The 115,343-nt window shown below is 37.7% G+C and carries 121 protein-coding genes, 3 tRNA genes, 1 pseudogene and 2 other annotated features (1 of these 127 running past the window's edge); of the genes and pseudogenes, 103 read left to right on the forward strand and 22 right to left on the reverse strand.

What is annotated here, in order from left to right; genetic code table 11:
* The 10 genes and pseudogenes from ACG72T_RS01460 to ACG72T_RS01505 form a co-directional block, all read left to right on the forward strand.
* Nucleotides 1-450 (forward strand): annotated as a pseudogene (locus tag ACG72T_RS01460) (hypothetical protein); the annotation flags it as partial.
* Nucleotides 451-459: 9 nt separating this feature from the next.
* Nucleotides 460-1,461, forward strand: a complete 1,002-nt coding sequence (locus tag ACG72T_RS01465; RefSeq protein WP_395264173.1) for a hypothetical protein — start codon at nt 460-462, stop codon at nt 1,459-1,461.
* A 42-nt stretch (nt 1,462-1,503) separates the two neighbouring features.
* On the forward strand, nt 1,504-1,950 hold the full coding sequence (locus ACG72T_RS01470; RefSeq protein WP_395264174.1) for a hypothetical protein: 447 nt from the start codon (nt 1,504-1,506) through the stop codon (nt 1,948-1,950).
* Nucleotides 1,943-3,505, forward strand: a complete 1,563-nt coding sequence (locus ACG72T_RS01475; RefSeq protein WP_395264175.1) for a hypothetical protein — start codon at nt 1,943-1,945, stop codon at nt 3,503-3,505. The genes ACG72T_RS01470 and ACG72T_RS01475 overlap by 8 nt, the downstream gene beginning before the upstream one ends.
* A 35-nt stretch (nt 3,506-3,540) precedes the next feature.
* Complete coding sequence (locus ACG72T_RS01480; RefSeq protein WP_395264466.1) at nt 3,541-4,770, forward strand: glycosyltransferase; 1,230 nt, start codon at nt 3,541-3,543, stop codon at nt 4,768-4,770.
* 28 nt (nt 4,771-4,798) lie between these two features.
* Nucleotides 4,799-6,841 carry a cellulose biosynthesis cyclic di-GMP-binding regulatory protein BcsB gene (locus ACG72T_RS01485; protein WP_395264467.1) on the forward strand — a complete coding sequence of 681 codons (2,043 nt, stop codon included), beginning with the start codon at nt 4,799-4,801 and terminating at the stop codon, nt 6,839-6,841.
* Entirely contained in the window at nt 6,831-7,685 is an 855-nt protein-coding gene (locus ACG72T_RS01490) for a GGDEF domain-containing protein (RefSeq protein ID WP_395264176.1), read from the forward strand. The genes ACG72T_RS01485 and ACG72T_RS01490 overlap by 11 nt, the downstream gene beginning before the upstream one ends.
* A 481-nt stretch (nt 7,686-8,166) precedes the next feature.
* Nucleotides 8,167-8,289 carry a hypothetical protein gene (locus tag ACG72T_RS01495; RefSeq protein WP_395264177.1) on the forward strand — a complete coding sequence of 41 codons (123 nt, stop codon included), beginning with the start codon at nt 8,167-8,169 and terminating at the stop codon, nt 8,287-8,289.
* A 604-nt stretch (nt 8,290-8,893) separates the two neighbouring features.
* The gene (locus ACG72T_RS01500) at nt 8,894-9,076 is read left to right on the forward strand and encodes a hypothetical protein (RefSeq protein ID WP_395264178.1); all 183 of its coding nucleotides are present in this window, start codon (nt 8,894-8,896) and stop codon (nt 9,074-9,076) included.
* 420 nt (nt 9,077-9,496) lie between these two features.
* Nucleotides 9,497-9,973 (forward strand): hypothetical protein, encoded by a 477-nt coding sequence (locus ACG72T_RS01505; RefSeq protein WP_395264179.1) that lies wholly within the window; start codon nt 9,497-9,499, stop codon nt 9,971-9,973.
* A gap of 288 nt (nt 9,974-10,261) precedes the next feature.
* On the opposite strand, the gene ACG72T_RS01510 is transcribed toward ACG72T_RS01505, so the two are convergent.
* A tRNA-Gly gene (locus tag ACG72T_RS01510) sits at nt 10,262-10,332 on the reverse strand.
* Between the two features lie 165 nt (nt 10,333-10,497).
* Between ACG72T_RS01510 and ACG72T_RS01515 the strand changes: the two genes are divergently transcribed.
* The 8 genes from ACG72T_RS01515 to ACG72T_RS01550 all read left to right on the forward strand — a co-directional run bounded on the left by ACG72T_RS01515 (nt 10,498) and on the right by ACG72T_RS01550 (nt 20,188).
* On the forward strand, nt 10,498-10,977 hold the full coding sequence (locus ACG72T_RS01515; protein ID WP_395264180.1) for a hypothetical protein: 480 nt from the start codon (nt 10,498-10,500) through the stop codon (nt 10,975-10,977).
* 455 nt (nt 10,978-11,432) lie between these two features.
* Nucleotides 11,433-12,665, forward strand: a complete 1,233-nt coding sequence (gene arcA / locus ACG72T_RS01520) for an arginine deiminase (RefSeq protein ID WP_395264181.1) — start codon at nt 11,433-11,435, stop codon at nt 12,663-12,665.
* Between the two features lie 15 nt (nt 12,666-12,680).
* Nucleotides 12,681-13,724: an ornithine carbamoyltransferase gene (argF, locus tag ACG72T_RS01525; RefSeq protein WP_395264182.1), complete on the forward strand. Its 1,044-nt coding sequence runs from the start codon at nt 12,681-12,683 to the stop codon at nt 13,722-13,724.
* A gap of 75 nt (nt 13,725-13,799) precedes the next feature.
* Nucleotides 13,800-15,212, forward strand: a complete 1,413-nt coding sequence (gene arcD / locus ACG72T_RS01530; protein ID WP_395264183.1) for an arginine-ornithine antiporter — start codon at nt 13,800-13,802, stop codon at nt 15,210-15,212.
* A gap of 11 nt (nt 15,213-15,223) precedes the next feature.
* Complete coding sequence (locus ACG72T_RS01535) at nt 15,224-16,330, forward strand: aminotransferase (RefSeq protein ID WP_395264184.1); 1,107 nt, start codon at nt 15,224-15,226, stop codon at nt 16,328-16,330.
* A gap of 30 nt (nt 16,331-16,360) precedes the next feature.
* Nucleotides 16,361-17,302 (forward strand): carbamate kinase, encoded by a 942-nt coding sequence (arcC, locus tag ACG72T_RS01540; protein ID WP_395264185.1) that lies wholly within the window; start codon nt 16,361-16,363, stop codon nt 17,300-17,302.
* A 258-nt stretch (nt 17,303-17,560) separates the two neighbouring features.
* Nucleotides 17,561-19,255: an arginine--tRNA ligase gene (gene argS, locus ACG72T_RS01545; RefSeq protein ID WP_395264186.1), complete on the forward strand. Its 1,695-nt coding sequence runs from the start codon at nt 17,561-17,563 to the stop codon at nt 19,253-19,255.
* A 12-nt stretch (nt 19,256-19,267) separates the two neighbouring features.
* Nucleotides 19,268-20,188 carry a prenyltransferase gene (locus ACG72T_RS01550; protein ID WP_395264187.1) on the forward strand — a complete coding sequence of 307 codons (921 nt, stop codon included), beginning with the start codon at nt 19,268-19,270 and terminating at the stop codon, nt 20,186-20,188.
* Between the two features lie 75 nt (nt 20,189-20,263).
* On the opposite strand, the gene ACG72T_RS01555 is transcribed toward ACG72T_RS01550, so the two are convergent.
* On the reverse strand, nt 20,264-21,178 hold the full coding sequence (locus ACG72T_RS01555) for an RluA family pseudouridine synthase (protein ID WP_395264188.1): 915 nt from the start codon (nt 21,176-21,178) through the stop codon (nt 20,264-20,266).
* A gap of 91 nt (nt 21,179-21,269) precedes the next feature.
* Here ACG72T_RS01555 and ACG72T_RS01560 point away from each other — a divergent pair, with 91 nt between their 5' ends.
* The 5 genes from ACG72T_RS01560 to ACG72T_RS01580 all read left to right on the forward strand — a co-directional run bounded on the left by ACG72T_RS01560 (nt 21,270) and on the right by ACG72T_RS01580 (nt 28,292).
* Nucleotides 21,270-23,348 carry a PBP1A family penicillin-binding protein gene (locus ACG72T_RS01560; RefSeq protein ID WP_395264189.1) on the forward strand — a complete coding sequence of 693 codons (2,079 nt, stop codon included), beginning with the start codon at nt 21,270-21,272 and terminating at the stop codon, nt 23,346-23,348.
* 9 nt (nt 23,349-23,357) lie between these two features.
* Nucleotides 23,358-23,696 (forward strand): YlbF family regulator, encoded by a 339-nt coding sequence (locus tag ACG72T_RS01565; RefSeq protein ID WP_395264190.1) that lies wholly within the window; start codon nt 23,358-23,360, stop codon nt 23,694-23,696.
* Nucleotides 23,697-23,759: 63 nt separating this feature from the next.
* Complete coding sequence (locus ACG72T_RS01570; protein ID WP_395264191.1) at nt 23,760-24,923, forward strand: exonuclease SbcCD subunit D; 1,164 nt, start codon at nt 23,760-23,762, stop codon at nt 24,921-24,923.
* 2 nt (nt 24,924-24,925) lie between these two features.
* Entirely contained in the window at nt 24,926-27,367 is a 2,442-nt protein-coding gene (locus ACG72T_RS01575; protein WP_395264192.1) for an AAA family ATPase, read from the forward strand.
* 19 nt (nt 27,368-27,386) lie between these two features.
* On the forward strand, nt 27,387-28,292 hold the full coding sequence (locus tag ACG72T_RS01580; RefSeq protein ID WP_395264468.1) for a 3'-5' exoribonuclease YhaM family protein: 906 nt from the start codon (nt 27,387-27,389) through the stop codon (nt 28,290-28,292).
* Nucleotides 28,293-28,368: 76 nt separating this feature from the next.
* Here the strand turns inward: ACG72T_RS01580 and ACG72T_RS01585 are convergent, their stop codons facing one another.
* The 5 genes from ACG72T_RS01585 to ACG72T_RS01605 all read right to left on the reverse strand — a co-directional run bounded on the left by ACG72T_RS01585 (nt 28,369) and on the right by ACG72T_RS01605 (nt 32,407).
* Nucleotides 28,369-29,736 carry an Nramp family divalent metal transporter gene (locus tag ACG72T_RS01585; protein WP_395264193.1) on the reverse strand — a complete coding sequence of 456 codons (1,368 nt, stop codon included), beginning with the start codon at nt 29,734-29,736 and terminating at the stop codon, nt 28,369-28,371.
* Nucleotides 29,737-29,787: 51 nt separating this feature from the next.
* Nucleotides 29,788-30,249 (reverse strand): universal stress protein, encoded by a 462-nt coding sequence (locus ACG72T_RS01590; protein WP_395264194.1) that lies wholly within the window; start codon nt 30,247-30,249, stop codon nt 29,788-29,790.
* 428 nt (nt 30,250-30,677) lie between these two features.
* The gene (locus ACG72T_RS01595) at nt 30,678-31,577 is read right to left on the reverse strand and encodes a peptidylprolyl isomerase PrsA (RefSeq protein ID WP_395264195.1); all 900 of its coding nucleotides are present in this window, start codon (nt 31,575-31,577) and stop codon (nt 30,678-30,680) included.
* 106 nt (nt 31,578-31,683) lie between these two features.
* Complete coding sequence (locus ACG72T_RS01600) at nt 31,684-31,977, reverse strand: hypothetical protein (protein WP_395264196.1); 294 nt, start codon at nt 31,975-31,977, stop codon at nt 31,684-31,686.
* A 1-nt stretch (nt 31,978) separates the two neighbouring features.
* Nucleotides 31,979-32,407: an HIT family protein gene (locus ACG72T_RS01605; RefSeq protein WP_395264197.1), complete on the reverse strand. Its 429-nt coding sequence runs from the start codon at nt 32,405-32,407 to the stop codon at nt 31,979-31,981.
* A 90-nt stretch (nt 32,408-32,497) separates the two neighbouring features.
* Here ACG72T_RS01605 and ACG72T_RS01610 point away from each other — a divergent pair, with 90 nt between their 5' ends.
* From ACG72T_RS01610 to trmB, 3 genes are read left to right on the forward strand one after another with little or no spacing between them, the layout of a single operon-like run.
* Nucleotides 32,498-33,232 (forward strand): ABC transporter ATP-binding protein, encoded by a 735-nt coding sequence (locus ACG72T_RS01610; protein WP_395264198.1) that lies wholly within the window; start codon nt 32,498-32,500, stop codon nt 33,230-33,232.
* A complete protein-coding gene (locus tag ACG72T_RS01615; protein ID WP_395264199.1) occupies nt 33,232-34,449 on the forward strand; it encodes an ABC transporter permease in 1,218 nt (405 codons plus the stop codon). Before ACG72T_RS01610 ends, ACG72T_RS01615 begins: the two co-directional genes overlap by 1 nt.
* 18 nt (nt 34,450-34,467) lie before the next feature.
* Nucleotides 34,468-35,115 (forward strand): tRNA (guanosine(46)-N7)-methyltransferase TrmB, encoded by a 648-nt coding sequence (gene trmB, locus ACG72T_RS01620; protein ID WP_395264200.1) that lies wholly within the window; start codon nt 34,468-34,470, stop codon nt 35,113-35,115.
* 11 nt (nt 35,116-35,126) lie between these two features.
* Here trmB and ACG72T_RS01625 read toward each other — a convergent pair whose 3' ends face one another.
* The gene (locus ACG72T_RS01625; RefSeq protein ID WP_395264201.1) at nt 35,127-35,441 is read right to left on the reverse strand and encodes a hypothetical protein; all 315 of its coding nucleotides are present in this window, start codon (nt 35,439-35,441) and stop codon (nt 35,127-35,129) included.
* Nucleotides 35,442-35,565: 124 nt separating this feature from the next.
* Between ACG72T_RS01625 and ACG72T_RS01630 the strand changes: the two genes are divergently transcribed.
* The 12 genes from ACG72T_RS01630 to thrS all read left to right on the forward strand — a co-directional run bounded on the left by ACG72T_RS01630 (nt 35,566) and on the right by thrS (nt 48,683).
* Complete coding sequence (locus tag ACG72T_RS01630; protein ID WP_395264202.1) at nt 35,566-35,892, forward strand: thioredoxin family protein; 327 nt, start codon at nt 35,566-35,568, stop codon at nt 35,890-35,892.
* A gap of 22 nt (nt 35,893-35,914) precedes the next feature.
* Nucleotides 35,915-36,547, forward strand: coding sequence for a YtpR family tRNA-binding protein (gene ytpR, locus ACG72T_RS01635; protein WP_395264203.1), 633 nt, complete (start codon nt 35,915-35,917; stop codon nt 36,545-36,547).
* Nucleotides 36,548-36,555: 8 nt separating this feature from the next.
* Nucleotides 36,556-37,887, forward strand: a complete 1,332-nt coding sequence (gene murC, locus ACG72T_RS01640; protein ID WP_395264204.1) for a UDP-N-acetylmuramate--L-alanine ligase — start codon at nt 36,556-36,558, stop codon at nt 37,885-37,887.
* Nucleotides 37,888-38,038: 151 nt separating this feature from the next.
* Complete coding sequence (locus tag ACG72T_RS01645; RefSeq protein ID WP_395264205.1) at nt 38,039-39,439, forward strand: MFS transporter; 1,401 nt, start codon at nt 38,039-38,041, stop codon at nt 39,437-39,439.
* Between the two features lie 115 nt (nt 39,440-39,554).
* On the forward strand, nt 39,555-42,212 hold the full coding sequence (gene polA / locus ACG72T_RS01650; RefSeq protein WP_395264206.1) for a DNA polymerase I: 2,658 nt from the start codon (nt 39,555-39,557) through the stop codon (nt 42,210-42,212).
* Between the two features lie 9 nt (nt 42,213-42,221).
* Entirely contained in the window at nt 42,222-43,049 is an 828-nt protein-coding gene (gene mutM, locus ACG72T_RS01655) for a DNA-formamidopyrimidine glycosylase (RefSeq protein WP_395264207.1), read from the forward strand.
* The gene (gene coaE / locus ACG72T_RS01660) at nt 43,031-43,639 is read left to right on the forward strand and encodes a dephospho-CoA kinase (RefSeq protein WP_395264208.1); all 609 of its coding nucleotides are present in this window, start codon (nt 43,031-43,033) and stop codon (nt 43,637-43,639) included. The genes mutM and coaE overlap by 19 nt, the downstream gene beginning before the upstream one ends.
* 21 nt (nt 43,640-43,660) lie before the next feature.
* Nucleotides 43,661-44,134: a transcriptional regulator NrdR gene (nrdR, locus tag ACG72T_RS01665; protein ID WP_395264209.1), complete on the forward strand. Its 474-nt coding sequence runs from the start codon at nt 43,661-43,663 to the stop codon at nt 44,132-44,134.
* 11 nt (nt 44,135-44,145) lie between these two features.
* Nucleotides 44,146-45,516 carry a DnaD domain protein gene (locus ACG72T_RS01670; protein WP_395264210.1) on the forward strand — a complete coding sequence of 457 codons (1,371 nt, stop codon included), beginning with the start codon at nt 44,146-44,148 and terminating at the stop codon, nt 45,514-45,516.
* Nucleotides 45,517-45,518: 2 nt separating this feature from the next.
* Nucleotides 45,519-46,427: a primosomal protein DnaI gene (gene dnaI, locus ACG72T_RS01675; RefSeq protein WP_395264211.1), complete on the forward strand. Its 909-nt coding sequence runs from the start codon at nt 45,519-45,521 to the stop codon at nt 46,425-46,427.
* Nucleotides 46,399-46,548 (forward strand): hypothetical protein, encoded by a 150-nt coding sequence (locus tag ACG72T_RS01680; protein WP_395264212.1) that lies wholly within the window; start codon nt 46,399-46,401, stop codon nt 46,546-46,548. Before dnaI ends, ACG72T_RS01680 begins: the two co-directional genes overlap by 29 nt.
* A 179-nt stretch (nt 46,549-46,727) precedes the next feature.
* A complete protein-coding gene (gene thrS / locus ACG72T_RS01685) occupies nt 46,728-48,683 on the forward strand; it encodes a threonine--tRNA ligase (protein WP_395264213.1) in 1,956 nt (651 codons plus the stop codon).
* Nucleotides 48,684-48,938: 255 nt separating this feature from the next.
* Here thrS and ACG72T_RS01690 read toward each other — a convergent pair whose 3' ends face one another.
* From ACG72T_RS01690 to ACG72T_RS01700, 3 genes are read right to left on the reverse strand one after another with little or no spacing between them, the layout of a single operon-like run.
* A complete protein-coding gene (locus ACG72T_RS01690) occupies nt 48,939-49,508 on the reverse strand; it encodes a hypothetical protein (RefSeq protein ID WP_395264214.1) in 570 nt (189 codons plus the stop codon).
* Complete coding sequence (locus ACG72T_RS01695) at nt 49,501-49,971, reverse strand: hypothetical protein (RefSeq protein WP_395264215.1); 471 nt, start codon at nt 49,969-49,971, stop codon at nt 49,501-49,503. Before ACG72T_RS01695 ends, ACG72T_RS01690 begins: the two co-directional genes overlap by 8 nt.
* A complete protein-coding gene (locus ACG72T_RS01700) occupies nt 49,940-50,290 on the reverse strand; it encodes a cysteine peptidase family C39 domain-containing protein (RefSeq protein WP_395264469.1) in 351 nt (116 codons plus the stop codon). The genes ACG72T_RS01695 and ACG72T_RS01700 overlap by 32 nt, the downstream gene beginning before the upstream one ends.
* Before the next feature lie 500 nt (nt 50,291-50,790).
* Here ACG72T_RS01700 and ACG72T_RS01705 point away from each other — a divergent pair, with 500 nt between their 5' ends.
* From ACG72T_RS01705 to ACG72T_RS01715, 3 genes are all read left to right on the forward strand, one after another.
* Nucleotides 50,791-51,897, forward strand: coding sequence for an alanine dehydrogenase (locus ACG72T_RS01705; RefSeq protein ID WP_395264216.1), 1,107 nt, complete (start codon nt 50,791-50,793; stop codon nt 51,895-51,897).
* 37 nt (nt 51,898-51,934) lie between these two features.
* Nucleotides 51,935-52,960, forward strand: a complete 1,026-nt coding sequence (tdcB, locus tag ACG72T_RS01710) for a bifunctional threonine ammonia-lyase/L-serine ammonia-lyase TdcB (RefSeq protein ID WP_395264217.1) — start codon at nt 51,935-51,937, stop codon at nt 52,958-52,960.
* An 82-nt stretch (nt 52,961-53,042) separates the two neighbouring features.
* The gene (locus tag ACG72T_RS01715) at nt 53,043-53,366 is read left to right on the forward strand and encodes a hypothetical protein (protein ID WP_395264218.1); all 324 of its coding nucleotides are present in this window, start codon (nt 53,043-53,045) and stop codon (nt 53,364-53,366) included.
* Between the two features lie 10 nt (nt 53,367-53,376).
* Here the strand turns inward: ACG72T_RS01715 and ACG72T_RS01720 are convergent, their stop codons facing one another.
* Nucleotides 53,377-53,817: a MerR family transcriptional regulator gene (locus tag ACG72T_RS01720; RefSeq protein WP_395264219.1), complete on the reverse strand. Its 441-nt coding sequence runs from the start codon at nt 53,815-53,817 to the stop codon at nt 53,377-53,379.
* Nucleotides 53,818-53,909: 92 nt separating this feature from the next.
* Between ACG72T_RS01720 and ACG72T_RS01725 the strand changes: the two genes are divergently transcribed.
* From ACG72T_RS01725 to ACG72T_RS01805, 17 genes are all read left to right on the forward strand, one after another.
* Nucleotides 53,910-54,929, forward strand: coding sequence for an NAD-dependent epimerase/dehydratase family protein (locus ACG72T_RS01725; RefSeq protein ID WP_395264220.1), 1,020 nt, complete (start codon nt 53,910-53,912; stop codon nt 54,927-54,929).
* Between the two features lie 123 nt (nt 54,930-55,052).
* Nucleotides 55,053-55,163: a sequence feature (ribosomal protein L20 leader region), on the forward strand.
* A gap of 24 nt (nt 55,164-55,187) precedes the next feature.
* Complete coding sequence (gene infC, locus ACG72T_RS01730; protein WP_395264471.1) at nt 55,188-55,721, forward strand: translation initiation factor IF-3; 534 nt, start codon at nt 55,188-55,190, stop codon at nt 55,719-55,721.
* Nucleotides 55,722-55,735: 14 nt separating this feature from the next.
* Complete coding sequence (gene rpmI / locus ACG72T_RS01735; RefSeq protein WP_025084493.1) at nt 55,736-55,933, forward strand: 50S ribosomal protein L35; 198 nt, start codon at nt 55,736-55,738, stop codon at nt 55,931-55,933.
* A gap of 36 nt (nt 55,934-55,969) precedes the next feature.
* Nucleotides 55,970-56,326, forward strand: a complete 357-nt coding sequence (gene rplT / locus ACG72T_RS01740; protein ID WP_057892750.1) for a 50S ribosomal protein L20 — start codon at nt 55,970-55,972, stop codon at nt 56,324-56,326.
* 72 nt (nt 56,327-56,398) lie between these two features.
* Entirely contained in the window at nt 56,399-56,926 is a 528-nt protein-coding gene (locus ACG72T_RS01745; RefSeq protein ID WP_395264221.1) for a YqeG family HAD IIIA-type phosphatase, read from the forward strand.
* On the forward strand, nt 56,913-58,037 hold the full coding sequence (gene yqeH / locus ACG72T_RS01750; RefSeq protein WP_395264222.1) for a ribosome biogenesis GTPase YqeH: 1,125 nt from the start codon (nt 56,913-56,915) through the stop codon (nt 58,035-58,037). The genes ACG72T_RS01745 and yqeH overlap by 14 nt, the downstream gene beginning before the upstream one ends.
* Before the next feature lie 10 nt (nt 58,038-58,047).
* Nucleotides 58,048-58,362, forward strand: coding sequence for a YhbY family RNA-binding protein (locus ACG72T_RS01755; protein WP_395264223.1), 315 nt, complete (start codon nt 58,048-58,050; stop codon nt 58,360-58,362).
* A gap of 17 nt (nt 58,363-58,379) precedes the next feature.
* The gene (locus tag ACG72T_RS01760; protein WP_395264224.1) at nt 58,380-59,018 is read left to right on the forward strand and encodes a nicotinate-nucleotide adenylyltransferase; all 639 of its coding nucleotides are present in this window, start codon (nt 58,380-58,382) and stop codon (nt 59,016-59,018) included.
* Entirely contained in the window at nt 59,011-59,613 is a 603-nt protein-coding gene (gene yqeK / locus ACG72T_RS01765; protein WP_395264225.1) for a bis(5'-nucleosyl)-tetraphosphatase (symmetrical) YqeK, read from the forward strand. Before ACG72T_RS01760 ends, yqeK begins: the two co-directional genes overlap by 8 nt.
* 1 nt (nt 59,614) lies before the next feature.
* Nucleotides 59,615-59,971, forward strand: coding sequence for a ribosome silencing factor (gene rsfS / locus ACG72T_RS01770; RefSeq protein ID WP_395264226.1), 357 nt, complete (start codon nt 59,615-59,617; stop codon nt 59,969-59,971).
* On the forward strand, nt 59,971-60,702 hold the full coding sequence (locus tag ACG72T_RS01775; protein ID WP_395264227.1) for a class I SAM-dependent DNA methyltransferase: 732 nt from the start codon (nt 59,971-59,973) through the stop codon (nt 60,700-60,702). Before rsfS ends, ACG72T_RS01775 begins: the two co-directional genes overlap by 1 nt.
* Nucleotides 60,703-60,715: 13 nt before the next feature.
* The gene (locus ACG72T_RS01780; RefSeq protein ID WP_395264228.1) at nt 60,716-61,813 is read left to right on the forward strand and encodes a nucleotidyltransferase; all 1,098 of its coding nucleotides are present in this window, start codon (nt 60,716-60,718) and stop codon (nt 61,811-61,813) included.
* The gene (locus ACG72T_RS01785) at nt 61,813-62,367 is read left to right on the forward strand and encodes a YceD family protein (RefSeq protein ID WP_395264229.1); all 555 of its coding nucleotides are present in this window, start codon (nt 61,813-61,815) and stop codon (nt 62,365-62,367) included. Before ACG72T_RS01780 ends, ACG72T_RS01785 begins: the two co-directional genes overlap by 1 nt.
* Nucleotides 62,368-62,436: 69 nt before the next feature.
* Nucleotides 62,437-63,861, forward strand: coding sequence for an NADP-dependent phosphogluconate dehydrogenase (gene gndA, locus ACG72T_RS01790; protein ID WP_395264230.1), 1,425 nt, complete (start codon nt 62,437-62,439; stop codon nt 63,859-63,861).
* 222 nt (nt 63,862-64,083) lie between these two features.
* Nucleotides 64,084-64,770 carry a response regulator transcription factor gene (locus ACG72T_RS01795; protein WP_395264231.1) on the forward strand — a complete coding sequence of 229 codons (687 nt, stop codon included), beginning with the start codon at nt 64,084-64,086 and terminating at the stop codon, nt 64,768-64,770.
* Nucleotides 64,767-65,864, forward strand: coding sequence for a sensor histidine kinase (locus tag ACG72T_RS01800; RefSeq protein ID WP_395264233.1), 1,098 nt, complete (start codon nt 64,767-64,769; stop codon nt 65,862-65,864). The genes ACG72T_RS01795 and ACG72T_RS01800 overlap by 4 nt, the downstream gene beginning before the upstream one ends.
* Before the next feature lie 74 nt (nt 65,865-65,938).
* Nucleotides 65,939-66,826, forward strand: a complete 888-nt coding sequence (locus ACG72T_RS01805) for a hypothetical protein (RefSeq protein WP_395264235.1) — start codon at nt 65,939-65,941, stop codon at nt 66,824-66,826.
* A 71-nt stretch (nt 66,827-66,897) separates the two neighbouring features.
* Here the strand turns inward: ACG72T_RS01805 and yidC are convergent, their stop codons facing one another.
* Together yidC and ACG72T_RS01815 are read right to left on the reverse strand one after the other, a co-directional pair.
* Nucleotides 66,898-67,905, reverse strand: a complete 1,008-nt coding sequence (yidC, locus tag ACG72T_RS01810) for a membrane protein insertase YidC (RefSeq protein ID WP_395264237.1) — start codon at nt 67,903-67,905, stop codon at nt 66,898-66,900.
* Between the two features lie 59 nt (nt 67,906-67,964).
* Complete coding sequence (locus ACG72T_RS01815) at nt 67,965-68,240, reverse strand: acylphosphatase (RefSeq protein WP_395264239.1); 276 nt, start codon at nt 68,238-68,240, stop codon at nt 67,965-67,967.
* A gap of 65 nt (nt 68,241-68,305) precedes the next feature.
* Here ACG72T_RS01815 and ACG72T_RS01820 point away from each other — a divergent pair, with 65 nt between their 5' ends.
* The 13 genes from ACG72T_RS01820 to ACG72T_RS01880 all read left to right on the forward strand — a co-directional run bounded on the left by ACG72T_RS01820 (nt 68,306) and on the right by ACG72T_RS01880 (nt 80,341).
* The gene (locus ACG72T_RS01820) at nt 68,306-69,067 is read left to right on the forward strand and encodes a TrmH family RNA methyltransferase (RefSeq protein ID WP_395264241.1); all 762 of its coding nucleotides are present in this window, start codon (nt 68,306-68,308) and stop codon (nt 69,065-69,067) included.
* 405 nt (nt 69,068-69,472) lie between these two features.
* Nucleotides 69,473-70,519, forward strand: a complete 1,047-nt coding sequence (gene pheS, locus ACG72T_RS01825) for a phenylalanine--tRNA ligase subunit alpha (RefSeq protein ID WP_395264243.1) — start codon at nt 69,473-69,475, stop codon at nt 70,517-70,519.
* Nucleotides 70,520-70,523: 4 nt separating this feature from the next.
* Nucleotides 70,524-72,929, forward strand: coding sequence for a phenylalanine--tRNA ligase subunit beta (gene pheT / locus ACG72T_RS01830; RefSeq protein WP_395264245.1), 2,406 nt, complete (start codon nt 70,524-70,526; stop codon nt 72,927-72,929).
* 61 nt (nt 72,930-72,990) lie between these two features.
* Entirely contained in the window at nt 72,991-74,154 is a 1,164-nt protein-coding gene (gene mltG, locus ACG72T_RS01835; protein WP_395264247.1) for an endolytic transglycosylase MltG, read from the forward strand.
* A 105-nt stretch (nt 74,155-74,259) separates the two neighbouring features.
* Nucleotides 74,260-74,739 carry a transcription elongation factor GreA gene (gene greA / locus ACG72T_RS01840; protein ID WP_395264249.1) on the forward strand — a complete coding sequence of 160 codons (480 nt, stop codon included), beginning with the start codon at nt 74,260-74,262 and terminating at the stop codon, nt 74,737-74,739.
* Between the two features lie 49 nt (nt 74,740-74,788).
* A complete protein-coding gene (locus ACG72T_RS01845) occupies nt 74,789-75,085 on the forward strand; it encodes a HesB/YadR/YfhF family protein (RefSeq protein WP_395264251.1) in 297 nt (98 codons plus the stop codon).
* A 36-nt stretch (nt 75,086-75,121) separates the two neighbouring features.
* The gene (locus ACG72T_RS01850; RefSeq protein WP_395264473.1) at nt 75,122-77,218 is read left to right on the forward strand and encodes a peptidoglycan D,D-transpeptidase FtsI family protein; all 2,097 of its coding nucleotides are present in this window, start codon (nt 75,122-75,124) and stop codon (nt 77,216-77,218) included.
* 87 nt (nt 77,219-77,305) lie between these two features.
* Nucleotides 77,306-77,455 carry a 50S ribosomal protein L33 gene (gene rpmG / locus ACG72T_RS01855; RefSeq protein ID WP_010019383.1) on the forward strand — a complete coding sequence of 50 codons (150 nt, stop codon included), beginning with the start codon at nt 77,306-77,308 and terminating at the stop codon, nt 77,453-77,455.
* A 48-nt stretch (nt 77,456-77,503) separates the two neighbouring features.
* Nucleotides 77,504-78,064: a 5-formyltetrahydrofolate cyclo-ligase gene (locus ACG72T_RS01860; protein ID WP_395264254.1), complete on the forward strand. Its 561-nt coding sequence runs from the start codon at nt 77,504-77,506 to the stop codon at nt 78,062-78,064.
* Nucleotides 78,057-78,734, forward strand: a complete 678-nt coding sequence (locus ACG72T_RS01865) for a rhomboid family intramembrane serine protease (RefSeq protein WP_395264256.1) — start codon at nt 78,057-78,059, stop codon at nt 78,732-78,734. Before ACG72T_RS01860 ends, ACG72T_RS01865 begins: the two co-directional genes overlap by 8 nt.
* A 1-nt stretch (nt 78,735) precedes the next feature.
* Nucleotides 78,736-78,963 carry a YqgQ family protein gene (locus ACG72T_RS01870; protein WP_395264258.1) on the forward strand — a complete coding sequence of 76 codons (228 nt, stop codon included), beginning with the start codon at nt 78,736-78,738 and terminating at the stop codon, nt 78,961-78,963.
* Entirely contained in the window at nt 78,960-79,922 is a 963-nt protein-coding gene (locus ACG72T_RS01875; protein ID WP_395264260.1) for an ROK family glucokinase, read from the forward strand. Before ACG72T_RS01870 ends, ACG72T_RS01875 begins: the two co-directional genes overlap by 4 nt.
* An 11-nt stretch (nt 79,923-79,933) precedes the next feature.
* Complete coding sequence (locus ACG72T_RS01880; RefSeq protein ID WP_395264262.1) at nt 79,934-80,341, forward strand: rhodanese-like domain-containing protein; 408 nt, start codon at nt 79,934-79,936, stop codon at nt 80,339-80,341.
* A gap of 63 nt (nt 80,342-80,404) precedes the next feature.
* Here the strand turns inward: ACG72T_RS01880 and ACG72T_RS01885 are convergent, their stop codons facing one another.
* The gene (locus tag ACG72T_RS01885; protein WP_395264263.1) at nt 80,405-80,599 is read right to left on the reverse strand and encodes a DUF3042 family protein; all 195 of its coding nucleotides are present in this window, start codon (nt 80,597-80,599) and stop codon (nt 80,405-80,407) included.
* An 85-nt stretch (nt 80,600-80,684) separates the two neighbouring features.
* On the opposite strand from ACG72T_RS01885, the gene miaA reads away from it, so the two are divergent.
* The 3 genes from miaA (at nt 80,685) to ACG72T_RS01900 (ending at nt 83,351) form a co-directional block, all read left to right on the forward strand.
* Nucleotides 80,685-81,611 carry a tRNA (adenosine(37)-N6)-dimethylallyltransferase MiaA gene (gene miaA, locus ACG72T_RS01890; RefSeq protein WP_395264265.1) on the forward strand — a complete coding sequence of 309 codons (927 nt, stop codon included), beginning with the start codon at nt 80,685-80,687 and terminating at the stop codon, nt 81,609-81,611.
* Nucleotides 81,604-82,854 carry an aminotransferase class I/II-fold pyridoxal phosphate-dependent enzyme gene (locus ACG72T_RS01895; RefSeq protein ID WP_395264267.1) on the forward strand — a complete coding sequence of 417 codons (1,251 nt, stop codon included), beginning with the start codon at nt 81,604-81,606 and terminating at the stop codon, nt 82,852-82,854. Before miaA ends, ACG72T_RS01895 begins: the two co-directional genes overlap by 8 nt.
* A 365-nt stretch (nt 82,855-83,219) precedes the next feature.
* Nucleotides 83,220-83,351: a hypothetical protein gene (locus ACG72T_RS01900; RefSeq protein WP_395264269.1), complete on the forward strand. Its 132-nt coding sequence runs from the start codon at nt 83,220-83,222 to the stop codon at nt 83,349-83,351.
* 292 nt (nt 83,352-83,643) lie between these two features.
* On the opposite strand, the gene ACG72T_RS01905 is transcribed toward ACG72T_RS01900, so the two are convergent.
* The 4 genes from ACG72T_RS01905 to ACG72T_RS01920 all read right to left on the reverse strand — a co-directional run bounded on the left by ACG72T_RS01905 (nt 83,644) and on the right by ACG72T_RS01920 (nt 84,525).
* Nucleotides 83,644-83,717: transfer RNA gene (locus tag ACG72T_RS01905), tRNA-Arg, on the reverse strand.
* A 145-nt stretch (nt 83,718-83,862) separates the two neighbouring features.
* A tRNA-Arg gene (locus ACG72T_RS01910) sits at nt 83,863-83,936 on the reverse strand.
* Between the two features lie 125 nt (nt 83,937-84,061).
* Nucleotides 84,062-84,184 (reverse strand): hypothetical protein, encoded by a 123-nt coding sequence (locus tag ACG72T_RS01915; protein ID WP_395264271.1) that lies wholly within the window; start codon nt 84,182-84,184, stop codon nt 84,062-84,064.
* A gap of 155 nt (nt 84,185-84,339) precedes the next feature.
* Nucleotides 84,340-84,525, reverse strand: coding sequence for a hypothetical protein (locus tag ACG72T_RS01920; protein WP_395264273.1), 186 nt, complete (start codon nt 84,523-84,525; stop codon nt 84,340-84,342).
* Nucleotides 84,526-84,713: 188 nt separating this feature from the next.
* Here ACG72T_RS01920 and ACG72T_RS01925 point away from each other — a divergent pair, with 188 nt between their 5' ends.
* The 15 genes from ACG72T_RS01925 (at nt 84,714) to recN (ending at nt 96,649) form a co-directional block, all read left to right on the forward strand.
* The gene (locus tag ACG72T_RS01925) at nt 84,714-86,114 is read left to right on the forward strand and encodes a carboxylesterase family protein (protein WP_395264275.1); all 1,401 of its coding nucleotides are present in this window, start codon (nt 84,714-84,716) and stop codon (nt 86,112-86,114) included.
* A gap of 142 nt (nt 86,115-86,256) precedes the next feature.
* Nucleotides 86,257-86,505 carry a hypothetical protein gene (locus ACG72T_RS01930; RefSeq protein WP_395264277.1) on the forward strand — a complete coding sequence of 83 codons (249 nt, stop codon included), beginning with the start codon at nt 86,257-86,259 and terminating at the stop codon, nt 86,503-86,505.
* A gap of 102 nt (nt 86,506-86,607) precedes the next feature.
* The gene (locus tag ACG72T_RS01935) at nt 86,608-88,173 is read left to right on the forward strand and encodes a hypothetical protein (protein ID WP_395264279.1); all 1,566 of its coding nucleotides are present in this window, start codon (nt 86,608-86,610) and stop codon (nt 88,171-88,173) included.
* A gap of 44 nt (nt 88,174-88,217) precedes the next feature.
* Nucleotides 88,218-88,285 (forward strand) — a sequence feature (ribosomal protein L21 leader region).
* Nucleotides 88,286-88,294: 9 nt separating this feature from the next.
* Nucleotides 88,295-88,606, forward strand: a complete 312-nt coding sequence (gene rplU / locus ACG72T_RS01940) for a 50S ribosomal protein L21 (protein WP_395264281.1) — start codon at nt 88,295-88,297, stop codon at nt 88,604-88,606.
* A gap of 2 nt (nt 88,607-88,608) precedes the next feature.
* Nucleotides 88,609-88,953: a ribosomal-processing cysteine protease Prp gene (locus ACG72T_RS01945; protein ID WP_395264283.1), complete on the forward strand. Its 345-nt coding sequence runs from the start codon at nt 88,609-88,611 to the stop codon at nt 88,951-88,953.
* A gap of 12 nt (nt 88,954-88,965) precedes the next feature.
* Complete coding sequence (rpmA, locus tag ACG72T_RS01950; protein ID WP_395264285.1) at nt 88,966-89,238, forward strand: 50S ribosomal protein L27; 273 nt, start codon at nt 88,966-88,968, stop codon at nt 89,236-89,238.
* 143 nt (nt 89,239-89,381) lie between these two features.
* Nucleotides 89,382-89,945: an elongation factor P gene (efp, locus tag ACG72T_RS01955; protein WP_395264286.1), complete on the forward strand. Its 564-nt coding sequence runs from the start codon at nt 89,382-89,384 to the stop codon at nt 89,943-89,945.
* A 23-nt stretch (nt 89,946-89,968) separates the two neighbouring features.
* Nucleotides 89,969-90,388, forward strand: coding sequence for an Asp23/Gls24 family envelope stress response protein (locus ACG72T_RS01960; RefSeq protein ID WP_395264287.1), 420 nt, complete (start codon nt 89,969-89,971; stop codon nt 90,386-90,388).
* Nucleotides 90,389-90,393: 5 nt separating this feature from the next.
* Nucleotides 90,394-90,798 carry a transcription antitermination factor NusB gene (gene nusB / locus ACG72T_RS01965; protein WP_395264288.1) on the forward strand — a complete coding sequence of 135 codons (405 nt, stop codon included), beginning with the start codon at nt 90,394-90,396 and terminating at the stop codon, nt 90,796-90,798.
* 26 nt (nt 90,799-90,824) lie between these two features.
* Nucleotides 90,825-91,685, forward strand: a complete 861-nt coding sequence (locus ACG72T_RS01970; protein ID WP_395264289.1) for a bifunctional 5,10-methylenetetrahydrofolate dehydrogenase/5,10-methenyltetrahydrofolate cyclohydrolase — start codon at nt 90,825-90,827, stop codon at nt 91,683-91,685.
* A complete protein-coding gene (gene xseA, locus ACG72T_RS01975; RefSeq protein ID WP_395264290.1) occupies nt 91,678-93,027 on the forward strand; it encodes an exodeoxyribonuclease VII large subunit in 1,350 nt (449 codons plus the stop codon). Before ACG72T_RS01970 ends, xseA begins: the two co-directional genes overlap by 8 nt.
* The gene (locus ACG72T_RS01980; protein ID WP_395264291.1) at nt 93,020-93,256 is read left to right on the forward strand and encodes an exodeoxyribonuclease VII small subunit; all 237 of its coding nucleotides are present in this window, start codon (nt 93,020-93,022) and stop codon (nt 93,254-93,256) included. The genes xseA and ACG72T_RS01980 overlap by 8 nt, the downstream gene beginning before the upstream one ends.
* A gap of 3 nt (nt 93,257-93,259) precedes the next feature.
* A complete protein-coding gene (locus tag ACG72T_RS01985; protein WP_395264292.1) occupies nt 93,260-94,108 on the forward strand; it encodes a polyprenyl synthetase family protein in 849 nt (282 codons plus the stop codon).
* Nucleotides 94,109-94,118: 10 nt separating this feature from the next.
* A complete protein-coding gene (locus tag ACG72T_RS01990) occupies nt 94,119-94,943 on the forward strand; it encodes a TlyA family RNA methyltransferase (protein WP_395264293.1) in 825 nt (274 codons plus the stop codon).
* An 8-nt stretch (nt 94,944-94,951) separates the two neighbouring features.
* Nucleotides 94,952-96,649 (forward strand): DNA repair protein RecN, encoded by a 1,698-nt coding sequence (recN, locus tag ACG72T_RS01995; protein WP_395264295.1) that lies wholly within the window; start codon nt 94,952-94,954, stop codon nt 96,647-96,649.
* Here recN and ACG72T_RS02000 read toward each other — a convergent pair.
* Nucleotides 96,641-96,961, reverse strand: coding sequence for a hypothetical protein (locus tag ACG72T_RS02000; RefSeq protein ID WP_395264297.1), 321 nt, complete (start codon nt 96,959-96,961; stop codon nt 96,641-96,643). The genes recN and ACG72T_RS02000 overlap by 9 nt on opposite strands.
* Before the next feature lie 177 nt (nt 96,962-97,138).
* Here ACG72T_RS02000 and gmk point away from each other — a divergent pair, with 177 nt between their 5' ends.
* The 11 genes from gmk to ACG72T_RS02055 all read left to right on the forward strand — a co-directional run bounded on the left by gmk (nt 97,139) and on the right by ACG72T_RS02055 (nt 110,464).
* On the forward strand, nt 97,139-97,750 hold the full coding sequence (gene gmk / locus ACG72T_RS02005; RefSeq protein WP_395264299.1) for a guanylate kinase: 612 nt from the start codon (nt 97,139-97,141) through the stop codon (nt 97,748-97,750).
* 6 nt (nt 97,751-97,756) lie between these two features.
* Complete coding sequence (gene rpoZ / locus ACG72T_RS02010; protein WP_395264301.1) at nt 97,757-98,011, forward strand: DNA-directed RNA polymerase subunit omega; 255 nt, start codon at nt 97,757-97,759, stop codon at nt 98,009-98,011.
* A gap of 83 nt (nt 98,012-98,094) precedes the next feature.
* On the forward strand, nt 98,095-100,503 hold the full coding sequence (gene priA / locus ACG72T_RS02015) for a primosomal protein N' (RefSeq protein WP_395264303.1): 2,409 nt from the start codon (nt 98,095-98,097) through the stop codon (nt 100,501-100,503).
* Between the two features lie 13 nt (nt 100,504-100,516).
* A complete protein-coding gene (fmt, locus tag ACG72T_RS02020) occupies nt 100,517-101,467 on the forward strand; it encodes a methionyl-tRNA formyltransferase (RefSeq protein ID WP_395264304.1) in 951 nt (316 codons plus the stop codon).
* Nucleotides 101,457-102,785, forward strand: coding sequence for a 16S rRNA (cytosine(967)-C(5))-methyltransferase RsmB (rsmB, locus tag ACG72T_RS02025; RefSeq protein ID WP_395264305.1), 1,329 nt, complete (start codon nt 101,457-101,459; stop codon nt 102,783-102,785). Before fmt ends, rsmB begins: the two co-directional genes overlap by 11 nt.
* A gap of 19 nt (nt 102,786-102,804) precedes the next feature.
* Complete coding sequence (locus ACG72T_RS02030) at nt 102,805-103,551, forward strand: Stp1/IreP family PP2C-type Ser/Thr phosphatase (protein WP_395264306.1); 747 nt, start codon at nt 102,805-102,807, stop codon at nt 103,549-103,551.
* Nucleotides 103,552-105,510 (forward strand): Stk1 family PASTA domain-containing Ser/Thr kinase, encoded by a 1,959-nt coding sequence (gene pknB / locus ACG72T_RS02035; RefSeq protein WP_395264307.1) that lies wholly within the window; start codon nt 103,552-103,554, stop codon nt 105,508-105,510.
* Nucleotides 105,511-105,513: 3 nt separating this feature from the next.
* Nucleotides 105,514-106,404 (forward strand): ribosome small subunit-dependent GTPase A, encoded by an 891-nt coding sequence (gene rsgA / locus ACG72T_RS02040; RefSeq protein WP_395264308.1) that lies wholly within the window; start codon nt 105,514-105,516, stop codon nt 106,402-106,404.
* Nucleotides 106,405-106,417: 13 nt separating this feature from the next.
* Entirely contained in the window at nt 106,418-107,092 is a 675-nt protein-coding gene (gene rpe / locus ACG72T_RS02045; protein WP_395264310.1) for a ribulose-phosphate 3-epimerase, read from the forward strand.
* Entirely contained in the window at nt 107,089-107,748 is a 660-nt protein-coding gene (locus ACG72T_RS02050) for a thiamine diphosphokinase (RefSeq protein ID WP_395264311.1), read from the forward strand. The genes rpe and ACG72T_RS02050 overlap by 4 nt, the downstream gene beginning before the upstream one ends.
* A gap of 502 nt (nt 107,749-108,250) precedes the next feature.
* Complete coding sequence (locus ACG72T_RS02055; RefSeq protein ID WP_395264312.1) at nt 108,251-110,464, forward strand: hypothetical protein; 2,214 nt, start codon at nt 108,251-108,253, stop codon at nt 110,462-110,464.
* A 79-nt stretch (nt 110,465-110,543) separates the two neighbouring features.
* Here ACG72T_RS02055 and ACG72T_RS02060 read toward each other — a convergent pair whose 3' ends face one another.
* Together ACG72T_RS02060 and rpmB are read right to left on the reverse strand one after the other, a co-directional pair.
* On the reverse strand, nt 110,544-111,350 hold the full coding sequence (locus tag ACG72T_RS02060; RefSeq protein ID WP_395264313.1) for a hypothetical protein: 807 nt from the start codon (nt 111,348-111,350) through the stop codon (nt 110,544-110,546).
* A gap of 82 nt (nt 111,351-111,432) precedes the next feature.
* Nucleotides 111,433-111,618: a 50S ribosomal protein L28 gene (gene rpmB, locus ACG72T_RS02065; RefSeq protein ID WP_010019437.1), complete on the reverse strand. Its 186-nt coding sequence runs from the start codon at nt 111,616-111,618 to the stop codon at nt 111,433-111,435.
* A gap of 197 nt (nt 111,619-111,815) precedes the next feature.
* On the opposite strand from rpmB, the gene ACG72T_RS02070 reads away from it, so the two are divergent.
* The 3 genes from ACG72T_RS02070 to recG form a co-directional block, all read left to right on the forward strand.
* Nucleotides 111,816-112,184 carry an Asp23/Gls24 family envelope stress response protein gene (locus ACG72T_RS02070; RefSeq protein WP_395264314.1) on the forward strand — a complete coding sequence of 123 codons (369 nt, stop codon included), beginning with the start codon at nt 111,816-111,818 and terminating at the stop codon, nt 112,182-112,184.
* A gap of 64 nt (nt 112,185-112,248) precedes the next feature.
* Entirely contained in the window at nt 112,249-113,883 is a 1,635-nt protein-coding gene (locus ACG72T_RS02075) for a DAK2 domain-containing protein (RefSeq protein WP_395264474.1), read from the forward strand.
* 96 nt (nt 113,884-113,979) lie between these two features.
* On the forward strand, nt 113,980-115,343 hold the 5' portion of the coding sequence (gene recG / locus ACG72T_RS02080; protein WP_395264315.1) for an ATP-dependent DNA helicase RecG. It continues 670 nt past the right edge of the window; 1,364 of the gene's 2,034 nt are visible here — the first part of the coding sequence; it begins with the start codon at nt 113,980-113,982; the stop codon falls past the right edge of the window.

The following is a 115,343-nucleotide window of genomic DNA, read 5'->3' on the forward strand; positions in this document are numbered from 1 at the left end:
CAAAAAGCAGTGGTGAAACATGGCTTTTTAGGTGATGCCTTTCCACTGTATGCAGCGAGTTACAATTGGCAGAGTAAAACTTATAGCAATCAAAATTTGAATACTTCTGAAGCTTTGGAAACCATTTTACATTTGTCAGAGATCGGCGAAGCTAAAAAAGTCACAGTGAACTGGTTAAAGCGGCAAGTAAATAACAAGACGCTTTATAATATTTATTCTGTTAACGGTAATGTTATTGATAAAAATCAGTCCGCTGGTAGTTATGCAGTGGCGGCAATGATTTTTGCAACTGAAAAAGATCCAACGATGTATCGCAAAGCGATGGATTTAGTTTGGAAATATCAAGTAGGAGACGAGTCGTCGCCAATTTATGGTGGAATTGGGATAAAACGACAACAACTCGCTTATTCATATAATAATTTGACTGCCTTATTGGCAGCAAAGTATTGAGGCAAAGAGATGAAACATTTTTTTGCTCGTTCAATCAAAAAATTTACTAACAGAGTCTCACCAGCTTTGTTAGCAGTGATTTTAGCCGCCATTATTAGTGGTATCTTGCTCTTTGTCCCTCCAATTAACGGCTTGGCTGATAATGGCGATTTTTACCGGTCAATACTTAGCAATGGAATCTACCGATTGCATACAAGTTATAGTCAGTATAGCGATTATGTCATACCTAAATTTGGCATTATGCAATACTTTAATGAAAATCAAGTCTCAGTTTTATCATCACAGTCAATTTTTATCCAAATTGCTTTATTTTTAAATAAACTATTTTATAGTCGGACGATTTTTGATATTCGTTTCATGGGATTGGTCTATTATCTATTTTATTTAGGCGGAATTTATTTATTGACGAAGGCCTTAGTGCATCCTTTTAGAAAGATAAGTAGTTATGTATTAGGTTTGTTGATTGTCTTCATCTTTGCCGACTCAGCATATACCTTGTACTTTAACTCTTTCTTTGCTGAGCCAGGGATGTTGATCTGCATGCTTTATCTCTGTGCAGCAATTATTTCTTTAGCTCGCGATGTCTATCAAAAGAAATGGACGATGATCAGTTTATTCTTTGTCAGTACGGTACTCTTGATTACTAATAAGCAGCAGAATGCACCCTTGGCTTTGAGCTTTATCGTCGTTGCCGTAGGATTAATGTTCCTACCGAAGTTTAAAGCTAGAAAATTAGCTGTCGGATTAGGGATCACCGTCGTGATGTTAGCAGGAATTGGTATTTATGAGTCAATTGGTTCAGAAATTGTTGGAGCAAATTCCTTTCAGACCTTTTCTCACGGAGTACTTTTAGAGACTGGTGATCCGACCAAGAAAATTGAAAAAGGTGGAGTAGACGGCCAGTTTGCATTGATGAGAAATGAAAATTACTATGCAAAAGCCTACACGACCCTTGATCCAAGTAGTAAATATGTTAAAAAACATCTGATTGATAAGACCGGATTTGGTTGAACCATCCGTTATTATGCAGGTAATTTAAAACAATTTAATAATTTGCTTGATGTCGCTGCAGCTGATGTCACGGCAGTCCAGCCAAGGGCAGTTGGTGATTTTGTAAAAAATTCTGGTCATAAACCAGGAGAACAGACTAAGTACTTTACACTGTACAGTTCGTTTATGGCCGCTTTTTTCCCAGGGAAGTTTGCTTTTGACTGTTTGCTGGCCGTAGGATTTATTGCGGTGTATGCGGTAGGGTTTTATTTAGACTTGAAATCTAAACGACATTTAGGAATCTTACGCTTCTTTTTAATATTCGGCTTGATGACGATCGTTGTCTTTGTGCCGATTGTTTCAATCGTAGGAGATGGTGATGCTGACTTAGCTAAACATCTTTTCTTGATTCCAGTCAGCTTGAATATTGCAGCCTTGATTTTTGTCTCTGATATTATGAATCATACCCTTTGGAATACTGAAATAAGGGAGGTGGACCGAGGTGAATAAACTTTGGAAGCTATGTTTATTAGCATTGTTGTGTCTGCCACTGTTCGGCCAAACCTTAGATGTCAAAGCAGCGTCAACTGATAAGGCAAATAATTCGGTATTGTTGGTTTATGATTCTTTGAATACAACTGAAAATGGTCAAGAGAAGATTGATACGCTTCAGCGAGTTTTAAGCGGGATGAATTTACACGTCAAAACTATTTCCCAGTCGCAATATAAAACTGGCATGCTAAGTCAGCGTTACATTGCGGTAATTACTTTAATTAATTGGGCCAAGGCCAATCTGATAAATCAACAATTTGTTAAAGACCGGCAGCATTATAATGGTTTAAAACTGCATATCGGTCAGAATCTCAGTCAAGACGAGATCAATCAGTTAGGTGTAAAAGTTGATAAATTATACCAACAACAATTTATTTTGAAGAATACCAATCAAGAACAATTACTGCATTATACAAAGAGCTTGGATGTAGTGAATGTTGATTCAAAGGATAAAAATGTTGTCGGAATCCTTTCGACACAAGAAGCTAATCAAAAAGAGTATCCCTTTGGATATATTAATGGCAAGAATGCTTATTTGCCGTTCTTCTCGACCGACGGTTTAGGATTATTGACGGAAATACAACTGATAGCCAAATTGATAGGTAAACAAGAAACGTTTAAACCACTGTTGACAATTACTGATGTCACACCTTATAGCGATTTGAAATTGTTGGAGCAATTGAGCCGTTTCTTTTATGATCACGATATTCCTTTCGCTATCAGTACAGTTTCTGTGAGCAAAAATACTGAAATGAAAGCCTTTAGTCGCTTCACAGCGGCGTTACGTAACGTTGAAAATCGCGGTGGGGTCATTTTTTTACAGACACCTAAAGTAACTAGCGATGCTGATAATACCGGAACATTGTTGTCCGATAATATGTCCACTTATTTAGTCAGTTTGGCTAGACATCAAGTTTTCCCAGTGGGTATAAGTAGCAGCGGCTTTTGGAATCAGGATAAGATTTTGCGGACTCATTCGTTAGAGTTGGCCGATCATTGGCTGTTATTACCCAATGCTAGTACTGTCACACATGTAAAAAAGGATCAGAATGCGGGAATTGCGAAAGAAAGTTTCTTCGCTATGTCGGCTGATTCGTTAAATGGTGTAAAACGTAATAACGCTACACGTTTTCTTGTGCCAACAGCATTAACTTATGTAATGCCTGACTCTCAAGAAAAGCTTGAGCGTATCGAAAACAGTATTGAGGATCAATCGTTGACTTGGTTTGATCCCGTCGAGGATAATCTGCAAACGACCATCAAAACCGATACTACTATTCTGCAGTTTCGACACGGAGACTATTTTGCAAATGGTGCTAGTGAAGAGATTCAAACTTCGAATAATGTTTTTGGAAAGTCATTTTCAGATGGTCAGCAAAAGACACTCTTTAGTAAATATTTTAAGATCCAAGGTGGTATTTTAGCCATCTTCTTTGGTATCATAACGGTAATTTTAGCTGTATTTATCTACATTGGGCAAAGAATTTATTGGAATCGATTTAAACGTAAATAGGGGGGATTTTTATTTCAGTCTTAGATTTTTTCTTGATGATTGCCGTGGTTTCCATATGGGGAACTTTGGTTGTTAATTTAATTTTGACCGTTGCTGGCTACACGTGGTATCTAAGGCATGTTAATCAGCCTGATCCTAAGCTTGGTAAGGATGTTCCGTTTGTCTCGATTTTAGTACCAGCACATAATGAGGGAATTGTAATTGTTAAAACCGTTTTGTCGCTGTTAAGTTTTGATTATCCACAGGATCGTTACGAAGTGATTGTCATCAATGATAATTCAAGTGATAATTCAGCCGAACTCTTGAAGAATTTACAGGAACAATTTGGTCATACCCGCCTGAAGGTAATCAATACTGATAAGGTCACTGGTGGAAAGGGTAAATCCAATGCCTTGAATATTGGTTTAACTAAAGCAAAGGGCAGTCTAATTTCGATTTACGATGCCGACAATACACCGGAACACCAAGCCTTGCGAATTTTAGTAGCGGAATTGTTGTCTGATGATCGATTGGCCGCTGTAATTGGCAAGTTTCGGACTAGAAATAAGAATGCTTCGTTATTGACCCGTTTCATCAATATTGAGACCTTATCATTTCAGTGGATGGCCCAAGCAGGGCGGCAACAATTATTCCATCTCTGTACAATTCCAGGGACTAACTATGTCATTCGTCGCAGTGTGATTGAAAAAGTTGGAGGCTGGGATGTTAAAGCTTTAGCTGAGGATACTGAAATTAGTTTTCGAGTCTATCAGATGGGTTATCGAATCAAGTTTCAACCGCGGGCAGTTACTTGGGAACAAGAACCTCAGACTTTAGATGTTTGGTTTCACCAGCGAACTCGTTGGGTCAAGGGAAATATTTATGTCATTATTAAAAATGCTAAATTGCTCTTTCAAAAAAAGGGCCGTTATATTCGTTTCGATCTGTTGTATTTCCTAACGATATATTTCTTATTGATGACATCATTGATCTTGTCTGATTCAGTTTTCATTTTATCAGTCGCGGGAGTCGTGCATTCTAATCTGCAAGGTTTCAGTAATTATTTGTGGCTATTTGCAGTTTTAATGTTTGTCATCAGTACTTTCGTGACGATTACAACCGAACGAGGAGAACTGACTTTTAGTAATTTATTGTTAATCGTCTTTATGTATTTAGTTTATAGTCAAATGTGGCTAGCAGTAGCCGCTTATGGAATGGTGGGGTATATCCGTGAACAAGTCTTTCATCAACAAGCAAAATGGTATAAAACAAAGCGTTATAAATAGTTGGATTACTTTTTTCATAGCTGGAATGATGTTGGTTATCTTAAGCTTTCAAGCTGTACCTGTTCAAGCAGCTGATAATCAGACCTATACCCAACAATTTCAAAACACGACCACGACTCTATCTGGAAAATCAGTCGAGTCAAATATGTACTTTACAAAAATGGATTACTGGGACTTGAAAAAAGTTACCTTTAATCTTAACTATCAAGTTTCACAGTTAGCTAATCAACAAACATCTGATATTACCGTTGCAATCAATGGAGTGAAGTTTTATTCGTTCCGTCCGCAGAATAAGTCAGGTTTTCAGACTGAAAAAATTGATATTCCAGTTAATTTGGTCAGTGGCAGTAATCAGTTGACGATCAGTGGTCAAATCTTGAATCAAACTAGCGACAAGAACTATCAATTACAACAAACACCGGCTAATTGGCTTACTATCGGTCAAGCTTCGAATATCAATTTTGATTATCAACTTAAGGAAGCTGAGAATAAAGTAAATTCATTCTACAGTCATTTCACAGGTCAGGACACGATTGCTTATCAGAGATCTCGTATCGTTACAAGCAATAATCCTAGCACTGATGAATTAACTGCCAGCATGATTGCTCTATCCGGCCAATCTCGTATCATCACTACAGAAAATGATCAAATTCAAGTTGTTCCAATTAGTGAAATGAAAGCTCAAGCTAACGATTATTTAATGGTTATTGCCAAGTATGACCAATTGCCAGCAGATTTAAAGAAACAAGTTGCTGCAAACGATGTGACTGATCAAGCGATAATTAAGACTTATTACAATGACAATAAGCATTATTTAATCGTGACGTCCAAACGGGCAAGTCTGTTGAAAAAAGCCGCCCGTTTTGTTGCTAATGAGGAATTGATGAAAGAGTCTGATCAGGCTCAAGAGTTTATTAATGCCAACACCGATACCTTTAGCTCATCGTTACATGACGATGGAACTCATATTTTAACAAATTCTACAGATCGAGTAGAGGGTGCAGGTCATAAAGAGACAAGTTATTTAGTCCAATTGCCTAATGACCGTGCCAATGCCGATGGCTCGAAGATTAAACTTTCATTTAATTATAGTAAGAATCTCAACTTCAATCGCTCTTTAGTAACAGTTTATGTTAATAACACAGTTGTAGGGAGTAAGAAATTGAGTCGTGCTAAAGCGGACAATGACAGTTTGACTTTAGACGTACCACGAAACCTTTCTTTAGGGAGTAGTTTTACTGTACGGGTGTCCTTTGATTTGGAGATGTCAGGTAGCAATACTTCTGATAATAGTAATACCCCGTGGGCTCAAGTTATGCCAGCCTCAAAAATGTTGGTTCGTTCGCAAAGAAGCAATGATTTGCTCTTTACAAATTATCCAACCTTATTTATTAACAATGAGACTTATGATAACATTGCCGTTATAACGCCTAAAACAATCGATTATAATGATTTTAAAACGTTAACCAATATTTTTAACTTGATAGGAAACTTTTCTAAGAGTAATACGGGAGATATACAGTTTTACAACCAGCTGCCCAGTCAACAAGTATTAAAAAATGACAATGTGATTGTCATTGGTACACCGCAAAATAATCCCATGATCAAGCGGTTGAATTCGAAGTTGTATTTTAAGTATTCCAGTGATTATCAACGACTTGTTTCAAATGAAAAATTGAGTATTGAAGATAATTACGGTAAAAATATTGGTACGAATCAGTTACTACGTTCACCTTATAACGATAAAAAAGGTTTACTAGTCGTTACAGGTAGTTCTTCAAAGGATGTATACTTGGCATCGACACAAATCAATTTTCAAAAGAACATTCAACAATATAATGGTGATGCAATCGTAGTTGATATGAATAACAATCATTTTGGCTATCGTTTTAAGAAGAATAAGGCTATTGATCAATCATTAGACAACCAACGTAAATTCGCCAAGAATTCACAGCTGATTTTATATCTGGGAATAGCTAGTTTAATTGTCATTATGATAATCATTGGCGTGATCTTCACTGCAAGAAAACAAGCACATTTGAATGGAGGCGGTCATAAAGATGAAAAATAACCGCGATGAAAAAGATTCGTTATTACAAGATATCGGTTTGCTAGTTTTTATCGCACTTTTTGGCGCCACTGCAGTTTTTATGGTTTTATCAGGTAATTTACTCTTAAATGTCATCTATTTATGTTGTACTGTTTTTTTGTTGATGATCACATATTTTTATGGGATTTTACCCAGCTTAATTTCAAATATTGTTTTTATCGGCATTCAAGTCATCATTATGACTTATCAGTTCGTTACTAAAACCTATGAAATTCCTTGGCAAATGAGTTTTTGGCTGTTGATGCCTATCTTTTTATCGTCATCCTTGTATCTGATGGTCAAAAATAGTGTTGCACTGCAGAAGTCGAATGGGGAACTTCGTACAGCACTGATCGAACGTGGGGCCTTTGATGAACAAACTAACCTACGGACGACAGTTGCTTATATAGAGGATATCGCAGTGTTTGCTGAAACTAATCGTCGTTTTGAAATACCGGTTACGACAGCGATTATAAAAATTCGCTATTTCAACGATTTAAGAAGAATGATGAGTTCTAATCAGTTGAAGACGCTTCTAAAACTAACTACTGATACGATCAAGGAACAGACCCGGACCAACGATATAACTTACTTGTTAAATAACGAAGATCCTACCTGGGCCATTCTTTTGTATACTGATAAAAAAGGAGCTACCATTGCGACCGATCGAATCAAAGCTGGCTTTGAAAAGAATGTTCGAGCAGAAGTCTCACTCAATACGATGGCCATTTCAATGGTGATAGGAATTGCTTCATGGGATGATTCGATGAAAACACCGTATGATTTGATGAATGCAGGAATCCATGAGACACAATATGATGTCTAATTTGATATGTAAGACTTTTTAGCCCAAAATAAATACCCGCTGACTTTTTAGAATCAGCGGGTATTTATTTTAAATGATTGAGAGCAGCTAATTATTTTAGACTCTCAAGATATGTATGACTAGACGATGTGTCTAGTTTTTTTAATGTGTGATGATAAGTAAAAAAATCGCAAAAAAGATAACATCCAGAATGGCCGACCATTCGTACCATTTGTCTGGCTTTCTAAACTCTACTGTATTATGCCCCCATTTACGAGGGTTCCACGACGGATATTCTTTTTTGGACATGTTCTTCATTTTGCATCTTCTCCTTATACTATGTACTTCATTATATCTAGGATTGAAGTTATTTGCCACTATAAAAATTGTCTTTTTGCAGAAAAATTAAAAAGAAAGGGCTTGCATTTTAATTTTTAAAGCATATAATTTCATTTATTATCTGTTGACAAGGTATAAAGAAATAAATAATGGAGGTAAACAAATGGAATATCGTGTATCGTTAAATACAAAGTCTCAGTTGTTTACCGTTGAAGATAAAAACACACATGTTTTTGCAGACGGTAAAACAATCGAAGAAGCCGTCAGTAAACTAAAGACCGCTTAATGAAACAATCATCAATATAAAAATGTAAATAGTTTATCGAAGGACATGGTTCTGACATTTTGTTGGAGTCATGTTCTTTTGCAATTTTAGGTAGTAATTATTTTCAATTGAATGTAAATGGGAATCCTTTAAATTTACCTTTTTGTTTTTTAATCATTTTTTTGTGAAAATAATAGAACTGCAAGAATAGATAATTCTAAATATTTTAAAATGGTTCTCACTCTAATTGGTGAGAGCTTTTATATTTTGTCTAAAAAGCATCGGCTTCAAACTACGTGTAGTGTAATATGATAAGTATGGAAAGCAGGTAAGGAAGTGAAAGATAAACACAAAAAAGCTCTGATTCAAAGGAAGTAGTAAAACGTCTAGCCATCCTAGCAGTTGTCCTAGATGTAATTGATAAGCTACTTTCAATAATGTCAAAGCTTTTGAATATTAAGATTGCCCCTTTTCTTTATGTACCCAAACTTTAACACGCTTTTCATAAAATTAAAATGAAAAAAGATAAGTATAAATTAATAAGTGTAGGTTAGTTATATTAATAATAACAACTATTATCTCAATAGTTACTAAGCTAGTAGAGATATTTTAAAAGGAGAATTTTATGACTGGAAAATTATCAGAAGCAAGAATAAAAGCTAATAAAAAGTGGGATGAAAAAAACAAAGAACGAGCAAGTTATTTAAGATCCCGCTCTAGTGCTAAAAGTTTTATTAAAAATAAAGCTACTAAAGAGGATATAGAAATGTTAAAAGATGTCATGAAAAAAAGATTAGAAGAATTATAAAATTGTATTGCTTTTGCACTACGTGTAGTACATTAATAATGGCTGTTAAGAGATAAGATAAAAAAGAAAAGGAGGACATAAAAATGATGTTAAATTTGATGAAGTAAGAGCTAAGAATTACGATGTATTGGTAAACGAGGATGATGGTGTAACTAACATATTTCGATGATCTTAAAGAAACAAAAGAGGCCATTACTGATGATATTAAGGATTATTCAGAGAATAACTAAATTGTTCTTACGCTAAAAAATTAATCATAGATATTCTCATGTGTAAGGACCCTTTTATTATAATTGAAAATGAATGGTGATTTTAATGGTTAATAATTCTAAAAAGAGTACTACATGAATCAAAAAAATCAAAAGGAAAAATGGCTATAAATATCAGGCTATAATTTCTATAAATGGTAAGTATCATCACTTGGATACTTTTGATAATTTTAACTATGCTTATAAGTTTAGACAAGAAGCATTAGAAAAACTTCGTCCTAAGGAAAAAACTCATTACGTTAAAAAAAGCAGTCTCATAGATCTAACTGGTCAAAAATTTGGATACTTGACCGCTTTAAGTAAGCTCCCTTATGATAGTAGAAATAACAGCAGGTGGCTTTGCAAGTGCGATTGTGGTAACACAACCAAGGTTATTTCTAGTGCTTTGACTAGGGGTGTAAGAACGTCTTGTGGTGCTCACACAAAGTTGGCGCTGAAATCTCTTAAAGACAAGTTCTACATTGATGATGTGGCGGTCGGAAGAATTGACAGTACCAAAATTAAACAGTCTAAAAGAAACATAACTGGCGTTACAGGTGTGTGGTTCAGAAAGCAAAGAAAGAAATATAATGCTGAAATAAAAATTAATCATGTTAAGACATTTTTAGGAAGTTTTAAAAATGCTTGAAAAAGCTAAAACCGCCAGGTTTGAAGTTGAAAGAAAGATATTAGATGAACACCCAATGTATAAAAAATAGCTCCTACTCTGATTGTCTTTAGAGTAGGAGTCTTTTTATTTAGGTACGAAAAAATCGCTAGTCATTTCAGACTGGCGATTATATATTTATGCTCTTACTATATTTTTTTCGTGACACACTTTTTTCATAACTATCTGTGATACATCGTAACTTTTAAAAATAAAAACATTGATTTATCAATGCTTCAGAGCTTATCGAAACGTATCAAAATCCAATAAAGCGAACTACGAGAATCGAACTCGCGACACTAGCTTGGGAAGCTGGTATTTTACCATTAAACTAAGTTCGCATTTGACAACCCTTATATTATACAATATTTTTTGTCGAAAAGATAAAGAATATTTAAATTTACACGTAGAATTTACAATATAAATTGATTTTTGGTTTTCATTACCATAAAATCAGAGTTGATGATAGATTTCTATCAATAAAATGCTTCAAGGAGAAGATTAGAATGAAAAAGACATTGGTTACTTTTTTGGCTGCTGTTTCATTGATGGGTGGTTTTGCAACTGTTGCTACTGGTTGCTCAAATACAAACAGTACGAAACAAGTTGAACAACATTCTGCTAAGAAAGTTACAAAAGACGAAATCAAAAATCATGATTACGTTGGTGTAAGTAGTGATAACAAGGACGAGTACATTACTTTCTTTACTGGTAAAGATCATAAGACGGTTCAATTCGTTCGTGTAAGCAAGAGTGGTTCACAAAAGGCTATTACTGATTTCAAGAAGGCTAAGTTAGTTCTTAACAAGAAGGATCCAAAGAAGTTCAAGATTGATGGTTTCAGAATTATCAAAGAGCCTGATTTTGAATGGAACTTCGTTAAAGTTGGCAAGACAACAATCAAATCTCCTGATGGCAAGAAGTGGAAATTATATAACGGTACACATAAACAAGCTGTTAAGGCTGTTCAAAAGAATGGAAAATAGAAATTTGAAAGAGCTTAGGAACTTTTCCTAGGCTCTTTTTGTGATCAAAATTCGGATAAGAATGAGATTATAGAACGATAATTTTTAACTACTGATAATTTAACTTTAATCCTCGATAACACTGAAGTTATTGGGGATTTTTGTTTCTTTAAATATTTATCAACTATTTTTAGGCATTTCATGATCTTTATTTTGAACAATATTTTATAATAATTATTATTTCAGAAAATAATTTATAAAATTTAGTGGTGGAAATTGCAGTTTTTAAAATTTATTTTAGATTAAAAAAATTTTAATTGGCGCTAGTCCTTGTCAAATATAGCAGCAATCATGACAATTTATAAAATTAAAAAATATTTCAGAATGGAATAATTTACTGGAAACGCTTGCAAATGTAAGGGCTGTCAGATATAGTGGGTGTTGGTAACGGAATTCAAAATAAGGAGTGATTTTTTATGACAAAGCCAATCCATGTTACTTCAGAAATTGGAAAATTGGATGTAGTAATGTTGAAACGTCCCGGACAGGAAGTTGAAAACATTACCCCCGATACAATGCCCCGACTATTGTTCGATGACATCCCATACTTACCAATTGCTCAAAAGGAACATGACAATTTTGCAAACATTCTAAGAGATAACGGAACCGAAGTCCTTTATCTTGAAGATCTCGCTGCTGAAGCAATCGACGCTGGCAATATCAAAGATGCCTTCGTTGAAAAGATGCTTCGCGAATCCGACTATGCTAAGGGTGCAGATCATGATGCATTGAAAGAATTTTTGATGAGTCTTGATTCTAAAGCTTTAGTAAATCAATTGATGATCGGTGTTCGTAAAAACGATCTAGATTTCAAACCAACAGATCTAGTTAGTGCTGCTGAAGATGAGGATTATCCATTCTTCATGGATCCAATGCCAAACCTCTATTTCACTAGAGACCCGGCTGCTTCAATTGGTGATGGATTGAGCATTAACCATATGACCTTTGCTGCAAGACAACGTGAATCAATGTTTATGGAAGCAATTATTGATTATCACCCACGTTTTGCTAATAAGGGACTTCATGTATGGCGCGACAGAAACCACACACATCGTATCGAAGGTGGAGACGAATTAGTTCTTAGTGATCATGTTCTAGCTATTGGTGTTTCTCAAAGAACATCAGCAACAGCTATTGAAGATATTTCCCGTAACTTATTCAAAGACAGCAATTACGATACTGTTATTGCTATCAAGATTCCACATAACCACGCTATGATGCATTTGGATACTGTCTTTACAATGATCAATTACGATCAATTTACAGTTCATCCAGGAATCCTTGGTGAAGGTGGCAAGATCGATACTTGGACAATTCATCCAGGTAAAGATGGCGAACTAACATACGAACACAACCAAGATCTTAAAGCTGTCTTGAAGAAAGAATTAGGCTTGGACGATCTTGATTTGATCCCAACAGGTAATGCAGATCCAATCATCGCGCCTAGAGAACAATGGAACGATGGTTCAAATACCTTGGCAATTGCCCCAGGTGTTGTTGTTACTTATGATAGAAACTACGTCTCAAATGAAATCCTTAGAAAGCATGGCTTAAAGGTATTGGAGACTGTTTCAAGTGAATTATCACGTGGTCGTGGGGGCCCTCGTTGCATGAGTATGCCACTCGTTCGTGAAGACTTAAATAAGTAGAATTCTCTAGGAGGAATGATTTTGGACTATAAAGGTAAAGAAAACTCAGTATTTCAAGGCAGAAGTCTTTTAGCAGAAAAAGACTACACACCAGCTGAATTAGAATATTTAATTGATTTTGCAATTCACTTGAAGGCTCTTAAGAAAAAGGGCATTCCTCATCACTACCTAGAAGGCAAGAACATTGCTTTGCTATTCGAAAAGAATTCAACTCGTACACGTTCAGCCTTTACAACAGCAGCTATCGACTTGGGTGCTCACCCAGAATTCTTAGGTGCAAATGATATTCAACTTGGTGGTAAGGAAAGTGTTGAAGATACAGCTCGTGTATTGGGCAGTATGTTTGACGGAATCGAATTCCGTGGCTTTTCACAAAAAGCCGTTGAAGATTTGGCTAAGTTCTCAGGCGTTCCAGTTTGGAATGGTTTAACTGATGAATGGCATCCAACACAAATGCTAGCTGACTTCATGACAATGAAGGAAACATTCGGCAGCATTAAAGGTAAGACTTTGACTTTCGTTGGTGATGGTCGTAACAACATGGCTAACAGTTTCTTAGTTACGGGTTCAATGCTTGGTGTAAACATTCACATCGTTGCACCTAAGGAACTATTCCCAGATCAAAGCGTGATCGATACTGCTAAAGCTTATGCAGATAAGTCTGGCAGCAAGTTCATGATCACTGACAATATCGATGAAGGTGTGAAAGGCACAAATGTTCTTTACACTGACGTATGGGTATCAATGGGTGAAGAGAGTCAATGGGACGAAAGAATCAAATTGCTCAAACCATATCAAGTAAATATGGATATGATTAAAAAGACAGGTCAACCAGATGATCAAATCATCTTCATGCACTGTCTACCAGCTTTCCATGATACAAATACTAAGTATGGACAAGACATCAAGGCTAAGTATGGTCTTAGTGAAATGGAAGTCACAGACGAAGTCTTCAGAAGCAAATATGCACGTCAATTTGAAGAAGCTGAAAACAGAATGCACTCCATTAAAGCCATTATGGCGGCAACTCTAGGTAACTTGTTCATCCCTAAGGTTTAATCAGTTATTGGAGAAGAGCTAATCTTAATGGTTGGCTCTTTTTTCATTCTGTAAATAAAAAAAGGAATGATTAATATGGAAGAAAAAAAGGGTCTATCACTTGGAGCATTAACGGCTGCGGTAGTCACTAGTTCGATTGGATCAGGAGTTTTTACTTTAACTAGTTCACTTGCTGGTGGAGCAGCTCCAGGACCTGTCCTTTTGGCTTGGATCGTTGTTGGCTTCGGAATTATGATGTTAGCCATGTCTTTAAACAATCTATTATTGAAAAAACCAGAGTCAGAAGGTATCCAAGCATACGCTCAAGCTGGATTCGGTAATTTTGCCGGATTTGTCAGTGGCTGGGGCTATTGGCTAAGTGCTTGGTTAGGAAACGTGGCTTTTGCGACTGTTTTGATGAGTTCGCTGGGCTACTTCTTTCCTATATTTAAAGGTGGTCAAAACATACCATCAATTATTTTTGCCAGTATCGTTTCATGGTCTTTGACCTTTATCGTAAATCGTGGTGTTGAATCAGCTGCGGCAATGAACACAATTATTACAATCTGTAAGTTGATCCCATTATTCGCTTTCATCGTCGTTGCCATTTTCGTCTTCAAAGGCGGTATCTTTACCGCTCACTTCTGGTCCAATGTGGCTAGTGGCGTGGCTGGAAAAGCCGATTTGACGACTCAATTTAGATCATGTTTGATGATCATGATGTGGGTTTTCGTTGGTGTTGAAGGTGCAAGTATGCTTTCATCCAGAGCTCGTGATAAGAGCGAAGCTGGTAAAGCTACAATCATTGGTATCATCAGTTTGTTAGTAATTTATGTTTTGGCTTCAGTTTTACCATACGGTTATATGTCTCAAAATGAATTGGCAAAAATCAATCAACCAGCAATGTTGTATATCTTCCAAGATATGGTCGGTAAATGGGGCGGTGCCTTTATTGGTATAGGTCTAATTATTGCCATTCTGGGTTCTTGGCTATCATGGACGATGTTGCCAGCAGATACGACAATGTTAATGGCGGAAGAGAAAATGTTACCCGCATCGTTTGGACGTAAGAATAAAAATGGTGCACCAACGTTCTCGTTAATCCTAACAGCCAGTTTGATTCAAGTCTTCTTGGTCATTCTTTTGTTCTCAAGTGAAGCGTATAATTTTGCGTTATCACTTTGTACAGCTGCAATCGTTGTTTGTTATATTTTTGTTGGTTTATTCCAAATCAAATTCTCATGGGAAAGAAAAGAAACTAAGCAACTGTGGATTGGTATATTCACAGCCGGCTTTCAAATTATTGCGATCATCTTAGCTGGTTTACATTTCTTGATGTTAGTTTGTATCGGTTATTTACCAGGAATTTATTTCTATTATCGGGCTAAGAAAGATTACAACCTTGATGGTGGAAAACTAACAACTTCAGAAATAATCTGGTCTATCTTGATAGTAGCCTTTGCAATCATCAGTATCGTTATGGTTGCTACTGGATCAATCAAAATTTAGGAAGTGTTTTTATGAAGATACCAGGGTTTGGCGTCGAAGAATGGTTAAATGTTCATGAAAGAGAAGCTAAGTATGATTTAGCTCAAAGTACAATTACATCATTTTCAATGAATGAAATTCAACAGTTGACTCAAGCTGATATTTATCAACAACTTGATGAACAGAAAATGAATTATGGTTGGATCGAAGGATCACCAACTTTTAAAAAAGAGGTCAGTCGACTCTATAAGAATGTTGACCCTGATAATATTTTGCAGACCAATGGTGCAACTGGAGCCAATCTTTTGGCCATTTACTCATTGATCGAACCAGGCGATCATGTCATCAGTGTCTATCCAAGTTATCAACAGCTGTATGATATTCCACGTTCTCTTGGCGCAGAAGTCAGCTTTTGGAAATTACGTGAAGATAAAAATTGGTATCCCGATATTGAGGAACTGAAATCCTTGATTCGACCAAATACCAAGATGATTTGTATCAATAATGCCAATAATCCGACTGGAACGATCCTCGATAAGAAGTTCTTGGAACAAGTCGTGGAAGTTGCTAAGTCAGTTGGCGCATATATTTTAGTCGATGAGGTTTACTTGCCTTTCGATGATTCAGTTGATTTTGCACCAATCATTGATCTCTATGATAAAGGAATCTCAACAAATTCCCTTTCAAAAACATATTCAATGCCAGGTATTCGTGTAGGATGGACAGCTACCAATAGTGAATTAGCGGATATTTTCCGTAAGTATCGTGATTATACGATGATCTGTTCAGGTGTTTTCAGTGATCAAATGGCCTGCTTGATTTTGGAAAATAGAGATAAAGTCTTGGCAAGAAATAAGAAAATCGTTTTGGATAATTTAGCTTACTTTAAAGATTGGGTCGAAAAGACTCCAAAAATTAGCTGCGTCTTTCCAAATGGTGTTTCAACTTCTTTCGTCAAACTAGAGACTAAGAAGTCGAGTTTAGATTTCTGTCGTGATCTATTGAAGGATACTGGAGTTCTATTAGTGCCAGGTGAAGCTTTCGATGTGCCCGGCTATGCCAGACTAGGTTACTGTGCACCTCATGAAACTTTGACTAAGGGATTAGCAATTTTGGGAGACTACTTACAAAAAAATTAAAACTTACGATGTTTTGAGGAGAAAGATATTATGACAAAAGAACGTGTCGTTGTTGCCCTAGGTGGCAATGCTATTTTGAGTACTGACGCAAGTGCCAAAGCTCAACAACTTGCTGTTAAAAAGACTTGTGAATCACTAGTTGAATTTGTTAAGAGTGACAAAGATTTGATCATCACTCACGGTAATGGCCCACAAGTTGGTAATTTGCTATTGCAACAAGCAGCTGCTGATAGTGAAAAGAATCCAGCTTTGCCACTAGATACTTGTGGAGCAATGACTGAAGGTAGTATCGGTTACTGGTTCCAAAACGCTATGAAAGAAGTTATGTTGAAGAATAATATCGACAAACAAGTCGTAACTTTGATCACACAAACAATTGTTGATAAAGATGATCCAGCTTTCAGCGATCCTACAAAACCAATTGGACCATTTTATACAGAGGATGAAGTTCCTAGTCTAGAAGCTGAACATCCTGACTGGACGATCGTTGAAGATGCTGGTCGTGGATATCGTCGTGTTGTTCCTTCACCAAAACCAGTTGAAATCAATGAATATCCAGCCATTGAAGCTATCTCAAAAGCAGGTGTTATTCCAATCGTTGCTGGTGGTGGCGGTATTCCTGTTGTTAAAGATGGCGACCGTTTGATCGGTAAAGAAGCAGTTATCGATAAAGATTTTGGTGCTTCTAAGATTGCTCAATTGGTCGATGCTGATCAATTGATTATCTTAACTTCTGTTGGTGGGGTATTCTATAACTTTGGCAAGCCTGATCAAGAAGAGATTTTTGATGTAACTGCTGATGAGATTCAAAAACATATTGACAATGATGAATTTGCTAAAGGCAGTATGATGCCTAAAGTACAAGCTGCTGTAGCCTTTGTAAAAGCTACTGGTAAGCCTGCAGTTATCGGTGCTCTTGATGATGTTAAAGAGATTATTGCCGGTAACAAGGGAACAGTTATTCACAAATAATTATTGTTATTGTGAATTTTATGTGCTATCATATTTTTGCAAAAGAAGGATTAATTGATCAGTAGAATTTCAGCGAGACTATGGTTGGTGAGAGTTAGTCAATTTTAAGATCGAGTCGCACCCTTCTTCTTAAATTTAAATAATACAATTAATGAGTGGATATTAATCAATTAGAGTGGTACCGCGGGAAATCTCGTCTCTTTTAATAAACGAATTGTTTATTAAAAGAGGCGTTTTTTTTATCTAAAGGAGGAAAATATGGATTTTAAACAACAAGTAGTAAAGGCATTAAAGCAAGTTTTACCAGCAGAAATTACAGAGCAACAAGTTGCTGATTTGATTGAAAAACCTAAGACATCTGATCTTGGCGATTACGCATTCCCAACTTTTATTTTGGCAAAGACAATGCACAAGGCTCCTAACATGATCGCTGAAGAATTAGTTGGCAAAATTGATGCCACTGATTTTGAAAAGGTAGTTAACACTGGAGCATATATCAACTTCTTCCTTGATAAAAAATCCTTTTCAGAAGACGTCTTACACGAAGTCTTAACTCAAAAAGATCAATATGGTAATGCTGATGATGGTAAAGGCCGTAATGTGCCAATCGATATGTCATCACCTAATATTGCTAAACCAATGTCAATGGGTCACTTACGTTCAACTGTAATTGGTAATTCCATTGCTAAGATTATTTCAAAACTAAATTATCAACCAGTTAAGATCAATCACTTGGGTGATTGGGGAACTCAATTCGGTAAATTGATCGTTGGTTACAAACTTTGGGGTTCAGTTGAAGAAGTTGAAGCTGATCCTATCAATAACCTTTTGAAGTATTACGTTCGTTTCCACAAGGAAGCTGAAGAGAAACCAGAATTAGACGATGAAGCTCGTGCATGGTTCAAGAAGATGGAAGATGGCGATGAAGAAGCTTTGGCATTGTGGTCATGGTTCAAAGATCTTTCACTAAAGGAATTCCAAAAGATCTACGATCGACTAGATGTTCAATTCGACCACTTTACTGGTGAATCATTCTACAACGACAAGATGGATGCCATCGTTGATACACTTGAAGAAAAAGGTTTGCTCAAAGAAAGTCGTGGTGCTGAAATCGTTGACTTGTCAGAATACGATCTCTCACCAGCTTTGATCAAGAAGACTGACGGTGCCACACTTTACATCACTCGTGACTTGGCTGCTGCTAAGTACCGTAAAGACACCTTCGACTTTGTTAAATCACTTTACGTTGTTGGTTCAGAACAAGCAGAACACTTTAAGAAATTAAAGATCGTTTTGAAGAAGATGGGCTACGATTGGTCAGATGATATTGATTACATCCCATTTGGTTTGATCACAACTGGCGGTAAGAAACTTTCAACGCGTTCTGGTCGTGTTATCTTGCTCGAAAACGTGCTTAACGATGCGGTAGATCTTGCTAAGAAACAAATCGAAGAAAAGAACCCAGATCTTAAGAATAAAGATGCCGTGGCCGAAGCAGTTGGTGTCGGTGCGGTTGTCTTCCATGATTTGAAGAATGACCGTCGTGATAGTTTCGACTTTAATCTTGAAGAAGTTGTTCGTTTTGAAGGTGAAACTGGTCCTTATGTTCAATATACAAATGCCCGTGCCTTGAGTATTTTGAGAAAAGCAAAAGAAGTTAACTTTGGTGACGGAAAAGACCTTGCAGTGACAGATCCTGAAGCTTGGGATACAATCAAATTACTCCAAGATTTCCCAAATGTCGTAGAACGTGCTGCTAAAGAATATGAACCTTCTGTAGTTGCCAAATATGTTCTCAAACTTGCCAAGAGTTTTAACCAATACTATGCTCACAGCAAGATTTTGGCAGACGATGATGGTCTACAAGCCAGATTAGCTTTAGTTAAATCAGTTTCAATCGTCTTACAAATGTCATTGGGACTTCTAGGGGTTAAAGCTCCAGAAGAAATGTAAGGTGGATTAGTTTTGAATAGACAACTTTTTGACGAACTTTCAGAGATAAAAACGACCACGCTAGACGTGGCGTGGTTTATATTAGCAATCTGTTTTACTTATTTAAATTACGGAACCTTCAATTTTTTAAACGGAATTTTAGGTTTTGTGGCCGTCTTCTTTATTCATTTATTTATTAACTTTCACAATAATTATATGGATTATAAGAACTCAAAAAGTGAAGAGTATCGCCAAAAAATCAGCACTATTGGTATTAATCGTGAATCACTGGCAATAGTCAAAAAATGGATGCTCGGTTTGGCCATTTTTCCATTAATTATTGGGGTTTTTCTGATTTATCGGACGGGTTGGGTTACTCTTGTGATTGGTGTCATTGGGGTAGCAATCGGTTTGTTATATTCAGCAGGTCCTAAGCCACTGAACTCAACTATCTTTGGGGAAGCAGCGGTGGCTATTGCCATTAGCCAGCTAATTCCTTTAGCCTATACTTATTTAGGGCTAGGGGGAACAGCTAAGTTTGATTCAAGTACTGCCATTTCGGTAATCCTAGTCAGTTTACCTAATACTTTTGCCTTTTTCTGTGCAGAGTTGAGTAATGGCACTTCGGACCTTGAAGCAGACGTAAAAAATGGTCGCCATACTTTGGTGGCTAGAATTGGTAGAGCCAACGCTTTGAGTTTATTCAAAGCTAGTTGGTCATTAGCCTTCCTATTAGTGCCAATTTTAGCTTTAACAAAAGTAGTACCTTACATTACACTATTGATCGTGCTGCTTTATCCAAACATCTGGGACGACTTTCGTCCTTATCTGAAGGAACAAGTGAAAACCAAAACTTATCCTTTAGTAATCAAAGCTGTCGGTAAATTCTCCGTAACGTATATTTTCTTAATTGCTGTCGGGGCGATTATCAAACTAGTTATGTCAGTCTTTTAACGATAGTTTATCTCAGAAAGAGTCATGAAAAAATCACTCCTAAAACTTCTTTCTGAACATAAAAGAAGAGCTCACCTAATTGTCGGGATTAGGTGAGCTTTTTGGTTGCTTTAAATCAGCACATATTAAATTATACATATTTTCTGATAACTTTGCTTGAATAATTTTATTTTGATTGGAGAAAGGTTGCTGAAAGGTTAATTTGTGGGCGAAAAGAGCCATTTCACCTTTTTTTGGATGAGGATTGTAGAGTGGATCATTGACGATCGGCCAGTGATTAAATGCTAAATGAACTCGTAGCTGATGAGTTCGACCCGTGTGTAGATTCAATTTTAGTAAGGCAAATTTTGAGGTTTTTTTGATGACTTGAAAATCTGTTTGGGCGCTGAGACCATCTGTTGCGACAATTCTTTTGCGGACGTCGGTCGGGTCTTGAGCAATGGGAAGGTCGATCGTGCCACTGTTTTGGATGGGGCTGTCTAAGTTTACTAACGCCAGGTATTCTCGATGGAGCGTCTTAGTGCTGAGCTGGCGATTAAAGATAGGGACCAGGTAAGGAGTTTTACTGATCAAGACTAAACCTGAGGTCTCCATGTCGATGCGATGGACCATATAGGGATGACCATTCTTTAAGTATGATTCAACATCGTTCATTAAGGAGTCACTTTCACTAGCAAGATTGGGGTGAGTCTTTTTTCCCGCCGGTTTATTAGCTATTAGGATGTCGTTATCTTCATAGACTATGTCTACATTGTCGTTGCCCGGTAAATAAGTTTGGGCGCTTCGTGGTGGAAAATTAAAATTCAACGTAATTTGGTCGCGGTCATTGACAATTGTATTGAAAGGCTGGTAATGTCCGTTGATCAAAACGTCTTGTTGGATTCTAAAAAAATGTTGCCATTTTTTGGGAATGAGCCATTTTTTTAAGAGCTCTCGAAGTGTAAGAACTTCATTGTTTTCGCGGTGATAGGTCACAATTTTTTGGTACATTTGGTGTCGACTCCTTAAAGATTCTGCGAGTAATTTATAAAATAGAGCAATAATGTGATAAAATTTGTTCTTATACAGAGGTATTTAAACAATGAATAATAACAATGGTTTTTGGGATTGGTTAAAACCCAAATTACTAGTTGCTTGGTCCTTTATCAAGAAATACTGGAAGAGATTCCAATTAACTCGTTGGATAATCTTACTGGTTTTAACGTTAATTTTAGTTTTGAGTAGTTACTGGACTTTTAAGGCTAAAACTAGCAACGTTCAAGATTTACAGTCATCTTTACAAACAAAGACGACAATTATCGATAAAGACGGCGATAATGCCGGTCAATTATACGCTAACAAAGGTACGTATGTTAGTTACGACAAGATTTCCAAAAATATCCAAAATGCTGTTACTTCAACTGAAGACCGAACATTTTGGACCAATCCAGGATTCAGTATCAAAGGTTATATTAGAGCTGCTTTGGGATATTTGATCCATCATGGTATTTCCGGTGGTGGTAGTACTTTGACCCAACAGTTGGCTAAGAATTCGCTTTTGACACAAAAACAGACACTTTCAAGAAAAGGTGAGGAACTTTTCTTATCGATTGAAATCAATCATGTGTATTCTAAAAAAGAAATCATCACGATGTATCTGAACAACGCATACTTTGGTAACGGAGTCTGGGGCGTTCAAGATGCGTCCGAAAAGTATTTTGGGAAAAATGCTTCTGAACTTGATCCAGCTGAAGCTGCGGTTTTAGCCGGGATATTGAAAGCACCAAATGCTTATAATCCTATCGATAGTTTGAAAAATTCAACTGCCAGACGTAATTTGGTTCTCGATTTGATGGTCCAAAATCAGAAATTGACAGCTTCACAGGCCTCATATTATAAGAATACGCCTATCAGTGTGAATGACAATTATGAAGTCAGCAGTTCGTACAAATATCCTTATTTCTTTGACGCCGTCATCGATGAAGCGGTCAACAAGTATGGCTTAAAGGAAGACGATATTTTGAACAAGGGCTATAAGATCTACACGACGCTTGATCAAAAAATGCAAAGTTCAATGCAGTCGACGTTTGATAAAAGTTATCTCTTCCCATCTAATGCCAGCGATGGTACTAAAGTCCAAGGGGCTTCTATTGCGGTCAATCCTAAGAATGGCGGTATTTTGGCTGTTGTTGGTGGTCGAGGCGACCATACTTTCCGTGGTTATAATCGTGCTACCTCAAGTCAAATGCAACGACAACCTGGTTCAACTATCAAACCATTAGCTGTCTATACGCCAGCAATTGAGAATGGTTACAGTTATGATTCAGAGCTTCCTAATGAAATCACGACTTTTGGTAAGAATAAGTATGCCCCAACTAATGCGGATGGCTTGTATTCAAAGACTATCCCAATGTATAAAGCCCTCTATCAAAGTGAGAATATTCCTGCCGTGGCTTTACTCGATAAGATCGGTGTGAAAAAGGGTGTGGATTCAGTCGAGAACTTCGGTATCAAAGTTCATAAAAATGACCAAAACTTAGCTTTGGCACTGGGTGGGTTGACGACAGGGGTCAATCCTTTACAAATGGCACGAGCTTATACGGCCTTTGCCAATGAAGGTAAGTTGGCCAATACTCACTTTATTACTAAAATCGTTGATTCAACGGGAACTGTGATCGTGAATAATACCGACACATCAAACAAACAGATTATTAGTAAGAATACTGCTAAAGAAATGACTAGTATGATGCTAGGCGTTTATAACGAGGGAACTGGTAAACTAGCGAAGCCATTAAACTATCAGATTGCTGGTAAAACTGGTAGTACCGAAGTTCCTGATTCATACGGCTATGCTGGAACTAAAGATCAGTGGATGATCGGTTACACGCCAGACGTAGTTGTTGCCAGTTGGATCGGTTTTGACAAGACGGATAAAGATCATTTCTTGCCTGGAGCAAGTGAAAATGGTTTATCTGCCTTGTTCAAAGATGAGATGACGGGTATTTTACCAGATACAGAAGAAACTGATTTTGGAGTTAAAGATGCAGCTAAATTAGCTGAGGACAATAATTCCGATAGTGGCAATTCAGATATTACTAAATCTATTCAAGATGGAGTAAACAACATTAAAAATAAAGCTTCACAATGGTATAATGATATTAAGAACTTTTTTGGTCAATAGGAGGACTTTATGAACATTTACGATAGTGCTAATCAACTCGAACAAGATTTGAGAAAGACAACAGAGGTTGCTGAATTAAAGCTTGCTTTCGAAGCTGTTAAAGCCAACGACCTCGCTTACAAGCTTTTTGACAAAGTACAAAATAAACAATTTGAACTTCAACAAAAGCAAATGCAAGGTCAAGAAATTACTGACGAAGACATTAATGCAATGCGTGAATTAACAGACCAACTTTCAAATTACACTGAAATCCAAAACTTAATGGAAAAAGAGCAAAAGATGAACTCAATGATGGATGAATTGAACAAGATCATTTCAAAACCTATCGCTGAAATTTATCAAAATTAATAACAAGGACTTAGGGCTTAAGTAATTTGCTCAAGTCCTTTTCTTTTACAAGGGAGCTTTAAAATGAAATTTTTGCATGCAGCAGACTTACATTTAGATACACCTTTTGTCGGCATTAGCAATTTTTCAAAAGATCTGCAAAAACAGTTACAACAATCGACTTATCAAGCTGCTAAGCAAATGTTTACCACTGCGATCGAACAGAAGGTCGATTTTGTGATTCTAGCGGGGGACATTTTTGATGATACGGACAGCTCATTAAAAGCCCAGATGTTTTTGCGTGATGAATTTGAAAAGTTGAATCAGGCCGATATTAAGGTTTATTTAATTTACGGTAATCATGATTATTATCGGAATAATTTTGCTGTCGTAAAGTTTCCAAGCAATGTAAAAGTTTTTGGTGAAGAAGTTCAGACTTTTGAACAGGTGACTCAAGATGGTCAAAGAGTTGGTTTGACTGGTTTTAGCTATCATCAACAACATGTTAATCAGGCGATGATTCAAGAGTATCCACAGCGTGGGGATTTCGATTATCAGATTGGGATTTTGCATGCTGGTGTTGGTGACGATAATTATGCACCTTTTCAAGTCAGTGAATTGTTAGCTAAAGGTTATGATTACTGGGCTTTAGGCCATATTCATAAACGGCAGATCCTTCACCAAAATCCTCTTGTAGTATATTCTGGCGATATTCAAGGCCGTAATCAAAACGATACGACTCCTAAGGGCTTTTATATTGTTTCACAAGCAAATCATCAAACTGAATTAAAATTCGTTAAGAGCAGCGTTTATACGTGGGATAAGGCTGTCTTGAATGCTAAGAGCGATGATACTGTTGATTCTTTGATCACTCGGATCTCAGATTTGTTAGTGACGTCTAATGTGCTATTGACGTTGACGATCAACAATGCTCAAAACTTAAATAGCGATGTTCTAAAGACGGTAGAACGAAATGAAGTCTTGCAGCATTTCAATCAAATGGAGACTGCAAGTGTCCTCTATAAAATTTATTTGAAGTTTAATGACAATCCACAATTGGCTCAAATTGATCAACGATATTGGGATGAAGCCCAAAGGATGACAATTGATTTAGACAAAATCAAAGATTTAGATACTAAATTGTATTCATCAAGTATCATTCGTGATCATATCAACGATCCGGATTTCTTGAAAGTTATAACGGAAATGACTCGCAATACAATTAATCAAAAATATACTGGAGAATAATCGTGAAATTAGTTAAGGCGAATATTTATGGCTTCGGCAAATGGGTCGACCAAAAGTTTAACTTTGAACAAGATTATCAAGTTATTTTTGGAGCCAACGAGGCCGGTAAAACGACATTGTTGCATTTTATTGAGAGTATTTTGTTTGGCTTTGCCTCCGCACGAGGCGAGAACAAGTTTTTACAATATAAACCCCATAATGGCAGTAAGTATGGCGGCGAGTTGATTTTTAAGGCTTCAGATGGCAGCTTTTGGACGGTCAAAAGAGTTGATGGTAAAGGCGACGGAGAGTTGACCTTATACCATGACGATCAGTTAGTTCCTAATAGTTTGCTGACAGAAATTGTTGGCAGTTTTAATAAGGAAGATTACGAAAGTACTCATCTCTTTGATGATAAGAATATTTTGTCGATTTATGGTCTCGATGAAAAGAAGCTTGAAACAGAGATCATGTCGATTGGAGCGGTCGGGAGTAAGGAATGGTTAGTCGCCGCTGACAACATTGAGCACGTTGCTGACGATATATACAAACCACGTGGTCAAAAGCAAACGCTAACAGTTGACTTGAAACGTCGAGACGAGCTGTTGAGCCAAAAATCTGAAATTGAAAATCAGCAGGTAGCTTATCAAAGAGTTGAACAAGAGTTGCAAGCAACCCAGAATGAGTTTGAAAAGAATGAACAATCGTTAAAACAGGCGAGTGCAACTGAAAATAATCTGCGTAATTTAGATAAGAAGTGGCTTCGGTACGAGCGTTTTCAACAAAATAATCATTTTCAACAAACCGCCACTCCAGTGATCGATAGTGGGGATTGGGAGCGGGTTCTTCAAGCCAATCAAGAACTAAGTACATTGAAAGAGACATCCACAACTAACAAATTAGCCGATTTGGATAATGTTGAGAAGAATATTTTAAATAATTACCAGATCAATCAAACACGTTTGGACTATGTCCGTAACCAGAAGTTTGAGTTGCAGAATCTGCAATTTCACCGCGATGATATGAATTCCAAGCTGTTGAAAGTTGATACACAAGTTGATCAATTGTTCCAAAATCATCCGGAATTGACAGAGCACATGTTGCCATTGACTGGGGATGAGATCGAAAAACTGACCCCAAGTGCTAAAAAGAGCAACAATTTGCCGCTAATAGTCTGTGGGGTTGCTGTGATTCTGGCCTTTATCGTCAATCCACTTCGCTGGCCGTTCATCATTGCCGCGATTGCTGGTGGTGTCTGGTACTGGTATCAAGAACAACAAAATGGAACTGATGATTTTGAAAAGTATGACTTTATCAAACAAAAAGGCTATCAAGGTTTAAAACGGGAAGTTATTTTAGGCATTCAAGGTACGGTAATTGCCCTCGATAATTATCATACGACCCAAAATGGTCTGGTTGACGGTATCAAATCAATTGAAGTTGACTTGAATAAATGGCGGAAGATTTTATTGGAATTGAATGTGATCGATGAATCTTATCGTGACGATAATTACAATGAACAAATTGAAAAATACTTTAACCGTTTGGATCAGATCAAAGCTAAGGCTGATTTAGCAGAACAAAATAAAGCCGAAAATGAGCGGGTCGATCAAGAACGGACAGTTCGTTTGAAAGAGTTAAATCAAGAGATTTTTGCCATTCTTCAAAAGTACCAAGCTGTCAATATGAATGCTTTTACCCGCATGCATACCCAACAAGTTGAAAATCAAAAATTCCTGACTGAAATCAAGCAAGATCAAGCCTTTTTGGGCAATGATCTGGAATTATTACAAAAATATGCTACGCATGATCAGTTGTTGAGTGAATTAAATCAGGCGGTGGCTCAAAAAGATGCTTTATCTGACAAGAATAACCAGTTGAGTCGACAGATGGGTTCCCTGAAAGAACAGATGCAACAGATCTTCGATAATCAGCAATATCAACATATTGTGGCCGAGTTGGCTCAGAATAAAGCAGATATTATTGATAATTATGACGAATGGATCTCGCACAAGTTAGCCAGTGAATGGATTCGGAATATGCTCAATATTGCTACAGAAAACCGTTATCCTAAGATGATTGCTCAAGCTACGCAATATTTCAACTTGTTGACCGATGGTCACTATGTCAAAATTAACTTTAAAGATAAGAATATTGCTGTAATGAGTGCGACCAAGAATAATTTTGACGTCCATGAGTTATCAAAGGCGACTACGATTCAGTTGTATCTTGCCTTGAGATTGGCTTTTGTGACCGAAATTTCTGACTTGATCAAATTGCCAATATTGATCGACGATGCCTTTGTTGATTTTGACCTCTCTCGAACCGAGAATGTTTTCAAATTAATTAAGGAAATCGCCAAGACTAATCAGGTAATTTACGTAACTGCGAACCAACCTAAGGAAATTCCTGATGACCATATTTTGAAGTTGGAGGAACCAGAAGTTGTTGAAGCATATAATTGATTTTAATAAGGGCGACGATATGAGTTTAGAGGTGATCATCAAACGATCAGACTTTCGTTTGGTTAAAAATGGTAAAAACTTCTTGTCATTAGTCTTTGAAGATAAGACTGGTCAAATCCCTGGGAAATATTGGGATGCCAGTGAAGAGGACGCCAAGCGCTTTAAAGTTGGTACCGTGGTACAACTAGAAGGACGTCGTGACTTGTATCAAGGCAAGCCTCAAGTCAATATCACTCGTCTAGGACTATTAGATCCTAATACGGTAGACATGTCACAGTTTGTGCAGACAGCACCTATAAAACGAGTTGAAATGGAAGCTGAGTTTGATGACATCTTTTTACAGATCACTAATGGTGCCTGGAATCGAATTGTGAGATATCTATTCAAAAAGTATCATGACCGCTTCTTTACAAGTGCGGCAGCCAAAGTCAATCATCATGATTTTCAGGGTGGTTTAGCCTATCATACTTTGAGCATGGTTCGGATAGCTGAAAAAATATCTGACCTCTATCCTCAAATTGACCGAGCCTTATTGATTGCAGGAGCCTGCTTGCACGATTTTGGCAAAATTATTGAATTGACAGGCAATTTGGATATCGAATATACCTTTGAGGGTAATATGCTAGGTCATATTACGATTGTTGACGAGGAGATCGTTAAGGCGGCAGAGGATTTGAAAATCAACTTAGATAGTGAAGATATGATTCTTTTGCGGCACATGATCCTCTCGCATCATGGCTTGTTAGAATATGGTTCACCAGAGCGTCCTAAGTTATTGGAAGCAGAAGTTTTGCATGAAATTGATATGATGGATGCTTCAATCAACATGATCACTAAAGCCTTGGAAAAGACTGATAAAGGTCAATTCTCTGAGAGAATCTTTGGTTTAGATAACCGTTCATTTTATAATCACAATAAAGCATAATAAAAAATCCATCTGATTCTAAGGTTTAGAATCAGGTGGATTTTTAGGTCTAGAATTGTGTTTTAACCACTAGAATTTAAAATAAAGTTTGCCAAATCAACTGAATATTTAAAATAATTAAGATAACAGCAATGATCCAAGATAAATATTTGACCCAAGGGCGATTGGCAAAAGGTCCCATTAGTTTCTTATCGCTAGTAAAGAGAATTAACGGAATCATGGCAAATGGCAAGGCAACAGACAAGAATACTTGTGAGAAGGTCAATAAGCTTTCAATTTTGGCCTCATTTCCTTTGTAATAGATGGCAAAAGCCAAAACAGGGGTGATAGAGATCAAACGAGTGAGCAAACGTTGAGCCCACAATGGCATCCGTAAGTGAATGAAACCTTCCATGATCATTTGTCCGGCTAAAGTACCAGTAATAGTTGAGCTTTGACCAGATGCTAACAGCGCGATTGCAAATAGCATACTCAACATCGGACTGGCAATTGCACCGACGATTTTAGGATTGCTTAAAGCGTTGAACAAGTCGACAAAACGTCCTAATTCACTGTGGGTACCAAAGAATAAGGCAGCTCCTAAAATCAATAAGAGGCTGTTAACGACAAAAGCAATCGTCAGTTGAATATTGGAATCAGCAATGGTAAAACGGATCGTTTTTCTGACCGAAGCTTCATCGTGAATATCATATTTACGTGTCTGTGAGATTGACGAACCAAGGTATAAATCGTGGGGCATAACGGTTGCACCAACAATACCTAATGCCATGTAAAGCATTGGCTGGTTGGTCAAAATCTTTGCCCGAGGAACGTAACCACCTAAAACGCCTAATGCATCAGGTTTAGATAGGAAAACTTCATAGGCAAAGACAAATAAGATCACCGCCACTAAAGTTGCCACAATGGCTTCAATTTTATGAAATCCTAAACGCATTAAGAATAATAAAATCAAGACATCAAAGGCAGTAATAGTAATTCCGACAATCAGTGGGAAACCAAACAATAATTCCAAAGCGATACCAGAACCGATGATTTCGGCCACGTCAGTCGCCATGATAGCTAGTTCAGTTATTACCCAGAGAATTAGACCACCAGTCTTTGAAGTTCGGTCTCGGGTCAATTGGGCTAAGTCTCGTCCGGTTACGATACCTAAGCGGGCTGACATGGCTTGCAAGAGCATTGCAATTAAACTGGACAGTAAAACAACGCTCAATAAAGTGTACTTAAATTGAGCACCACCACCGATCGAGGTGATCCAATTTCCGGGGTCCATATAACCGACGGCAATTAAAGCACCAGGTCCGGTATATGCTAAAAGTGTTTTGAAGTAGCCAGCATTGTCGGGTACTTCAATGGATCCATTGATTTCATCGAGACTTTTACGAGTCGTTCCGGTATCTTCAATGAATTTATTCTCTTGTTCTGAATCCTTTTGGTGTTTCAAAGTGACAAGGCCTCTTTTCGTAGTATGTTAATCCTACTAGTGAGGTTCCCGTTAACGGACGACGATGACTGACACAGGTGCATGTTTAGCTAAACGAGGTCCGATTGCACCAGAAATTTTCGAGTGAGGAGCTTGCGTATCGGCACCAGTTACGATCAAGTCTGGATTAAAATCTGGAATCACACGATCTAAGATAACATCGTCGATGTCGCCCCCCTCATAAGGCAGCGATTCGACATTACTCAAACCATTATCTTTTGCAGCTTGGACATAATAATCAATAGTTTTATTTAATTCTTTTCGTTTTTCATCAATTTTAGTTGGTGTTAAAGAATCAAAAATATTTATATCTTCACTTTCCATTACAGAAACAATTCCTAGGTTAGCGTCGTAATCTTGAGCCAGTGTCATCGCAAAGCGAAAAGCCTTGGTAGTTGAAGCTTGGTCATCCTCATCGACAGCTAGTAAAATTCGTCTGTAAACTAAGGGATCTTTAACTCGTTTAATTGCCATAGAAATAGTCCTCCTAATAAAAGCTGAATATTGTTCCACTCATATAATAGCGTTGTTGCCAAAGATAAAACAAGCTATAGTTTCGTCTAAAAAGGCTGATGCCAGCAATTATTGAAGGATAATTCGCCCAAAAAAAGTTAAGACTTTTTCAAAAGATAATTAGTTATGGTTAATAAAAGCATGACCTGAAAGACGATTATTTGGTAAAAAGGGTGCAATCGTCTTGAGTCACGTCTTATTAATGTCCCTTCTAATTATAATTATTATTGATCAAATTGTATCGGGCTATTGCAAAATAATCTTAGAAAAAACAAACTTTTTCATTCATCAATAGTTAATAGTCGGATAAAAAAATCTTTGCCAGACGATTTTTAATATTCAGGATAAAAAAAAGATACCCAGTTTTGGGTATCTTAAGTTAATCATCATTATTTACTTGATGAAGATGATGAGACATAACCAGAAAGAACATCCTTCAAGTCTTTGTCCTTAATTGAAACATCAGCCTTCTTCAAGACTTTAGAAATAACTTTTTGCATTACAGTTGAATCTTGCATCCATGAAGCATAGATCTTAGATTTAAGTTCAGCAGTGTGATCGCTCATCTTACCCTTAGCAGGTTTCTTAAGAAGTTTGATTACGCTGTAACCGTATGAAGTTTTAACAGGTGTTTCTGTGTAATCGCCGACTTTGTCAAGTTTGTATGCAGCCTTCTTGAAGTCTGTATCAACGCTTGTGCTGTCGTTATCGAAAGCATCCATCTTACCACCATTGTTCTTTGTGGCTGAGTCAGTTGAATATTCTTTAGCTAGCTTACTGAAGTCTTCACCGTTTTGAAGTTTAGTAATAACTTCTTTAGCAGTGTCTTCTTTACTTACAAGAATTTGAGCTACAGTAATCTTAGGTTGGTAACTCTTCCATTCTTTCTTAAGGTCGCTGTTTGTAACAGTCTTGTTCTTCTTCAAAGCAACTTTTGTAAGAAGGTTAGTACGAATATTCTTCTTAAATTGGGCAGTTGTCATACCGTTTTGTTGAAGAATTTGACTAAATGATGAACCATATTGGCTCTTGTACTTGTTGTATTCACTATTTACTTGTTTTGTGGATACATCCTTGCCATATTGGTCTTCCAAAGCTTTAGTAATTACCATTGTTTGCAATGTTTGCTTACCAGCTGAAGAAGTCTTCATTTCATCGTAGTATTCTTGTTGAGTAATTCTGCCGCCTTTAAGCGTGGCAACAGTTTTATTACTTGAACAACCTGCTACAACAGTAATCATAAATAGACCGGCAATAGCCAAGATCCATTTAGTTAATCGTTTATTCATCTTTACACATCCTTAATTAATATGTCTACAACTGAAAAGACTACCATAAAATAAAGTGAATAGTTTATCATTTTAAGAAAAAATCATAAAAAATTCATATTTAGTTCTACATTTTGTTGAACTTATCGAGATTTTCATGTAACTCTTGTAAAGAATTTTGTAGCTCCAAGACGTCAGGTTGTATGCTTTGAGTGTATTCCGTCAAATCATTTTTGAGATCTGACATAACTTCTGGAACTACGGCTGAGTTTTTTTGCAGATCAGCTAAGATGTCTTTAAAATCTTTAATATTCTTTAATAACTTGGTATCATTGAGATTAGTAAGTTTGTCTTTTGATTGAAATAATTGAATGGCGATTCCAGAAATCGAGCCAATTGTAAAACCTGCAAAAAATTTCATATTAGTCCTCCAAGTTTTGTTTGATCTTGTCGGCACGTGCTTGCAGTTCCTCATTGCTTGCAAGGCCAGTATTATCGCCCCAGTGCATTGAGAAGTCGTCGTCTTTTGAATAACGAGGGACTAAGTGAATGTGTGAATGCATTACACTTTGATAGGCGATCTCGCCATTGTTTTGGCAAATGTTCATTCCAATGATCTTTGGATTAGAAGCTTTGATGGCACGTGCAATCATCGGTACTTTTTTGAAGACACGAGCAGCTAGATCTTCGTCATAAGCAAAGATGTCTTGAACGTGCTTTTTAGGAACAACCAAAGTGTGTCCCGGCGTCACTTGAGAAATATCAAAGAAAGCTTTGATATCATCGTCCTCATAGATAGTGGTACTAGGAATTTCATTGTTAATAATTTTACAAAAAATGCAGTCATCCATAAAAAATTTCTCCTTTCAAAAAACAGCATAATATTTACTATAATGCTATCATAATAACATTATTAAAAACAGATATAGGTGGTTTAAACCATGACTTTAGAAGTAAAAGAATTGACCGGTGGATATGGTCAAGTATCAGTTTTAAAAAAAGAAACCTTTACAGTTGAAAATGGTCAAGTAGTAGGTTTGATTGGTCTGAACGGTGCCGGTAAATCTACGACAATTAAGCATATCATTGGCTTATTGACTCCTCGTGGCGGTCAGATCCTAATTGATGGAATAAGTTTGCATGACGATGTGGAAAAATATCGTAAAAAGATCGCTTATGTACCAGAAATGCCAATCCTTTATCCAGAATTGACTTTAAAAGAGCACATTGATCTGACGATTATGGCTTATGACCTGGATCACGATCAAACTTGGGAAAATGCTAACAAATTATTGAAGACTTTCCGATTAGATAATAAGTTAGATTGGTTTCCACAGAACTTTTCCAAAGGTATGAAGCAAAAGGTAATGATCGTTTGTGCCTTCATGACTGATGCAGCACTTTTCATCATCGATGAACCATTTACTGGGCTAGATCCTTTGGCGGTCAATGATTTGTTGAAGATTGTTGAAGCAAAGAAAAAGGCCGGTTGTTCCGTTTTGATGTCCACACACGTTTTGGCAACAGTTCAAGATCACGCCGATAAATTTGTTTTGATCAATCATGGTCAAGTACGAGCCGATGGTACTTTAGATCAGTTGAAGAATAAATTTGATATGGGTCAAGATTCCAATTTGGATGATATTTATATCAAGATGTCTAACGAGGATCTCTAATGAAAGAATTGTGGAGTGAACGTTTAAGAAGACATCAACTGGATCAGTTCAAATATCTGCGACTGATTTTCAACGACAATTTTGTCTTGGCTTTTATCGTCCTCATCGGTGCTTTAGGATTTTGGTATTCTAATCTTTTAGGGACGATTCATCAACCTTTGATCTTGGGAAAACCAATTGTGATCGTCTTATTATTTTTGACGTTACAAGTGGGTGGCATTGCTACTTTATTGGAAGAACCAGATAGTACTTTCCTATTAGTGAAGGAAAAAGAATTCTTTAATTATTTGAAAGCTGCCAAAAACTATAGTATCTTTTTGCCAATCGTGACAGTCGCATTGGTTAATTTCTTGTTGTCAGCCTTTGCTTCCCGTGGTGCGGGGATGAAAGTCATCGACATCGTGGCAATTGCGATTGGTTTAATCGTCTACAAGTTAGCTTTCTTGAATGTCGATTTATTGGAACTGTATGGTCGAGTTCATTTAGGTAGTGTCAAGCTGCGGTTAGTGACGAATCTATTACTGTTGTTTGCTTTAGTCGTATCAGTCTATTTCTTTAGCTGGACGATATTAATTGTGGCCGTGGTATATTATTTATTTTTGAATACACAAGTTAAGACTTTGGAAACTAGTGGTCAATTGCAGTGGGAATATGCTATTGCTACTGAAAATCAAAGAATGTTTAGAATCAAGCGATTCTACAATCTCTTTACTGACGTACCTGGTGTTAATAGCAAGATCAGACGTCGTAAATGGCTGGATGGTTTACTGAGTCCAATCAAGTTATCTTCAAGCAATACTTACTTGTATTTATTTGCACGTGGTTTTATTAGAAATAATGAATATATTGGATTGTTCTTGCGTCTGACGATTATTCAGGCTATTATGTTAGTCTTGATTGATAATTTCTACATCTCATTGATCGTGGAAATGCTGTTCATCTACTTAGTTGGTTTCCAACTCAAACCTTATTTCAAAGAGGTTATGCAAAATTTGATGCAACGGCTTTATCCAATAAGTGGGAAGACTAAAATCGCAGATTTTACCAAGTTGAGTACGACAATTTTAGCGATTCAATGGTTGATCAGTGCGATCGCAATTTTTTATAAGTTTGGCATTAGCGTGAATAGTTTGATCATCATCGTAGCTGGATTGGCTGTTTTGATTTTTGTTAACTATTTCTACATGCCTCGACAATTGAAAAAATATTTAGATTAATGGAGAGAATTAATATTTATGCGACTAAGAAACAAACCTTGGGCTAAGGATATGATCAATGACAATCTTGATTTGATCGCCATTCAGCCGGAAAATATGCAAGGTAAATGGCAAAGCCGTTTTGCTAAGGAACAACCTTTATTCATTGAAGTGGGGTCAGGTAAAGGCAGATTCATTACCGAATTAGCTAAGCAAAATCCGCAAAATAATTATATTGCGATGGAAGTTCAAGAAGGGGCCATTGCCTTAGTACTAAAAAAGCAAGTTGAGTTAAAATTACCCAACTTGCAATTGTTGTTAGCTAATGGAGCTGACCTTTCTGAATATTTTGCCGAAGATGAAATTGATGGAGTTTACTTAAACTTTTCTGATCCTTGGCCTAAAACTCGTCATGAAAAGCGTCGCTTGACTTATAAGTCGTTTTTGAAACAGTACCAATATATTTTAAAAGCTGATGGTTATTTACAATTCAAAACTGACAACCAAGGTTTGTTCGAATACTCATTGATCAGTATGAACAACTACGGAATGAAATTTGACGAACTTTCTTTAGATCTTCATAATAACGAAGGTCTCAATTTGAACAATATCGAAACCGAGTATGAAGAAAAGTTTTCAAAAAAAGGCTTCAGAATCAATTTTCTGAAAGCCCATTTTGAAAAATAATTTAATTGTGTCTACTGTACTTTTTTGATGTTTAATAGTTCGCCAGTAATTGCGTCGGCAATGAAGTGATATTGAGCCACATCGAACTCATCCATAGTAGTTACGCCACCGACGATGCCCCAAGTTGCTCGTCCATTAACGTTAACTCTTTGATAAAAGGGTTCAACCCATGAACCGATCACTTTACTATCTTCGCCTAAAACTGACTTAACCTTATTAATAATATTTTCGCTATCTAGATGGTGTTTTACTAAAACTGTAGCTGCAGCGGATGCCACTAGTACAGTACCAGCAACGATTAAAGAACCGATACCTTTTTTACTCATAAAAATCACTCCTTGATTTCGATTTAATGATATATTAACACTATTATATATCATTCCAATACTTAAGAGCACTTAATTGACCGTTTAAAGATTTAAAAGTATCTTAATTAAAGAGGTGAATAATATGAAAACATTTGAAGACTATAACGAAAAAGACTGGCATGAAGTGACTAAAGCAGGAAAGTACGTCATGTGCTGGCATGCTGACTGGTGCCCTGACTGCAAGTTTATCGAACCTAAAATGCCTGAACTTGAGAGTGAATTTTCCGACTTCACTTGGATCAGCTTCAATCGTGACGACAATATGGAAATTGCTCAAGAATTAGGAATTATGGGAATTCCTAGCTTTGTTGTTATTGAAAATGGTAAAGAAATTGGTAGACTAGTAAATAAAGATCGAAAGACTAAAGAAGAAGTTGAGACCTTTATGAACAGTGTAATTAACAAATAATTTATCAAGTGAGGGAAAAAACTTGCTATTAAGCTTTTATAATCCAGATGTTTTGGGGGATGTCTTGATCGTTGAGACTGCAGAAGATGTAGCGACTCAAGACACGACTCAAAAAGACAATGTAGTACGTATTTTTAACAGTGAAACCGATACAACTATTGGTTTCAATTTTTTTGGACTTGGTGAAGAACTAGGTATCCAAAAGCAATCAGGTCAAGTATTTCTTGACGAAAAGCAAGTTGAAGTTTTAAATAATGCACTTGCTAAAGCAGGTTTTTCTGACAAATTAGCTGTCGACAATGAACCTAAGTTTGTGATTGGTCATGTTGATGAGATTTCAGCTCATCCTGACTCAGATCATTTGCATATCACAAAGACTAATATCGGTTTGGATGAACCAGTTCAAATCGTTTGTGGTGCGCCCAATATCGATCAAGGACAGCTAGTAGTTGTCGCGCTTCCAGGTGCCGTGATGCCAAATGGCAACGAAATTTGGCCTGGTGAATTACGTGGGGTCGATAGTTATGGCATGATCTGTTCAGCCAGAGAACTAGGAATTCCAAATGCACCGCAAAAGCGTGGTATTCTGGTACTTGACCAGGGTACAGCTGGTGAAGCATTTGATTTTGAAGCAGCAAAGAATTTGTTTGATTAGGAGCTATTATGGAAAATACAGTCTATCATTTTGTTGGAATTAAAGGTACCGGAATGAGTGCATTGGCACTTATTTTGAAGGACCTTGGTTATGAAGTTCAAGGATCGGATATTGATAAATATACATTTACTCAACGTGGCCTTGAACAAGCAGGTATCAAAATTTTACCTTTTGACGCTGAAAATATTCACGAAGGTTTGACGATTGTTAAAGGAAATGCCTTTAATGATGATCAAGTTGAAATTAAAAAAGCTAACGATATGCACTTGCCAGTGATCACTTATCCAGAAATGGTCGGTAAATTGGTTGATAACTATACTTCGATCGGTATTGCCGGTTCACATGGTAAGACAAGTACAACTGGTTTATTGGCACATACTTTGAGTGGAATTGCCAAGACATCTTATTTGATTGGTGATGGTACTGGTAAGGGTATCAAAGATGCTAAGTTCTTCGTCTTTGAAGCTGACGAGTACCGCCGTCACTTCTTAGCTTATTCACCTGATTACTTGATCATTACGAACATCGACTTTGATCACCCAGATTACTTCTTTGGTGGAATAGACGATGTTGTCGATGCTTTTGAATCAGAAGCTAGAAAGACAAAGAAGGGTATCTTCATCTGGGGTGAAGATAAACATGCTAAGTCAATCAAAGCCGATGCACCGATCTATACCTATGGTTTGGATGAATCTGATTACATCAGAGCTACAAACATCAAGCGAACTGTTAAAGGTTCATCATTCGATGTTTCTATCAATGGTGAAAATATCGGTAACTTCCAAGTTCCTCTCTTCGGTGAACACAATGTCTTGAATTCCTTAGCTGTGATCGGTGTTGGTCATATGGAAAAACTTGATCACGCTTTGATCAACCGTGAATTGCAAACCTTCAGTGGTGTTAAGAGACGTTTCAGTGAAAAGAAAGTGGCTGACCAAGTTATCATTGATGACTACGCTCACCATCCACAAGAAATCAAAGCAACAATTGATGCTGCTAGACAAAAATATCCTGACAAAAAGATCGTGGCTGTTTTCCAACCACATACCTATACAAGAACTTTAGCTTTGATGGATGATTTTGCTAAATCACTCGACTTAGCAGATGAAGTTTACTTGACAAATATCTTTGGCTCAATTCGTGAAGCCCACGGCGATATTACAAGTAAAGATCTTGGAGATAAGATTCATAAGGGCGGTAAAGTTGTTACGCTTGACGACCTTTCACCACTATTGGATTATCACAATTCAGTGATGATTTTCATGGGTGCCGGGGATGTTCAAAAGTATGAAACTGCTTATGAACAATTGTTGAGTACTTTAAATCCTAATCAACAATAATAATTAGTGAAAATATCTTTTGTAGCCAATTGGCAGCAAAAGGTATTTTTTTCTAGAATTAAAATCGTGAAAATAGTAAAGTAATAAGTAAGAGTTAGGCTATGACAAAGCAGATTGTCATGGCCTTTTTTCACGAAGAGAGGTTAAAGCTTTGAAAGATGCAATTTCGACTCGAGTTAAATTATCGATTTTAGCAGTAGGATTGTTGTCATTTACTGGTATTTTGATCGAAACGTCCATGAATGTTACTTTTCCAACCTTGGTAAAAGTCTTGCATGTCAGTTTGAGTACCGTTCAGTGGTTGACGACGGGCTATTTATTGTTGACGACGATCGTGATGAGTACTACGGCTTATATTTTGAAAAAGTTTCCACCGTTAAAAATCTTTATCTTTGCGACCTTGTGCTGTTTCATCGGTTCTTTGATCTGCATGTTCGCGCCCAATTTCAGTATTTTAATGAGTGGCAGATTATTGCAGGCGGTTGCGACTGGTTTATCAACGCCCTTAATGTTCAGTTTGATTTTTGAAGAGATTCCGGTCTCAAAATTAGGCGTTTATACTGGCTTAGCGGGAATCGTGATCTCTTTAGCACCAGCTTTAGGGCCAACTTATGGTGGTGTCGTCAACGGCTTATGGTCGTGGCGGGAGATCTTCGTTGGCGTCTTGCCATTGATCGTTTTATTGTTTGTGATCGGTGTCCTGACGATTCAGGGGACTAATAGTGGAACCAAAGGAATCTCTTTTGACTATTTGAGCGTCATTTTCTTAGCGGCAATCTTTTCAATTATCCTATTCACGTTTGACCAAGCAGGAAGATATGGTTGGAATTCTCGTCAATTCTTGCAATGGATAGTCATCAGTTTGGTGATCGGTTTGTTGTTTGGTTGGTATAATCGCAAGAGCCAACGCCAATTGATCGATTTTTCAATTCTAAAGATACCTGTCTTACGAATTCGATTGTTCGGTTATTTTAGCTTGCAATTCATCAATATTGGATTGTCATTTGTCTTACCGATTTTTGCACAAACCGTTTTGAAATTAAATTCTGCTCAAGCCGGTTTAATGTTGTTGCCAGGTTCATTACTTGGGGCGGCAGTTGGGCCAATTGCTGGCTGGATGTATGACAAAAACGGAGCTTATCGACCACTTTTGATCAGTGGATTGTTGGTAAGTTTAGGCTCCATTTGTTTCTGGCTTTTCAGTGCCGATTTAACGATGGCGGGAATCATTTGGATTTATATTTTAGTTCGAATCGGTTTTAGTATGGGCTTTGGTGTCTCCTTGTCAGATGGCAGTATGCAAGTTCAAGGTGCAAAAAAGGCCGATCAAAATTCTTTGTACAGTATGATGCAACAATATGCTGGGTCGTTAGGAACCAATGTTTTGTCAGTGGTTATTTCAGCAGTTGCACTAACGAGCGGAACCCACAATGCAGTAGTTAATACTATTCTAGGTACAAAAATTGACTTTATTGTTTTGACTGTTTTATCATTGATGATATTGAGTTCAGTTGTTTATATCCACTATAAATATGAAAAAACGAATAATTAACTTAAAGGTCTTGGTTCTAAAGGAATCTGGACCTTTTTCGTCTTGACGAAGCTGTTACAAGTGGTAGGGATTTGTTAAAATAGATTTAGTTAATTTCGTTTTTATTGGAGAATATATGTCAAAAAATAAAAAGTTGCTTTTAATAGATGGAAATAGTGTGTCGTTTCGGGCCTTCTTCGCCATGCATAACGTTTTGGATAAATTTGTCAATGGCGAGGGTATCCATACGAATGCACTCTATGCGTTCAATAATATGTTAGAGATCGTTCTAAAAGAGGAGCAGCCCACGCACGCTCTAGTTGCTTTTGATGCTGGAAAGACTACTTTTAGAACGGAAATGTTTAAAGATTATAAAGGTACTCGTGCTAAGACGCCCCAAGAGTTAATGGAACAATTGCCGTTGATTCAAGAAATGTTGAATTATCGCGGTATTAAGACTTACGAATTGCCTAATTATGAAGCTGATGACATCATTGGGACGATGTCGCATCAGGCCCAATTGGATGGCTTCGACGTGACGGTTATCACTGGCGATCGAGATCTGACTCAGTTAACAACTGATAAAATCACTGTCAAAGTTAATGTTAAAGGGGTAACTGAGACGGAAGCTTATACTCCAGAACATGTTCAAGAAAAACTCGGTCTTACGCCTAAGCAGATCATCGATATGAAAGGCTTAATGGGCGATAGTTCTGACCACTATCCTGGGGTTGAAAAAGTCGGTGAAAAAACAGCCATCAAATTGCTCAATCAGTACGGCAGTATTGAGGGAATTTATGAGCATATCGACGATATGAAGCAGAGCAAGTTAAAAGAGCATTTAATTAATGACCATGACCAAGCGCTTTTAAGTAAGAAGTTGGCCACAATTAATTTAGACGCTCCAGTGGACTTAACTTTAGCTGATTTAGAATATCATGGCGACAATCAGGAACAACTGATCCAGTTTTATCAAAAGATGAATTTTAAGACCTTTTTAAATCGGATGGATATTCCTCAAGAGAATACTGCAGAAGATTTAGCTGATATTAAAGTTTTGCCACTGGATGCTGCAGCAGCAAAGAAAATTGCCAATAATACTCAACCACAGACGTTGATTGTTGAAGGCTTTGGCGAAAATTATCACTTGGCTCCCATCGTTGGTTTAGTTGTCTCTGATGGTAAGAATTGTTATGGAACAAATGATATTTCGATTCTTGAAAATGCTGATTTGAAGTCTTGGCTAGCTGATTCTACCAAAGAGAAGTACTTGTTCGATAATAAAGCAACGATTGCGTTATTGCACCGTTATGGCTGCCAACTGGAAGGGGTAAGCTTTGATATGTTGTTAGTCGCCTACTTGCTAGATACTAACGACAACAAGCAAGATATCGGGTTAGTTGCCAAGAATTACAATGTCAGTTTACCTTCTGAAGAAGAATTTTACGGTAAAGGTGTCAAAAAGGCGGTTCCCGAAGATACGGAAGTCTTATTGAATTTCTTAGCCCAAAAGGCTCAGGTTATTAGAAGTTTGAAAGACAAAATGTTAAAAGAACTAAAGGATAATGACCAGGATAGCTTGTATGACGAGATTGAATTGCCACTGTCTATTGTTTTAGCCAATATGGAGATCAAAGGGATTACCGTGGAGGTTTCTCGTCTTAAAGAGATGGAGAATACGTTTGCGACCCGTTTGAGTGAAATTGAACAAAAAATTTATCAAGCTGCCGGCAAAGAATTTAATATCAATTCACCTAAACAATTAGGTGTGGTCTTGTTTGAAGATTTGAAATTACCAGTAATCAAAAAGACTAAGACTGGCTACTCAACTTCAGTGGATGTCCTAGAGAAGTTAAAGGATAAGTCACCAGTCGTCCAGATGGTCTTAGATTATCGTCAAATTTCGAAGATTCAATCAACCTACGTTGTTGGTTTACAGAAGTTTGTCCAACCTGACAACAAGATCCATACGATTTATTTACAAACTTTGACCCAAACTGGACGGCTGTCTTCAATCGATCCTAACTTACAAAATATTCCAATTCGCATCGATGAAGGTAAGCAGATCCGTAAAGCTTTCGTACCTCAACACGATGACTGGGAGATCTTTTCTGCCGATTATTCACAAGTTGAGTTGCGAGTTTTGGCACATATCTCGGGCGATGAGAACATGCAAGAAGCCTTCCGTGAAGATTATGATATCCATGCGCATACTGCCATGCGGATCTTTGGTTTGAACAGTACTGATGAGGTGACCCCTGATATGCGTCGCCAAGCTAAAGCTACTAACTTTGGTATCGTCTACGGTATCAGTGATTATGGTTTGTCACAAAATATTGGAATCAGTCGTAAACAGGCGGCAGCTTTCATTGAATCTTATTTTGAACAATATCCTGGTGTTAAGAAGTACATGGACGACATTGTTAAATATGCGCGTGAGAATGGTTACGTGGAAACGATCATGCATCGTCGTCGTTATTTGCCTGACATTCATTCCAGCAACTTCAATATCAGAAATTTTGCCCAGAGAACGGCAATGAACACGCCAATTCAAGGTAGTGCCGCCGATATTATCAAAGTTGCCATGATCAATATGCAAAAGATGTTAGAAAAAGAACAGCTCCAAGCTAATTTGTTATTACAAGTACACGATGAAATGATTTTTGAAGCACCAAAATCTGAAATTGCAACGTTAGAAAAATTAGTTCCAAGTGTGATGGACTCAGCGGTCAAACTAGATGTTCCTTTGAAAGTTGAAACAGCCCATGGCAATACTTGGTACGAAGCAAAGTAGGTCGATAATATGCCAGAAATGCCGGAAGTAGAGACAGTTAGACGTGGTTTGAATTCTCAAGTTAAAGGACGAAAAATCACTCATGTAGAGATCCGTTATCAAAATCTGATCACGGGTGATGTCAAACAGTTTAGTGAATTTGTGACTGGGGCAACGATTACTGATGTTGGTCGGCGAGCAAAGTTTTTATTGATTCATTTAGATAATGGCTATACGATAATCAGTCACTTACGAATGGAAGGACGTTACCGTATTTCAGCTGATCCCAGTGCGATTGATAAGCATTCTCATGCAATTTTCAGCTTGGATAATGGCGAAAAAATGATTTATAATGACGTGCGTAAATTCGGTCGCATGCAACTGTGGCCCACGGCTGAATTGTCGACCAACAAGTCAATCATGAAGCTAGGACCAGAGCCATTGTCGCCTGACTTTACCTTTGAAAAACTTAAGCCAAGAATTATGCGTCATAGAAAAGATATTAAGACGGTCTTGTTGGATCAGTCAGGCTTGAGTGGCTTGGGCAATATTTATGTCGATGAGGTATTGTGGCAAGTTAAGATTCATCCTCAAACGCCAGCCAATCACCTCAATGATGAGGATATCAAGGCTATTATTGTTGCTTCAAATCAAGAGATGGAATCAGCTATTGCTAACGGAGGTTCAACAGTTCGTTCGTATATCGATGCGACTGGTCACAAAGGTAATATGCAGAATAGTCTTAAAGTCTACGGTAAAGAGGGAACACCTTGTCCCCGTTGCAAAACAGAGATTGAAAAGATTAAAGTTGGAGGTCGTGGGACGCATTTTTGTCCTAAATGTCAGATCGTCAAATGAGTAAAATATATGGATTAACCGGGGGAATTGCCAGTGGTAAGTCAACCGTTTTAGCAATGTTTCGCCAACATGGTTTTCAAGTCTTTGACGCTGATTCAGTGGCACGAGAGGTAGTCGTACCAGGATCAATCGGTTTACAGCAGATTACAGCTCAATTTGGGACCGAAGTTCTCAAATCCGATGGGACTTTGGATCGTGCCAAATTGGGAGCAATTGTTTTTAGTGATCATCAAGAACTAAAGAAATTGAACCAGATTACTCGTCCATTGATCAAAGAGAAGATATTAAAGACTATTGCGGCAGTCAAACGGTCAAACAGCTCGACAATTTCTATTTTTGAAATTCAATTGTTGTTTGAGGGTGGTTATCAAACCTACTTTGACGGTATAATTAGTCTTTACGAAAGACCAGAAGTACAGTTGCAACGGTTAATGACCCGAAATAATTTAACTAAAAAAGTCGCCTTAGAACGAATCAATTCACAAATGTCGATGGATGAGAAACGCAGTCGAGCTGATTTTGTGATTGATAATTCTTTTGACTTAGCACATCTTGAAAATGAAATCGAAAAGTTAATATCGCAACTTTAATTGAGAAAAGAGGTTAGAATCTTGATTTGTCCACATTGCCATCATGATTCATCAAAAGTTATCGACAGTCGCCCCAGTGATGAAGGGCGTGCTATTCGTCGTCGCCGTGAATGTGAATATTGCGGTACGAGAATTACCACCTTTGAAAGGTTGGAAAAATCACCTTTATTAGTGATTAAAAAGAACGGCAACCGTGAGGAATTCAGCCGTGAGAAGTTATTGCATGGAATCGTTCGGGCAGCCGAAAAACGTCCAGTAACAATGGATCAAATGAATTCTATCGTTGACAAAGTTGAAAATGAAATCAGAGCCAATGGTGAGAGTGAAGTTCGTTCACAAGTAATTGGTGAACACGTTATGAAGATTTTAGCTAAAGTCGACGATGTAACTTACATTCGTTTTGCCAGCGTCTACCGTGAATTTAAAGACATGAATAGTTTCATGCAAGAAGTTCAAGAGATGATGGCTAATGGAAATAAAATTGACAAGAAATAAGAGGGATGCCAGTGTCAACAAGTAATTTTCAATCAGAAAAGTTTACACCACTAGTTGGCTATTGGTGTTTGCCTAATGGCCATCTCAATGATGACGATCGTCACGTTTTGACGGATTTATATTTACCGATTTTAGGAACTGAAGCCTTTAGTCTCTATTTATTGTTGTGGGAAAAATTGCCGAATAAGGAATTGGTTACCCAACGCAAGTCGCATGCTGAATTATTCAGTCTTTTGGGAATCGATCAAAAACGTTTTTATGAGGCTCGAATCAAAGATGAAGCTTTAGGATTGATCAGAACTTTTGAAAAAAAGGATGACCTAGGGACTTATTATATTTACCAGTTATTTGAACCTTTAACTCCCAATCATTTTTTCAAAGATGACTTGTTGAGTATCTTTTTGTACGAACAAGTTGGCGATAAAAAGTATCATTTATTGGCCGATAAATATGCTCAGTCAGATCTCATTTTGAAGAATTCTCAAGAGATCACGAAGGACTTTTTAGAAGTATTTCAGTTAAGCGACAATGACTTGATCAATACTCCGAGTGAAGTACAGTCGGCGCGTGACAATTTTCAAGTTACTTCTAAGGCCAATAAACCAGCAATTTCAGCCGAAAAGGTTCAACCGTTAGATTGGGAATTGATTGGTGATCGTATCGCTCAGTCGGCCAAGATCAGTAAAGACAATTTGCTAGAAAATCAAGAGTTGATCTTGAGTCTCCGGTCTTTTTATGGGCTGGACGAGATGCAGATCATTAGCGCAATCAATGCAACGACTGATATTGTGAATGAAAAGATCGATCCAGTACGTCTGAAAAAACATGTGCAAGATCTCTTTGAGAAAAATGCTAATATCAAAGTTAAAGCTCAGACTGAAGCTCAAGAATCGACCGCAGATAAAAGTGTCACTAAGTTCAATCAAGCTGATCAATTGATACTTCAACAAGCCAAGTCAATGGTTCCGGCAGACTTCTTAACGGCCCAAAAGCAAAAAAATGGCGGGTTCGTCGGTAGTGTTGAGTCAAGAGCTTTACGTAATATGTCGATGAAAGCATTCTTGTCGGCTCCAGTTTTGAATATCTTGGTTTACTATATTTTGCAAAATTCACCAGCTTTAAGTTTGCCCCTAATGGAAACGGTGGCTAATGATTGGAGTCAAAATGGCGTTAAGACACCTGAACAGGCATTGCAACGAATCAGCGACTTCCAAAATCGACCTCGAAATCCTAAGCGACGGTATAATAACAACAATAATCGCCGGGTGGAACAGGCAACTGACTGGAGCAAGGTTAAGCCAAAATTACCGAATAAGACAAGTAATGTTAATCGTGATGATCTCCAAGAACGTTTGAAAAAATTAAGAAATAAGGACAACTAAGTATGGAAAATTTAGGTAACAGATTGGCAGAATATATGAATTCAAAGAATTTGACGGAAGACTATCGTCGCTTGCTTAATGGTGCCTTAAAGGATCCTGACGTCCAAGAATTTTTGAAGCAAAATAGTGATCAGATCAATCCTGATGCGATTTCTACTAGTGCTGCTAGTATCTACGAATTTTATAATCACAAGAATCACAGCAGCGAATTGTCCAAAGGTTATTATCCTAAGCTGATCGTCAATAATCACAATATCGAAGTGGCTTATTATCCTAACGAAAAAACCGTCAATCAAAAGAAGCGCTCGCAGTATGAAACTGGGTTTGTTTTAATGGATATGCCTGCCGATATCCGCAATGCCAAATTGGACGATTACGATGGCGACGGCCGCCAAGAAGCACTGGCCAAAGCTTTGGACTTTATCGACCAATATTTGCACCAAAAGAATTTCGTGCCAGGGTTATACTTGGCGGGTGACTTTGGCGTTGGAAAGACTTATTTATTAGGGGCTATTGCTAATGAATTGTTCAAAGACGATGTTCATACGACCATGATGCATTTTCCCACTTTTGCGGTTGAAATGAAAAACTCAATCGGTTCCAATAGTGTTTTGGATAAAGTCAATCAGATTAAGGGCGCTGAAATCTTGATGCTCGACGATATCGGAGCTGATTCGATGTCTAGTTGGATTCGCGATGAAGTTTTGGGTGTGATCTTGCAATATCGGATGCAAGAGAATTTGCCAACCTTCTTTTCATCCAACTTTTCAATGCAGGAATTAGAAAAACATTTGGCCATTAATCAACGGGGAGAAGAAGAGCCCGTTAAGGCTAAGCGGATCATGGAGCGGGTCAGATACTTATCCAGAGAAGTCATTGTTGATGGAAGTAACAGAAGATTTTCTAAATGACTTGCAATCTAAAGAAATAAATGTTTCAATGAAACCAATGAAAGATAACACTTCGGTTCTATTCAGGGAGGGTACGATTACTGAAAGCTTACCCATTACTGAAGCTACCACTTTCACATAAAACTGTATATTTGACGGTTACTTTATAACCATTTGAGTGAAAACTGTTTATTTGTTTTACAGTTTTAATGTGGGTGGAACCGCGTAGAAATACGTCCCTGAAGTATGTACATATTTGAGAATATGGATATACTTCAGGGACGTATTTTTTTGTTATCAAATTTTAGGAGGAAATAGTCTATGTCAAAAATCAAATTAACATTCCCAGATGATTCAGTTAAGGAGTTTGACGAAGGCACAACTACCTTGGAAGTTGCTAAATCAATTAGCACATCACTCGGTAAAAAAGCTGTTGCTGGTAAACTTAACGATGCTCTAGTTGATCTTGAACGTCCAATTAAACAAGATGGTAAGATCGAAATTATCACAGGTGAAGATGAAAAGGATGCTCAAAAGGTTCTTAGAAATACTGCTGCTTTAATCTTTGCAGCTGCTGCTAAAAACTTCAAAGCTGACCTTCACTTTGGTGAAAAGCAAGCTAACGACGATGGTTTCTATGTTGATACTGACAGCAAGTCAGGTCAAATCAGCGTTGATGAACTGAAAGAAATCACTGCTTTGATGAACAAGATCATCAAAAACAACGACAAGATCGAAAGATCAATGATGGATAAGAAAGATCTTGAAGCAATGTTCAAGGATGATCCTTACAAGTCATCACTTGTTTCAGCTATCGACTCAGTTCAAATTCCCGTTTATACACTTGATGGTTTTGTTGATTTTGGTTTTGACGCAGTTCTTCCAAGTCTTAAAGACCTTAAACACTTCGAATTGCTTTCTGTTGCTGGTGCTTACTGGCAAGGTAAGTCAAGTAACCCAATGCTTCAAAGAATTTATGGTACAGCCTTCTACAAAGAAGACGGCCTAAAAGCTGACTTGAAGCGCCGTGCAGAAATCAAAGAACGTGATCACAGAACAATTGGCCGTGACCTTGACTTGTTCTTCGTTGATCCTGAAGTTGGTGCAGGTCTTCCATATTGGATGCCAAATGGTGCAACAATTCGTCGTGTGATCGAAAGATATATCATCGATAAGGAAGTTGCTTGGGGTTATCAACACGTTTACACACCAATCTTGATGAACTTGAATGCCTATAAGACTTCAGGTCACTGGGCACACTACCGTGAAGACATGTTCCCACCAATGGACATGGGTGACGGCGAAATGCTTGAACTGCGTCCAATGAATTGTCCTTCACATATTCAAATTTACAAACATCACAACCGTTCATACAGAGACCTACCTCTACGTATCGCTGAACTTGGTATGATGCACAGATATGAAAAATCAGGTGCATTAAGTGGACTACAACGTGTTCGTGAAATGACTCTAAACGATGGTCACACTTTCGTTGCACTTGACCAAATCCAAGAAGAATTCAAGCGTACTTTGCAATTGATGGTTGAAGTTTATAAAGACTTCGATATTACCGATTACTCATTCCGTCTCAGTTATCGTGACCCAGCTAATACTGAAAAGTATTTCGATGACGATGAAATGTGGAACGAATCACAATCAATGTTGAAAGCTGCGATGGATGATCTAGGTCTCAAGTACTACGAAGCCGAAGGTGAAGCTGCATTCTATGGTCCAAAGCTTGATGTTCAAACAAAGACTGCTCTTGGAAATGACGAAACATTGTCAACTATCCAATTAGACTTTATGCAACCAGAGAAGTTCCAATTAACATATGTTGGTGCCGATGGTCAAGATCACAGACCAGTTATGATTCACCGTGGTATCGTTTCAACAATGGAAAGATTTATCGCTTACCTAATTGAAATGTACAAGGGTGCTTTCCCAACATGGTTAGCTCCAACACAAGTACGTATCATTCCTGTTAACCAAGAATTGCATGCAGAATATGCTAATGACATTCTTGCTAGATTACGTGCTAAGAATATCCGTGCCGAAGTCGATGACCGTGATGAAAAGATGGGTTATAAGATCCGTGACTCACAAACAATGAAGATTCCATACACAGTCGTTGTCGGTGATGAAGAAGCTAAAGACGCCACAGTTTCTGTTAGAAAATATGGTGAAGATGATTCTGAATCAGAAAACGCTAAGATGTTCGTTGACAGTGTTGTTGCAGACATTGCTAACTACAGTCGTAAAGATGTTACAGATAAGTAAACAAAGAGTAAATTAACAAAGATTCCCAGTGAATTGATCATTAAAGGCTGTACGATAAATAGAGTTGATAGGCACTTTGCCATCAACTCTATTTTTGTATACCATTTATTAATATAGTTATTTTAGAACATCAAAAAAGACATCACTCTGTCCTTTAGATGTTCTACCCTCTACAGCTTCACAATGAAAGGAATTTGAATGATGCCTCTAAGCAATAAGTCTATACGAATTTAGAGTACTTCATTAAAAACATCATCAAAGATGCATGTTATTCTTTATACTTATTTTTCTTCCACTAATATTGGTAATATCCGAGATTGTTTTATCGATATCATAGATATCATCAAATGCCGATAGATAAATCCTTTGACCATTAGTAAGAATAATATCGAAAAAGTACTTGTCAGTAAATTCATTCAGTGCTGATCCAACAACATAATAACTCGCAGCTATAGCACCATCAGGGCCTATTCCTTTTGGATCAGAAAGACCTTTATTGACTTCAAGAGAAATTGAACTTATATCATTAATATTAATTGAAATAGTTTTAATGAAATCAGGGAAAAATATGGCCAGTATTCTTTTTTTTAGACTATTGTAATCGCAATATTGAATACCATTCTTGGAAATCTCCCAGTAGTCAAAATACTTTTGGATATTCAAAGAGATAATACTGGAAGTAATTATAATACTTAATAGCCCAAAGATAAATCCTATCAAAAGATCTCTTGAAATCAAATAACAAACCATGCCAATACATACTCCAATAACTAGTGATATTAACAACGGAATGTAGTTAATTTTTCTACCAAATTTTCTAGTCATTATTACCATCATCCTTTAATTTCATATTAATATAATTCATAAACTGAGAAGCACTTGAATCAAAATAGTTTGGGTAGTTATATTTATTTAGGTATTTATCAAATTTGCATGCGGACATGTATTTCTCATTCATAAACAGCAAATTTTCTATTAATGCATCAATATGCAAACCTTTATCATTTATCAAACTAAATTGGGTTGTAGTGTTTTCCGTTTTCTTTCGATTCTGTAGAATTTCTACTAAAGTATTCCTTACTTGAATCTTTATTTTTTGAATTTTTATTAAATACGTGAAATAAATATCATCCATACATTCTGGATATTCGTCATGCAACATCGTAATATATCGATCAGCGGATTTGAATTGTCCTATTTTAATAAAAAGCTTTATAACATTTTCAATCAATCCCAGTTGATATTCACCATTATTCTTAGATATTCCATTTAAGCAAATTTTTATCAAAAATGAAGGTGATAATACGTCCATTCCATCTCTGCACATAATGATTTGATCCATCATTATTTTTCAATAAGGCAATACATGGAAATCCTAAAACTGATAAATTGCTTTTTTGGCTAAAACTATTAACTTTAAACAAAGTGGTATTAATATTAAAACCTTTTAGAATTTCACACATTCGTTTAACGTTAATTCCAACAAAACCATCATAATATAAACTATTAAACTTTGAAGTATTTACTTTAAATCCTTGTGATTTTAACAATGTACATATTGCAGCACATCCACAATCCTTTTTCCTTGTTGTAGAACATGAGAATATGTAAGTTGCATTAAAGTCCCCCCCTTCACTTTGTTTATACTTTCACATTAAATCTATTCCTGTTAGTCTATTATGTCAAATATATCAATGATGTATATTTTCTTATAAAATCACTTGACGAAAAAGGTCGCTTCACTGGGATTTTTTTGAATCAAATTATTCTTATAAAAAGTATCAAAAATCAAAATAAAACTAAACTAAGAAAAGCACCTGTGAAAAGATATAAAGATTTTTAGTTTGAGAAGATTGATATATCAGCTTTGTTCACACTTGATGAACAGATGTTTAAATATCATATAACAATATTTGAGATCTGATTATTTTTGAAAAATGATAATTGTGAAATTAAAAAAACTTTTTCAATGAAGTCGCTTGCCAGGTCTGGTTCTACAAATTATTGAAGATTGTGAAAGGCTTAAGTCGCTTGTCAAGCATATATGTAAGCGTTACCATTTAGCTGTAATCAGATAGTTATAGTCTTCACAAAGGAGTGCTTAAAAATGCAAATTGCTGTAATTAAGGAACAAAAAGAAGGAGAAGGACGTGTCGCAGCAACTCCAGAGAATGTCCGTAAGATGGTAGATGCTGGTAATGAAGTCCTCGTTGAAAAAGACGCTGGAGTCGGTGCTGGCTTTACAAATGAAGAGTATGTTGCTGCTGGCGGTAAATTGGTTAGTCATCAAGATGGCTGGAAGGCTGAATTGATCATTAAAGTCAAAGAGCCAGATGCTGAAGAGTATCAATATTTTAAACCAGGACAAATCATTTGGGGCTTTCAGCACTTAGCTTCTTCGAAACCAACTGTTGAAGCGATGATGAAGGCCAAAACAACGGCCATTGGTGGCGAGACGATTGTTAAAGACGGCAAATTGGAATTACTAGCACCAATGAGTGCGATTGCGGGCCGTCGTTCCGTTATCATGGGAGCTTACTATTTGGAAGCTCAACATCAAGGAGAAGGAATCTTACTACCGGGAATTCTGGGTATCGATGCTGGCCGAGTAGTTATTTTTGGTGGTGGTAATGCTGCCGTCAATGCTGCTGAACTGGCTTTAGGAATGGGAGCTTCAGTAGTTATTATTGAATTAAAAGATAACCGTCTCAAATTCTTGGAAGATAAATTTGCCGGTCAAAAGTTCAGAGCTGTGAAGTCAAATGAAGAAAACTTGGCTCGTGAGATTAAAGATGCCGATATCTTTATTTCTACGATTTTGATTCCAGGATCGAGACCACCTAAGTTGGTCAAGGAATATATGGTTAAGTCGATGAGACCAGGTAGTGTGATCGTTGATGTCGCAATCGATCAAGGCGGAACCGTGGAAACAATCGATCATCCAACTACGATTGATGATCCAATCTTTGTAAAAGACGGAATTATTCACTATGCAGTTCCAAATCAACCTGGTGCAGTTCCTCGGACAGCAACGATGGCTTTAGCAAAGGGCAATATCAGTTATCTTTTGGAAATTGCGGCAAAAGGCATTGATGAAGCGATTAGAACTGACGACGCATTGGCCTCTGGAGTCAATCTTTATCAAGGACAGATAACCAATCAAGGTCTTGCTGATTCATTGGAATTGCCATTTACAGATTTAAAAGTTAAGTAGATCTCTTAAGATTTACTAAGGCGGGGAGGTATTAATAATGATTAAAAGTAGTATCGATAGCATTGTCAATATCCAAGATATCGAAGAGGCTAAAAGTATCGTCGGTAAATATGCTCGGAAAACGCCACTAGTACAATCAATGTTTTTGAGTAGAAATGTCGTTGGCGGGGATGTTTTTCTGAAATTAGAAAATATGCAACTGACAGGTTCATTCAAATTTAGAGGTGCTAACAACAAAATTAATCACTTAACTCCAGAAGAACGTCAACGTGGCGTTATCACCGCTTCAGCAGGTAATCACGCCCAAGGAGTAGCCTTGACAGGACATCTATTGGGAATCGACACCACTGTAGTTATGCCCAATGAAGCACCTCAAGCTAAACGTGATGCTACTCGTGGATATGGCGCAGAAGTTGATATTCATGGGGCAACTTTTGACGACGCTCACGAATGGATGAAGCTGCGGGCTCAAAAGGAAGGCAAGACAATTGTCGATCCTTTCAACGATAAATATGTTATCGCTGGTCAAGGAACGATTGGTTTGGAGATTCTGGATGATATTTGGGATGTGGATACCGTGATCGTACCTGTTGGTGGCGGCGGACTGATTTCGGGAATCGCCATCGCTTTGAAATCATTTAATCCTAATATTCATATCGTTGGAGTTCAATCAGAGAACGTTCACGGAATGTATGCTTCTGTTGAAGCCGGTCACATTACCAAACATCACGATGACTTTACTTTAGCTGATGGTACGGATGTTGCAGTTCCTGGAGATATTACTTTCCCAATCGTTAGTCAGTTAGTCGATGAGATCGTCTTGGTCAATGAATCGGAGATTGCTCAAGCCATGAAAGACTTGTTGCAAAGAACCAAAGTGGTAGCCGAAGGGGCAGGAGCATTGCCAGTAGCAGCTTTGGAATCGCGCAAGATCGACCAACGTTGGTTGAAGAACAAAAAGATTGTCGCAATGGTATCTGGAGGCAACGTTGACTTGAGTCGAGTTTCTAACATCATTGATCATTTCTTCAAACCAGTTAAGGCAGATGGGGGTATCGGCTGATCAAGAAGATTTTTGACCAAAAAGCTTGGAAGCGTCTATAATAGGGATGATTGAATGTGTACTCAAAGAAGGCATGATAATCATGGATGCAAAAAGCAATAACTTGATTCAAAGTCTGGGCTTAGCTTATAAGAACCAGGCAATCAAGCAGAATTTGGAGCTAAAAGAATTGATTGGTGATTGTGCAAGATCCTTGATGGGCAACAACGATGATAAAGTTTATTTTGAAGTCGTGGCAAAATTGTCGCATGGTTTGGTCAAATGTTACCAAACACAGCATCAAAAAGTTCCCCAGGAGATCGAAGCTATTTATCAACAAATAAAAAAAGACGTTCCACTCAAGAGTGTTGAGGGGAAGCGTCTGCAAAGACAATTTATCGCCGATCATCTTTCAGCTATTTTATAAATATCTTCTATCATATGAAGGGATCTCTTAAATTGAGATCTCTTTTTTCGTGCTTAACGAATTTAATTTGGGCACTGATGATATTTTGGGCGTTATGGTCAGAATAACGCTCAATTTTTGTATCGATTTCTCGCAGGTTATCCTTTAAAACTTGTTGTTGAGCTTCAACATTTTGCTTATGTTGTTTTAACATTTTCCTGCGCTGATCAATGGAACTAGTACCTTGCATACAAAGTTGAATATATTGTTTGATATCTTTTATGGGCATGCCGGTGTTTTTTAGACAACAGATGGTTTTAATAAAGCCAAAGTCAGATTCCGAAAAAACCCGATAACCAGCATTATTTTTGGATACAAAGGGTAAAAGGCCTTGCTTATCATAATAACGAATCGTAGAGGTCGCTAAACCAAAGTATTGAGCGACTTCTTTAATTGAATATGTTTTTTCCATAAAATAATTTCCTTTTCCTATTGCTTTAAACCATGGTTTAAGGTTTATGATCACGATAAATGATATTTAAGAATAATTCAAGAGGTATAGTTATGAAGAAGGTATTAGTAACTGGTGGAACTGGTTTTTTAGGATTACAAATCATTATGCAACTATTGAATCAAGGATATGACGTTAAAACCACAATTCGTAAGGATTCAGGACGTCAAAGAATCATTGAAGTTTTGGAAAATAATGGAGTTAAAAATATTAATAATTTATCATTTGTCAAAGCTGACTTATCAAGTGATGAGAATTGGAATGAAGCCATGCGGGACCGTGAAGGAGTCTTCAGCGTTGCCTCACCAGTTTTCTTTGGCAAAATTGAAAATGAGTCTCAAGCTATCAGTCCAGCCTTAAATGGAATTATCCGGGTGCTTAAAGCGGCCAATGATAATGATGTAAAGCGGGTTGTAATGACGGCCAATTTTGGTGGGGTCGGTTTCAGCAAATTTAGTGGAGTGACAACTGAAAAAGATTGGACTGATGAAAATCAAGCTGGGTTATCGATTTATGAGAAATCGAAACTTTTAGCTGAAAAAGCGGCTTGGAATTATGTGTTGGATCCTAAAGTTAAACTGGAATTAGTGACTGTTAATCCCGTAGCCATTTTTGGACCATCACTCGATTCCCACGTATCAGGTAGTTTTAATCTTTTGAAAAATTTGTTAAGCGGCAAGAACACTTGGTTACCGGATTTACCGTTAAATGTGGTTGATGTCCGCGATGTTGCCAGTATGCAAATTAAAGCTATGGAAACGCCCGCTGCCACTGGCCAAAGGTTTATCGCATCAGCAGATGGACAGATCTCTATGCAAGAAATGGGCGATTTAATTCGTCAAACTAGACCACAATTATCAGACAAGGTTTCGTCTAGACGGTTACCAAATTGGATCATCAATTTAGCGGCACCTTTTAATAAGACGGCCAGAGAAGGTCAATTAATGTTAAGGGTAAATCGAAACGTATCTAATCAAAAAGCCAAAGACATTTTAAATTGGCAACCACAATCAAGTAATTCTCAGGCTGTCTTAAGTGCAGTTGACAGCTTAATCAAATATTCTGAAGTCTAAATTCTTGGCAATTGACTAAAATGGTGCTAAATTATACCTACTGATTGTTTTGACAGTTATTAAATTAAAGTTATCAAGAGGTATTGACAGTCTAGTACTTTCTTGATATAGTTAATAACTGTTGAGATTAAGCAGAAGCGCCCGCTTCTCACCTATGCAATTGCCTCTAGGTTAATACGATTACGTAGATAATTATAGTGGGCAGGCTTGTGCAGCCCACTTTTTTTGTGGGTTAAATTACTCCGGAGGTGACTACTCATAGCAAGAGATTTGTTAATAAATGATCAAATACGTGCTAAAGAAGTGCGATTAATTTCTGAAAATGGTGATCAAGTTGGTGTTAAGCCAAAAGCTGAAGCACAACGTTTAGCTGAAGCAGCTAATATGGACTTAGTTCTAATGTCACCGGGTGCTAAACCACCTGTTGCCAGAATCATGGACTATGGTAAATATAAGTTTGATCTTCAAAAGAAAGATCGTGAAGCTCGTAAAAAACAAAAAACAGTTAGCCTTAAGGAAGTACGATTGAGTCCTACTATTGAAGAAAACGACTTTAATACTAAGCTTAATAATGCTCGCAAGTTCTTGGCTAAAGGTGATAAGGTCAAAGTTTCTCTTCGCTTTAAGGGTAGAGCTATCACTCATAAAGAGATAGGTAAGGAAGTCCTAGACCGTGTTGCTGAACAGACTAAGGATGTTGCTACGGTAACTACTAAGCCTAAAATGGACGGTCGTAGTATGTTCTTAATGCTTGATCCAATTAATGCAAAAGATAACAAAAAGAAGAAATAGTGGAGGGATTTTCAATGCCTAAACAAAAGACACACCGCGCATCAGCAAAGAGATTTAAGAAGACTGCTAATGGTGGTTGGAAGAGAATGCACGCTTATACAAGTCACCGTTTCCACGGTAAGACAAAGAAACAACGTCGCCAATTGGCTAAGCCAGGTATGGTCAGCTCAAGTGATATGAAACGTATCAAACAAATGTTAGCTACATACTAATTCAATTATTTTTTTTAATCAAAAGGAGGAGTCATTATGCCACGTGTAAAAGGTGGAACAGTAACTCGCAAACGTCGTAAGAAAGTTTTAAAATTAGCTAAGGGATATCGTGGTTCAAAACATATCACTTTTAAAGCAGCACATACACAAATCATGGTTTCATACCGTTATGCATTCCGTGATCGTCGCCAAGTTAAGCGCGATTTCCGTAAGATCTGGATTGCTAGAATTAATGCAGCTGCAAGAATGAACGAAATCAGCTACAGCAAATTGATGCATGGCTTGAAGTTAGCTAACGTTGACATCAACCGTAAGATGTTGGCTCAAATCGCTATTGAAGATCCAAAGGCATTCACAAGTTTAGTAGATACAGCTAAGAAAGCTTTAGCTTAATTTTTTAAAACGTAATTTGGATAACCCCAAATTACGTTTTTTTACTAATTAGCAGAGATGAGGATTAAATTGATGTTTAAACCGTATATTATGCTTGATAAGATCACAGATATCGAAGTTAAAGACTTAAAAGAACTCGGTATTACAACTATCATGACAGATTTGGACAATACACTTTTGCCCTGGAACAGTAATGAATATGATTTATCACTCCGTAAATGGCTTAATCAAATGGCCCTAAATGAAATTGAAGTTATGATCGTTTCTAACAACAGTTATGAACGTGTGGAAAAAGCAGTTCACGAGTTACCCGTCAGCATCGTGGCCCGGGCTGTTAAACCATTGCCATTCGTGATCATGGAACATCTTAGAGAAGAAAGAATCGACCCCAAAACAGTTTTGTTTGTGGGCGACCAAGTAATGACTGACGTCTTAGCTGGTAACATGGCTGGGTTAAAGACTGTTTTAGTCAGACCATTGGTGAAGACTGATGCCAAAAAGACCCGTATCAATAGATTTTTTGAACGTCCGATTCTAAAAACAATGCAAAAGCATGATAAGAACTTATATTGGAAGGATTCATTAAATGACAGAAAATAATGAAACATTGTACTGCATGGGCTGTGGTGCACAAATTCAAACCACAGACCAAGACAAACCTGGTTATGTTCAAGCTTCGACTTTGAAAAAATATCTTGAAGACGACGGGGATGAAACTAAAGAATTATTCTGTAAACGTTGCTTCAGATTGCGTAATTACAATGAAATCACTGATGTAGATGTTTCTGACGATGATTTCTTGAAATTGCTAGATTCAATCAGCGATGAGGATGCTTTGGTCGTAAATGTGGTGGATATCTTTGACTATGAAGGCAGTGTTATCCCAGGTCTTCAACGCTTTGTCGGCGATAAGAAGATCTTAGTAGTCGGTAACAAAGTTGACCTTTTGCCAAATTCCGTTAACCAAAATCGACTTTTGAACTGGTTACAACAAAAGAGTAAAGAGAATGGAATCAAGTCAGTTGATCAGATCATGGTCTCAGCCGTTAAAGGTACTAATGTTGATAAGTTGATGGACTTGATTGAAAAATACCGTGATGGAAAAGATGTTTATGTCGTCGGAACAACGAATACTGGTAAATCGACTTTAATCAACCGGATCATCAGTGCCAGAACAGAAGTAAAAGATTTGATCACTACTTCAAGATTCCCTGGAACAACTTTAGATCAGATTGATATTCCTTTGGATGATGGTCATTATTTGATTGATACACCTGGTATCATTCATCGTTATCAATTAGCCCATTTTCTCAATGCTAATGATTTGAAGACAGTCACGCCAAAGAAACCATTGCGCCCAGCAACATTTCAATTACGTGATGGACAGACGATCTTTGTGGCTGGTTTAGCTCGCTTTGATTTTCTCAATGAGAGAACCAATGCAACATTTTATGTCACTCAAGGCTTACCACTCCACAGAACTAAGACGATCAACGCCGATGATTTCTATCAAAAACATCTGGGCGATATTTTAACACCTCCAACTGATGTAAAAGAGTTCCCAGAATTCAAGAGCCAGATTTTCTCAGCCCATGAAAAATCAGACATTGTTATTTATGGATTAGGTTGGTTAACTGTGCCCGCAGGGACGAAAGTTAAAGCTTATGTTCCGGATGGAGTTAGAGTCTCGATCCGCAACGCAATTATTTAAGGAGAAATTAATGATTATTAAAGGAAAAAAGAACCGTTACTTGAGAAGTCAGGCAGCAACAATGAAGCCAGTCTTACAAGTCGGTCGTGAAGGCATTACTGAAAACCTCTTGAATCAATTTGAACTTTTGATTGAAAAAGATGAATTGATCAAGGTTTCCCTATTACAAAATACGATGGTGGAACCACAAGATATGATTGATGCTGTCAACGAATTTGATAGCAATATTGTGCCAATTCAAACGATTGGTTCAAAGATGATTTTTTACAAGAAAGCTTCAAAGATCAAGAACCGTAAATATTCTCTTGAATTAGAAAAAATGTAATTTTAAGTGATGAAGATATGAATACTCAAAAACAATTATTAACTAAAGCAAAATTGGATTTTCATAGCAATCTACCCAAGCGGCATATCGGTATTCTTGGTGGTACATTTAACCCGGTTCACTTAGGTCACTTAGTGATTGCTGAACAAGTTTACGAGCAGCTTTGCCTGGATAAGGTGTTATTTTTACCAGATAAGATTCCGCCTCATCGGGGTGTCAAAAAGACTATTCCAGATATTGATGTTGATGATCGAATCGAAATGATCAAATTAGCCATTCGCGATAATTTGCATTTTGACCTAGATTTGACTGATATTCGTCGTGGTGGCGTCAGTTATACATATGACACGATCAAGTTGCTTAAGGAATTGAATCCCAACACTGAGTATTATTTCATCATTGGTGGTGACATGGTTGAGAATTTACCGAAGTGGTCACATATCGATGAATTAGTACAGATGGTCCATTTTGTTGGAGTTTGTCGAAAAGGTTTTGAGAAAAAGTCAAACTATCCTATACTTTGGGTGAATACACCTGAGCTAGAGATTAGTTCCAGTATGATTCGCCAGCGCGTCCAAGCAGGTCAATCGATCAAATATCTAGTACCTGATGACGTAGCTTGGTACATTCAAGACAGGAGGCTTTATCGTGACTGAATTTAAATATGAAGACATTAAACCTGGTTTAGATCGAGATAAGTTAGTTGATTTCATGAAGGAATCTTTAAGTGATTTTCGATTTACACATTGTTTACGAGTAGAAAAGGTGGCACGTGGTCTGGCGGCTGAATATAACGGAGATGTTGAAAGAGCTGGCTTGGCTGGCTTATTGCATGACTTCGCTAAGGAACGTGATGACCAAGAGTTCCTCGATACGATCAAGAGCCATCATTTGGACCCTGATCTGGCTAACTATAACAATGCGATTTGGCATGGTATCGTTGGCGCTGAAATTGTCAAAGATGAATTAGGAATCTATGATGAAGTAGTTTTAAACGCTATCAGACGTCATACAGTGGGAGCTGTTAATATGACTCAAGAGGACAAATGTGTCTTTGTAGCTGACTATATCGAACCGCAAAGAGACTTTTCCGGAATTGCTCAAGCTAGAGCTTGTGCTGAAAAGTCGCTTGATACCGCAGTCGCTTATGAATTAAAACATACGATTCAACATTTAGTTGATGCTAATAAAACAATCTATCCAGCAACTTTTTCAAGTTACAATTACTGGATCAATAAAGGAGATTTATAATTTGGATTCAAAGAAAATAATGGAAATTGCTGTCAAAGCAGCTGACGAAAAGCATGCTAATGACATTAAAGTTTTAAATATCAGTGAAGTAAGTATTATGGCGGACTATTTTGTGATCATGGATGCTTCTTCACAACGTCAAGTCGACGCGATCGTGCAATCAGTTTTGGATAAGGCTGGCGAAAATAACGTTGAAATTGGCCATGTTGAGGGTAACCGTAATTCAGAATGGGTTTTAATCGACCTTCATGATGTGATTATTCACGTTTTTACTTCAGAACAACGTGATTTCTACAATCTTGAAAAACTCTGGTCAGATGCTCCAGAAGTTGATATTTCAAATTTGGTAACTGAATAATGATTTATAATACTTTTGCCAAAGTTTACAGCGAGTTGATGGATGATTCACTCTATGCCAAGTGGGCTTTGTACGTTAAGAACCAAGCTGCTAGCAAGCAAGAAAAGCTGTTAGACGTTGCATGTGGAACAGGTGATTTGACGATTCTTTTGGCTGACCAATTTCAAGTTACTGGAACTGACCTTTCAGAAGAAATGCTCAAATTAGCTGAAGAAAAAGCACAAGCAGCTAACAAGCAGATTCCTTTTGAACAGAGCAATATGTTAGACTTGTATGATTTTGATAAGTTTGACTTGATCACTTGTTTTGATGATTCGATCTGCTATTTGCAAGATGAAGATGAATTGGCAATTGCCTTTAATCAAGCCTTTGAACACTTGAACCAAGGTGGTAAGTATTTATTCGATGCCCATTCGCTCTATCAAATGGACCAAGTCTTTCCTGGTTATATGTTCAACCATCGAACCGAAGATTCGGCTTTTATGTGGAACAGTTATGAGGGTGAATATCCCCACAGTATTGAACATGAATTGACTTTCTTCAATTGGAACGAGAAGATCAAGGGCTATTCAGTTAATACTGAACTTCATAAAGAGCGGACTTATCCGATTGAGACTTTTACTAATATTTTGACCGATATTGGTTTTAAGAACGTCTCTGTTACTGCTGATTTTGGTGAATCAAGTGTGCAACCAGATTCAACCCGTTGGTTTTTTGCCGCAGAGAAATAGAAGGACACAAGTGATGAAAGTTTACGGTGTAGTAGCTGAATTTAATCCGTTTCACAATGGTCATAAATTGTTCATTGATGCGGTCAAACAAAAATATCACCCTGATGTATTAATTGCCGTGATGTCGGGCAATTTTGTTCAACGGGGTGATTTTGCCATTTTAGATAAGTGGCAACGTGCCAAACTGGCGATCGAACTAGGAGTCGATTTAGTGCTCGAATTGCCCATGGGTTACGCAGTGGAACCGGCCGATTTATTTGCCCAAGGAGCAGTAAAAATTTTGCATTTAGCTGGTATTACTAACTTAGTCTTTGGAACCGAACAGAGTGTAGATTTTGACTTATTGGCGGAAAAGATGCAAGCAAGCTCCGGTGATTTCAAGCAAGATTATTCGCAGAACTTTGCTACGAACTTGACGGCTTATTACCAGTCTCTAGGAATTGATGTTCAAAAATTGCCCAATCAGTTGCTTGGTCTCAATTACGTTCAAACTATTAAAGCCAATAATTGGCCAATTGCAGTGGAGACAGTTTTGCGACAAAAAAGCGACTTTAGCGCCACCAAGGTCCGCCATAATTTGGCAGTCGGAAAAAACGTCGCATCCCTTGTCCCAGAATTGACCAGGCAAACTCTTTGTCAACAACCATTACCAACTTGGGATGACTTTTTCCCATATTTGCGCTATCAAATCATCAACTCATCAATTGAAGAATTGCACGATATCTACCAAATGGTGGAAGGATTAGAATTTAAGCTAAAAAAAGAAATTGTTAACAGTGGAAATTTCACTCAATTTCTTGAACATGTGAAGTCAAAACGCTATACTATGGCACGACTTAGACGTTTGCTGATATATGTATTGCTAAACGTTAAAAGCCAAGAGATTAATAATTTGTATAATGATTCTTATTTGAGAGTATTAGGATTTAATAAAACTGGACAAAAATATTTGAATAGTCTCAAAAAATCCGCTACGCCTTTAATAACTCGAATAGGAAAAAATGAAAGCAAACAACTTGCCTTAGAGATTAGAGCTGATCAAATTTATCAGCTAGTTACTGGGCAAGAAGAAAATTTTGGAAGAATACCTTATATGAAAGGGGTAAATTAATGCTAAATTGGGATGTTCAAGATGTTCGTCGCTACAAAGACAAACCTTTTGAATTTGAAGAAAAACTCGATTTAACTGCTGAATTAAAAAAACGTTCAGACGACGTTTTAGACGCCACACCTGTTGAAGTCAAGGGACAACTGTTCAATGACAATGGATTAGTGATCTCAGACGTCAAAGTTAAAACAACCTTGAAAGTTCCATCAACGCGCAGCCTTTTGCCTGTAGAATTGCCAATCGATATCCGGATCAACGAGGCTTATAATATTGATGGCGTTGACACTGAGGAACTAGAGGACGACAACGTTATTATTCCCATCGACGATGATAATCCAACAATCAACATTTATGAATCGATCATCGACAATATCTTATTGAATATTCCTCAAAAAGTTTTGACTGAAAAGGAGACCAAAGATAATATCATGCCTTCGGGCAAGAATTGGGAAGTCATCTCAGAAGATGATTTTAACAAGCAAAAAGAGGAAGAACACGTGAATCCTGAATTTGCTAAATTAAAAGATTTATTTAAAAATAATGACGAAGAGGAGTAGCTTTTATATACTCCTTTTTTATTTTTTTGGTAGTATTAGTATGTGAACAAAAATCGGAGGTAATTATTAATGGCAAAACCACAAATTGGTGTTATCGGTATGGCAGTTATGGGCAAGAATCTTGCTCTAAATATTGAAAGCCGTGGATATGAAGTTGCTATCTATAACCGTACAGGTTCAAAGACCAAAGCAGTCGTAGAAGAGCATCCAGATAAGAAATTAGTACCAAGTTATACAATTGAGGATTTTGTAGACTCACTAGAAAAACCTCGTCGAATCATGATGATGGTCAAGGCTGGTGCTGGTACTGATGCAGTCATCGAACAATTATTGCCTTTACTTGATAAAGGTGATGTTTTGATCGATGGTGGTAATACATTTTTCGAAGATACTATGGAACGTAATGCCCGCTTAGATAAGTCAGGAATCAACTTTATCGGTATGGGTGTTTCCGGTGGTGAACTTGGTGCTTTGGAGGGTCCTTCATTGATGCCAGGTGGTCAAAAGGAAGCTTATGACCTAGTTGCTCCTATTTTGGAACAAATTTCAGCTAAAGCTGATGAAGACGGTGCACCTTGTGTTACTTATATCGGACCAAATGGTGCCGGTCACTATGTCAAAATGGTCCACAATGGTATCGAATATGGCGATATGGAATTGATCGCTGAAAGTTACAACTTGTTGAAACACTTGTATAACAACGACGTTAACAAGATTGCTGACATCTTTAATGACTGGAATAAAGGTGAATTATCAAGTTACTTGATCGATATCACAGCTAAGATTTTGACACGTAAAGATGATGAAGGTTCAGACGACTACATCGTCAATAAGATCCTTGATAAAGCCGGTAACAAGGGTACTGGTAAGTGGAGCTCACAAAGTGCCTTGGAATTAGGCGTTCCCCAATCATTGATCACTGAATCAGTTTATTCACGTTATGTTTCGGCTTATAAGGACGAACGTGTAAAAGCAAGCAAGGTTTTGCCAGCTCCAACTAAGACACCAGAAATCAAGAATGCTGATGAATTAGTTGCTAAGATTCGTAAAGCATTGTACTTCAGTAAACTCATCAGTTATGCTCAAGGTTTTGCTCAAATGAAGGCCGCTTCAGACAAGTACGACTGGGATCTTAACTACGGTAAGATTGCCCAAATCTGGCGTGCTGGTTGTATCATCAGAGCTCAATTCTTACAAAAGATCACTGACGCTTACGATGTTGATCCTAAGCTTGATAACTTGCTCTTAAATGATTACTTCAAGCAAATCGTTGAAGAATATCAAGCTGATGTTCGTGACGTGGTTAGTTATGCTGTTCAAGCTGGTATTCCAGTTTCTGGATTCATGGCAGCTATTTCATATTACGATCAATATCGTTCCGAAGTATTGCCAGCCAACTTGATTCAAGCCCAAAGAGATTACTTTGGTGCTCACACATACGAAAGAAACGATAAACCAGGTATTTTCCACTATACATGGTATGAAGAACAATAAACACGTGATTGTTTTATCAAAGCTCTCATTTCACGGTCGTGATGTGAGGGCTTTTATTGTGGAAAAAATTTTGTTTCAAAAAAAAATAAATTAAAGCTTGTCTTCTTTTAATTTTTGCTATATGTTAAAATCATTAATGCATTGCCAACAACGTGACATACACAAATTAATGATTAAGCTATAATTAAAGATAATTTAATAATCTACAAATAGGAGATACGTATGGCTAAAATACTTGTTATTGAAGACGAAGAGAACATGGCAAAATTTGTTCAGCTTGAACTTCAACATGAGAACTACGAAGTAACAGTTGAACGTGATGGTAGAACCGGCCTCGATGATGCATTATCAGAAGATTGGGATTTGATCTTGCTTGATTTGATGTTGCCAGAGTTAAACGGTATCGAAGTTTGCCGTCGCATTCGTCAAGAAAAAAATACGCCGATCATCATGATGACAGCGCGTGATTCAATTATTGATCGGGTATCAGGACTTGATCACGGGGCAGATGATTACATTGTTAAGCCATTTGCAATCGAAGAATTATTGGCTCGTATCCGGGCTTTGCTCAGACGAATTGATTTAGATATTGATGTTACTAGAAATAACGACCAAGTTTTGAAGTATAAGAACTTAGTGATCGACAAGACAACTCAAACTTTGAAGCGCAATGGCGAAGTGATCGACTTGACTCGCCGTGAGTACGATTTATTGAGTGCCTTGATGGAAAATGTTGGGACTGTTCTAAGCCGTGATGACTTACTAGAGCGTGTTTGGGGAACTGGTTCTTCAACTGAGACTAACGTCGTGGACGTTTATATTAAATATTTGCGTAATAAAATCGATCGTGCTGGCGCACCAAGTTATATCTCAACTGTGCGTGGTAAAGGGTACGTGATGCGTCGATGAGAATCTCAATTAGATTTAAATGGACTGCCTTAATTTCTTTCGTGATTTTGTTGGCCTATATTGTGGTCGGCATTTTAGCAATGAGAACAGTTCAAAGTGTGGCTTCTGTCAGTGAAATTCATTCCTTCACCACTAAATTAATCCTCGGCGGTGTGGGTGTCTTTATCTTGGGTGTTTTGGTCAGCTTTTATGCTGTCACTTTAGTCTTGAATGATTTGAAGAGAATCAATCACACAATCGATGATTTGAATAAAAAGCCCGATTCTGACTCCAGAATCAAGATCCGTAAACGTAACGATGAAATTTATGATTTAACGATCAATATCAACAAAATGCTGGACCGAATGCAGGCTTACACTAACCAGCAAAAAGAGTTCGTCGAAGATGTTTCTCATGAGTTGCGGACTCCGGTGGCTGTTTTGGAAGGTCATTTGAGCATGTTGCAACGTTGGGGGAAAGATGATCCTGAGGTTTTGAATGATTCAATCAATTCTTCGTTGCAAGAGTTAAAACGTATGCAGTCGTTGATTCAAGAAATGCTTGATTTGACTCGAGTAGAACAGATCGACAGTGCTTATTTGGAGCAGACAACTGAGGTCAAACCACTGTTTACTCAAGTGGCTAACGATTTCAAAATGTTGCATCCAGACTTCGTGATCAACTTTGATGATGACATCAGAGCTGGCAGTGAAGTTAAAATCTATCGCAATCACTTAGAGCAAGTTTTGGTCATTTTATTAGATAATGCCTTCAAATATTCAGCTGATCGGAAAGAAATTAATTTCTCCGCTTCAACTAATTCAGCATTGTTAGAAGTAGTTGTCCAGGATTATGGCCTAGGAATAGCTAAAAACGACCTGAAACGTATTTTCAATCGATTTTATAGAGTTGACAAGGCTCGGTCTCGAAAGCGTGGAGGGAACGGTTTAGGCCTTTCTATTGCTAAAAGATTGATCGAGATCTACCACGGCAGTTTGGAAGTCGAGAGTGTCGTTGGTTCAGGGACTGTTTTCAAGATCGAATTGCCATTGGTGCCACCTGTTAGTGAAGATGATGCTGATGAAAAAAATAACAATAACAAAGAAAAGAAGTAGCCTCTTAGCCAGGCTGCTTCTTTTTTGGTATTCTGTAGAAAATACGTCTTTTTAAATTTTTTTAGGGGGAAGTCATGCATATCAAGAAATTAGCAATTTTAGTCTTCGCTGCTCTATTTTTCTTAACCGGCTGTAACAAAGTAACGAAAGACAAAAACGACCAAGCGGAGTCAAAGAGCCCTATTAGTGTTGATTATGCCAATTTAAGCGATTCAGAAAAGTCAGAAATGACTTTTGAATTTTTCAGGAGTAGTGATTCACATCGAGTTGATCTGAAAGTAATCAATCGGACTAGTAAAAAGGTCAATTTTTCCGGAAATAAATTTGAATTGATCTCACCACAAAGAACCACTATTGATTCCAATCATGACAATATCAGTCTCGACTCCAACAGTACGAAAACTTTCAAGGATCTGTTCAGTGGAGTCGATCCAACTGCCTTTGAACGCATTGGCTTGTATTGTTATAAAAATACCGCTAATAAGTTGGCTTATAGTTTAAGTAATTTATCGGTCGCTAAATCAACTAATCTAAAGGATACTGATGTGCAAGCGAGTTTTAAAAACTTCGGCAAAAAAGTAAATAATCGTCCCACTAAGAAAAAGACTAATTTGAAGCCAGTAACTAACGTTCAACAGGCGATTGCTTTAGTTAAAAAGCAAAATGGTCCCGCTCCAAAAGGGATGTTGTATGATTATATGCGAGATGCCACTTCGAGTACCGATAATACGGTGAGAACTGGCGACGATCAAGTGGTCTATTGGGTGCGCCTGTTTGAAAGTGACGGGCATGTGACGATAGCCAAAAAAGATTGGACGGTCTTTCATGATGGACGGGTCTTACCAGTTAAACCAAGTTCGATTGGTAACCCTCAGGACCCTAAACAGTCGGACACGGTGCCAGCCAAAGAACCTTCCCAAACTGATGATTCATCGACAAGAACGAATTCAAATCTAAATTAAAAAGGCGGTAATCTTTGAACAATTAATTGTGTTCAAGATTACCGCCCTTTTATTAAACTAAGTGAAAAATTCTATTTATCATCAGGTGTACGGTTACGTTTTTGTTTACCTTTGTTCAATTCACGAATATTCTTGTGTATTTCATTAGCTTTTTTACGGTCAGCAGTTGGAGTAGCACTGGCAGTTGAAGTTGTGGAACCATCGGAATTGTTTAAGATATCATCGAGCATTTCCTTAGTAACAACCACTTTAACAGGATTCTTGGCTAACTCTTCATCAGTTCTCTTTCTGATCCTTGGTGTAATGATGTAGTTAGTGATCAATTGTTGAATGACAATAACCACACCACCAACTAGGAAGTAAAGTGCTAGTGCTGCCGTTGAGACCAAAGAAATGAAGAAAGTCATCATTGGATTCATTAAAAGCATCGTTTGCATTTGTTTTCTTTGTTCTTGTGGGACGATCTGCAACGACATCCAGCCTTGAACTAAGTAGAAAATAGTTGCAATGATAGCAATCATCATACTTGGTTTTCCTAGTGGAATCGACAAGAAGGTTGCGGCACCAATTTGTTTTGAATATTGCACCGCTTGATAAATACCAATCAAGATTGGCATTTGTAGTAGCAATGGTAAACATCCCAGTCCACCAGTCAAACTCATGTTATTTTGTTTATAAACATCCATCATCAGACCACTGATCTTAGTTTGAGCAGCTTGATCTTTTGATTTCTTTTGTGCATCTTGAATCAACTTCAATTGAGGTTGAATTGCTCGCATTTTTTCTTGTTGCGTTGTCGATTTGTATTGTTGGTTCAAAGAAAGTGGAACTAACAGTAAACGAACGACGAAGGAGATAATCATGATTCCCCAAGCGTAAGCATTTTTTCCACCGACAACTTGAGCCGTCTTTAAAATCAAGTTTTGGAAAGGAACTCCCAGCCACTTGTAGATGAAGCCATATGGCCCACTAGTTGGCGCATGTAAATTAGCTGAACCTTGTGCACAACCCGTCAAAACTAGTGTCAGTACTAGGACGAGTGATAGTACCGATAGATATTTGACATATTTTTTATTCACTTAAATAAACCACCCTTTTAATCGTATACACAGTAATATACGTTAACTCATTTGACGTTTCAACCAATCACGGTAAATTTTGTGTAATGTTGTAAGTCGTCAGAAAAAGTATAGTCCATTTTGGTTACTTTTCCAAAGGGTGATGGCGAAGATTTTACCCGATCAAGAAAAATATACAGAACTTTTTCATCGGCCTCAGCTTCAATCGAAACTGAACCGTCCAATTCATTCTTAACCGTGCCAGTAACTTCCAATTCTTGAGCTACTTGAAAAGTCGAATAACGAAAGCCGACCCCTTGAACGAGACCGTCAACATTAATGGAAAGATGCTTCATGAGTTTTCACCTCAAATCTTTGAATGTGTTAATATCTATATTATAGAACAAGAGGGATGGATGATATGAAATATATTGAGTCGAAGAAAAATGATGAGATCAAACAACTGAAGAAATTGTCAGCAACCAAAAATATTCGTAAAACTGGTACGTACATGATTGAAGGTTTCCACTTAGTCCGTGAAGCTGATCAATATGAACAAGACTTTGTAAAATTATTGGTTACTGAAAAATATGAAGATGACCGTTTAGTAAAAAAATATCATGATATCGCTGTGACAATTTCCGAAGATGTCGCCAATGAATTGTCAGAAACCAAGACTCCACAAGGAATCTTTGCCGTTATTAAAGTTAAAACTGCAGATGATTTCCAAGAATTTACTGGCAAATGGGTAATGTTAGATGACGTGCAAGATCCAGGAAACGTGGGAACAATCGTCCGGACTGCTGATGCAGCAGGTTATGATGGTGTGATCACCAGTTTGGATACGGCTGATTTTTATCAACCAAAAGTTCAACGTTCAATGCAAGGCAGCCAATTTCACTTGCCAATTTATCGAATGGATATTAACCAGGCTATCAGTCAAGCCAAACAGTCAGGCCTAAAGATCTATGGTTCCGAAGTCAATGCTCAAGCTAAACCATATACCAAGCTAGAGAAGAGCGATTCCTTTGCATTGATCATGGGAAACGAAGCCCATGGCGTTACTCAAGAAGTTTTAAATGAAACAGACGAAAATATTTATATACCTATCCTTGGCAAAGCCGAATCACTTAATGTAGCCGTTGCGGCCGGAGTTTTAATGTATGGTCTACAAACGCTTTAAGACTTGCGAAAGTTTAAAGTTTTTGTATAATCATTTATATATGAATAGGAATTAAACTTTGATGAAAAAGAGTAACTGTGAAGTTCATGACAGGAAGAGCCGTTCACTGAAATAGGCTTGATGAATGAAACAGCGAATTCACTTTCTGAGTTTTTTAGTTGGTTACTATATAACCGCTTGAGTGCATGTTTATTTAACATGAACTAGGGTGGTACCGCGAGTCCTCGTCCCTTTTTTTAGGGATGAGGACCTTTTTTTGTAGAGGGCGAACCTCGACGCTTAGACATCGAGCACACCCCGTTTTAACTGCATCAGAATAGTGGTAGCCGCTATCTATAAAGAAAAAACTCAATCAGAGCAAAATCAAACTAAATTCAAGTAACTTATATGAGAGGAAAGACAACAATGTCATTAAACGATACGTTAAAGAACTTAAGAGAAAACGGTATTGATGAAGCCAAGCGAGCTGAAAAGCTCCAAGAATTGAATGACTTGAGAGTTAATCTCTTAGGTAAAAAGGGGCCAATCACCAAAGCTTTACGAGGTATGAAAGATGTTCCAGCTGAAGAGCGCCCTGAGATCGGTACTTTAGCTAATAATGTTAAAAAAGATATTCAAGCTGCAATCGAAGAAAAAATGGCTGAGTTGAATCAGAAGTTGATTGCAAAGAAATTGGAAGACGAGACAGTTGATGTAACGCTTCCTGCAACTAAGCGGACACAAGGGACTAAACATATCTTGAATCAAACGATTGAAGATATCGAACAATTTTTCATTGGCTTAGGTTATGAAGTTGCCAGTGGTTATGAAGTTGAAGAGGATCATTACAACTTTGAACGTCTTAATATCCCCAAGAACCATCCTGCCCGTGATATGCAAGATACCTTTTATTTATCAAATGAATTATTGATGAGAACTCAAACTTCAGCTCAAGAAGGCCGTGATATGGAAGTACATGACTTTTCAAAGGGTCCTTTAAAGATGGTTTCACCAGGTGTTGTTTACCGTCGTGACGATGATGATGCAACCCACTCACATCAATTCCATCAAATCGAAGGTCTAGTTGTTGATAAAAATGTCAGCATGGCCGATTTGAAAGGTACATTAGACGCACTCTGTCGCCATGTCTTTGGCCCAGACCGTGAGATTCGTTTCCGTCCTAGTTATTTCCCATTTACTGAACCTTCCGTTGAAGTTGACGTATCTTGTTTCAACTGTGGTGGACAAGGATGCCGAATTTGTAAATATACTGGTTGGATCGAAGTTTTGGGTGCTGGTTTAACTCATCCAAACGTTTTGAAGATGTCTGGTATTGATCCTAATGAATACAGTGGAATGGCTTTTGGCCTTGGCCCAGAACGTTTTGCCATGCTCAAATATGGAGTTAACGATATTCGTGACTTCTACCTAAATGACGTAAGATTCCTAGAACAATTCAAAGGAGTAAATTAAGATAATGAAGATTTCTGTAAATTGGTTAAAAGAATACATCACTGTCGACCATACGGTTGAAGAAATGGCTAACAAAATCTCTTTGACTGGGATTGAATCTGGTCCCGTAAAGTTAGGTGAAGAATTAACTAACTTAGTAGTCGGTCACATTACCAGTGTCGTCCCTCATCCTGATTCTGACCATTTAAAAGTTTGCCAAGTCGATGTTGGTGAGTCAGAGGACATTCAAATCGTCTGCGGTGCTCCGAATGTTGCTGAAGGTCAATATGTAATTGTTGCCTTGCACGGGGCTCATTTACCAGGTGGAGTAAAAATCAAACGTGGCAAGCTACGTGGTCAAGAATCTAACGGTATGATCTGTGGTCTTGATGAAGTAGGGGTTCCAGCGCAATACATGCCAAAGGAATTTGAAAATGGAATCTACGTATTTGATGATCCACAAACACCAGGAACGCCCGTCTATGATTTATTAGGCTTGAAAGATCAGATGATCGATATCGATATCACACCTAATCGCGCTGATACCTTAGGTATGCGTGGTGCCGCTTGGGAAATTGGTGCTACTTATGACGAAAAGCCTTCATTCAAGCAACCTGAATTAAATACTGAAAAAGTCGGCGATGTTGCTGAAGTTTCAGTTGATGTTGCTGAAAAAGATCTTGTTCCCGATTATTTATTGCGTGAATTAAAGAATGTCAAGGTAACTCACAGTCCATTGTGGATGCAGAGAAGATTGTGGAATCAAAATATTCGTCCGGTGAACTCAGTGATCGATGTTGCCAACTATGTAATGATCGAATATGGTCAACCAATTCAAGCTTATGACTTGGATAAACTAGCTGCCAAAAACTTAACTGTTAAATTTGCCAATGACGGAGATGTTTTAAAATTAGCTGACGGCGAAAAGAAATTGACTCACAATGACTTAGTAGTTGTAGCTGATCAGCAGATACTAGATTTAGCTGGAGTTCAAACAAGTGCTGAAGTTGCCGTTGATGAAAATACGCAAAATGTTTTAATTGCGGCTGGAGTTTTTGACGGCGCCAGTGTCAGAAAGAGTGCCCAAAGACATGACCTCCGTGGCGATGCTTCAAACCGCTTTGAAAAGGGCGTTGATAATGGAATCGTTGAAGAGGCTTTGACACGTGTTGCCCAATTGCTTGACCAAACAACTACTGTCGAAAAAATTTCTGAAACCGTTGTTGGTAACTATACAAAGGCAGAACCAACTGTGATCAAAGGTAGTATTAATCACATCAATCACTTGATGGGCTTAGAATTATCAACTGATGAAATCGTCAAGATTCTCGATCGTCTCGGCTTTGGCGTTGAAGTTGCTGGTGACGCTTTAACCGTTACGATTCCTACACGTCGTTGGGATATGAGTATTGAAGCTGATTTAGTCGAAGAAGTAAACCGAATTTACGGTTACGAGAATTTACCTAATACACTGCCAGCAGGTATGGAAACTAAAGGTGGCTACGATGCTAAACGTGAGTTAGCCAATGAATTACGTGATGTTTTGTTAGGTGAAGGCTTGGATGAAGTGATCAACTACTCTTTGTTGAGTAAACAAGAAGTTGAAGATTTTAACGTTATCAAGAGCGAATATACTAAACTATTGCACCCAATGACTGAAGATCATGAATACTTGAGAAACAGTTTGATTCCTGGATTAGTGCACAATATCAGTTATAATCAAGCACGTAAGAATGATGACTTACAGATTTTTGAACACGCTCGTATTTTTGACCGGCCAACTGGACAAGACCGTCCTAACGAAGTGACTTATTTGTCAGGCGCAATCAGTGGAAATGTCGTGGCGGATGCTTGGAATACGACTGCACAAGCCGTCGATTTTTACTATGTCAAAGGTATCGTTGAAGAAGTCTTGCGTTTTGTTAATGCTGATGCGGAGGTTCAATTTGTCGCTACAACTGAATATCCCAACATGCACCCTGGACAAACCGCTAAAATTCTAATCAATGACCAAGTAGTTGGTTTCCTTGGAAAATTGCATCCTAATTATCAAGCAGATCATGCAATTGCTGAAACTTATGTATTTGAATTGAATGTCGATAAGTTGTTTGACTTAGACAAGCGAGTTGTTCAAGCTCAAAGTGCGCCAAAATATCCTGCCATTAGTCGTGATTTAGCTATTTTGGTTGAAAAGAATGTTGAAAACGGACAAATCATTTCCGAAATTTTTGCCCATGGCGGGAAGTACCTGAAAGATGTTAATATATTTGATGTCTATGAAGGCAAAAATATTAAACTAAATCATAAGTCACTTGGTTATCACTTGGTTTTCCAAAATCCTAACGATACTCTGACAGATGATGAAGTTGAAAAAGTATTCTCACTGATTAAAGATAATTTAGTACAAAAATTTAATGTAGAAATTAGATAATTATGCCTTAAGTATCACAACTAATGGTATAATCTAATAAATTAACTCGGGAGGCTGTGTCTTGAGCCAAAAGGATGAAAAAAAACAAGCGTTGAGACAAGAGTCTGACGATAAAGTGAAAACTCGGGCCGAAGAAAGAACCGTTGCAAACCACATTGCATACTGGATCGTTGGGGTTATTGCTGTTTTAGCAGTTGTCGTTGGAATTATCGGTTTCAATTATGTAAATAGTTCATTGCAACCATACAATGCCAATAGTAAAGATGAAGTGGTGGTTAAGATTCCCATCGGTTCTTCAAGCAAAGAGATTGCGAAGACTCTAGAAAAAGATAAGGTCATTAAGAGTGCGGCCGTCTTTAATTTCTACATCAAAGCTCAAAATTACACCGATTTTCAAGCCGGATATTATAGATTCAAGCAGTCTTGGGGCGTTAGTGATGTCGTCAAGCAATTGCAAAAGGGCGGTAGTGCCACTCCTCCAGCATCATCATCTGGAGATACAGTCTTAGTTCGTGAAGGTGTAACGATCGATCAAATCGGTGATGCTATTCAAAGCGGGACTAAGAAAACTTTGAAGTTCAAGAAGTCTGATTTCTTAAAATTAATGAAAGATCAAGCTTACTTGAAACAACTTCAAAAGAAATATCCTCAATTGCTCGATTCCACGATGGCTAAAAAGAACGTTCGTTATCATTTAGAGGGTTATTTATTCCCAGCTACGTATAGCGTTTATAAGGGTATGACTTTGAAGGAACTAGTTAACCAGATGGTTGAAAATGAAAATGAAAAGATGGAACCATATTTCTCAACTATCAAAGAAAAGGGTTATACTGTCCAAGAAGTTCTGACTATCGCTTCCTTAGTTGAACGTGAAGGTTTGGATACGACTAACCGTAAGAAGATTGCCGGTGTATTTTATAACCGTCTGGCAATTAATATGCCATTGCAATCTGATATTTCTGTAATGTATGCTTTGAATACTCATAAGACAAAATTGACCAACAAAGATACTAGTGTCAAATCGCCTTACAATTTGTATAAGAATGAAGGATATGGTCCTGGACCGTTCAATACTCCAAGTTTGGATTCAATTGAAGCTACCTTGAACCCATCTGACCGTGATCAAGATTATCTCTACTTCTTTGCTAATTTGAAGACTGGTAAGATCACTTACTCACATACTTTGGAAGAACATAACAGTCGATATGCAGAAACAGGTCAATAGTATATAATTAGTAATATAAAAGAATGTCATCTAGTCGTTATTGATTAGATGACATTTTGAAATTAAAAAATAATAAACAATGAATTTTGAAAGAGGTATTAGGAAATGGCAGATAGAAATTACCCTATGACAGCTGCTGGTCTACAAGATTTGAAGGATCAGCTTGAAGAATTGAAAAAGGTAAAACGTCCCGAAGTAATCAATCGAATTAAGATTGCTCGTGGATTCGGTGATCTTTCAGAAAATTCTGAATATTCAGCTGCTAAAGACGAACAAAGTGTTATTGAATCAAAGATTTCTGAAGTAACAGAACGTATCCAATATGCTGATGTTATTGATGTAGATAAAGTTGCCAATGATGAAATTTCAATTGGAAAGACCGTTACGGTACAAGAAGATGGTGAAGAACCTGACGTCTATACAATCGTCGGGGCATCTGAATCAGATCCTGATAATGGTAAGATTTCTAACGAATCTCCAATTGCCAAAGCTTTGATTGGTAAACATACTGGTGAAAAGGTAACCATTGAAACACCAGTTGGCAGTTACGATGTTACAGTTAAAGACGTTGCAGTTGCCGAATAGTATTGTTTTCTGCTATGTTTATCTTAATTAAAAAATTGAGGTGGGCAGCATGGAAATAGAACTAACTGACAGAGCAACAAAATGGTTTGAAGATGAATTAGGATTACAACCCGGTGATGGTGTACACTTTTACGGTAAGGTCTACGGCAAAACAATGGTCCACGAAGGCTTTTCAATTGCAATGCGTAAAGAAAAACCAGTTGATCCAGTGGCCGATACGGTTGTGCATGGAATCAGCTATTATATTACGGACAGCGATACATGGTTCTTTGCTCGCTATGACTTATTAGTAGAATATGACCCAGATTTGGATGGCCCCAAGTACATCTTTAAATCGAATGAATAATTATTTGCTTTTTGAAGGATAGATATGAGAAGAATACTGGATATAATAAAGAAAAGAACAGGTAGTCAAGCTAAGTCTACTATTCCATTTCGACTAAACCTGCTTTTTTTTATTGTCTTTGTCCTATTCGCAACCTTGGTCGGACAGTTGGCTTATCTCCAGATCGTTTATGGTGGTAAGTTCACAGCTGAAGTTGACAGAACAGATAAGACAGTAATGACAGGCAGTGTGCCACGTGGAATGATCTACGACTCAAAGGGAAGATTGCTAGTCGGCAATTCGACTTCTAATGCAATTACTTACACAAAGAGTGGTTCAGTTAAATCGAGTGATATATATACGATTGCTAACCGATTGACTAAGTACATAGCTATTACGCCAGATGATTTGACTGAACGTGATAAAGCAGATTATATCTTGGCAGCTCCGAATAAGTCAGCCAAGGTAGCTAAGCAAATGCCTAAGTCTTATCGAGTGGATTCAAATGGTGATGCACTCACTCCCAATAAGATATATTCAAACGAAGTTAAATATGTTCAGGCTCAAGGGATACATTTATCTGATAAAGATCTTCAAAGAGCTTCTTTATTTAAGAAAATGAGTTCAGCTTATTCACTTTCAACAGTGTTCTTAAAAGATAAAAATCTAAGTGCACGGGAAATTGCTGAAGTTAGTGAGCATTTGACTGAACTTCCTGGTATTAGTATCGGTAGCAATTGGAATCGTGATTACCCTCAAGGTAAATCGATTGCCAGTATTATTGGTGGCGTCTCGACTGAACAACAAGGTATCCCAGATGATGAGATCAACTCAATGTTAGCTTCTGGTTATTCAAGAAATGACCGAGTTGGTACAAGTTATTTGGAAAAAAATTATGAATCGATTCTTTCTGGTACTAAGAGTCAACGCCAAGTTCAAATTGGTTCCAACAATCAAATTAAGAAGAGCACCATTCTTTATAAAGGTCAAAAGGGTGGCAATCTTAATTTGACCATTGATTCGAGTTTCCAAAAGAAAGTTCAAGCTGATCTTGAGGAACAGTACAATGCAGCCAAGTCTGCTGGTATCACCCAATATTCTGACGGTGCTTATGCGGTTGTCTTGAATCCTAAGACCGGAGCAGTTTTAGCCATGGCTGGAATTCACAATAATCCGAAGACTGGTAAAACAACTGAAGATGCTCTAGGTGTTATCAACCGGACCTTCGTTATGGGTTCTGCTGTCAAAGGTGCGACTGTTTTAGGTGCAATGATGGATGGTGTTATTAGTCCAGAGAACAATACTCAAGCTGATGATCCTATTTATCTACCAGGTACACCGGTTAAGAAGTCTGTTTATCCAGCAGGCACGTTCGGTAGTTTGGATGCTATCCATGCGCTTCAATATTCATCTAATATTTATATGATGAACTTGGCCTTGAAGGAAGCCAAAGCTACCTATGTTCCAAATAAACAAATTACAATGAACTCGGATATTTTCTCGAAGTTACGTGGTTACTTCAATCAATTTGGACTCGGAGTTAAAACCGGAATCGATATTTCTGGTGAAACAACCGGTATCGAAGGTTCAACCCGTAATAGTGATGGCAGTTTGAAAACTGGTTCTGCACTTGACTTGTCGTACGGAAACTACGATGCTTATACGTTGATTGAAATGGCTCAATATATTTCAACAATTGCAAACGGCGGTTACCGTATGAAGCCTTATATCGTACAGTCCATTCAAAAGACAAAGGATGATGGAACGAAGGGTGCTTTAACTTCAGTAACTCAACCACAAGTCTTAAATAAAGTTGGCTTCACCCAAGATGAATTGAACGTTGTACGAAAAGGTATGTATGCCGCAGTTCACGGAAGTGGTTATTGGACAACTGCAACTAAGTTGAAAGATTTATCACCAGCTGTTGCTGCTAAGACTGGTACTGCCCAATCATTCTATTACGACCCTGATAATCCATCGAGTGATCCACCAGAAACAATCACAACTAGTTTGGTCAGTTTTGGACCTTATGATGATCCAAATGTTGCTATGGCAATCGTCTTTCCAAATCTAACCAGTGAGAATGGTAGTTACCCTAATTTGTTGGCACATCAAATTTATACTGATTATTACAAGATGACAGGCCAGAAATAATCTAAATTAAGCCTTTTAATATAGCGTAAAAAATGATATATTTAATTAGTTGAATTTAGTTAAGTTTTTATGAAAGGATGTTCCAATATGAGAGTTAATATAACAATGGAATGTACTTCATGTCATGAACGTACATATCTAACAAGCAAGAGCAAACGTAACAATCCCGATCGTCTTGAACTTAAGAAATATTGTCCACGCGAACGTACTGTTACATTGCACCGCGAAACAAAATAAACAACAGGTTAAAACCCCTGTTGTTTTTTTTACTAAGGGAGTGATCAGTTGGATAAGGTCAGTTTTAGAAAGCAACAAATCGATCTCGTCAGTGACTTTATGAAATCTGATAAAGCACAAAAAGAGATCAACGATCTCTATCGACAATTATTTGATAATTTGGATTTCCAAAATACTCCAAGTATTGGGATTACTTTGAGTATGAATAACGAAATACCAACATTTCCAATCATTAATCAATGTTTTGAAATGGGAAAAGATGTATATATTCCTAAAACATTCGATGATTATTCGATGACTTTCGTCAAATATACCAAGGACACGGAATTGGTTGAATCAAATTTTGGGATTAGAGAACCGAAGGATTATGAAAACAACATCATGGACCCACCGGATCTCTTGATCGTTCCTGGTTTGGCATATTCGAAAAATAATGATCGCTTAGGGTTTGGAGCCGGCTATTTTGATCGCTACCTAGCTAAGTATCCAACGAAGACAATTTCCTTAGCTCTATCCAAGCAATTCTATCAAGAGACACTTTGGCCCATCTATGTGCTAGACAAGCAAATTGATGAGGTTTTAGTCTCTACAGGTGAACCAAATGAATAGGCTCGATGAATTTAAAAGCTCGTATATGGCTTGGTCATTATTGATCTTAACGGTTTTCGTTTATCTGGTTGAGACTTTTAGTGGCGGTTCACAAAATACCCAGACCTTGATCTATTTGGGAGCAGAAGCCAACGTTTTGATTAGAGATGGTCAGTGGTGGCGACTGATTGCACCAATATTTTTACATATTGGTATCTTCCATATTCTGATGAATGGGTTTACACTATTCTATGTCGGTCGAATCCTAGAACCAGTCGTTGGTCATTGGCGCTTTCTTGTGATCTACATGGTGAGCGGGATTATCGGTAACTTAGCCAGTTTTGCTTTTGGAGCTGATAATGCTATCTCCGCTGGGGCAAGTACTTCCTTGTTTGGGATGTTTGGGGTATTTTTGTCTTTGGCCTTGATTTATCGAGAAAATCGTTTCTTATATGAACTGGGTAAAAGCTTTTTAGGATTGATCGTTATCAATTTGATCATGGATCTAACCATATCTGGGATTAATATCTGGGGTCATCTCGGTGGCGCATTAGGAGGGATTCTTTTGGGCTATGCCTGTGGTTTGCCAAATAGTAATCGTCCGAAGATGATCTATCGAATTTTAGTCATAGTGATAACTATAGTTGTTTCTTATCTTATGTATGCAAAGGGTATGATGTTTATTGGATAATATGAGCTTTAGAACTCTCTATGATGTCCAGCAGCTTTTGAAACGCTTTGGAACTTTTGTCCATGTTGGTAAAAGGATTTGGGACATCGAGCTGATGTCGAGTGAAGTAAAGCGCTTGTACGAAGGCGGATTAATTGATAAACAGACTTTTATTCGTGTTCAAATGGTCTTAAAACGGGAACACAGAAAAGAAGAGAAAAAAGAAGAAGAAAAGGACAGATCAAAGTGACAGAGAAAAAGTTAATCGGTGTTGACCTTGGTGGTACAACAATTAAATTTGCTATTCTTACTGATAAAGGTGAGATTCAACAAAAATGGAGTATTGAAACCAATATTCTATCTGATGGACAATTGATCATTCCTGATATCATTGATTCAATCAATCACCATATCAAGATGTATGACATGACTCCAGACCAATTTGACGGTATTGGACTAGGTTCACCTGGTACAATTGACCACCAAAAAGGAACAATCAAAGGTGCTTTTAACCTTAACTGGACTAATGAAGTTTATCCAGTGCGTGATATTCAAAAGGGTACTGGCTTACCAGTTGTAATCGAAAACGATGCTAACGTTGCTGCACTTGGCGAAAGATGGCAAGGTGCTGGTAACAACGCAAATGACGTTGTCTTTGTAACACTTGGAACTGGTGTTGGTGGTGGTATCATCACTAATGGAAAATTAGTTCAAGGTGCTAATGGTGCTGCAGGTGAAATCGGTCACGTTACCGTTGATCCTAATGGTTTCTTATGTACTTGTGGTAAGAGAGGCTGTTTGGAAACAATCGCTTCAGCTACTGGTATCGTTCGTGTGGCTAGAGACCGTGCTTCAGAATACGCTGGCAACTCACAATTGAAGGCCATGCTTGATGATGGTCAAGATATCTCCGCTAAAGATGTTTTCGATCTAGCTAAAGAAAATGATGATTTAGCTTTGATGGTTGCCGATTATGTTTGCGAATCACTTGGATTTGTGCTTGGAAACATCGCTAATACTTTGAATCCTAAGTACATCGTCATTGGTGGTGGAGTTTCTGCTGCTGGTGAATTCCTACGTGCTAAGGTTGAAAAGGCGCTTCGTACTAACTTATTCCCAACAATCAGAGATACAACTGAGTTGAAGTTGGCTAGTTTAGGTAATGGTGCCGGAGTTATCGGTGCTGCTTCATTGATTAAAGTTGATTAGGGGTTTTGTTGATGCAAGTTTTAAATGCAGTTTTGTATGTTATTGTAATCGGATTTTTAATCTATTGGGTCGGTTCTTGGCTATATTACATGCTTAAAGGCCGTAGTATGGGTGGAGCACTCGACCAAAAGACATTTGAGGAATCGATGCGCAAAGCTCAAATTGTTGATTTAAGAGAGAAAAATGCCTTTGACGCTAAACATATTTTAGGTGCCAGAAATTTGCCATATTCACAATTAAAGTACAATGAGGGTGAATTGAGACCAGATCTTCCGGTTTACTTATATAGTGACAATAAAAATATGTGCGTTCGTGCAGCTCTTAAGTTACAAAAGAAGTGGGGCTTTACTGACGTTAAGTGGTTGTCTGACCGTTTCAACGACTGGGAAGGTAAGACTAAGAAGACTACTAAAATTTAAAAAAATGCTGTGCAGAGATTATTCTGACACAGCATTTTTTATTATATATAATAGTTAAGTGGATTAGCCTTGATGTGCTTGTAGACTCTTACGGTTAGCACGTCTGCGGTTGGATTCGATTCTTTCGTTTTCATCGTTTTCAGGTTCAATGACCTTTTTTTGAAAAGCATGCAATGCACCATAAACTGCGGTAGCAGTTGTTAGTGAACCAACAAGGAACCCTTTAACAAAACGAAAATGTTTTTGTTTTTTTGCCATAATAATATTCCTCCTGTCTTTAATTCTCATTATGGCTTATTTCGATTAAAATATCTATAAAAGACTGTCTAAGAGAGGTAATTTTTTGATAAAAGTTGTTGCAATTGTAGGACCCACCGCCGTAGGTAAGAGTGCCCTGGGTTTAAAATTAGCCCAAAAATTTCAAGGGGAAATCATTTCTGGAGATTCCATGCAGATTTATCGTCATTTAGATATTGGCACAGCTAAGGATTCTCCAGCAGAATTGCAGGCGGTCCCACATCATTTGGTCGATATCTGCGATCCCTCTCAACGCTATACCGTAAAAGATTTTCAAACGAAAGCTCGGAGTATCATTACTCAACTTTCAGCGGAACAGAAATTACCATTAGTAGTTGGGGGAACTGGTTTTTATTTGAGTTCGTTGATCAATAATCTAAACCTCGGTGGTGATGAAAAAATTGACCAGAATATTCGTCAAAAATTGATGGCACTGGAACAAGCCGGAGAAATTGAAAAACTTCAAGCAATTTTAAAAGGTACAGATAAAAGAGCTTATGAACAAATTGATATTGATAATTCCAGACGTTTGATCCGGGCAATTGAAGTGAAATTGACCACTGGTCGTTCTATCGTTGACCAAGAGAATGGACATACTTGGGCTGACTTTTATTTGGTTGGTTTGACAGACGATCGCCAGAAACTCTACCAAAGGATCGATTCTAGGGTAGATAAGATGGTGGAGCTGGGACTTTTGGAAGAAGCACGATATGTTTATCAGCACCGGGATAGCTTTTTACAAGCTAAGAATGGAATCGGCTATAAAGAGTTGTTTCCTTACTTTGCAAAAGAATCTGATTTAGAGAGCTGTTTAACGGAACTGAAGAAGAATTCTCGACACTTTGCCAAACGTCAGTTGACATATTTCCGTAATCAAATGTCGGTAGATTGGTATAATATTAGTGATGAACCAGATTATCAAACGGTAATTGAGGGGAAAATACGAGATTTCATGGAGGGAAAAAATGTCTAAATGGAATGCAGAATTTCCAGATAAATTAAAACAAGTGATTGCAGACGTCGATGCGCAAATTGCACCTAAATTGGCCCAAATCGATGAGCAAGTCTTGGACAATCAAAACAAAGTCCTGGCAGCTTTTCGCAAGGAAAGTATCGATGAGTCGAGTCTACTAGGGACAACTGGTTATGGTGACGATGATCGTGGCCGTGATCAACTAGAAGCTGTTTATGCTGATGTCTTTCATACTGAAGCTGCTTTAGTTCGGCCACAATTTGTTTCCGGAACACATACCTTGGCTACAGCCTTGTTTGGACTTTTGCGTCCGGGAGACAATCTCTTGTATGTGACCGGTGAACCTTACGATACGATGCAAGAAGTCATCGGGACTGCTGGCAATAAAAAAGGCTCATTGATCGACTATCAAATTGGATTTGATTTTGTAAAAATGGCTGGCGATAAGGTCGATTATGAGTTGATGAAACAAAAGATAACTGAACAAAAGCCAAAAGTGATTGCCATCCAAAGATCACGTGGTTATTCGACACGTAAGAGTTTGACTGTTAAAGAGATTGCAGAGATCATTAAGCAGATCAGAACCGTCTCGAAGGCAACCGTTTTTGTCGATAATTGTTATGGTGAATTTTCCGAGGAAATCGAACCAACTGACGTCGGCGCAGACTTAATGGCCGGTTCTTTGATTAAGAATGCTGGTGGTGGCTTGGCTAAAGTCGGTGGCTATATCGTCGGCAAAAAAGAATTAGTTGAATTAGCAAGTTATCGTCTGACCGCACCTGGTATCGGAGCCTCAGAAGGGGCTACAATCGATCGTCAGGCTGAAATGTTCCAAGGATTCTTCCTAGCACCTAGAGTGACTGGAAATGCCATCAAGGGAGCAATTTTTGAAGCAGCCATCTTTGAAAAATTGGGATTGAACGTATCGCCTAAGTGGAATGATGATCGTACAGATTTGATTCAAACGATTGAATTTGGCGATCCCGACAAGATGGTACAATTCGCACGAGTTGTTCAAAAATTCTCACCAATTGATTCAAATGTTTCCCCTGTTCCTAGTGCTATGTCGGGATATGAGGACCAAGTTATTATGGCCGCAGGGACGTTTGTATCAGGTGCAAGTATCGAATTTTCTTGTGATGGACCAATGCGGGCTCCATATATCATCTACATTCAAGGCGGATTGACCTACGAGCATGTGAAGATTGCTATTTCCAATGCTTGTAAAGAATTATTCTTTTAAAAGTTAGACTACTCTTCAGGAGTAGTTTTTTTTTGCCCAAAATGCGAACAATCGGCTGAAAAATTAGTTAGTTCTAAATATAATAATATTTTTATTATTGCATCCTTTAAAAATATGAAAATAGGGATATTTTTATGCTTCGTTAAAGAAGTCTGATTTACAAGTCAGAACATTTAGAAATTAGTCTCAACTAACTAATGTATTTGCCTTGTTTCTTACAATAAATTAGTTGACTTCATTGGGAAACAAATAAAAAGTTTACGAACTATATCATGATACGAAAATAAAAAAGTTTGGGTATTTTCCTTGATTTTATTTATAATCCGAGTATGATTAAGAATCATAATTAATTGGAGGTAAGCAATATGAGATATAAAGTTACTTTAGACACGAAACGTCAATTGTTTACCGTATATGATAAGAAAAACAAACGGGTTTCTGCATGCGGTAAGTCAATTGAAGAAGCTATGAATAAATTGTTGAAGATGGTTGCATAGTATAGTCAATTATCATTTTTTAACAGGAATGTAATTTAGAATACAGTTTTTTTACAACTGTCGTTAAAAATAGATTTCTGGCTTAAGAGATGTTATATTGAATTTGCAACGAGAGTTGCGTTTTTATCCTCAACAATAATAATTAATAAGAGTCAATTCCTTTTGTGGAATTGGCTTTTTATTTTATAGTATTAGGTGAGCTAAAGAAACAAGAATTAAGTACAAAAAAAGCCCACGATCGTTGATTTATCAATAATCATGAGCTAATAGTGATTCTAAGGCAATAAAAAAATGTCACAGGTGAGATTCGAACTCACGACCTACGGTTTAGAAGACCGTTGCTCTATCCAACTGAGCCACTGTGACATCACTCGTACTATTATAGAGAAAAGTACTTAAAGTTGCAACGAGAAAATTGAAATTAATTAATATTTTTTTTGAAACGATTTTCCCAACAAAAAAGCCGATAACGACTGACTTATCAGTAATTATCGACTTATTCATATTTTAGTGTCACAGGTGAGATTCGAACTCACGACCTACGGTTTAGAAGACCGTTGCTCTATCCAACTGAGCCACTGTGACATCACTTGTATTATTATAGTGAAAGGTGTTGCAGGCTGTCAATCCAAAAAAGATAATTTGTGCAAGAAAAAAGGTTCACTTTTAAATAAGTGAACCATCCCTAATAATAATTTACTAAAATGACATCATTTGCTAGAAATAAAGGCTTTATTTTCGCCTTCAAGTTCAGCCAAAATTTCTCTATCTTTTGTGGAAGTGTTGGTTTTTTCGGCCTTTATTAACGATTTGATAAATTCTACTATTTTCATAATCTTCATCTCCGAAATAACAGCAGCTTTTAATGTCATCAGAATCTGGACAGAACACCTATTAGGTAAGGCTTCCACCCCTTACCTCAGTTCTTATTATAACAGAATTATTACAATTGTTACAAAAATATTACTTTTGGCATAATAAAATTATTTTAGGGTTGAATCAGTTCCTTGCGTCGGTTATCAATGATCTTTTGTAATTCTTTCAGATCATCTAAAGTTGACTTTTTACGGATAAAACTTCTTGCTGAAGAACGCATGGCAATATAATTAGCGCGTTCGCGGTGATTTTTGTGCCATTTTTCGTTAGCACGTTTTTGTGCATCTGTTAATACCATATATTTCTCTCCCTTAAAAAACATATCTCTGAAATTATATACAATGTCATTTTAGTAAACAAGGAAAATTATGAATAAATTTATATAAAATTCTTGTAAAAATGTTTACATAAAAATCTTGTGCATTCATATCATTAGTTTAAAATATTATCTAAATTGATATTTTGTTCATTGGGGGTTTATTTTAAATGAAGAAGATAATAAAAACAACTACTGGGACATTTCATGGCATTATGAGCGGCCATCATCTGGATTTCTTAGGAATTCCGTTTGGATACGGACGCCGTTTTAAACGTGCTGAAGAATTCTCGATGGCTAAATTTGGATCAAATGAAGTCAATAAAATGCATTATGCAGTTCATCATGGTATTCAGCCCATGCAAGATGAGGCGCTTGAGCAAAATAATCAAGTCCGTTTTGGCGAGAACTGTTTAAACTTAAATATCAGTACCCCTGATGTCGACGGTAAGTTCCCAATTGTGATCGAACTCTATGGCGGCGGCTTCTTACGGGGTGGCAACTATCAGCCGCAAATGACTTGGCTAGATCAACAGCCCGTCGTCCACGTAACTCCTAATTATCGTTTAGGCCTTTTTGGTTGGGGGGTAATCGATGGTGGGGATACTAACGTCGGTTTATCTGATCAGTTATTAGCCATCCAGTGGGTCTTAGACAATGCCCAAAGTTTTGGGGGAGATGTCAATAATGTTTCCTTAGCTGGCTTGTCCGCTGGTGCTAAGTCGATTTCAGCGTTAATGGCATCTAATTCGCCGATGCTTGATCGGATTCAAAAGATCATGCTCTTTTCCGGAGGAGTACAGACGATCCGTGATTTAAAGACGGCCCAAAAAGTGATCGAACGGATATGTCAGACTAATAAAATCAAGACTAGCAAGGATCTTTTCAATCTGACCGATGATGGTCTGCAACTAGTCCAAAGTAAACTCGTCGCTGATCATACAGCAACTAATTGGTTTGGTCCTGTGATAGATGATGATTTGATCAGTCAAGATTGGTCTGATAAGTTATTGCAACGTCTGTCGCGGACACATTTTAAGACAATTATTTCAGCTGGAACTAATGAGTTGGGTGATTATAAGAAGTTTGGTATCAATCATTTGGAAGAGGAAATAATCCCAGATTTGTTTGGTAAAAATGCCGAGGTCTTAAAAAAGCAACTTCTGCCAGAGACTTTTTCCAAGAATGACTTCGTACAAATGCTTGGTACAGCCATGTATCGTTTACCAGCAAGACGCTTAGCAGATCTTTTGGCCTCACAACCAGCGGCTGAAGTTTACTGCAATTCCGAAAGTGTTTTCGAAGGTCATCACGGCGGCTTAATTAAGTACCTGAATTTGCCAGAAGCTCAACTGAATATTGACTATCGTAAGAATCGTGAATATCTGTTGGAATTATTGTTAGAATTTATTAACACTGGTAAACCATATTCCGAAGCAATCAAGTATGAATGGCCACTCTTTGATCAGGACCGATTAGTTTTAGAGAGTGATGCTGACGATTTAAAGAGCGTTTCGGTTATCGATCATCGTATTCCGGAAGGGTTACCTTGGCAATCTTATAAATTATAAAAAAATAAATGCCTATATAACAGTGAACTTAATTATTTAATATAAATCCTCTCTTGCAAAGCCGATAATTAACATTTACAATACTCGTCGGAGTGTATAAAGTTTAAGCGTATTATTGTGCTGGAATTTTAGAGGTGGAGATTTGAGAAGAAAGTTTTCGTTTATTATTACAATTGCTTTCATTCTAGTTGATGTTGTTGCAGCCTTTTTAACACAACAGGCAATTATTAGTAATTTAATGGGGATTTTGATCGGTATTAGTTTAATCGTTGCCTTAGCGTTGATTACCAGAATTATCAAAAACTGGAATTTGCCACGGGGCAAATATGTCATCGCAACGATTTTCTTCTTTCTGATCTTAGGAAGATTAGTTATAACTACCTTAGCGTAGATAAAAAATTGAATATTTCGTCATAGGATTGTGTGAGAATTAATCTACGCAGTCCTTTTTTAGTATAATGAAATCATAGTTTTGATTTTAAAGGAGTTACCCATGCCAAAGCTTTCTGGGAAAAATATTATTTTAGGTCTTTTATTTTTAGGGTTGAGTATTTTTTATAGCATTATTTTTTTACAACATATCGATTTCAGCCAGACAACGATTTTTAATCTCGTCCATTTGAAAAGTTTGGGTAACGTCTTCACTTCACCGATAAATTTTGACTATTGGAATCATTCGGGTTCACAGATCAATTTATTCAGTCCTTGGCTGAGTTTGCTGCCAGGGTGGTTATTGGTCAGTCTGGACACTTATTTTGGTTTTATCGTCTATTTTGGGCTGATAACTTTTTTGACATTATTGAGTGCATATTTTTATATGAACAAATTTGCCAATAACACGTTTGAGGCTCTATTCTTTGCTGTTTTTTATACTTTTTCAATTGGCCGTTTCAATTTGATCTTTCATCAGCAGCGGATTGAGAACTATCTGGTCTTGATTTTTCTACCGATGGTTTATTACGGAGTAAATTTGTTTTTTAAGAATCAGCGTTGGCAAACATTGACTTGGGGTTGTGGATTAACTTTCTTGACAGCACCTTATATGGCGATTGTGGTCGTTTTAACCATACTACCCATATACTTCCTAGTACTATTTAAAAAATCGACTCACAGCTGGAAATATTGGCGAAAATTGGCGTTGAATTCTTTGATCGTTTTAGGGATGTCAGTCTTAATTTCAGTCGGATTTGTGGGACCCATGCTGCAAGTTCAACTGTCTAGGCCCCTAGTACAGACGCCGATTAAAAATATCGATTATCAACAGTGGTTCCAACGGCTTAATTTACCAGCAGTACAAGTGTATTTGTTGATAGGAATAGCTTTTTTGCTACTATTAGTCGTTATCGTGACTTTCCTTAAGAGCCGTTTCAGTTATAAGATAATGATCTTAGAAATGATCCCCCTAACTGTGATTTCACTGATCAAGTTGCCGAAGTTTGATTTAGATTACTCTCGATTGATTTTTTCAGCACAAATTATTTTGGAATTATTTCTCATAATTTTAATATGTCGGATAGTTATTTTGGTTTTCCAAGAATTTCCAAGTTTGATCAAATTAATTCTCATGGTCGTAACAATCGGTGCGATGATTTTCTTGACGATCAATCAAGCAGCTCAAATTCACCCTCAGACTAATTTAACAGCGGCCCAGAATTTTGATTATCAAAAGTTCATTGTGAATTACCATGATCAAGCGGCTAATGGCCGTAATATTGTTTTAGTAGACCATGAACCGGTGAAAGTTTCATACCATACTAAGCCTAATAATTATTGGCTTCAATATTACGATACCGGGACTTCTATTCTGGACTTGCCAATCCAAAATTATGACGCCTTTAACGTTCAGCTCAATAATGAGGCGGTGAAAGTTTTCAAGTCAGCTCGTCAGACAATCAGTTTAAAGACGCAACCGAACAAGAATATTATTGAGATTCAGTCAGGCTATAATGTAGTTGGAATCGTTTCATTATTGATCAGTTTGTTAGGTTTTCTAGGGTTAAGTTATTGCTCCTGGCCAAAGAGTCGGTTTTTCAGCAAAAAAAGTCCTAAGAAGAGTTGAAAAAGCAAGTAAAATTTGCTATATTTTATAAGTTGCAATCACTATTGCATCTACAACCGCTCAAAATCGGGTTTAAGCTTAGTGCACCTGATTGGCGAGTCTTAGAAGGGAGTGTACGCTTATGTACGCAATTATTAAAACTGGTGGTAAGCAATATAAAGTTGAAGAAAATGCTTCAATTTATGTTGAAAAGCTTGATGTCAAAGAAGGGGACGCAGTTACATTTGATGATGTAATCTTAGTTTCTGACGGCGACAACATTAAGATTGGTAGCCCTGTAGTTTCAGGCGCTAGTGTTTCTGGTAAGGTTGAAAAACAAGGTAAGGAAAAGAAAGTTGTTACTTACAAGTACAAACCTAAGAAGCATTCACATACAAAGACTGGTCACCGTCAACCATATACAAAGGTACTTATCGACAGTATCAAGGCTTAATCATGATTAAAGCAAGTTTTCACCAGAATTCAGATCAGAAGATTGATTCCTTTTTAATTAAAGGACATGCTGATTCGGGCCCTTATGGTCAAGATTTAGTTTGTGCCGCAGTATCGGCGGTGACAATTGGAACAATCAATAATCTGGAAAAACTGACTGAGGTTAAACCTCAAGTTGTCATGGATGAAGTAAACGGTGGGCATCTCGGATGCCAATTTGACAAAGCGATATCACATGATACTGCCTTGTTATTGGATAATCTATTTTGGATTCTTAAAGATATTGAAAATAGTTATTCCAAAAACATTGAAGTTCAAGTACAAAAAAATAAGATAGATCTTGATTAGGAGGTAAACTTCATGCTTAAGATGAATTTACAATTTTTCTCTCACCATAAGGGTGGTGGATCAACAAGTAACGGCCGTAACTCTGCAGGTCGTAGATTAGGTGCAAAACGTGCTGATGGCCAAGCTATCAAAGCTGGTTCAATTATTTACAGACAACGTGGTACAAAGATTCACCCAGGTACAAACGTTGGACGTGGTGGCGACGATACATTGTTCGCTCTTACAGATGGCGTTGTTAAGTTCGAAAGACTTGGCAAAGACAAGAGAAAAGTTTCAGTATACTAAAATATTGATAAAAAAGAGGACAATGTTCCTCTTTTTTTTATATAATAAGGTTGAGTTATTGCCATTAACCAGTAAATATTGGTAAGATAATGTATAGTGTTTTTTAATTGGCAAAAACAGTGAATTAATCAAGGGAGAAAAAAATGGCTATTTCAGTAAATGATTTTAAAAATGGTTTAACAATTGAAGTAAAAGATGGGATTTGGCGTGTTATTGAATTTCAACATGTTAAGCCAGGTAAAGGTAGCGCCTTTGTTCGTTCAAAGTTAAAGAACTTGAGAACCGGTGCTGTTCAAGAAATGACTTTCAGATCAACTGCTAAGGTTGAAAAAGCCAACATTGAAAATAAAAAGATGCAATATCTATATGCCGATGGTGAAAACCACGTCTTCATGGATACTACAACTTACGAACAATTAACTATTCCTGCAGAACAAATTCAAGATGAATTGAAATACTTGAAGGAAAACATGGAAGTTAATATTATGATGTACAACGGTGAAACACTTGGGGTTGATGTACCTAACACAGTTGATCTTAAAGTTGTCGAAACTGAAGCTTCAATCAAAGGTGATACACAATCAGGTGGTTCAAAACCAGCTACAATGGAAACAGGATTAGTTGTGCAAGTACCTTTCTTCGTTAACGAAGGCGACATGTTAACTGTTAATACACAAGATGGTACTTACATTTCACGTGCTAATTAATAACTGATTATGGAGATAAGTTTATGGCTGAACAAAAATATGTTTCTCTACAACAAGATAGTGGAAAAATAAACGGTAATGTTGAAATATCACATCAAGTTATTGAGATCCTCTTGGGAATTGCAACCAACCAAGTCGATGGCGTCTATGAAATGCGTGGAACTATTTCAAGTCGGATAGATTCACTCTTTGGACGGATCAACCATGGTAAGGGTGTTGATGTTTCATTTGATGAAGATAAAATATCGGCCGATGTATATGTATATCTTGAATACGGCGTATCGATTCCAAAGGTGTCCTTGGAGATCCAAAAATCAGCCATTGAACAACTTGAATTCATGACCGATTTAGATTTAAGTGAAATTAATGTGCATGTTGTCGGTTTGATCGCAAAAAGAGAAACTGGCGAAATAGACCGTGTAACAACAGACGAAAAGGAATAATACTAGTGATAAGTAGACATAAGATCAGAGAACTAGCAGTTCAATCACTATTTTCCATTGAAACGACTCAGGAGACTCCCGAACTTGCAATCGCATCTACCATGCAATTATGTGATTTAAATGACGAGACAGTCCCTGATTATTTGACATTCTTAGTTTCTGGTGCCGTAGAACACCAAGCAGAACTCGATTCACAAATCGCCAAATATTTGAAGAATAAATGGACGGTGCAACGTTTGTCTCGAATTGATCGAGCAATTTTGCGTGTCGGTCTATTTGAAATGGAAAACAGTTTAGAAGTACCAAAGAAAGTCGCAATTGACGAAGCTATCGAAATTGCTGGCGACTTTGGCGACAAGGACTCTAAGTCCTTTGTTAATGGGATTTTATCTAATTTTGTAGAAGGGTAAAGGCTGGTAAATTTACCAGCCTTTTTATGGTAATTAGTGTGAAATTATTAGAAGGTAAAAAAGTAGCAGCCGCTTTAGATGAAACAATGACCCAACGGGTAGACCAATTGAAGGCTAAAGGTATTACACCTGGATTAGCCGTGATCTTAGTTGGCGATAATAGTGCCAGCGCCGTTTATGTGCGAAACAAAAAACGCCGTGCGGAAAAACTTGGAATTGATTTCCAATTGATCCATTTCCCAACTGAAGTTACCGAACAAGAATTGTTAGCCAAGATCGACGAACTGAACCATGATCCAGCAATTGACGGTTTCATCGTGCAATTGCCTGTCCCAGATCATATTGATGAAGATAAGGTCATTGAAGCGATTGACCCACACAAAGACGTCGATGGATTTACACCGATCAGTGTCGGCAATCTCTGGATTGGAACACCACTAACCAAACCAGCCACTGCTTCAGGAATTTTGATGATGCTAGACCACTACAACGTTGAGCTTGATGGGAAAAACGTTGTAATCGTTGGTCGTAGCAATATTGTTGGAAAACCAACTGCTGCTTTAATGTTAGATCGTAATGCCACTGTAACGATCACTCATTCACATACTAAGAACCTAAAAGAAATTACAAGTAAGGCTGATGTGCTCGTCGTTGCTATTGGAAAAGCTAAATTTATCACAGCTGATTACGTCAAAGATCAAGCAATTGTGATCGATGTTGGAATGGATCGTGATGAATTTGGAAAGCTTTGTGGAGATGTTGATTTTGATGACGTCAAGGCTAAGGTAAGTATGATGACACCTGTACCCGGTGGTGTTGGTCCAATGACAATCACAGCATTGGTAGATCAAGTGATCGAATTAGCCGAAGGCAGGGCCAATGGATAGTGAACAATATTTAACGGTTACAGCTTTGAGCCAATATTTGAAAAGAAAATTTGACGTGGACCCTTATTTGGGCCACGTCTATTTGGTGGGGGAGATTTCTAATTTTCGATTGCGTCCTCATGCCCATCAATACTTTTCTTTGAAAGACGAAAAAGCTAAGATTTCAGCAATTATGTTCAAAAGTAGTTTTGAAAAGGTCAAATTTCAGCCCGAAGAAGGGATGCAAGTCCTTGTTCAAGGCCGGATCTCTTTGTATGAACCAAGTGGTTCTTACCAGATCTATGTTGACTCAATGGAGCCCGCTGGTTTAGGTGCTTTGTATGCTGCATTTGAACAGTTGAAAAAGAAACTAGCTGCCGAAGGCGTTTTTGATTTACCTAAAAAAACGATCCCACAATTTCCCCGTCGGATCGCAGTAGTGACTAGTGAGTCTGGAGCGGTGATTCATGATATTATGACCACCGTTAGCCGACGTTTTCCAATCGTTCAACTAGTTTTATACCCTGCTCAAGTTCAAGGGGAAGGGGCTGCGGAAACGATCGTCGAACAGATTCAAAAAATCAATCAAGCTGGAAATTTTGATACGATGATCATCGGTCGTGGTGGTGGGTCTATCGAAGACTTGTGGCCATTCAATGAGGAGATCGTCGCTCGGGCAATCGTTGACAGTCAAATTCCCGTCATTAGTTCTGTCGGTCATGAAACTGATACGACAATTGCAGATCTTGTGGCCGATTTAAGAGCTGCTACACCGACCGCTGCTGCAGAATTAGCTACCCCAGTCTTGAGTGAAGTGCTGCAACACCTTCAAGATCTTCGTACAAGACTGTATGGCGCTCAAAATAATATCTTGATGAGTTATCAGCAACGACTCAAAACTCTGTCTCAGAACGTCTTTTTACAGCATCCTGAGCGAATCTATGCAGTTTACTTACAAAAGGTCGATTATTTGAAAGATAAATTGCACAATAATATCAATAACAATGTCAATAATTCTAAAAGCCGTTTGATCAATGATGCCAATCGCTTAGTCCAAGTTTCTCCACGTGAGAAAATCTATAGTTATTCAAATCAAGTAAATCGTAATTATCAGATTTTAATCAACAATGTTAATAAAATTATCAATCGAAATCGTAATTTATTTAACAAACAGGTAGTAGCCTTAGATTCACTTAGTCCTTTAAAGACTTTGAGTCGTGGTTATGCGATTGCAACCAATGAAACTGGTCAAGTCTTGCGTGATGTGCAGGATTATCAAGTTGGTAAACCAGTAGATTTGAAGGTCGAACACGGACATGTTAAGTTAATAACCAAAGAAGTAAGCGAGGATAAAAATGGCTGACAAAAAAACTTTTGAAGATAATTTAGCTGATTTAGAAAAAATAGTTGCTGACCTTGAAGCTGGCAATGTGCCATTGGAAGAAGCAATGGAGAAGTTTAAAAAAGGCGTTACGCTTAGTAAAGATTTAGAGAAAACCTTGAGTGATGCTGAAGCTACCGTTACTAAGATCATGACTAAAGATGGCCAAGAAGTTGCCATGAAAGATGATCAATCCGAGGAAAATAAATAATTTATGGAAATTAAAAAATTTAACGAATTTTCAGCCCAAGTCCTACCTGACTTCAATAAATTTTTAAACGATAAGTTAAATACCGAGATCAAGCAAGAGACTTTGCGAGAGGCAATGCTGTATTCATTGGATGCAGGTGGCAAACGAGTTCGTCCGATGTTATTATTGGCCACCGCATACTCTTCTGGTATAAAGCTGGCTGATTTGCCAAAATTCTTTGATATTGCCGGCGCTGTGGAATTGATTCATACATATTCTTTGATTCACGATGATCTGCCAGAGATGGACGATAGTGATTATCGGCGTGGTAAGTTGGCTAATCATAAGAAATTTGGTGTCGGCCCAGCGGTTTTAGCCGGTGATGGTCTTTTGACTCAAGCTTTTTATTGGATTGCTAAGTCTGACTTAAGTACCGATAAACGTATGGCTGCAGTCAGAATTTTGGCTCACAATGCTGGTCCAATGGGAATGGTAGCTGGTCAAATGACTGATATCACTATGGAAGACAAGCAATTGACTGAATCACAGTTGACAACTTTACATAAGGAAAAGACGGCTGATTTAATTACCGCTGCCGTGACGATCGGAGCTTTTTGTGCCGGACATGACCTGTCTAAGAACTTAGTTCAATACGCAAATGATATTGGATTGGCTTTCCAACTCAAAGATGATCTCAATGACGCTGACGATGGCGAAGACGTTAATAAGAATACTTTTCCTAATTTAATTGGAAAAGAAGCCACTGAAACTAAGCTTTCAGAGTTGACTAAAGATGCATTAAACGCTGTCTTAAAAGAAACAGAATTTGATAAAAACTTATTAGTAAGCTTTTTGGATTATTTTAAAGAATAGGTGACACATATTGGCAAAAAAGAGAATTGATGTTTTATTAGTTGAACAGAATTTATTTGAATCAAGAGAACAAGCTAAGCGTTCGATCATGGCTGGTGAAGTTTACAATCAAGATAATTTGCGTTTCGATAAACCCGGTGAAAAGGTTGATCCAGAGACAGTCTTTCACTTGGCTAAAAATGCTCATAGTAAATATGTCAGTCGTGGAGGCTATAAGCTGGAAAAAGCTTTGAAGTCTTTTGATATCGACTTGAAAGATCGAATCTGTCTTGATATCGGTTCATCAACTGGTGGTTTTACTGATGTGGCTTTACAAAATGGGGCTACAAAGGTTTATGCCCTAGATGTAGGATACAATCAGTTAGCTTGGAAATTGCGTCAAGACGAGCGGGTCGTTGTGATGGAACGAGTTAATTTCCGTTATAGTAAACCAGAAGACTTTCATGAAGGTTTGCCTCAATTTGCGATGACTGATGTGTCATTTATTTCTCTTGAATTAATTTTGCCACCAATGTTCAATATTATTTTGCCAGGAGCCGATGCTGTTTGTTTGATCAAGCCTCAATTTGAAGCTGGTCCAGAAAATGTAGGTAAACACGGAATCGTTCGAGATCACAAAGTTCACCAAATGGTTCTGGAAAAGATCACTGATTTTGCTAAAAATGCTGGATTTATTGTGTCAGGACTCGACTTTTCACCAATCAAAGGTGGCGAAGGCAATATTGAATTCTTGATGCATATTCAAAAGCCAGCCCAAGAACAAGCTGGTGAAATTTTAGAAAATGTTTCCATTGCTAAGACGATGGAACAGGCATACTCAAGTCTTAATAAATAGGTGAAATAATGCTAAAAAAATTAATCATCAATAATTTTGCAATTATTAATAAATTGCAGATTGATTTTCATGACGGAATGACGGCCTTAACTGGTGAGACTGGTGCTGGTAAATCAATTATTATCGATGCGTTAGGATTATTAGTTGGTAGTCGATCATCAATCGATTTTATTAGAACCGGACAAGAGCAATTAAATGTGCAGGGACTATTTGAGGTGAAATCAAGTAGTCCTCTTTTTGCAATTTTGGACGAGTATGGCATTCGTCACGAAGACAACCAGTTGATTATCAAACGTGAGATCAACCGTAAGGGACGTAATGTTTGTCGAATCAATAATGAATTAGTCAAAACTAACGTCTTGCGACAAATCGGTCGCTTTTTAGTCGAGATTCATGGTCAAAATCAACAACAAGAACTATTAGATGAAGACAATCACATTAATATCTTGGATCGTTTCGCTGACGAACAATTTCAAAATGATTTAATGCAATATCAAAAGTTGTACGAAAACTATCAAGACAAACGTGCTCGTTTAAGAACAATCCAAAAGAATTCGCAAAATTTGGTTCAGAGAATCGATATGTTGAAGTTTCAGATTGAAGAGATCGACAGTGCTCAATTATCAGCCGGTGAAGATGACCAGCTTGAAGACGAAAAGAATCAATTGGCCAATTTTGAAAAGATCAGTTCAGCTTTGCAGGAGAGTTATCAAGGATTGTCCCAGAATAACACTGGCGTAGTCGATGCTTTGGGAAATGTTCGTGACCAACTAGAAGATATTATGGATTACGATCAGTCTTACAAAGAACTCTACGATTCAGTCAATGGTGCTTATTATCAGCTCCAAGACAATGCGGCAACGATTGCTGACCAATTAGAGAGTTTGGACTTTGACGAGAACCGCTTGGATGATATTCAAAAACGTCTAATTACCTTAGATGGTCTTAAGAAAAAATATGGTCCTACTTTAGATGAAGTAATTGAATTCGGTCAAAAGGCTCACGCTGAATTGCAAGAGATTGATATTGATGATACAACGGAAGCTAAATTGGAAAAAGAAATCGCTGATTTGCATACCAAATTGGAAGATTTGGGCAAGGCTCTTTCCAAACAACGTCACCAGACAGCGACGATGTTAGAAAAGGCGATCAATCACCAGTTGAATGACTTATACATGCCAAATGCCCGCTTCGGAGTTAGTTTTACGTCACTCGAGGAAGATAATTTATCAATTCAAGGAATCGATCAAATTCATTTCGATCTGAAAACTAATATTGGTGAAGACTTTAAACCGTTAGTAAAAGTTGCCTCTGGTGGTGAATTGTCGCGTGTGATCTTAGCTTTTGAAGCCATTATTGCTGAAAAGATGAATGTTGAAACAATCGTTTTTGATGAAATTGATACTGGAGTCAGTGGCCGAGTGGCACAGGCGATTGGCGATAAAATTTACAAAGTGGCGCAGTCGCTGCAAGTTCTTTGTATCACGCATTTGCCACAAGTAGCGGCGATGAGCGATCGTCAATTTGAAATCAAAAAAGAGACCGTAAAGGACAAAACCGAGACTAAGGTTTCGTTACTAAACGATCTCCAACGTGTGGATGCTATTTCACTGATGTTAGCTGGAACAAAGGTGACTGATTTGACTAGAAAGCATGCTAAAGAATTATTAGAATTAGCCCAAGGCGAACAAAAGCGGCTAGACTAAGTTGATTGACTTGATTTGATCGAGCATGACGATCTCGAAAAGTGCTTTGTTCAACTTAAAAACGTATTTATTTTGATTAACTTGTGAAATAAATTTGCCTTGAAGCTGCTTGTCGTTTAACATTGTAATAACGACAGAATAATTGTTGTGAAAACTTTGTTCTGCGAAAAGTTCTAATTGCATTAAAGGCATTTGTTTTACTAGAGTTTTAGGTGTAACTTTAAGGTTAAAATCGAAATTATTATTAAGGAAATTTGTGGTATTGCTGATTAAATTGTTAGTGAAACGATTGTGTAGTTGTTTTGCTTGCATTTTTAAGCCCCCGAACACTTGTTTGTATCTACATTATACGAACAAGCGTTCGAAAGAGCAACTTTATTTACAGAATTCTTAATAATTTTTTTCGACCTCATGCGTGACTCTTGAAAAACGGCTGATTTTATTGCATGATAGATATCATATTATATAGATAGTAGGGATAATTTAATTATGTCAAAAAGGGGAATGTTAATCGTTTTATCAGGTCCATCTGGAGTAGGTAAAGGAACTGTTAGAAAAGCGATGTTGAAGAATTCATCAATTAAATTTGATTATTCTGTTTCGATGACTACTCGTCAAATGCGCCCTGGCGAGGTCGACGGAGTCGATTATTATTTCCGAACCAACGATGAGTTTGAAGAAGAAATAAGAAATGGTGGCATGTTGGAATATGCTAAATATGTTGACCATTATTACGGCACACCATTAAAATATGTCAATCAAAAACTTGATGCTGGAATCGACGTCTTATTAGAGATCGAAGTTAACGGAGCTATGCAAGTTCGTGAAAAGATGCCTGATGGCGTATTTATTTTCCTAACACCACCTGATTTGACTAGTTTGAGAGACCGGATTACTCATCGTGGTACTGACGATGAAAAGACGATCGACAAACGCATGGAAAAGGCCAAAAAAGAAATTAAAATGATGACAAGCTATGACTATGCCGTCGTTAATGATAAAATACCTAATGCAGTTGAAAAAATTGAAGGTATAATTAGAAGTGAACACTTGAGAGTGGCACGTGTAATTGACCAATACAAAAAAATAATAGGAGATTGATAATTTATGATTATTTATCCATCAATTGATAAACTTTTAGATCGAGTTGATTCTCGCTATTCACTAGCAGTATTAGCTGCTAAACGTGCACACCAACTAGAAAATGGCGATATTGAACTATTGAACCATTACGAATCACCAAGAACTGTTGGTCGCGCTTTTGAAGAAATTGCTGACGATAAAATTGAAATCGATCCAAATTCAATTTTGCTTGAAAAAGAAGCCGAAAAGGTTGAAGAAGAGAAAAAAGACGAAAACTAATAAATTATTCCTTCACTGATTTTCGAATTAGTGGGGGCTTTTTTATTTAAAAACAAACAATTTTGCAAATAGGTGGTTTTAAGATGTCAGTAGCAGAGATAATTGTTGATGTTCCAACGATGCAGACTAATCGACCATTCGAATATTCAATTCCCACTGCTTTGACTGATGTAGTTGTGCCGGGGATGCGAGTTGAAGTTCCTTTTGGCCGTGGTAAAAGACAAATTCAAGGTTTTGTAATGAAAGTTAAATCTGACAGTGATTTTCAGGGTAAACTCAAGCCGATTACCCGCGTGATCGATCTAAAACCGGTCCTATCTCAGGAAATGTTAGCTTTATCGTCCTGGCTAGCCGATCGGACATATTCCTTTCAAATTTCTTGCCTGCAAACGATGTTGCCTAGCGTCATGCGGGCTAAATATCGTCAATTTGTCGTGCCTTTGAAAACCAATGATCCTGAAGTTTCTGATTTATTGAAAGGCCAAGCTAGCTTAGAGATTACCAATCAGATCGATGCAGAGACTATTAAGGTCATTAATAAATTACGGAAAAAACAGCTGGTCGATATTCAATATGTGGTTGAGAATCAGGCGGCTCAAGTCAAACGTCAAGCAATCACGACGGATCTGAATGTGATTCAGTTACATGAAGCCAAGAGTAAACTGCGGGCTAACGCCAAAGCCCAAATTAAATTACTCGATTTTTTGATTTCTCAAAAGGTCGAGTTGCCAATTGAATTTAGCGATTTAGAAAAAAATTATGGTATCTCCCGTGCAGCTGTAAAGACGGCCGAAAAGAATGGCTTAGTTAAAATCGTCGAATTGACCAAATTACGTAAACCAGTCGGGATTGCCCCTGAAAAAACAACTAAATTAGCTTTGACAGATGAACAAACCGAAGCAGTTAATGCAATCGACCATGCTATTGTCCAAGAAAAGCCAACAACCTTTTTGATTGAAGGCGTTACTGGTAGTGGCAAGACCGAAGTATACTTACAAACGATTGAAAAGGCGATTGAATCTCAGAAGACAGCTTTGATGCTCGTGCCGGAAATATCTTTGACTCCGCAAATGGTTAACCGGGTCGTAGGTCGCTTTGGCGATCAAGTAGCAGTTTTACACAGTGGTTTGTCCAATGGCGAACGTTACGATGAGTGGACCAGAATTGAGAATCATCAAGTTAAAGTGGTTGTCGGAGCTAGAAGTGCTGTCTTTGCGCCTTTAGATAAAATTGGTTTGATCATTATTGATGAGGAACATGAAGCTAGTTATAAACAAGATGACAATCCTCGTTATCATGCCAGGGATGTGGCTCTTTGGCGTGCAAATGTCAATAAATGTCCAGTCGTGTTGGGGAGTGCCACACCTAGCTTAGAGTCGCGGGCTAGAGCCCAAAAGGGTGTATATCAGCTTATTAGAATGAAAAAACGGATCAATAATCAAACCTTACCTAAAGTTAAGATCGTTGATATGCGTGATGCCAAAAATTCAGCAATCAAAGGTGACTTTTCACCTGATTTGACTCAAGCCTTGCATGAAACATTATCGCGACATGAACAGGCAATTATCCTTTTAAATCGTCGTGGTTACTCATCATTCATGATGTGTCGAGAGTGCGGTTTTGTATTGAAATGTCCAAATTGCGATGTTTCACTAACTTATCATAAGGATCTGGGAAAAATGAAATGCCATTATTGTGGACATGAAGAACCAGTTCCTAAAATCTGTCCTAATTGTCACAGTAAGCGAATTGGTTTTTACGGTACGGGAACTCAGAATATTGAACAACAATTAAATGACCTTTTCCCAGAGGCTAAAGTGTTGCGCATGGATGTCGATACGACTAGAAGAAAGGGTGCTCATGCAAAAATTTTAAGTCAGTTTGGTCATCATCAAGCGGATATCTTGTTAGGTACCCAGATGATTGCCAAAGGCCTGGACTTTCCAGACGTGACCTTGGTTGGAGTTATTAATGCTGATACTACTTTGAGTTTGGCAGACTTTCGAGCTAGTGAGCGTACCTTTCAACTATTGACTCAGGTCAGCGGTCGGGCTGGTCGGGCTCAAAAAGTCGGTCACGTGATTATTCAGACTTTTAATCCGGATCATTACGCCATCAAGGATGCCGCCAAGCAAGATTATGAGACATTTTTCAAACAAGAGATGTATCTGCGTCATCAGTCGAATTACACGCCATATTATTTTACAACGCTGATCAGTGTGGCTAATAAGGATGAAGGACAGACGCTCAAGCAAAGTTATTGGCTGAAAAAACAGCTTCAGAGCGTCTTATCGAAAGATGCAATTTTGTTAGGACCAAGTCCCACGATGATTTCTCGCAAACAAAACAAGTATTATTATCAAATTATTGTAAAATATAAACATGAACCGCAATTGCATCAGAGGCTTTTGGAAATATTGAATGAGACCCAAGCTGATGCCAAAAAAGGTTTCACAGTTGCAATTGACAACGAACCACAACATATTGATTAATGAGGGTGATTGAATGACAAAAATAATTTTCTTAGGTACACCAGAGTTTTCAGCGACAGTCTTGAAGGGCTTGCTGAAGGAAGGCTATGAGGTAATTGCTGCAGTTACCCAGCCCGATAAGCCAGTGGGTAGAAAGCAAAAACTGCAAAAGAGTCCAGTTAAGCTCGTGGCTGAGGATGAAAACATCAAACTTTACCAACCAGTTAAATTGCCAGGTAGTCCTGAAGTTGAAGAATTGAAAGCTTTAAAGGCCGATTTGATCATCACCGCTGCTTATGGACAATTCTTACCAACCAGTTTTTTGGAATCAGCTAAGGTTGCAGCTATCAACGTTCATGGTTCACTATTACCCAAGTATCGTGGTGGCGCCCCTATCCAATGGTCCTTACTCAATGGCGATAAAGAGACTGGAATTACCATTATGTACATGGTCAAAGGCATGGATGCTGGAGATATCATTAGCCAAGAAAAGCTGGCAATCACTCCAGAGGACGATAATGGGACGCTGTTCGATAAAATGGCAATTGTCGGACGAGAACTTTTACTAGATACAATTCCTAAGATTCTTAGTGGCGATATTCACCCCATTAAACAAGATCCCAAAAAAGTTGTATTCTCGCCCAATATTTCTAAAGAGCAAGAAAAAATTGATTTTACAAAGCCGGCTGAAGCAGTCTTTAATCAAATCAGAGCTTTGAGTCCTGACCCAGGCGCTTGGACGATGATCAACAATCAGAGAACAAAGATTTATCAGACTACGGTTGAAAAAATTGATTCTCATCAAGCAATAGGTACAGTTTATGATTTAGGAAAGAAACGGTTAGTAATTGTTTGTGGCGACGGGCAAGGGCTTAGTATTAAAAAGATCCAACCAGCAGGCAAAAAAATGATGGATATTGCTAACTATATGAATGGTTTAGGCAAGAATTTAGAAAAAGGACAACAAATAATAGATGAAAAATAATCCTCGTGAATTAGCAGTCGAAGCACTAACCCGAGTATTCCAAAATAAAGCTTACTCAAATATTGAAATTAATAATCTTTTGAAGAAGTCTGAATTAACAGACGCTGATAGTCGCTTGATGACCAATATCGTTTATGGCGTCATTCAACATAAGTATGTTTTGGAATATCAATTGGAGCCATATATCAAAGATAAAAAACTCGATCTATGGTTGAATTTGTTGTTACAAACGGCAATTTATCAAATGTGTTATTTGGACAAGATTCCACCTCATGCAATCTTGAATGAATCGACAGAAATTGCCAAAAAGCGTGCTAATCAAGGTGCTGCTAATTTAGTAAATGCCGTGTTGAGAAACTTTCAACGTCACGGTGCAAAAGCGATGCCTGGCAAAGAGACGGTTTATGATCTCAGCAAGCTTTACAGTGTCCCACGTTGGCTAGTGGAACTTTTTGATGAACAATTGGGAGTAAAGCAAACGAAAGCTGTACTTGAGACGATCAATCAAGCTTCGAGTGTTTCAATTCGGGTTAATACCAATAAAACAACCGTTGCGGCATTACAAAAAGAGTTGCAGGCAGCAGGATTTGACGTTGAACCAAGTAAAATTTCTCCAGTAGGGTTAGTTTGCGAACATGGCAATCTGGTCGATACCCCTCAGTTCAAGGCTGGATTGTATACCATTCAAGATGAAAGTTCGATGTTAGTAGCTCCTGCTTTGGATTTACAGCCTAATAGTCGTGTACTCGATGCATGTGCAGCTCCAGGTGGAAAAACGACTCACATTGCAAGTTATCTAACGGCAGGTGAAGGTGAGGTCTATGCCTTAGACATACATAAGCATAAGACTAAATTGATTCGAGAAAACGCACAACGCATGGGCTATTCAGATATAATCAGTACAGGGGCAGTTGATGCGCGTAAAGCTAAAGATATTTTGAATACAACTTTCGATAGAATTTTAGTCGATGCCCCATGTTCAGGTCTAGGCTTGATCAGAAGAAAACCAGAGTTGCGTTATTTCCGTCAACCAGAAGACTTAATGAATTTACAAAGAGTTCAACTCCAGATTCTCGACAGTTTGGTCGACTTATTGGAAGTCAATGGTAAGATGGTCTTTAGTACTTGTACCTTCGACAATGAAGAAAATGAACAAGTAGTTGAAAAGTTTTTGGCTGCTCATAAGAACTTTGAGTTAGTACCAGTTAAGCATACTGCAAATCTTGATAAATCAGTCAAAGACGGCATGCTAAAAGTCCTACCAAGCGATTACTTTACAGATGGTTTCTTCATAGCTACTTTCGTTAGAAAAAATTAAAGAGGTAAGGTTCAAACTGATGGAATATGCGTTATTAACTGATGTTGGAAAACTCAGAGAAAACAACCAAGATTACGTAAATGTTTTCAAAAATAAAAAAGATATCGTCTTCGGAATCGTCGCTGACGGTATGGGTGGACACCGTGGTGGCGATGTAGCTTCTGATATGGCTGTATCCCATTTAGGACACAACTTTGAAGAATCTGACGTTGATGATATCGATCAATTACGTGAATGGATCATTCGCGAATTGAGTAAGGAAAACGATCGAATCATTTCTGTCTCCAACCAATTTGATGATTTGAATGGAATGGGGACAACCATGGTCGGCGTTTTCTTTATCGGCACCAAGATGATGGTCGTTAACGTTGGCGATTCCCGTTGTTATATTTATACAGACGGTGAGCTGAAGCAATTGAGCGTCGATCATTCATTAGTCCACGAATTGTTAGAAACTGGACAGATCAGTCCTGAAGAGGCTGAAAATCATCCTCAAAAAAATATTATTACGCAGACACTGGGGGTTTCACAGACTGTGCAGCCTCGAGTGAAGGATTTTGACTTAGTCGATCATTCAATAATTTTGTTGTGCACCGACGGTTTAACCAATATGGTGCCTGAAAATGAAATCAAAGACGTTTTGGCTAAAAAAATTGATTTGGAAGCGAAATGTCATGTTCTGATCGACAAGGCGAATGCTGCGGGTGGAAGAGATAATATTACCGCCTTACTCTTTTCTACTGGAAAAGATGGAGGTAATCACTAGATGGAGAAAGGTTACCTAGTAGGCGGTCGTTATGAGATCCTAGGTACGCTTGGCGAAGGCGGAATGGCCAATGTTTATTTGGCCAATGACACGCTTTTGAACCGGAAAGTTGCAGTTAAAGCTTTGCGGTATGATCTTCAAGATGATGAATCGGTTAAAAGGAGATTTGGGCGTGAAGCCAAGGCAACTAGTGGTCTGTCGAATCCGAATATTGTTAATGTTTTAGACGTTGGAAATGATAATGGTGTCCAGTTCATCGTCATCGAATACGTCGATGGTCCAAATTTGAAAAAATATATCAGAACTCACTTTCCAATTCCTTACCGTGAGGTAGTCGATATTATGAAACAGATCTGTATGGCTGTTTCTGACGCTCACGAACATGGAATTATTCATCGTGATTTGAAGCCAGAAAATATTTTGGTCGATGAAAAGAAAGATCCGATTCAAGTGAAGGTATCTGACTTTGGAATTGCTTTAGCATTGAGTGAACGTTCAATTACGAGAACTAACTCACTATTAGGTTCAGTTCATTACATGTCGCCAGAACAGATCAAAGGACGTTCAGCTACAGTCTTATCAGATATTTATGCTTTAGGGATAATTCTATTTGAATTGTTGACGAAACATGTTCCATTTACTGGTGATACAGCCGTTACCGTGGCATTAAAGCATTCTAAAGAAGAAATGCCTGATTTGAAAAAGATTGATCCCGATATTCCACAACCGTTGGAAAATGTTGTTTTAAAGGCAACCGCCAAGGACCCTGATCAACGTTATCAGTCAGTCAGAGAAATGCGGGATGATCTTAATACTTGTTTGATGCCGGAGCGGGCCAAAGAGCCCAAGTTTATTCCAACGCCGATTGATAACTTGGAAGAGACTCGGGTGATGGAGCCGCTTGATTCAAAAAGTGAAAAATCAGCAACACCAGAAAAAAATTCCAAACGAATGTCGAAGAAACAAAGACGGATCTTATTGCTATCGATCTTGCCGATAGTTTTGTTGTTATTCATAATTGCTATGGTCATCAAGAGCAATCAGGAGACGACGGTTCCTGATCTGTACAATTTGACGTTGAAACAAGCCAACGTGATGTTAAAGAGTTCTAATTTGACCGAAGGCGATATTTCTAAGGAAAATAACGATGATGTGGAAGCAGGGCATGTGATCAAGTCAATTCCAACTAAAGGATTGAAGTTGAAGAATGGTGCTAAGGTCAATTTGGTTATCAGCTTAGGTGCGACTTACTATAAGATGCCAAAACTGATTGGTAAGCAATACGAAGATGTGTCTGATAATTTGAAGAAGCGCGGCTTCAATGTCAAAGTTAAATACAAGGCTACAAACGCTTATCAATCCGGTACGATTTTGGATCAAAGTATTCCTAGTGGCAAAAAAGTTGTCACCAAGAATAAGGCTTTGACTTTAACAGTCGCTAAAGTTAAAACCGTCAAACCAAAGATGGTCAAAGTTCGAGATTTAACTGGCTATAATCTAAAGAGTATTCAAGATTATGCTTCAGAAGCTGGTTTGACCTTAGAGACAAATTACCAGTATTCTGATGATATTGCAGAAGGCATTTTGATTAGTCAAGATCCTGCTGCCAATAGTACAATTAGTCAAGGTGGTACCTTATCAGTTGTCATTTCTAAAGGAGCTGACCCTGACAAGTCAAGTAGCACTAGTGATGATTCAAGCAATAACAGTAACAGTAGTACGTCAGGAACCAAAACAGTTACTAAAGATATAACGATTCCGTACGACAGCAGTGGCAATAATAATGTCACGATATATATTTCAGATGCCACACATAGTATTACCAATGCTTACCGGACAATGACTATAACTAACGATACTCCGGTGACATTGAGTTTTAATTTAAAAGACGGACAGACCGGAGCTTATATAGTTGAACGTGATAATAAGACTGTGTTAGGCGGTTCGGTCAATGGGTGATGTATGGGACGAATAGGTAGAATTATTAAGTCGATCAGTGGCTTCTACGACGTTTTAGATGATGAGAGCGAACAGCTGATTAGAACACGGGCACGAGGAAACTTTCGTAAGCGCAAGATCAAACCGCTAGTTGGTGACAAAGTTAAATATGACGACACTGGTGACCTAGGGTATATTTTGGAAATTTTACCTCGAGAGAACAGTCTAGTGCGGCCGCCAATCAGTAACATTGATCAAGCTATCGTAGTGACTTCAGCTGCGGAGCCAAACTTTTCGAGTAATCTTTTGGATAAGATTTTACTTAATATTGAGCATAATGAAATCGAACCTTTGATCTTTTTGACAAAAGCTGATCTTTTGAATTCTGAAAAGTACCAAGCTTTAAAAGAAATCTTGGCAGGTTATCACCGAGCTGGCTATCAGGTTTTTGATGATCAAGATAGCTATAATGATCATCAAGTTAAGGCTCTTGAAAGTACCTTCAAAGACAAAGTCACGGTTTTTACTGGTCAATCTGGTGCCGGAAAGTCAACCTTGCTGAATCATATTGATACCGAATTGGGATTAGCAACAGCTGAGATCTCTCAAACGTTGAATCGTGGGAAACATACTACTCGGCAAGTGTCGCTCTTTAACATTGCTTTGGGGTTGGTTGCTGATACGCCGGGATTCTCATCGCTTGATTTGTTGGAGATCACTCCTGAAGAATTGCCTAATTTATTTCCTGAGTTTGTGAAATACAGTGTCAATTGTCAATTTCGTGGTTGTCGTCATATTAATGAGCCCAACTGTGCTGTCAAAGAAGCGTTAGCAGAAGGTGAGATAATGAAGAGTCGTTATGACAATTATCTTTACTTTTTGAATGAAATAAATTCTTATAAAAAAAGATATTGAGGAGCTGATTTAAATGACTGTAAAAATTGCACCATCAATTTTATCTGCAGATATTATGAACTTAGAAAGAGATGTTAAAGCCGCTGAAGCCGCCGGTGCTGACGTTTTTCATATTGATATGATGGACGGTAATTTTGTTCCCAATATGTCCTTTAGTCCTGCCGTGGTTGAAGGGATGCACCGAGTTACTGATAAACCACTTGATATTCATATGATGATGGATAATCCTGACTTCTATGTGAAACCAGTGATCGAGGCTGGAGCTAGCACTGTTTTGATTCACGCTGAGAGTACTCGTCATATTTATCGGTCAATCGAATTAGTCAAAAGTTGTGGAGCAAAGGCTGGAGTAGTCATCAATCCGGGCACGCCTCTAGAAACTGTCAAAGAATTGTTTCCTATCATTGACCGTATCTTAGTTATGACTGTCAATCCTGGCTTTGGTGGTCAAGCCTTTATTCCTGGAATGACAAAGAAGATTCAACGTTTGGATCAATTGAGACAAACTGCTGCGGATGATAATTTTGACATTGAAGTCGACGGTGGAATCAATCCTGATACGATTGCACAATGTGCTAAAGCAGGTGCAGACATTTTTGTCGCCGGATCTTATCTGTTTAATGGTCAAACCGGCTTAAAAGACCGTATTGATGGCTTACGTTCAACTGCTTTGGATGCTAAACAATGAAACGGGTAAATGTCTTACTAGGTGGTCCGGTTAGCGAATATCCTAAAGAATTGAGCCAAAGCATCAAGGCCATTCCTGGACCTTGGGTTGGTGCTGACCGAGGCAGTTTCTACTTACTCGAACACGGAGTTGTACCAGATATTGCTGTTGGAGACTTTGACTCGATTGATCAGGCCGAACAACGTCAACTGAGGAAGAATGTTCCCGTGTTTGAAAAATTTCCTCCAGAAAAAGACGATACAGATTCCGAGCTTTGTTTATTAACCGCTAAGGAACATTTTGATGCACAGGAGTATTATGTTTATGGCGCAACTGGAGGTAGGATTGATCACTTTTTAGTTAACCTCTTCTTGCCATTTGATCCAAGATTTTTTAGTTTTTATGATAAGCTATATTTCAAGTCTGCAACGAATACTATTAGATTTTTTAAACCTGGTAGTTATAACGTTTTTCACGAAAATGGAATGAAATATATTGCATTTGTTAATTTAAGTCCAGTGACGCATTTGAATCTCTATGATGCAAAGTATCAATTGCATGATTTCAATGCAGATCATCCCATTAGTTGGGCCAGTAATGAGTTCGTAACTGATTCAATAAACTTTAGTTTTGAGAGCGGCGTAGTTGCCGTAATTCAAAGTTGTGATAAAAAATAAGTCGCATTATCTCAACAAGTCGTTAATTGACGATTTGATAGATAATGTGGCTTATTTTTTTTGTACAATTTATTTTAATCAACTTTTTTAAATAAATATCGAAAATATTATTTGAAATAAACCCTCCATAAACGTTGTTGCAATAAGGAAAATTCAAATCATATAAAAATATTTTAGTAAATGTGAATACAATCACTATATAAATATAAGATAATCAGAGTGAAGAAATCGCTTACAGAGCCTAGGAACAGTATTTCTATCAATTTAAGGAGGATATTCCATGGATCAACAATTGATACTACGGATTCAAAATACCGAAATAATTTTGAGATAGAAACAACGATGAAGACGAGAAATATTCAATAAAAATCATGAAAGATACAAAAGGATAGCAAATCATCTTCAGTTAAAAATCAGCGGTTAAATAGATAACGAATAAAAAATCTTGCTTTGACCAGATATCCTTTAGGAACTTCTTTCGATTAAACAGGAGGAAGCTAAGATGATCATACGTAAAAAGCTACAAAAATTTATAGTTTTAATTACTGCTTTGAGTCTTTTTACAGTATCATGGTCTTCAATATCGCCACAAGTTGTTCAAGCTGGATTAAATAACAATCAGATCAAAACCACAGCAACTGACAGTACCAACGGTCCCAAATCCGAGGAAGCTAAAAAGGTTGTTATGGCCAGTCAACAAAAGGCCGAAGAAGATCAAAATTTTGTTCCAGATTTATCGTCGCCCTTTAAACAAGCTAACCAGTCTCAATCGGAATCACCAGAGTTATTAGATAGTTTGAATTCCCCATTGGTTATTACACCAAGATCGAATTTAGCAACTGGAGATTTAGATTCCACTGGGACATATTATTTGCAAGCAAATGTTTCTTATTTAGTTAGAAGTTATTACAATGATACAAATGCGGCAAATAGTACATATATTACTGTCTATAAAGCAGATGGTTCAATTGCCACTCAGGATCTTGTCAGTTTTACACTCTACGAAAATACTGATAAGAACTCGACTAAATATACGGTAGCGGCTGGTGGTAAAAGTAAAACGAATAAGATGGGTGACAAACTTTCTGATGTTAACAATGCTACTAAATCTGGGCTCATCTTCGTTAATACATATAAGCCCGTTGGAATAGGTGGGGGATCGATTCCTGAGGCTATTTACCCTTCCGGTAACTCGTGGTACCCAGTTATGGTATCAGCCACGGTTAAAACTGACCAAGGAACGAATGCAAATCCATATTTGACTGTTTATCAGGCAGATATTAAGGGAACCGTAGGTTCATCCGTTCAGCTTTTCCCAGGTTCTAAAGTTAAAATGTGGTTGAATGATGATATAGCCACAAGAGTATTAGCGGATAATATAAATTATGCTAGAAATGAATTGAAAAATAAAAACATTGCTTCATTGGATGGAAACGTCAAGATAACGTGGAATGTTTGGACAAAAAATGGCAATAAAGGTATATTCCTTAAGACTAGAGAATCAAACTTAATTGATTACACTACTGATCTTAACCAAACAGTTGATCTTTCAAAGATGGATCAGAAATCCTTGAAGTTTGAGCATAATTTCTTTGTAGAAGGCTATTTACAGGATAATTATGTTTTTGTGGATATCGAATTGGGTTATATGACCAAAAAGCCGATTTTGGGTTCAAGCAAACATGCCACATATCGGACTCGAATCGGTAGTTACTATATTAGACCTAGTATAGTTGAACCTATAAAAGCTCCTGTCGTCTCTATGAATAACACTGTTAATAATATGACTGATCCAGGTAAAGATGAAATTGATGCAGAGGGAAACGTCTATACAATTAACCACACCAGTGAAGGTGATATGGTTAAATACAGCAGTAATCTGCGAGTAAATTACGAAGAAGGAGATTCATTAGGCCAGGTACAAGATGGTAAATATGAAGTTTCGATTCCCAAAGGTATGAGTATTACGAACGCCTATTTAGAAGGGGTCTCATCAAATGTTTCAGGTGGCGAGTTCATTGATCCTGAATATATCAATATCACTGATGATCCAAATGATGCTACTAAACAAATTTTAACAATCAGTAATATTCTTTTGAAGGAAAGCACTAGTGTCAGTACTTCTCAAAATGACTTTAAGTTGACTTTTGATGGCAAGATTCCAGAAGGCATGGATAAATCGCATTCATTTACTCCGACCTTTGATGGAATAGGATTTTATGATTCAGCTTGGGAACCAGTGTATGTCGACAAAGCGACCGGTAAACAGAACAATATAAATTTTGATGATGAGGTTGACGAAGGCGAAATAACTATTCATCCGCAAGATATCTCATACGGTACAATGCATCCCTTTGTCGATCAAGATTTATTGAAGGGGCGTGAGACTCCCGATGCCGCACAAGATATTTTGGATGTGAAAGATTCTCGGGCTAACAAGCAGTCAGTTACCATTTCCCTGCAAGCTGCTCCACTAAGTAACAAAGAAATTGGAGATTTTCCTGGAAATTTGGTCTTCATAGACAATTCGGGTGTCAGCCACAGTTTGGAAAACGACAATATTGTCAATATTTTTAAATCAAATGACGGAGAAGAAGTCATGCCAATAAATTGGGTAAAAGACAAAGGATTGTTATTGAGTATTAAGAAGAATAAGAATATTCCTGCTGGAACGTATGAAACTACACTTAATTGGTGTGTGACAAACTCATTGTAAAAAAATAGATAAAATAATCCCGCTATTAATGACTAAAAATCATTTATAGCGGGATTTTATTGTTCAAATTAGTATACAGCTATTTCCTAAATAAATGGTTTTTAGGGATGCGACCACTGACGTGGACTTTGGAAGCAGCGTCGAATTTAAAAATTATATCATCAACTTTAGGGGAGGTATCTTTGACGGTCAGTTGACTTTCAAAGATATTAATCTGAGGCTTCGGAGTCGTAAATTGGAGCTTTATTCCCGTCAAGCTTGAATAACTTTTTAAGGCGATATTCATTCTTGACCCAGAGTCGATAATCAAATCACTAAAATAGGTTTGTGAGTGATGGCGTAGACTTAGCAATTGCTTAATGGTTGCATGTTTTAAATAGGCCTGAGAATTTTTTTGAAATAGCCAGTCAATCATCGTATTCTCAGCATAAAATTGACTATTCTCTAAAGAAAGGCCGACAGCACGCGTTTTTGTGCTCGTCTTAATCTGAGAATCTGTTAAAGAAATCCCAGAGTTTTGACAATAAACAGCGTCCCAATTGTCAAGAGAATCTCGATGAATTGTGATTGCTTGACCATATAATCTAGCCTGATCATAAATTGCCACAGCATTGTCAGCTAGGTTGCTGAAGTGGATAGTTAAGTTTTTTAACAGAACCACAGCCTGATTACCGATATTTAAATTACAATTTAAAACAACTTCTTCTTTATTTTGTCCTAAACCAGTGATGTTAATGTTTTGATTAATATTAAAGTATTGGAGGTCAGCTTTTTTGAAATAATTTCCAGGCATTAGTTGTAAGGTGTCACCAGGCTTTGCTGCTTGAAAAGCTGCGATGAACTCGGTTTCCTTGTGACTTGATCGTCCAACGATGAATGTACTCATTATTTCCTCCATTTCTTTTTAGTTGTAAAATAAAAGAGACTAACATATAATTGTTAGTCTCTTTTAGATAATTAAGTGATAATTATACACGAGTAACTTTTCCTGATTTCAAAGCTCTAGCTGAAACCCAAACACGTTTAGGCTTACCGTCAACCATAATACGAACTTTTTGCAAGTTTGGCTTCCAAGAACGTTTTGATTGGTTAAGAGCGTGTGAACGTTTGTTACCGAACACTGTTTTACGGCCTGTAATAATATCTTTTGCCATGGGACCGACCTCCTTTGGCTACATGTTTTTTCTTTAAAATATCACCTGACTAATTTACCATAACTAAGAATTGAAATCAATAGAGTATTTCGGGATAAATCTGCTTTAATGTTGTTTAATTCTTTAATTACAAATGTTGCTATGATAGAATTTTATTGTTTATGATAGATTCGGTCCATGAATAGGAGGATCCAGAGATGGCAGTTACAATTAAAACAAAACATGGTGAAATTGATGTTTCAACCAATACTGTTGCCACAATCGTTGGTGGTGCTGCATCTGATATCTACGGAATCGTAGGTATGGCAAGCAAGAACCAATTTCGTGACGGTATGAATACAATTTTGAACCGTGAAGACTTTTCTAGAGGTATAGTTATTCATCAAGAAGATGGTAAACTGGCTGTTGATGTCTACATAATCGTCGGATATGGAATCAAGATTTCCGAAGTGGCAAAAAATTTAAAAGAAAAAGTAAAATATAACCTAGAAACAATGCTTGGAACGCCAGCTGGCACTGTTAATGTCTATGTTCAAGGCATCAAAGTCTTGGACGACGTCGAATAGGTAAAGCTGGTTGGAGGGGAAACTTTTGAGCAAAGAACTAATTACCAAAAAAGAATTTTCGGATATGGTGCGAGTTGCTTCGCATCGTCTTGAAAAGAATGCTAAGTTTGTTAACTCATTGAATGTCTTTCCGGTCCCAGATGGCGATACCGGAACTAATATGAGTTTGACGATTCAGAGCGGTTTTAAAGCTGTTAATGAATCTGAGAGTGATCATGTTGGAACATTAGGAAAAGCACTCGCTAAGGGCCTCTTAATGGGTGCCCGTGGTAATTCAGGTGTTATTACTTCACAAATCTTTCGTGGCTTTTCAAAGAGTATCGAAGATAAGGATACTTTGACGGCACTAGATTTGGCTAAGGCATTCGATGATGGTGTAAAAACGGCTTATAAGGCAGTAATGAAACCAGTTGAAGGGACCATCCTTACGGTTGCAAGGTTTGGTGCAGAAGCTGGTATGAAACAAGTCCAAAGTACTGACGACATTGCAGAAGTTATGAAAGCAGTCGTTTCTGGTGCTAAGGTTGGGCTTGAAAAGACGCCATCACTTTTGCCAGTTTTAAAAGAGGTCGGCGTTGTTGACTCTGGTGGTCAAGGCTTGGTCTTTATCTATGAAGGCTTTTTGGAAGGCTTGACTGGTCAAAGCGGCGATGAGGAGTATATCCCTGACGAACGTGATATGACAGAAATGGTCAACGCTTCACATCATCAATCAGTCCAAGGCCAATTCAATACCGATGATATTAAGAATGGTTACTGTACAGAAATGATGGTTGAACTAGGTAAGAACCCAACTACTGACGAGAAGTTCGATAACGAAAAATTACGCAGTTATTTGGATGGTCTAGGCGATTCCCTAATTTGCGTAGCTGACGATGAAGTGGTCAAAGTTCATGTTCATACTAATTATCCATACAAGGTATGGGCTGCAGGACGTAAGTATGGGGCTTTGGTTAAGATCAAGATCGATAACATGAGACTTCAGCACGAAACAATTGTTGATGAAAATCAACCAACTGAACAACCAGCTGCTCAAGAACCAATCGATTATGCAGTGATTGCAGTTTCTTCTGGTCAAGGACTCAGTGATCTATTCAAGAGTTTGGGCGTAACTCATGTTATCAGTGGTGGTCAGACTATGAATCCATCTACTAACGACATTGTTGATGCTATCAATCAATCTAATGCCAAACGAGCTTTGGTCTTGCCAAATAATGGCAATATTATTATGGCTGCAAAGCAGGCAGTTGATTTAGTCGATATTCCAGTTGCAATTGTTGGTTCAAAGACGATTTCTCAAGGAATGACAGCCATGCTTTCGTTCAACCCTGAAGCAGAATTAGAAGAAAATGAAGCAAACATGGAAGATTCACTTGATACGGTCAAGAGTGGTCAAGTTACTCAAGCAATCCGCAATACCGAAATTGACGGATTGAAGATCGTCAAGGGTCACTACATGGGAATTGTCGATGGTAAAATCGTGGTCGATAACGAAGATATCATTGCTACTACCGAACAAATGCTTGATGAGATGATCGATGAAGATAGCGAAGTGATCACGATCCTTGTTGGAGCTGATGGTAATGATGATGATGCACACAAGATTGCTGATTATCTAGACGATAAATATGCTGACTTAGAGACAGAAATTCATCAAGGGGATCAACCGGTTTATCCATACTTGATCTCAGTTGAATAAATAAATTAATTCAAGGAGGCAGTGATGAAACTTTTCGTTTTGTCATGGCCTCTTTAACTTTTCAGATATTTTTTAGAAAAAGGAGAGTGATTTTTGATGGATCTACGGAAAGTTTCTTTGGCACAGTTGCCAGGTGTTGGGCCCAAAAAATTACAAGCGTTACAGTCATTAAATATTAATAATGTTTATGACTTGCTGTTTTACTTTCCTTTTCGCTATGAAGATATGCAAGCTAAGTCAATTGATGAGGCGCTTGATCAAGAAAAAATCCTCTTAAAAGGTGTTGTCGCTAGTGAGCCAGTAGTCGCCCGATTTGGCTATAAGAAGAATCGTTTGAATGTTAGGATCTTAGTCGATAGTGAGTCGATCATGGTGACTTTTTTCAATCAGCCTTGGTTGAAGGATAAGTTTGAGACTGGACAAGATGTGGCGGTTTATGGAAAATGGAACGAGAATCGGCGTTCTTTGACGGGGATGAAGGTAATCGGCGTGAACGATAATTCTGTGGACTCAGTTTATTCAGCCAATAAACACATTCATCAGAAAACGCTGATTAATTTGATTAAGGTTGCTTTTGAGCAATATCATGATCAAATCGAAACGATTATTCCGCTATATTTGCGAACCAAATATAAGCTTTTGGATGATGAAAAAATCGTTGCAGGAATGCATTTTCCCCAATCTCAAGAACAAAGTGACCAGGCGAGACGCAGTGCAAAATTTCGCGAGTTCTTCTTGTTTCAATGCGGTTTACAGAGTATTAAGCGTCACGACGATCAGACAAATGTGGGAATCAGCGAACAATACGATCAAAAATTCATTGATCAGTTCATTTCTAATTTGCCGTTTGAATTGACTAAAGCTCAAAACCGAGTGGTCAAAGAAATTTTGGAAGATATGTCTTCCAGCCATCATATGAACCGATTGTTGCAAGGTGATGTGGGTTCTGGTAAAACTATTGTGTCAGTAATTGCCATGTTGGCCGCTGTCACAGCAGGTTATCAGACCGCTATAATGGCACCAACAGAAATCTTGGCTCAACAACATTTTGATAAAATTAGTCGGTTATTGGTGCCATTGAAAATTAAAACAGCATTGTTAACAGGTTCTTTGACCAAAAAAGAACATGATTTTATTGCGGATGATATTAAAAAAGGCAAGACCAATGTAATAGTAGGTACGCATGCCTTGATCCAGGAGAGTGTAAACTTTAAAAATTTGGGCTTGATCGTGATTGATGAGCAGCATCGGTTCGGAGTCAACCAAAGAAAGGCGTTGCGCCAAAAGGGGCAAAATCCTGATGTTTTAGCAATGACAGCCACGCCAATTCCCAGAACTTTGGCTATTACTACGTATGGGGATATGGATGTTTCGAGAATTGACCAATTGCCTGCGGGACGTAAAAAAATCGAGACCTACTGGATTCGGAGTCAAAAAATCGAACAGATGTATCAATTCGT

The organism is Companilactobacillus sp. FL22-1 (genome assembly GCF_043951805.1).
In the GTDB taxonomy this organism is placed as follows: Bacteria; Bacillota; Bacilli; order Lactobacillales; family Lactobacillaceae; genus Companilactobacillus.

Bases quoted from the DNA above. Each gene is read 5' to 3' on its own strand.
- ACG72T_RS01465 (WP_395264173.1), top strand. From the start codon at position 460: ATGAAACATTTTTTTGCTCGTTCAATCAAAAAATTTACTAACAGAGTC.
- ACG72T_RS01480 (WP_395264466.1), top strand. From the start codon at position 3,541: ATGATTGCCGTGGTTTCCATATGGGGAACTTTGGTTGTTAATTTAATT.
- ACG72T_RS01485 (WP_395264467.1), top strand. From the start codon at position 4,799: ATGTTGGTTATCTTAAGCTTTCAAGCTGTACCTGTTCAAGCAGCTGAT.
- ACG72T_RS01490 (WP_395264176.1), top strand. From the start codon at position 6,831: ATGAAAAATAACCGCGATGAAAAAGATTCGTTATTACAAGATATCGGT.
- ACG72T_RS01495 (WP_395264177.1), top strand. From the start codon at position 8,167: ATGGAATATCGTGTATCGTTAAATACAAAGTCTCAGTTGTTTACCGTT.
- ACG72T_RS01500 (WP_395264178.1), top strand. From the start codon at position 8,894: ATGACTGGAAAATTATCAGAAGCAAGAATAAAAGCTAATAAAAAGTGG.
- ACG72T_RS01515 (WP_395264180.1), top strand. From the start codon at position 10,498: ATGAAAAAGACATTGGTTACTTTTTTGGCTGCTGTTTCATTGATGGGT.
- arcA (WP_395264181.1), top strand. From the start codon at position 11,433: ATGACAAAGCCAATCCATGTTACTTCAGAAATTGGAAAATTGGATGTA.
- argF (WP_395264182.1), top strand. From the start codon at position 12,681: ATGATTTTGGACTATAAAGGTAAAGAAAACTCAGTATTTCAAGGCAGA.
- arcD (WP_395264183.1), top strand. From the start codon at position 13,800: ATGGAAGAAAAAAAGGGTCTATCACTTGGAGCATTAACGGCTGCGGTA.
- ACG72T_RS01535 (WP_395264184.1), top strand. From the start codon at position 15,224: ATGAAGATACCAGGGTTTGGCGTCGAAGAATGGTTAAATGTTCATGAA.
- arcC (WP_395264185.1), top strand. From the start codon at position 16,361: ATGACAAAAGAACGTGTCGTTGTTGCCCTAGGTGGCAATGCTATTTTG.
- argS (WP_395264186.1), top strand. From the start codon at position 17,561: ATGGATTTTAAACAACAAGTAGTAAAGGCATTAAAGCAAGTTTTACCA.
- ACG72T_RS01555 (WP_395264188.1), bottom strand. From the start codon at position 21,178: ATGTACCAAAAAATTGTGACCTATCACCGCGAAAACAATGAAGTTCTT.
- ACG72T_RS01560 (WP_395264189.1), top strand. From the start codon at position 21,270: ATGAATAATAACAATGGTTTTTGGGATTGGTTAAAACCCAAATTACTA.
- ACG72T_RS01565 (WP_395264190.1), top strand. From the start codon at position 23,358: ATGAACATTTACGATAGTGCTAATCAACTCGAACAAGATTTGAGAAAG.
- ACG72T_RS01570 (WP_395264191.1), top strand. From the start codon at position 23,760: ATGAAATTTTTGCATGCAGCAGACTTACATTTAGATACACCTTTTGTC.
- ACG72T_RS01580 (WP_395264468.1), top strand. From the start codon at position 27,387: ATGAGTTTAGAGGTGATCATCAAACGATCAGACTTTCGTTTGGTTAAA.
- ACG72T_RS01590 (WP_395264194.1), bottom strand. From the start codon at position 30,249: ATGGCAATTAAACGAGTTAAAGATCCCTTAGTTTACAGACGAATTTTA.
- ACG72T_RS01595 (WP_395264195.1), bottom strand. From the start codon at position 31,577: ATGAATAAACGATTAACTAAATGGATCTTGGCTATTGCCGGTCTATTT.
- ACG72T_RS01600 (WP_395264196.1), bottom strand. From the start codon at position 31,977: ATGAAATTTTTTGCAGGTTTTACAATTGGCTCGATTTCTGGAATCGCC.
- ACG72T_RS01605 (WP_395264197.1), bottom strand. From the start codon at position 32,407: ATGGATGACTGCATTTTTTGTAAAATTATTAACAATGAAATTCCTAGT.
- ACG72T_RS01610 (WP_395264198.1), top strand. From the start codon at position 32,498: ATGACTTTAGAAGTAAAAGAATTGACCGGTGGATATGGTCAAGTATCA.
- ACG72T_RS01615 (WP_395264199.1), top strand. From the start codon at position 33,232: ATGAAAGAATTGTGGAGTGAACGTTTAAGAAGACATCAACTGGATCAG.
- trmB (WP_395264200.1), top strand. From the start codon at position 34,468: ATGCGACTAAGAAACAAACCTTGGGCTAAGGATATGATCAATGACAAT.
- ACG72T_RS01625 (WP_395264201.1), bottom strand. From the start codon at position 35,441: ATGAGTAAAAAAGGTATCGGTTCTTTAATCGTTGCTGGTACTGTACTA.
- ACG72T_RS01630 (WP_395264202.1), top strand. From the start codon at position 35,566: ATGAAAACATTTGAAGACTATAACGAAAAAGACTGGCATGAAGTGACT.
- murC (WP_395264204.1), top strand. From the start codon at position 36,556: ATGGAAAATACAGTCTATCATTTTGTTGGAATTAAAGGTACCGGAATG.
- polA (WP_395264206.1), top strand. From the start codon at position 39,555: ATGTCAAAAAATAAAAAGTTGCTTTTAATAGATGGAAATAGTGTGTCG.
- mutM (WP_395264207.1), top strand. From the start codon at position 42,222: ATGCCAGAAATGCCGGAAGTAGAGACAGTTAGACGTGGTTTGAATTCT.
- coaE (WP_395264208.1), top strand. From the start codon at position 43,031: ATGTCAGATCGTCAAATGAGTAAAATATATGGATTAACCGGGGGAATT.
- dnaI (WP_395264211.1), top strand. From the start codon at position 45,519: ATGGAAAATTTAGGTAACAGATTGGCAGAATATATGAATTCAAAGAAT.
- ACG72T_RS01680 (WP_395264212.1), top strand. From the start codon at position 46,399: ATGGAAGTAACAGAAGATTTTCTAAATGACTTGCAATCTAAAGAAATA.
- thrS (WP_395264213.1), top strand. From the start codon at position 46,728: ATGTCAAAAATCAAATTAACATTCCCAGATGATTCAGTTAAGGAGTTT.
- ACG72T_RS01690 (WP_395264214.1), bottom strand. From the start codon at position 49,508: ATGACTAGAAAATTTGGTAGAAAAATTAACTACATTCCGTTGTTAATA.
- ACG72T_RS01705 (WP_395264216.1), top strand. From the start codon at position 50,791: ATGCAAATTGCTGTAATTAAGGAACAAAAAGAAGGAGAAGGACGTGTC.
- tdcB (WP_395264217.1), top strand. From the start codon at position 51,935: ATGATTAAAAGTAGTATCGATAGCATTGTCAATATCCAAGATATCGAA.
- ACG72T_RS01715 (WP_395264218.1), top strand. From the start codon at position 53,043: ATGGATGCAAAAAGCAATAACTTGATTCAAAGTCTGGGCTTAGCTTAT.
- ACG72T_RS01720 (WP_395264219.1), bottom strand. From the start codon at position 53,817: ATGGAAAAAACATATTCAATTAAAGAAGTCGCTCAATACTTTGGTTTA.
- ACG72T_RS01725 (WP_395264220.1), top strand. From the start codon at position 53,910: ATGAAGAAGGTATTAGTAACTGGTGGAACTGGTTTTTTAGGATTACAA.
- rpmI (WP_025084493.1), top strand. From the start codon at position 55,736: ATGCCTAAACAAAAGACACACCGCGCATCAGCAAAGAGATTTAAGAAG.
- rplT (WP_057892750.1), top strand. From the start codon at position 55,970: ATGCCACGTGTAAAAGGTGGAACAGTAACTCGCAAACGTCGTAAGAAA.
- ACG72T_RS01745 (WP_395264221.1), top strand. From the start codon at position 56,399: ATGTTTAAACCGTATATTATGCTTGATAAGATCACAGATATCGAAGTT.
- yqeH (WP_395264222.1), top strand. From the start codon at position 56,913: ATGACAGAAAATAATGAAACATTGTACTGCATGGGCTGTGGTGCACAA.
- ACG72T_RS01755 (WP_395264223.1), top strand. From the start codon at position 58,048: ATGATTATTAAAGGAAAAAAGAACCGTTACTTGAGAAGTCAGGCAGCA.
- ACG72T_RS01760 (WP_395264224.1), top strand. From the start codon at position 58,380: ATGAATACTCAAAAACAATTATTAACTAAAGCAAAATTGGATTTTCAT.
- ACG72T_RS01775 (WP_395264227.1), top strand. From the start codon at position 59,971: ATGATTTATAATACTTTTGCCAAAGTTTACAGCGAGTTGATGGATGAT.
- ACG72T_RS01780 (WP_395264228.1), top strand. From the start codon at position 60,716: ATGAAAGTTTACGGTGTAGTAGCTGAATTTAATCCGTTTCACAATGGT.
- ACG72T_RS01785 (WP_395264229.1), top strand. From the start codon at position 61,813: ATGCTAAATTGGGATGTTCAAGATGTTCGTCGCTACAAAGACAAACCT.
- gndA (WP_395264230.1), top strand. From the start codon at position 62,437: ATGGCAAAACCACAAATTGGTGTTATCGGTATGGCAGTTATGGGCAAG.
- ACG72T_RS01795 (WP_395264231.1), top strand. From the start codon at position 64,084: ATGGCTAAAATACTTGTTATTGAAGACGAAGAGAACATGGCAAAATTT.
- ACG72T_RS01800 (WP_395264233.1), top strand. From the start codon at position 64,767: ATGAGAATCTCAATTAGATTTAAATGGACTGCCTTAATTTCTTTCGTG.
- ACG72T_RS01805 (WP_395264235.1), top strand. From the start codon at position 65,939: ATGCATATCAAGAAATTAGCAATTTTAGTCTTCGCTGCTCTATTTTTC.
- ACG72T_RS01815 (WP_395264239.1), bottom strand. From the start codon at position 68,240: ATGAAGCATCTTTCCATTAATGTTGACGGTCTCGTTCAAGGGGTCGGC.
- ACG72T_RS01820 (WP_395264241.1), top strand. From the start codon at position 68,306: ATGAAATATATTGAGTCGAAGAAAAATGATGAGATCAAACAACTGAAG.
- pheS (WP_395264243.1), top strand. From the start codon at position 69,473: ATGTCATTAAACGATACGTTAAAGAACTTAAGAGAAAACGGTATTGAT.
- pheT (WP_395264245.1), top strand. From the start codon at position 70,524: ATGAAGATTTCTGTAAATTGGTTAAAAGAATACATCACTGTCGACCAT.
- greA (WP_395264249.1), top strand. From the start codon at position 74,260: ATGGCAGATAGAAATTACCCTATGACAGCTGCTGGTCTACAAGATTTG.
- ACG72T_RS01845 (WP_395264251.1), top strand. From the start codon at position 74,789: ATGGAAATAGAACTAACTGACAGAGCAACAAAATGGTTTGAAGATGAA.
- rpmG (WP_010019383.1), top strand. From the start codon at position 77,306: ATGAGAGTTAATATAACAATGGAATGTACTTCATGTCATGAACGTACA.
- ACG72T_RS01865 (WP_395264256.1), top strand. From the start codon at position 78,057: ATGAATAGGCTCGATGAATTTAAAAGCTCGTATATGGCTTGGTCATTA.
- ACG72T_RS01870 (WP_395264258.1), top strand. From the start codon at position 78,736: ATGAGCTTTAGAACTCTCTATGATGTCCAGCAGCTTTTGAAACGCTTT.
- ACG72T_RS01880 (WP_395264262.1), top strand. From the start codon at position 79,934: ATGCAAGTTTTAAATGCAGTTTTGTATGTTATTGTAATCGGATTTTTA.
- ACG72T_RS01885 (WP_395264263.1), bottom strand. From the start codon at position 80,599: ATGGCAAAAAAACAAAAACATTTTCGTTTTGTTAAAGGGTTCCTTGTT.
- ACG72T_RS01895 (WP_395264267.1), top strand. From the start codon at position 81,604: ATGTCTAAATGGAATGCAGAATTTCCAGATAAATTAAAACAAGTGATT.
- ACG72T_RS01900 (WP_395264269.1), top strand. From the start codon at position 83,220: ATGAGATATAAAGTTACTTTAGACACGAAACGTCAATTGTTTACCGTA.
- ACG72T_RS01915 (WP_395264271.1), bottom strand. From the start codon at position 84,184: ATGAAAATAGTAGAATTTATCAAATCGTTAATAAAGGCCGAAAAAACC.
- ACG72T_RS01920 (WP_395264273.1), bottom strand. From the start codon at position 84,525: ATGGTATTAACAGATGCACAAAAACGTGCTAACGAAAAATGGCACAAA.
- ACG72T_RS01925 (WP_395264275.1), top strand. From the start codon at position 84,714: ATGAAGAAGATAATAAAAACAACTACTGGGACATTTCATGGCATTATG.
- ACG72T_RS01935 (WP_395264279.1), top strand. From the start codon at position 86,608: ATGCCAAAGCTTTCTGGGAAAAATATTATTTTAGGTCTTTTATTTTTA.
- rplU (WP_395264281.1), top strand. From the start codon at position 88,295: ATGTACGCAATTATTAAAACTGGTGGTAAGCAATATAAAGTTGAAGAA.
- ACG72T_RS01945 (WP_395264283.1), top strand. From the start codon at position 88,609: ATGATTAAAGCAAGTTTTCACCAGAATTCAGATCAGAAGATTGATTCC.
- rpmA (WP_395264285.1), top strand. From the start codon at position 88,966: ATGCTTAAGATGAATTTACAATTTTTCTCTCACCATAAGGGTGGTGGA.
- efp (WP_395264286.1), top strand. From the start codon at position 89,382: ATGGCTATTTCAGTAAATGATTTTAAAAATGGTTTAACAATTGAAGTA.
- ACG72T_RS01960 (WP_395264287.1), top strand. From the start codon at position 89,969: ATGGCTGAACAAAAATATGTTTCTCTACAACAAGATAGTGGAAAAATA.
- ACG72T_RS01970 (WP_395264289.1), top strand. From the start codon at position 90,825: ATGGTAATTAGTGTGAAATTATTAGAAGGTAAAAAAGTAGCAGCCGCT.
- xseA (WP_395264290.1), top strand. From the start codon at position 91,678: ATGGATAGTGAACAATATTTAACGGTTACAGCTTTGAGCCAATATTTG.
- ACG72T_RS01980 (WP_395264291.1), top strand. From the start codon at position 93,020: ATGGCTGACAAAAAAACTTTTGAAGATAATTTAGCTGATTTAGAAAAA.
- ACG72T_RS01985 (WP_395264292.1), top strand. From the start codon at position 93,260: ATGGAAATTAAAAAATTTAACGAATTTTCAGCCCAAGTCCTACCTGAC.
- recN (WP_395264295.1), top strand. From the start codon at position 94,952: ATGCTAAAAAAATTAATCATCAATAATTTTGCAATTATTAATAAATTG.
- ACG72T_RS02000 (WP_395264297.1), bottom strand. From the start codon at position 96,961: ATGCAAGCAAAACAACTACACAATCGTTTCACTAACAATTTAATCAGC.
- gmk (WP_395264299.1), top strand. From the start codon at position 97,139: ATGTCAAAAAGGGGAATGTTAATCGTTTTATCAGGTCCATCTGGAGTA.
- rpoZ (WP_395264301.1), top strand. From the start codon at position 97,757: ATGATTATTTATCCATCAATTGATAAACTTTTAGATCGAGTTGATTCT.
- priA (WP_395264303.1), top strand. From the start codon at position 98,095: ATGTCAGTAGCAGAGATAATTGTTGATGTTCCAACGATGCAGACTAAT.
- fmt (WP_395264304.1), top strand. From the start codon at position 100,517: ATGACAAAAATAATTTTCTTAGGTACACCAGAGTTTTCAGCGACAGTC.
- rsmB (WP_395264305.1), top strand. From the start codon at position 101,457: ATGAAAAATAATCCTCGTGAATTAGCAGTCGAAGCACTAACCCGAGTA.
- ACG72T_RS02030 (WP_395264306.1), top strand. From the start codon at position 102,805: ATGGAATATGCGTTATTAACTGATGTTGGAAAACTCAGAGAAAACAAC.
- pknB (WP_395264307.1), top strand. From the start codon at position 103,552: ATGGAGAAAGGTTACCTAGTAGGCGGTCGTTATGAGATCCTAGGTACG.
- rsgA (WP_395264308.1), top strand. From the start codon at position 105,514: ATGGGACGAATAGGTAGAATTATTAAGTCGATCAGTGGCTTCTACGAC.
- rpe (WP_395264310.1), top strand. From the start codon at position 106,418: ATGACTGTAAAAATTGCACCATCAATTTTATCTGCAGATATTATGAAC.
- ACG72T_RS02050 (WP_395264311.1), top strand. From the start codon at position 107,089: ATGAAACGGGTAAATGTCTTACTAGGTGGTCCGGTTAGCGAATATCCT.
- ACG72T_RS02055 (WP_395264312.1), top strand. From the start codon at position 108,251: ATGATCATACGTAAAAAGCTACAAAAATTTATAGTTTTAATTACTGCT.
- ACG72T_RS02060 (WP_395264313.1), bottom strand. From the start codon at position 111,350: ATGAGTACATTCATCGTTGGACGATCAAGTCACAAGGAAACCGAGTTC.
- rpmB (WP_010019437.1), bottom strand. From the start codon at position 111,618: ATGGCAAAAGATATTATTACAGGCCGTAAAACAGTGTTCGGTAACAAA.
- ACG72T_RS02070 (WP_395264314.1), top strand. From the start codon at position 111,816: ATGGCAGTTACAATTAAAACAAAACATGGTGAAATTGATGTTTCAACC.
- ACG72T_RS02075 (WP_395264474.1), top strand. From the start codon at position 112,249: ATGGTGCGAGTTGCTTCGCATCGTCTTGAAAAGAATGCTAAGTTTGTT.